The organism is Acaryochloris marina MBIC11017 (assembly GCF_000018105.1).
Classification (GTDB): domain Bacteria; phylum Cyanobacteriota; class Cyanobacteriia; order Thermosynechococcales; family Thermosynechococcaceae; genus Acaryochloris; species Acaryochloris marina.
The window spans coordinates 57,672-172,046 of the sequence record NC_009929.1 but is presented as its reverse complement, the minus strand read 5'-3'; the positions used below and the strand labels follow the sequence as shown (position 1 = coordinate 172,046).

At 46.0% G+C, this 114,375-nt stretch carries 118 protein-coding genes, 1 tRNA gene and 2 pseudogenes (2 of these 121 running past the window's edge); 45 read left to right on the top strand and 76 right to left on the bottom strand.

What is annotated here, in order from left to right:
* Both groES and AM1_RS34280 read right to left on the bottom strand, forming a co-directional pair.
* Positions 1 to 145 carry the 5' end (the start) of a co-chaperone GroES gene (gene groES / locus AM1_RS34285; protein WP_012167682.1) on the bottom strand. 167 nt of this gene lie to the left of the window's left edge, so 145 of the gene's 312 nt are visible here — the first part of the coding sequence; the start codon lies at positions 143 to 145; the stop codon falls past the left edge of the window.
* A gap of 91 nt (positions 146 to 236) precedes the next feature.
* Positions 237 to 1,001, bottom strand: a complete 765-nt coding sequence (locus AM1_RS34280) for a PRC-barrel domain-containing protein (protein ID WP_010476539.1) — start codon at positions 999 to 1,001, stop codon at positions 237 to 239.
* Between the two features lie 403 nt (positions 1,002 to 1,404).
* On the opposite strand from AM1_RS34280, the gene AM1_RS34275 reads away from it, so the two are divergent.
* From AM1_RS34275 to AM1_RS34265, 4 genes are all read left to right on the top strand, one after another.
* Positions 1,405 to 2,490, top strand: coding sequence for a medium chain dehydrogenase/reductase family protein (locus AM1_RS34275; RefSeq protein ID WP_012167684.1), 1,086 nt, complete (start codon positions 1,405 to 1,407; stop codon positions 2,488 to 2,490).
* 64 nt (positions 2,491 to 2,554) lie between these two features.
* Positions 2,555 to 3,382, top strand: coding sequence for a DUF6544 family protein (locus AM1_RS34270; protein WP_236619049.1), 828 nt, complete (start codon positions 2,555 to 2,557; stop codon positions 3,380 to 3,382).
* A gap of 321 nt (positions 3,383 to 3,703) precedes the next feature.
* Complete coding sequence (locus tag AM1_RS42690) at positions 3,704 to 3,862, top strand: hypothetical protein (protein WP_012167685.1); 159 nt, start codon at positions 3,704 to 3,706, stop codon at positions 3,860 to 3,862.
* 76 nt (positions 3,863 to 3,938) lie between these two features.
* Complete coding sequence (locus AM1_RS34265) at positions 3,939 to 4,838, top strand: sigma-70 family RNA polymerase sigma factor (protein WP_012167686.1); 900 nt, start codon at positions 3,939 to 3,941, stop codon at positions 4,836 to 4,838.
* A gap of 5 nt (positions 4,839 to 4,843) precedes the next feature.
* On the opposite strand, the gene AM1_RS34260 is transcribed toward AM1_RS34265, so the two are convergent.
* Entirely contained in the window at positions 4,844 to 7,471 is a 2,628-nt protein-coding gene (locus AM1_RS34260) for a glycogen/starch/alpha-glucan phosphorylase (RefSeq protein ID WP_012167687.1), read from the bottom strand.
* 477 nt (positions 7,472 to 7,948) lie between these two features.
* Here AM1_RS34260 and AM1_RS34255 point away from each other — a divergent pair, with 477 nt between their 5' ends.
* Positions 7,949 to 12,586: a PAS domain-containing protein gene (locus tag AM1_RS34255; protein ID WP_238549376.1), complete on the top strand. Its 4,638-nt coding sequence runs from the start codon at positions 7,949 to 7,951 to the stop codon at positions 12,584 to 12,586.
* 27 nt (positions 12,587 to 12,613) lie between these two features.
* Positions 12,614 to 13,633 carry an AIR synthase family protein gene (locus AM1_RS34250; protein ID WP_012167690.1) on the top strand — a complete coding sequence of 340 codons (1,020 nt, stop codon included), beginning with the start codon at positions 12,614 to 12,616 and terminating at the stop codon, positions 13,631 to 13,633.
* A 12-nt stretch (positions 13,634 to 13,645) separates the two neighbouring features.
* Here AM1_RS34250 and AM1_RS34245 read toward each other — a convergent pair whose 3' ends face one another.
* Both AM1_RS34245 and AM1_RS34240 read right to left on the bottom strand, forming a co-directional pair.
* Positions 13,646 to 14,533 carry a geranylgeranylglycerol-phosphate geranylgeranyltransferase gene (locus tag AM1_RS34245; RefSeq protein WP_238549375.1) on the bottom strand — a complete coding sequence of 296 codons (888 nt, stop codon included), beginning with the start codon at positions 14,531 to 14,533 and terminating at the stop codon, positions 13,646 to 13,648.
* Positions 14,534 to 14,595: 62 nt separating this feature from the next.
* On the bottom strand, positions 14,596 to 15,171 hold the full coding sequence (locus tag AM1_RS34240) for a hypothetical protein (protein WP_010476550.1): 576 nt from the start codon (positions 15,169 to 15,171) through the stop codon (positions 14,596 to 14,598).
* Between the two features lie 263 nt (positions 15,172 to 15,434).
* Between AM1_RS34240 and AM1_RS34235 the strand changes: the two genes are divergently transcribed.
* The 7 genes from AM1_RS34235 to AM1_RS34205 all read left to right on the top strand — a co-directional run bounded on the left by AM1_RS34235 (position 15,435) and on the right by AM1_RS34205 (position 21,124).
* Complete coding sequence (locus tag AM1_RS34235) at positions 15,435 to 15,965, top strand: hydrogenase maturation protease (RefSeq protein WP_012167692.1); 531 nt, start codon at positions 15,435 to 15,437, stop codon at positions 15,963 to 15,965.
* Positions 15,958 to 16,299 carry a hydrogenase maturation nickel metallochaperone HypA gene (gene hypA / locus AM1_RS34230; protein WP_010476553.1) on the top strand — a complete coding sequence of 114 codons (342 nt, stop codon included), beginning with the start codon at positions 15,958 to 15,960 and terminating at the stop codon, positions 16,297 to 16,299. The genes AM1_RS34235 and hypA overlap by 8 nt, the downstream gene beginning before the upstream one ends.
* Position 16,300: 1 nt before the next feature.
* The gene (hypB, locus tag AM1_RS34225; protein ID WP_012167693.1) at positions 16,301 to 17,116 is read left to right on the top strand and encodes a hydrogenase nickel incorporation protein HypB; all 816 of its coding nucleotides are present in this window, start codon (positions 16,301 to 16,303) and stop codon (positions 17,114 to 17,116) included.
* 68 nt (positions 17,117 to 17,184) lie between these two features.
* Positions 17,185 to 17,853, top strand: a complete 669-nt coding sequence (locus AM1_RS34220) for a DUF1614 domain-containing protein (protein WP_041661415.1) — start codon at positions 17,185 to 17,187, stop codon at positions 17,851 to 17,853.
* Positions 17,854 to 17,884: 31 nt separating this feature from the next.
* Positions 17,885 to 18,367: an adenosine-specific kinase gene (locus tag AM1_RS34215; RefSeq protein ID WP_012167695.1), complete on the top strand. Its 483-nt coding sequence runs from the start codon at positions 17,885 to 17,887 to the stop codon at positions 18,365 to 18,367.
* Between the two features lie 25 nt (positions 18,368 to 18,392).
* Entirely contained in the window at positions 18,393 to 20,897 is a 2,505-nt protein-coding gene (gene hypF, locus AM1_RS34210) for a carbamoyltransferase HypF (RefSeq protein ID WP_012167696.1), read from the top strand.
* Positions 20,888 to 21,124, top strand: coding sequence for a HypC/HybG/HupF family hydrogenase formation chaperone (locus tag AM1_RS34205; RefSeq protein ID WP_012167697.1), 237 nt, complete (start codon positions 20,888 to 20,890; stop codon positions 21,122 to 21,124). Before hypF ends, AM1_RS34205 begins: the two co-directional genes overlap by 10 nt.
* A 33-nt stretch (positions 21,125 to 21,157) precedes the next feature.
* Here the strand turns inward: AM1_RS34205 and AM1_RS34200 are convergent, their stop codons facing one another.
* The 13 genes from AM1_RS34200 to AM1_RS34135 form a co-directional block, all read right to left on the bottom strand.
* Positions 21,158 to 22,642, bottom strand: coding sequence for a Ni/Fe hydrogenase subunit alpha (locus AM1_RS34200; protein WP_012167698.1), 1,485 nt, complete (start codon positions 22,640 to 22,642; stop codon positions 21,158 to 21,160).
* A gap of 37 nt (positions 22,643 to 22,679) precedes the next feature.
* Positions 22,680 to 23,306: a CP12 domain-containing protein gene (locus AM1_RS34195; RefSeq protein WP_012167699.1), complete on the bottom strand. Its 627-nt coding sequence runs from the start codon at positions 23,304 to 23,306 to the stop codon at positions 22,680 to 22,682.
* 40 nt (positions 23,307 to 23,346) lie between these two features.
* Positions 23,347 to 24,774, bottom strand: coding sequence for a bactofilin family protein (locus tag AM1_RS34190; RefSeq protein ID WP_238549374.1), 1,428 nt, complete (start codon positions 24,772 to 24,774; stop codon positions 23,347 to 23,349).
* 46 nt (positions 24,775 to 24,820) lie between these two features.
* Complete coding sequence (locus AM1_RS34185) at positions 24,821 to 25,366, bottom strand: CBS domain-containing protein (protein WP_010476565.1); 546 nt, start codon at positions 25,364 to 25,366, stop codon at positions 24,821 to 24,823.
* A 73-nt stretch (positions 25,367 to 25,439) separates the two neighbouring features.
* Positions 25,440 to 25,985, bottom strand: coding sequence for an NADH-quinone oxidoreductase subunit B family protein (locus tag AM1_RS34180; RefSeq protein ID WP_012167701.1), 546 nt, complete (start codon positions 25,983 to 25,985; stop codon positions 25,440 to 25,442).
* Between the two features lie 120 nt (positions 25,986 to 26,105).
* Complete coding sequence (gene hoxU, locus AM1_RS34175) at positions 26,106 to 26,825, bottom strand: bidirectional hydrogenase complex protein HoxU (protein ID WP_012167702.1); 720 nt, start codon at positions 26,823 to 26,825, stop codon at positions 26,106 to 26,108.
* 40 nt (positions 26,826 to 26,865) lie between these two features.
* Entirely contained in the window at positions 26,866 to 27,057 is a 192-nt protein-coding gene (locus AM1_RS34170) for a hypothetical protein (RefSeq protein ID WP_012167703.1), read from the bottom strand.
* A gap of 298 nt (positions 27,058 to 27,355) precedes the next feature.
* Entirely contained in the window at positions 27,356 to 28,315 is a 960-nt protein-coding gene (locus tag AM1_RS34165) for an amino acid ABC transporter substrate-binding protein (RefSeq protein ID WP_012167704.1), read from the bottom strand.
* Between the two features lie 14 nt (positions 28,316 to 28,329).
* Positions 28,330 to 29,327, bottom strand: a protein-coding gene (locus AM1_RS40455; protein WP_148216080.1) for an IS1 family transposase whose coding sequence is annotated in 2 segments (ribosomal slippage) — positions 28,330 to 28,962 and positions 28,965 to 29,327 — 996 coding nt in all. Because the reading frame shifts where the segments join, the coding sequence is not laid out codon by codon here.
* A 196-nt stretch (positions 29,328 to 29,523) separates the two neighbouring features.
* On the bottom strand, positions 29,524 to 31,179 hold the full coding sequence (gene nuoF, locus AM1_RS34150; RefSeq protein ID WP_012167707.1) for an NADH-quinone oxidoreductase subunit NuoF: 1,656 nt from the start codon (positions 31,177 to 31,179) through the stop codon (positions 29,524 to 29,526).
* Entirely contained in the window at positions 31,180 to 31,713 is a 534-nt protein-coding gene (gene hoxE / locus AM1_RS34145; protein WP_010476573.1) for a bidirectional hydrogenase complex protein HoxE, read from the bottom strand.
* Positions 31,714 to 31,760: 47 nt separating this feature from the next.
* On the bottom strand, positions 31,761 to 32,834 hold the full coding sequence (locus tag AM1_RS34140; protein ID WP_012167708.1) for a universal stress protein: 1,074 nt from the start codon (positions 32,832 to 32,834) through the stop codon (positions 31,761 to 31,763).
* Positions 32,835 to 33,095: 261 nt separating this feature from the next.
* Positions 33,096 to 33,968 carry a nitroreductase family protein gene (locus AM1_RS34135; protein ID WP_012167709.1) on the bottom strand — a complete coding sequence of 291 codons (873 nt, stop codon included), beginning with the start codon at positions 33,966 to 33,968 and terminating at the stop codon, positions 33,096 to 33,098.
* A gap of 378 nt (positions 33,969 to 34,346) precedes the next feature.
* Between AM1_RS34135 and AM1_RS34130 the strand changes: the two genes are divergently transcribed.
* Entirely contained in the window at positions 34,347 to 34,865 is a 519-nt protein-coding gene (locus AM1_RS34130) for a universal stress protein (protein WP_041661393.1), read from the top strand.
* A gap of 78 nt (positions 34,866 to 34,943) precedes the next feature.
* Here the strand turns inward: AM1_RS34130 and AM1_RS34125 are convergent, their stop codons facing one another.
* Together AM1_RS34125 and AM1_RS34120 are read right to left on the bottom strand one after the other, a co-directional pair.
* Entirely contained in the window at positions 34,944 to 35,783 is an 840-nt protein-coding gene (locus AM1_RS34125; RefSeq protein ID WP_148216079.1) for a polysaccharide deacetylase family protein, read from the bottom strand.
* Positions 35,784 to 36,027: 244 nt separating this feature from the next.
* Positions 36,028 to 38,406: a response regulator gene (locus AM1_RS34120; protein ID WP_012167712.1), complete on the bottom strand. Its 2,379-nt coding sequence runs from the start codon at positions 38,404 to 38,406 to the stop codon at positions 36,028 to 36,030.
* A gap of 260 nt (positions 38,407 to 38,666) precedes the next feature.
* On the opposite strand from AM1_RS34120, the gene AM1_RS34115 reads away from it, so the two are divergent.
* The 3 genes from AM1_RS34115 to AM1_RS34105 are packed head-to-tail and all read left to right on the top strand — an operon-like array spanning position 38,667 to position 40,017.
* On the top strand, positions 38,667 to 39,113 hold the full coding sequence (locus AM1_RS34115; RefSeq protein ID WP_010476581.1) for a DUF4278 domain-containing protein: 447 nt from the start codon (positions 38,667 to 38,669) through the stop codon (positions 39,111 to 39,113).
* Between the two features lie 59 nt (positions 39,114 to 39,172).
* Positions 39,173 to 39,388 carry a hypothetical protein gene (locus AM1_RS34110; RefSeq protein WP_012167714.1) on the top strand — a complete coding sequence of 72 codons (216 nt, stop codon included), beginning with the start codon at positions 39,173 to 39,175 and terminating at the stop codon, positions 39,386 to 39,388.
* A gap of 59 nt (positions 39,389 to 39,447) precedes the next feature.
* Entirely contained in the window at positions 39,448 to 40,017 is a 570-nt protein-coding gene (locus AM1_RS34105) for a DUF3122 domain-containing protein (RefSeq protein ID WP_010476586.1), read from the top strand.
* Here the strand turns inward: AM1_RS34105 and AM1_RS34100 are convergent.
* From AM1_RS34100 to AM1_RS34015, 18 genes are all read right to left on the bottom strand, one after another.
* A complete protein-coding gene (locus tag AM1_RS34100) occupies positions 40,014 to 40,892 on the bottom strand; it encodes a F0F1 ATP synthase subunit gamma (protein ID WP_012167715.1) in 879 nt (292 codons plus the stop codon). The genes AM1_RS34105 and AM1_RS34100 overlap by 4 nt on opposite strands.
* 94 nt (positions 40,893 to 40,986) lie before the next feature.
* On the bottom strand, positions 40,987 to 42,528 hold the full coding sequence (locus tag AM1_RS34095; RefSeq protein ID WP_012167716.1) for an alternate F1F0 ATPase, F1 subunit alpha: 1,542 nt from the start codon (positions 42,526 to 42,528) through the stop codon (positions 40,987 to 40,989).
* A gap of 3 nt (positions 42,529 to 42,531) precedes the next feature.
* Positions 42,532 to 43,323 (bottom strand): F0F1 ATP synthase subunit B, encoded by a 792-nt coding sequence (locus tag AM1_RS34090; protein WP_012167717.1) that lies wholly within the window; start codon positions 43,321 to 43,323, stop codon positions 42,532 to 42,534.
* A 2-nt stretch (positions 43,324 to 43,325) separates the two neighbouring features.
* The gene (locus AM1_RS34085) at positions 43,326 to 43,613 is read right to left on the bottom strand and encodes a F0F1 ATP synthase subunit C (protein ID WP_010476590.1); all 288 of its coding nucleotides are present in this window, start codon (positions 43,611 to 43,613) and stop codon (positions 43,326 to 43,328) included.
* Positions 43,606 to 44,310 carry a F0F1 ATP synthase subunit A gene (locus AM1_RS34080; RefSeq protein WP_012167718.1) on the bottom strand — a complete coding sequence of 235 codons (705 nt, stop codon included), beginning with the start codon at positions 44,308 to 44,310 and terminating at the stop codon, positions 43,606 to 43,608. The genes AM1_RS34085 and AM1_RS34080 overlap by 8 nt, the downstream gene beginning before the upstream one ends.
* Positions 44,311 to 44,451: 141 nt before the next feature.
* Positions 44,452 to 44,787 (bottom strand): ATP synthase subunit I, encoded by a 336-nt coding sequence (locus AM1_RS34075; protein ID WP_012167719.1) that lies wholly within the window; start codon positions 44,785 to 44,787, stop codon positions 44,452 to 44,454.
* Positions 44,784 to 46,013 carry a cation:proton antiporter gene (locus AM1_RS34070; protein WP_012167720.1) on the bottom strand — a complete coding sequence of 410 codons (1,230 nt, stop codon included), beginning with the start codon at positions 46,011 to 46,013 and terminating at the stop codon, positions 44,784 to 44,786. Before AM1_RS34070 ends, AM1_RS34075 begins: the two co-directional genes overlap by 4 nt.
* A complete protein-coding gene (locus tag AM1_RS34065; protein ID WP_010476596.1) occupies positions 46,006 to 46,320 on the bottom strand; it encodes an AtpZ/AtpI family protein in 315 nt (104 codons plus the stop codon). Before AM1_RS34065 ends, AM1_RS34070 begins: the two co-directional genes overlap by 8 nt.
* A 14-nt stretch (positions 46,321 to 46,334) precedes the next feature.
* Positions 46,335 to 46,730 (bottom strand): F0F1 ATP synthase subunit epsilon, encoded by a 396-nt coding sequence (locus AM1_RS34060; RefSeq protein WP_010476598.1) that lies wholly within the window; start codon positions 46,728 to 46,730, stop codon positions 46,335 to 46,337.
* On the bottom strand, positions 46,720 to 48,168 hold the full coding sequence (gene atpD / locus AM1_RS34055) for a F0F1 ATP synthase subunit beta (protein ID WP_049783896.1): 1,449 nt from the start codon (positions 48,166 to 48,168) through the stop codon (positions 46,720 to 46,722). Before atpD ends, AM1_RS34060 begins: the two co-directional genes overlap by 11 nt.
* Before the next feature lie 163 nt (positions 48,169 to 48,331).
* The gene (gene ppsA, locus AM1_RS34050) at positions 48,332 to 50,845 is read right to left on the bottom strand and encodes a phosphoenolpyruvate synthase (RefSeq protein WP_012167722.1); all 2,514 of its coding nucleotides are present in this window, start codon (positions 50,843 to 50,845) and stop codon (positions 48,332 to 48,334) included.
* A 193-nt stretch (positions 50,846 to 51,038) separates the two neighbouring features.
* On the bottom strand, positions 51,039 to 52,127 hold the full coding sequence (hypE, locus tag AM1_RS34045) for a hydrogenase expression/formation protein HypE (RefSeq protein WP_012167724.1): 1,089 nt from the start codon (positions 52,125 to 52,127) through the stop codon (positions 51,039 to 51,041).
* Positions 52,128 to 52,156: 29 nt separating this feature from the next.
* The gene (locus AM1_RS34040; protein WP_012167725.1) at positions 52,157 to 52,597 is read right to left on the bottom strand and encodes a hypothetical protein; all 441 of its coding nucleotides are present in this window, start codon (positions 52,595 to 52,597) and stop codon (positions 52,157 to 52,159) included.
* Positions 52,598 to 52,622: 25 nt separating this feature from the next.
* Complete coding sequence (locus AM1_RS34035) at positions 52,623 to 53,012, bottom strand: hypothetical protein (RefSeq protein ID WP_010478926.1); 390 nt, start codon at positions 53,010 to 53,012, stop codon at positions 52,623 to 52,625.
* Between the two features lie 106 nt (positions 53,013 to 53,118).
* A complete protein-coding gene (locus AM1_RS34030; protein ID WP_041661392.1) occupies positions 53,119 to 54,609 on the bottom strand; it encodes an efflux RND transporter periplasmic adaptor subunit in 1,491 nt (496 codons plus the stop codon).
* Between the two features lie 13 nt (positions 54,610 to 54,622).
* Positions 54,623 to 56,986 carry an ABC transporter permease gene (locus AM1_RS34025; protein ID WP_012167727.1) on the bottom strand — a complete coding sequence of 788 codons (2,364 nt, stop codon included), beginning with the start codon at positions 56,984 to 56,986 and terminating at the stop codon, positions 54,623 to 54,625.
* Complete coding sequence (locus AM1_RS34020; RefSeq protein ID WP_085945244.1) at positions 56,980 to 57,696, bottom strand: ABC transporter ATP-binding protein; 717 nt, start codon at positions 57,694 to 57,696, stop codon at positions 56,980 to 56,982. Before AM1_RS34020 ends, AM1_RS34025 begins: the two co-directional genes overlap by 7 nt.
* A gap of 224 nt (positions 57,697 to 57,920) precedes the next feature.
* Entirely contained in the window at positions 57,921 to 58,931 is a 1,011-nt protein-coding gene (locus AM1_RS34015) for a zinc-dependent alcohol dehydrogenase family protein (RefSeq protein WP_012167729.1), read from the bottom strand.
* Positions 58,932 to 59,125: 194 nt separating this feature from the next.
* Here AM1_RS34015 and AM1_RS34010 point away from each other — a divergent pair, with 194 nt between their 5' ends.
* On the top strand, positions 59,126 to 59,611 hold the full coding sequence (locus AM1_RS34010; protein ID WP_010478916.1) for an Hsp20/alpha crystallin family protein: 486 nt from the start codon (positions 59,126 to 59,128) through the stop codon (positions 59,609 to 59,611).
* A 235-nt stretch (positions 59,612 to 59,846) separates the two neighbouring features.
* Here the strand turns inward: AM1_RS34010 and AM1_RS42685 are convergent, their stop codons facing one another.
* The 6 genes from AM1_RS42685 to psbU all read right to left on the bottom strand — a co-directional run bounded on the left by AM1_RS42685 (position 59,847) and on the right by psbU (position 65,549).
* Positions 59,847 to 60,035: a hypothetical protein gene (locus tag AM1_RS42685; protein WP_187152995.1), complete on the bottom strand. Its 189-nt coding sequence runs from the start codon at positions 60,033 to 60,035 to the stop codon at positions 59,847 to 59,849.
* 178 nt (positions 60,036 to 60,213) lie between these two features.
* Entirely contained in the window at positions 60,214 to 61,320 is a 1,107-nt protein-coding gene (hypD, locus tag AM1_RS34005; protein WP_012167732.1) for a hydrogenase formation protein HypD, read from the bottom strand.
* Positions 61,317 to 62,474, bottom strand: coding sequence for an ATP-dependent 6-phosphofructokinase (locus tag AM1_RS34000; protein WP_012167733.1), 1,158 nt, complete (start codon positions 62,472 to 62,474; stop codon positions 61,317 to 61,319). The genes hypD and AM1_RS34000 overlap by 4 nt, the downstream gene beginning before the upstream one ends.
* Positions 62,475 to 62,600: 126 nt before the next feature.
* Positions 62,601 to 63,620, bottom strand: coding sequence for a dihydroorotate dehydrogenase-like protein (locus AM1_RS33995; protein ID WP_012167735.1), 1,020 nt, complete (start codon positions 63,618 to 63,620; stop codon positions 62,601 to 62,603).
* A 265-nt stretch (positions 63,621 to 63,885) separates the two neighbouring features.
* Positions 63,886 to 64,980 carry a rod shape-determining protein gene (gene mreB / locus AM1_RS33990; protein WP_049783895.1) on the bottom strand — a complete coding sequence of 365 codons (1,095 nt, stop codon included), beginning with the start codon at positions 64,978 to 64,980 and terminating at the stop codon, positions 63,886 to 63,888.
* A gap of 146 nt (positions 64,981 to 65,126) precedes the next feature.
* Positions 65,127 to 65,549, bottom strand: a complete 423-nt coding sequence (gene psbU / locus AM1_RS33985) for a photosystem II complex extrinsic protein PsbU (RefSeq protein ID WP_010478903.1) — start codon at positions 65,547 to 65,549, stop codon at positions 65,127 to 65,129.
* A gap of 777 nt (positions 65,550 to 66,326) precedes the next feature.
* Between psbU and AM1_RS33980 the strand changes: the two are divergent.
* A pseudogene (locus AM1_RS33980) lies at positions 66,327 to 66,767 on the top strand (IS6 family transposase); the annotation flags it as partial.
* Here the strand turns inward: AM1_RS33980 and AM1_RS33975 are convergent.
* Both AM1_RS33975 and AM1_RS33970 read right to left on the bottom strand, forming a co-directional pair.
* The gene (locus tag AM1_RS33975) at positions 66,729 to 67,208 is read right to left on the bottom strand and encodes a mechanosensitive ion channel domain-containing protein (protein WP_012167739.1); all 480 of its coding nucleotides are present in this window, start codon (positions 67,206 to 67,208) and stop codon (positions 66,729 to 66,731) included. The pseudogene AM1_RS33980 and the gene AM1_RS33975 overlap by 39 nt on opposite strands.
* Before the next feature lie 11 nt (positions 67,209 to 67,219).
* Positions 67,220 to 69,574 carry an FdhF/YdeP family oxidoreductase gene (locus tag AM1_RS33970; RefSeq protein WP_041661391.1) on the bottom strand — a complete coding sequence of 785 codons (2,355 nt, stop codon included), beginning with the start codon at positions 69,572 to 69,574 and terminating at the stop codon, positions 67,220 to 67,222.
* Positions 69,575 to 70,162: 588 nt separating this feature from the next.
* Here AM1_RS33970 and AM1_RS33965 point away from each other — a divergent pair.
* On the top strand, positions 70,163 to 70,687 hold the full coding sequence (locus AM1_RS33965; protein ID WP_012167742.1) for a hypothetical protein: 525 nt from the start codon (positions 70,163 to 70,165) through the stop codon (positions 70,685 to 70,687).
* A 41-nt stretch (positions 70,688 to 70,728) separates the two neighbouring features.
* Here the strand turns inward: AM1_RS33965 and AM1_RS33960 are convergent, their stop codons facing one another.
* The gene (locus AM1_RS33960; protein ID WP_012167743.1) at positions 70,729 to 71,445 is read right to left on the bottom strand and encodes a hypothetical protein; all 717 of its coding nucleotides are present in this window, start codon (positions 71,443 to 71,445) and stop codon (positions 70,729 to 70,731) included.
* 359 nt (positions 71,446 to 71,804) lie between these two features.
* On the opposite strand from AM1_RS33960, the pseudogene AM1_RS33955 reads away from it, so the two are divergent.
* The 3 genes and pseudogenes from AM1_RS33955 to AM1_RS33945 all read left to right on the top strand — a co-directional run bounded on the left by AM1_RS33955 (position 71,805) and on the right by AM1_RS33945 (position 74,451).
* Positions 71,805 to 72,305, top strand: a pseudogene (locus AM1_RS33955) (DUF1993 domain-containing protein).
* A gap of 396 nt (positions 72,306 to 72,701) precedes the next feature.
* The gene (locus AM1_RS33950; protein ID WP_148216078.1) at positions 72,702 to 73,550 is read left to right on the top strand and encodes a ParA family protein; all 849 of its coding nucleotides are present in this window, start codon (positions 72,702 to 72,704) and stop codon (positions 73,548 to 73,550) included.
* Positions 73,543 to 74,451, top strand: a complete 909-nt coding sequence (locus tag AM1_RS33945; protein WP_012167747.1) for a hypothetical protein — start codon at positions 73,543 to 73,545, stop codon at positions 74,449 to 74,451. The genes AM1_RS33950 and AM1_RS33945 overlap by 8 nt, the downstream gene beginning before the upstream one ends.
* 125 nt (positions 74,452 to 74,576) lie before the next feature.
* Here AM1_RS33945 and AM1_RS33940 read toward each other — a convergent pair whose 3' ends face one another.
* Positions 74,577 to 74,999, bottom strand: a complete 423-nt coding sequence (locus AM1_RS33940) for a hypothetical protein (protein WP_012167748.1) — start codon at positions 74,997 to 74,999, stop codon at positions 74,577 to 74,579.
* 208 nt (positions 75,000 to 75,207) lie between these two features.
* On the opposite strand from AM1_RS33940, the gene AM1_RS33935 reads away from it, so the two are divergent.
* Positions 75,208 to 75,567 (top strand): response regulator, encoded by a 360-nt coding sequence (locus AM1_RS33935; RefSeq protein ID WP_010481601.1) that lies wholly within the window; start codon positions 75,208 to 75,210, stop codon positions 75,565 to 75,567.
* Between the two features lie 131 nt (positions 75,568 to 75,698).
* Here the strand turns inward: AM1_RS33935 and AM1_RS33930 are convergent, their stop codons facing one another.
* Together AM1_RS33930 and AM1_RS33925 are read right to left on the bottom strand one after the other, a co-directional pair.
* Entirely contained in the window at positions 75,699 to 76,358 is a 660-nt protein-coding gene (locus tag AM1_RS33930; RefSeq protein ID WP_012167749.1) for a hypothetical protein, read from the bottom strand.
* Positions 76,359 to 76,675: 317 nt separating this feature from the next.
* Positions 76,676 to 77,317 (bottom strand): Crp/Fnr family transcriptional regulator, encoded by a 642-nt coding sequence (locus AM1_RS33925; protein WP_012167750.1) that lies wholly within the window; start codon positions 77,315 to 77,317, stop codon positions 76,676 to 76,678.
* A gap of 392 nt (positions 77,318 to 77,709) precedes the next feature.
* On the opposite strand from AM1_RS33925, the gene AM1_RS33920 reads away from it, so the two are divergent.
* Positions 77,710 to 78,498 (top strand): RecB family exonuclease, encoded by a 789-nt coding sequence (locus tag AM1_RS33920; protein WP_012167753.1) that lies wholly within the window; start codon positions 77,710 to 77,712, stop codon positions 78,496 to 78,498.
* A gap of 14 nt (positions 78,499 to 78,512) precedes the next feature.
* On the opposite strand, the gene AM1_RS33915 is transcribed toward AM1_RS33920, so the two are convergent.
* From AM1_RS33915 to AM1_RS33890, 7 genes are all read right to left on the bottom strand, one after another.
* The gene (locus AM1_RS33915) at positions 78,513 to 78,989 is read right to left on the bottom strand and encodes a hypothetical protein (RefSeq protein ID WP_012167754.1); all 477 of its coding nucleotides are present in this window, start codon (positions 78,987 to 78,989) and stop codon (positions 78,513 to 78,515) included.
* 215 nt (positions 78,990 to 79,204) lie between these two features.
* On the bottom strand, positions 79,205 to 79,414 hold the full coding sequence (locus tag AM1_RS33910; RefSeq protein ID WP_041661390.1) for a hypothetical protein: 210 nt from the start codon (positions 79,412 to 79,414) through the stop codon (positions 79,205 to 79,207).
* Between the two features lie 10 nt (positions 79,415 to 79,424).
* Positions 79,425 to 79,640 (bottom strand): hypothetical protein, encoded by a 216-nt coding sequence (locus tag AM1_RS42680; RefSeq protein ID WP_187152994.1) that lies wholly within the window; start codon positions 79,638 to 79,640, stop codon positions 79,425 to 79,427.
* A 42-nt stretch (positions 79,641 to 79,682) separates the two neighbouring features.
* Entirely contained in the window at positions 79,683 to 79,943 is a 261-nt protein-coding gene (locus tag AM1_RS33905) for a hypothetical protein (RefSeq protein ID WP_012167758.1), read from the bottom strand.
* A gap of 228 nt (positions 79,944 to 80,171) precedes the next feature.
* Complete coding sequence (locus tag AM1_RS33900) at positions 80,172 to 80,636, bottom strand: DUF488 family protein, N3 subclade (protein WP_012167759.1); 465 nt, start codon at positions 80,634 to 80,636, stop codon at positions 80,172 to 80,174.
* The gene (locus AM1_RS33895; protein ID WP_012167761.1) at positions 80,636 to 81,013 is read right to left on the bottom strand and encodes a hypothetical protein; all 378 of its coding nucleotides are present in this window, start codon (positions 81,011 to 81,013) and stop codon (positions 80,636 to 80,638) included. The genes AM1_RS33900 and AM1_RS33895 overlap by 1 nt, the downstream gene beginning before the upstream one ends.
* A 232-nt stretch (positions 81,014 to 81,245) precedes the next feature.
* Positions 81,246 to 81,779 carry a hypothetical protein gene (locus AM1_RS33890; protein ID WP_012167763.1) on the bottom strand — a complete coding sequence of 178 codons (534 nt, stop codon included), beginning with the start codon at positions 81,777 to 81,779 and terminating at the stop codon, positions 81,246 to 81,248.
* A gap of 240 nt (positions 81,780 to 82,019) precedes the next feature.
* Between AM1_RS33890 and AM1_RS42675 the strand changes: the two genes are divergently transcribed.
* Entirely contained in the window at positions 82,020 to 82,196 is a 177-nt protein-coding gene (locus tag AM1_RS42675; protein WP_012167764.1) for a hypothetical protein, read from the top strand.
* Positions 82,197 to 82,623: 427 nt separating this feature from the next.
* On the opposite strand, the gene AM1_RS33885 is transcribed toward AM1_RS42675, so the two are convergent.
* The 3 genes from AM1_RS33885 to AM1_RS33875 form a co-directional block, all read right to left on the bottom strand.
* On the bottom strand, positions 82,624 to 82,836 hold the full coding sequence (locus tag AM1_RS33885) for a hypothetical protein (protein WP_049783900.1): 213 nt from the start codon (positions 82,834 to 82,836) through the stop codon (positions 82,624 to 82,626).
* 87 nt (positions 82,837 to 82,923) lie between these two features.
* The gene (locus AM1_RS33880; RefSeq protein WP_012167766.1) at positions 82,924 to 83,268 is read right to left on the bottom strand and encodes a DUF3768 domain-containing protein; all 345 of its coding nucleotides are present in this window, start codon (positions 83,266 to 83,268) and stop codon (positions 82,924 to 82,926) included.
* 65 nt (positions 83,269 to 83,333) lie between these two features.
* On the bottom strand, positions 83,334 to 83,522 hold the full coding sequence (locus AM1_RS33875; protein WP_012167767.1) for a hypothetical protein: 189 nt from the start codon (positions 83,520 to 83,522) through the stop codon (positions 83,334 to 83,336).
* A 320-nt stretch (positions 83,523 to 83,842) separates the two neighbouring features.
* Here AM1_RS33875 and AM1_RS33870 point away from each other — a divergent pair, with 320 nt between their 5' ends.
* From AM1_RS33870 to AM1_RS33850, 5 genes are all read left to right on the top strand, one after another.
* Positions 83,843 to 84,079 (top strand): helix-turn-helix domain-containing protein, encoded by a 237-nt coding sequence (locus tag AM1_RS33870; protein WP_010478845.1) that lies wholly within the window; start codon positions 83,843 to 83,845, stop codon positions 84,077 to 84,079.
* The gene (locus AM1_RS33865) at positions 84,076 to 84,369 is read left to right on the top strand and encodes a hypothetical protein (protein ID WP_010478846.1); all 294 of its coding nucleotides are present in this window, start codon (positions 84,076 to 84,078) and stop codon (positions 84,367 to 84,369) included. Before AM1_RS33870 ends, AM1_RS33865 begins: the two co-directional genes overlap by 4 nt.
* Positions 84,370 to 84,568: 199 nt before the next feature.
* Entirely contained in the window at positions 84,569 to 84,907 is a 339-nt protein-coding gene (locus tag AM1_RS33860; protein ID WP_012167768.1) for a type II toxin-antitoxin system RelE/ParE family toxin, read from the top strand.
* 3 nt (positions 84,908 to 84,910) lie between these two features.
* Positions 84,911 to 85,231, top strand: coding sequence for a helix-turn-helix domain-containing transcriptional regulator (locus AM1_RS33855; protein ID WP_012167769.1), 321 nt, complete (start codon positions 84,911 to 84,913; stop codon positions 85,229 to 85,231).
* Between the two features lie 54 nt (positions 85,232 to 85,285).
* On the top strand, positions 85,286 to 85,645 hold the full coding sequence (locus AM1_RS33850) for a helix-turn-helix domain-containing protein (RefSeq protein ID WP_390610090.1): 360 nt from the start codon (positions 85,286 to 85,288) through the stop codon (positions 85,643 to 85,645).
* Between the two features lie 112 nt (positions 85,646 to 85,757).
* On the opposite strand, the gene AM1_RS39335 is transcribed toward AM1_RS33850, so the two are convergent.
* Positions 85,758 to 85,907: a DUF2949 domain-containing protein gene (locus AM1_RS39335; RefSeq protein WP_012167771.1), complete on the bottom strand. Its 150-nt coding sequence runs from the start codon at positions 85,905 to 85,907 to the stop codon at positions 85,758 to 85,760.
* A gap of 253 nt (positions 85,908 to 86,160) precedes the next feature.
* On the opposite strand from AM1_RS39335, the gene AM1_RS44610 reads away from it, so the two are divergent.
* Complete coding sequence (locus AM1_RS44610) at positions 86,161 to 86,391, top strand: hypothetical protein (RefSeq protein ID WP_390610087.1); 231 nt, start codon at positions 86,161 to 86,163, stop codon at positions 86,389 to 86,391.
* A 456-nt stretch (positions 86,392 to 86,847) separates the two neighbouring features.
* Here the strand turns inward: AM1_RS44610 and AM1_RS33840 are convergent, their stop codons facing one another.
* Entirely contained in the window at positions 86,848 to 87,195 is a 348-nt protein-coding gene (locus tag AM1_RS33840) for a hypothetical protein (protein ID WP_012167773.1), read from the bottom strand.
* A gap of 237 nt (positions 87,196 to 87,432) precedes the next feature.
* Here AM1_RS33840 and AM1_RS33835 point away from each other — a divergent pair, with 237 nt between their 5' ends.
* From AM1_RS33835 to topA, 8 genes are all read left to right on the top strand, one after another.
* Positions 87,433 to 87,831, top strand: a complete 399-nt coding sequence (locus tag AM1_RS33835) for a DUF4259 domain-containing protein (RefSeq protein ID WP_012167775.1) — start codon at positions 87,433 to 87,435, stop codon at positions 87,829 to 87,831.
* A 151-nt stretch (positions 87,832 to 87,982) separates the two neighbouring features.
* The gene (locus AM1_RS33830) at positions 87,983 to 88,774 is read left to right on the top strand and encodes an HAD-IIA family hydrolase (protein ID WP_012167776.1); all 792 of its coding nucleotides are present in this window, start codon (positions 87,983 to 87,985) and stop codon (positions 88,772 to 88,774) included.
* Positions 88,775 to 89,391: 617 nt separating this feature from the next.
* Positions 89,392 to 89,877: an Hsp20/alpha crystallin family protein gene (locus AM1_RS33825; RefSeq protein ID WP_012167778.1), complete on the top strand. Its 486-nt coding sequence runs from the start codon at positions 89,392 to 89,394 to the stop codon at positions 89,875 to 89,877.
* Between the two features lie 162 nt (positions 89,878 to 90,039).
* Positions 90,040 to 90,282 (top strand): hypothetical protein, encoded by a 243-nt coding sequence (locus AM1_RS33820; protein WP_012167779.1) that lies wholly within the window; start codon positions 90,040 to 90,042, stop codon positions 90,280 to 90,282.
* A gap of 174 nt (positions 90,283 to 90,456) precedes the next feature.
* Positions 90,457 to 90,834: an AbrB family transcriptional regulator gene (locus AM1_RS33815; protein WP_012167780.1), complete on the top strand. Its 378-nt coding sequence runs from the start codon at positions 90,457 to 90,459 to the stop codon at positions 90,832 to 90,834.
* Positions 90,835 to 90,849: 15 nt separating this feature from the next.
* Positions 90,850 to 90,972: an HU family DNA-binding protein gene (locus AM1_RS44145; protein ID WP_012167781.1), complete on the top strand. Its 123-nt coding sequence runs from the start codon at positions 90,850 to 90,852 to the stop codon at positions 90,970 to 90,972.
* A gap of 177 nt (positions 90,973 to 91,149) precedes the next feature.
* Complete coding sequence (locus AM1_RS33810; protein WP_041661408.1) at positions 91,150 to 91,956, top strand: sigma-70 family RNA polymerase sigma factor; 807 nt, start codon at positions 91,150 to 91,152, stop codon at positions 91,954 to 91,956.
* 83 nt (positions 91,957 to 92,039) lie between these two features.
* Positions 92,040 to 94,184: a type I DNA topoisomerase gene (gene topA / locus AM1_RS33805; protein WP_012167784.1), complete on the top strand. Its 2,145-nt coding sequence runs from the start codon at positions 92,040 to 92,042 to the stop codon at positions 94,182 to 94,184.
* Positions 94,185 to 94,468: 284 nt separating this feature from the next.
* Here the strand turns inward: topA and AM1_RS33800 are convergent, their stop codons facing one another.
* The 4 genes from AM1_RS33800 to AM1_RS33785 form a co-directional block, all read right to left on the bottom strand.
* Positions 94,469 to 95,440 carry a tetratricopeptide repeat protein gene (locus AM1_RS33800; protein WP_012167785.1) on the bottom strand — a complete coding sequence of 324 codons (972 nt, stop codon included), beginning with the start codon at positions 95,438 to 95,440 and terminating at the stop codon, positions 94,469 to 94,471.
* Between the two features lie 222 nt (positions 95,441 to 95,662).
* Positions 95,663 to 95,962, bottom strand: a complete 300-nt coding sequence (locus AM1_RS33795) for a GIY-YIG nuclease family protein (RefSeq protein ID WP_012167786.1) — start codon at positions 95,960 to 95,962, stop codon at positions 95,663 to 95,665.
* On the bottom strand, positions 95,959 to 96,285 hold the full coding sequence (locus AM1_RS33790; RefSeq protein ID WP_012167787.1) for a hypothetical protein: 327 nt from the start codon (positions 96,283 to 96,285) through the stop codon (positions 95,959 to 95,961). The genes AM1_RS33795 and AM1_RS33790 overlap by 4 nt, the downstream gene beginning before the upstream one ends.
* 4 nt (positions 96,286 to 96,289) lie before the next feature.
* Entirely contained in the window at positions 96,290 to 97,045 is a 756-nt protein-coding gene (locus AM1_RS33785) for a hypothetical protein (protein ID WP_012167788.1), read from the bottom strand.
* 350 nt (positions 97,046 to 97,395) lie between these two features.
* Here AM1_RS33785 and AM1_RS42670 point away from each other — a divergent pair, with 350 nt between their 5' ends.
* Positions 97,396 to 97,833 (top strand): hypothetical protein, encoded by a 438-nt coding sequence (locus AM1_RS42670; protein ID WP_012167789.1) that lies wholly within the window; start codon positions 97,396 to 97,398, stop codon positions 97,831 to 97,833.
* 298 nt (positions 97,834 to 98,131) lie between these two features.
* Here the strand turns inward: AM1_RS42670 and AM1_RS33775 are convergent, their stop codons facing one another.
* Entirely contained in the window at positions 98,132 to 98,467 is a 336-nt protein-coding gene (locus tag AM1_RS33775) for a hypothetical protein (RefSeq protein ID WP_012167790.1), read from the bottom strand.
* 660 nt (positions 98,468 to 99,127) lie between these two features.
* Between AM1_RS33775 and AM1_RS43725 the strand changes: the two genes are divergently transcribed.
* The gene (locus AM1_RS43725; RefSeq protein WP_238549383.1) at positions 99,128 to 101,305 is read left to right on the top strand and encodes an NACHT domain-containing protein; all 2,178 of its coding nucleotides are present in this window, start codon (positions 99,128 to 99,130) and stop codon (positions 101,303 to 101,305) included.
* Positions 101,306 to 101,670: 365 nt separating this feature from the next.
* On the opposite strand, the gene AM1_RS33765 is transcribed toward AM1_RS43725, so the two are convergent.
* Positions 101,671 to 103,593: a hypothetical protein gene (locus AM1_RS33765; protein ID WP_012167794.1), complete on the bottom strand. Its 1,923-nt coding sequence runs from the start codon at positions 103,591 to 103,593 to the stop codon at positions 101,671 to 101,673.
* Between the two features lie 351 nt (positions 103,594 to 103,944).
* Between AM1_RS33765 and AM1_RS33760 the strand changes: the two genes are divergently transcribed.
* Positions 103,945 to 104,634 (top strand): IS1-like element ISAcma4 family transposase, encoded by a 690-nt coding sequence (locus AM1_RS33760; RefSeq protein ID WP_012166116.1) that lies wholly within the window; start codon positions 103,945 to 103,947, stop codon positions 104,632 to 104,634.
* Between the two features lie 9 nt (positions 104,635 to 104,643).
* Here the strand turns inward: AM1_RS33760 and AM1_RS33755 are convergent, their stop codons facing one another.
* The 6 genes from AM1_RS33755 to AM1_RS33735 all read right to left on the bottom strand — a co-directional run bounded on the left by AM1_RS33755 (position 104,644) and on the right by AM1_RS33735 (position 111,819).
* Positions 104,644 to 106,500 (bottom strand): dsDNA nuclease domain-containing protein, encoded by a 1,857-nt coding sequence (locus tag AM1_RS33755; RefSeq protein ID WP_012167795.1) that lies wholly within the window; start codon positions 106,498 to 106,500, stop codon positions 104,644 to 104,646.
* 127 nt (positions 106,501 to 106,627) lie between these two features.
* Positions 106,628 to 106,900 carry a hypothetical protein gene (locus AM1_RS33750; protein ID WP_012167796.1) on the bottom strand — a complete coding sequence of 91 codons (273 nt, stop codon included), beginning with the start codon at positions 106,898 to 106,900 and terminating at the stop codon, positions 106,628 to 106,630.
* Positions 106,887 to 107,261 (bottom strand): hypothetical protein, encoded by a 375-nt coding sequence (locus tag AM1_RS33745; RefSeq protein ID WP_041661387.1) that lies wholly within the window; start codon positions 107,259 to 107,261, stop codon positions 106,887 to 106,889. The genes AM1_RS33750 and AM1_RS33745 overlap by 14 nt, the downstream gene beginning before the upstream one ends.
* A gap of 102 nt (positions 107,262 to 107,363) precedes the next feature.
* Positions 107,364 to 111,005: a hypothetical protein gene (locus AM1_RS43720; RefSeq protein ID WP_012167798.1), complete on the bottom strand. Its 3,642-nt coding sequence runs from the start codon at positions 111,003 to 111,005 to the stop codon at positions 107,364 to 107,366.
* 137 nt (positions 111,006 to 111,142) lie between these two features.
* Entirely contained in the window at positions 111,143 to 111,316 is a 174-nt protein-coding gene (locus AM1_RS42665) for a hypothetical protein (protein ID WP_012167799.1), read from the bottom strand.
* Between the two features lie 227 nt (positions 111,317 to 111,543).
* On the bottom strand, positions 111,544 to 111,819 hold the full coding sequence (locus AM1_RS33735) for a hypothetical protein (protein WP_148216077.1): 276 nt from the start codon (positions 111,817 to 111,819) through the stop codon (positions 111,544 to 111,546).
* Between the two features lie 576 nt (positions 111,820 to 112,395).
* Between AM1_RS33735 and AM1_RS33730 the strand changes: the two genes are divergently transcribed.
* Together AM1_RS33730 and AM1_RS41725 are read left to right on the top strand one after the other, a co-directional pair.
* Positions 112,396 to 113,232 (top strand): hypothetical protein, encoded by an 837-nt coding sequence (locus AM1_RS33730; protein ID WP_012167802.1) that lies wholly within the window; start codon positions 112,396 to 112,398, stop codon positions 113,230 to 113,232.
* Positions 113,218 to 113,317 (top strand) — tRNA-OTHER (locus AM1_RS41725). Before AM1_RS33730 ends, AM1_RS41725 begins: the two co-directional genes overlap by 15 nt.
* Before the next feature lie 492 nt (positions 113,318 to 113,809).
* Here AM1_RS41725 and AM1_RS33725 read toward each other — a convergent pair.
* A complete protein-coding gene (locus AM1_RS33725; RefSeq protein WP_012167804.1) occupies positions 113,810 to 114,097 on the bottom strand; it encodes a hypothetical protein in 288 nt (95 codons plus the stop codon).
* A protein-coding gene (locus AM1_RS33720; protein WP_012167805.1) for a hypothetical protein crosses the window boundary here: on the bottom strand, positions 114,094 to 114,375 show its 3' portion. Its footprint extends 267 nt past the window's final position; only the last 282 of its 549 coding nucleotides appear in the window; the start codon falls outside the window, past its right edge; the stop codon is at positions 114,094 to 114,096. The genes AM1_RS33725 and AM1_RS33720 overlap by 4 nt, the downstream gene beginning before the upstream one ends.

Below are 114,375 nucleotides of genomic sequence, written 5' to 3'. Positions count from 1 at the left end.
CCACCTTTCCCACTTGAGATTTCTCTTGAGCTGTATCGGGCATTAAGATGCCACCTGCGGTTTTTTCTTCAGCCCTATTTACCTTCAGAAAGACACGGTCGCCGAGAGGGCTAACAGTAGAAACGTTGAGGGTTAGAGTGGACATATCCAATCCTCCATAAATTAAAGGGGTCAGTTCATTTGGGTGGGTGAGCAGCACACCAAAAATAGATAGGCATCCAGATCGTGATCAACCTTTAAAGCTTGTTCTGACTCACAATTTCTTGCCAAGCTTTTTCTAGAGCAGTTTGGGCTAGATTGAGGTTACGACTAATTCCATGCTGCAAACTAGCCCATTGACCTTGAAGAAACTCAGTAGCTTCAGCCAAATGGCGCTGATCATACTTATTCGTGGAAGCAAGAGCTTCGCTAACTTGCTGAATCTTGATCTGAATCTCGTATGGTCCGTCATTTAGGTTGAATAAACGCTGTAAGCGATCCGTCATCTCCTGGATAACAAATTTAACCTCGGTAGATTTTTCGCAAATAAAATCCTTTGACCCTTCTGACTCCGGTTTGAGTAGATTTTTTGCTCCTTCTGGAATCAGGAGGGCTTCAGGTGTGTATTTCTCGATATCCCCAGGGAAGAGGATTGCGCGTTCTCCTAGGTAACTGGCAATCTCTCCTGCCAAGATATAAGCGACGATTTCCCCTGTATGCCAATCGAACAGAAAATCTTCTACCCAGCCCAACGTTTCTCCGACCCTAGATCGGACTGGGAGTTGATATCCATGATGGAGATGGGGTGGGGTTGACACTATGAGGGGACGATCAACCGACACGGTCTCTTTGCCCACACTCGCAACTTGACGAAGAGACCAATACCGCTGGCGACTGGATAGATATGTGACATATCCAGACTCGTCAAGCCAGATCTCTTCCACGTTTCCTAGGTGGGAATTAGTGGTGTTCCCAATTGCAGTTAATCCGACCATTTGACTGTAACGGATGATATTGAACATGGGTGTCTCCACGACCGTTCAGTAATGAGCACATGTAATGTTTCAGCGATGTTGTGCTCGTTCGATGGTAATTATTAACATCTCTGACCGCTTTCCCTGTTGGAAGCCTGTGAGAAGATTCTTTATCAATCAAGATATCCTTCATTCCCATAACTTAATGGCGAGAAAACGCTTGAAGTCAAGCGTCATGTGCTCAGGAAGAGGGGGAAGGATTAATCTTGAGGGGCAATTCAGATCCTCTCTAGCCATGAGACTAAAGCGAAAAGTTGAAGACAATGTGAGGGGATTAGATCGTCGCTATTGGGTGCTTACAGCCCTCACAATTTTCACAATATCCCACTCTAGATTGGAGGCTAGATGCCCTCAACTGTAAAGCATTTAGCCCTCAAACATAGGTGTTAGTATGCGCTACCGACATGTGATTATTTCCCGCCACGGCGGACCGGATGTTTTAGAGATAGTTATGGATGAACGACCTGAACCTCGGGCGGGAGAAGTGGGAGTACGGGTATTAGCAACTGGTGTGGCTTTTACAGACGTTTTGATCCGCGAGGGACTCTATCTGGGATTACCCAAAGTGCCCTTTACCCCAGGCTATGAAATAGTTGGGATTGTTGATCAGCTCGGTTCTGGGGTCGCGGGGCTGGATATCGGTCAGCGGATTGCGGCCCTGACTGTGGTGGGGGGATATAGTGAGTACGTTTGTTTACCCGCCCATGAATGTGTTCTGGTACCACCTGAGGTGGATGTTGCCGAGGCCGTCGGTCTAGTTTTGCAGTACGTGACAGCCTATCAGTTACTGCACCGAATTGCTAAGGTTCAATCCGGCGATCGCATCTTGATTCACGGTGCTGCGGGCGGTGTTGGAACTGCGCTCCTGGAGTTAGGTCACCTCGCAGGCTTAAAGATGTATGGTACTGATTCCACAACGAAACATGATCTCATTGCCAATTTGGGTGCCACTCCGATAGATTATCTGCCGGAAAATTTCCAGCCGCAGATTCGTCGTCTCACTCCCAATGGAATGGATGTGGTCTTTGATGCCATTGGGGGGCGTCATTTACTGGGGTCATACCAAACTTTAGCGCCTGGGGGACAACTCATTAGCTATGGGTTTTCCTCAGCGCTATCAGCACATTGGGGAAGGCTGTTGAAAGTCGGGGAGAGTATGGGCCTTCTGACTCTGTTAAGCATCTGGCCGGATCGTCGTAGCGCTGTTTTTTACAACATTACTGATTTGAAGCGGCGTCAACCCAATTGGTTCCGAGACGATTTAACGAGCCTTCTGGATCTACTGGCGGATGGCTCTATTCAACCTATCATTGCCGATCGCCTACCCTTAGCAGATGCAGCGGTGGCCCATAACTTACTGGATCACGCTGCAGTGAGAGGTCAGTTAGTCTTACTGTGTGATGAAACTTTCCGGGCGAATTCATCCAAGCCAGAGAGGAAATCCTCGCCTGTTGATCACCCATCTGCTCGAGGTTAAAGTCGGTTTTCCGATGGTTTAGAACCTCTGAACATGATTATTTTTTATGGTTTGGGAGGTTGTTGTGCCCCTTAGGCTCGCAATTTTATTGGCTCTAGCCCTCTTGTTCATTCTGCATTTTGGGTCCACTTGGCAGTTTCATCGCTCAATTGAGCAACAAGTCCAGGCTCTGAGAATGCTGACCAATGATGAACAGGTCCTTCAACCCCCCAGGTTGATTTGTGCATTGGCAATGCGATCGCATCGTTCAGACTCAGACCAAGGGCCATCTCAGGATAGTCCCACCACTATTCAGATTCACCAAACGGGTGAAATGCGTTTATCCGAGCAGGGAAGGTGGCTACCGTTTACGGCCACCCAAGACTTTGCGATTCGACAACCGGGGTTTGTGTGGCGAGCCATTTTTCGACTTGCCCCCTTTATTCATATCGAAGTAGTGGACAGCTATGTCCAAGGTAAAGGGAGGCTGGAAGGAAGGCTGTTGGGTTCAATTCCCTTTTTAAGGGTGGCAGGACCGAGTACAGATAAAGGGGAGCTAATGCGGTACCTGGCAGAATTGATCTTTTTCCCAGCTGCGTTTCTGAATAATTCAGCGTTACATTGGCACAAACTGAATGAGTTCACCGTAAAGGTTACAAGTGAACCAGACGTAGGAGTCCATTACAATTTTGATCCTAATGGTGACCTCGTTAGTATCACTGCACCGAATCGACCCAGAATGGTTGCAGGACAAGCCGTTGAAACCCCCTGGAGTTGTGTGGTGTCCGAGTATAGGACATTGGGTGGGTACGATATGCCGACCTTTGGTCAGGTGAGCTGGCAATTGGAAGATGGACCCTTTACCTATTGGCGGGGACGCATTACCCATCTTGAGACGGATCCAGGCAATTAATCACTGTTCCAAGCTGAAGTTTGAGCCGATCTTTGTTCAGCCTTGAACCTTGGTTGAAGTACTTGGTTTAGATGTGGCATGGCAGATACTTCAGCCAGCTATTCGCAATCTTTAGTTTAGATGGGCTGAGGGATCTGCCTTTTACTGATGTATAGAACCTCTGTCGTGGCCTGAAGGTGAGTCAGAGATTGGATTATCGACCTCACAAGAATATCAAGACTATTTTCTACTGTAGAAATGAGGATAAACGGCGAATCTCGCTGTGAGGCAATCTTTTTTGCCAGTTTATCGGATTTTATTAGAAGAATAGGAGTGTGATATATGCGAATCCCCTCCGATTTAAAACTATTTTTTCACCCTGTCTATCCAGAATGGGTCACGGTATTGAGCTGGTTATTGATGGCGTTGTTCTTATTGTTGAGCTTTGCCATAATGCTTGGTCGAAGTGAGTCAGAATCAGACTTCCTAGATCCACATTAGTCATGGGCGGACGCTCGATCGTATAATCCGACGCTTTCAAACCAGCTTAAGTCAGTAACGCGAACAGGTGATCGATATGTTTACAATCATGAGATCGAATAAAGACGCTCTTGGGGCTTATTTGACCCGTATGGGTGGATACTCGCTGTTGACCCATGCAGAAGAAGTGTCATTAGGGCAACAAATCCAATCAGCTCTAAACCCACCGCAAGGGATTTCCCAAGCTGAATTAGACCAGATACAGAAACGGGGGAAGCGGGCAAAACACAGGATGATTTGTGGCAATCTGCGATTAGTGGTCACGATTGCTAAGAAATATCAAAAACGGGGAATGGATTTAATTGATCTCATCCAAGAAGGGAGTTTGGGGCTAGAGCGAGCGGTAGAGAAGTTTGATCCTGCTAAGGGATATCGATTTAGCACCTATGCATACTGGTGGATTCGCCAATCTATCACCCGTGCGATCGCAATGCAGTCCCATACCATTCGCATCCCTGTGCATATGACGGAAAAGCTCAACCGCATCAAACGAGTGCGTCGAGAGCTATCCCAAACCCTTGGACGCACCCCCACTCACCAGGAAATGGTTGCCGAATTAGGCATTACATTGGAACAGCTGCAGAAGACCTTACAAGCCGCCCAGATATCCAATCCTGAATCCCTGAATATCCGAGTAGGGAAGGATCAAGAGATGGAGTTAGGTGATTTGTTAGAAGATTTGCAAATGCCCAGTCCTAATGAAGTGGTGGAACAAGATTTCTTGCGAAATGCTTTATGGTCGGCTCTAGCTCAGCTCAATGACAATGAGCGCACTGTTCTTATCCTCCGCTATGGTCTGGAAGATGGGCGAGAACGCTCTCTCTACCGAGTCAGTCAACAAATGGGCATCAGTCGGGAATGGGTGAGAAAACTCGAACAGACTGCAAAATCGAAGTTACTCCAATCGGGTAATCTACAGGACTTTATGGCGGCATAGAGGACTCAAAAGGGACATGCATCTGCATCCAGACAGTGTTCTCCTGCCAAGCTGGCTTTGGCCTGCTGATATTCCTCCAAATGAATGGAGACCGGATTAACCCACCAAATCTCTCGGCAATATTCCCGAATGGCTCGATCTGAAGAGAACCGCCCAATCCGAGCAACATTGAGAATGGCCGTTTTGGTCCAGGTGTCTTGATCTTGAAATGCCTGTCCCACCTGATCTTGGCAGTCAATATATGACTGATAGTCTGCCAGTAAGCAATAGGGATCTGCTTGCAGAAGTTGATCCACTAGGGGTTGAAATAGCGCCCGATTCCCATGGGAAAAATATCCTGAGGCAATGAGGTCGATCGCTTCTTTCAGGGCTGGATTGGTATTATAGAAGGTCTTTGGGACGTACCCTTGTGCCTTAAGGTCAACAATATCTTCACTGGTATGCCCAAATAGGAAAAAGTTGTCAGCCTCCACTGCCTCGCGAATTTCAATATTGGCACCGTCGAGGGTGCCAATGGTTAAAGCGCCATTCATTGAGAACTTCATATTGCCCGTGCCGGAGGCTTCCTTCCCTGCCGTGGAAATCTGCTCCGATAAATCAGCGGCGGGATAAATTCGCTGACTGTTGGTGACATTGAAGTCAGGTAGGAAGACTACTTTGATGAGATCGCAGATGTCAGGATCATGATTTACGACTTCTCCCACCGACGTGATCAGCTTAATGATCAGCTTGGCCATCTGATAGCCAGGGGCAGCTTTGCCTCCAAAGATAAAAGTGCGAGGTGGAACCGCGAGTCGGGGATTGTGTTTGATACGGTTATAGAGCGTAATGATATGAAGCACATTGAGATGTTGGCGCTTATATTCATGAATGCGCTTGGCCTGGATATCAAAAATCGAATCGGGATTAAGAGTCAGTCCTTGGTGAGCTTGAATATAGTCTGCTAGATCCTGTTTCACGGCTCGTTTGACCCGTCGCCATTCTTGGCGGAACGCTGGATCCTCGGCTAAAGATTCTAACCGTTTGAAATCCTCAAGTTGTGTGATCCAAGTTTCACCAATCTCGCGGGTAATCAATTGGGTTAGCCTAGGGTTAATTAATACCATCCACCGACGCGGAGTTACCCCGTTGGTTATATTGGTGAACTTATGGGGCCACAAGTCATAGAAATCTTTCAGGACCCCTTCTTTCAGGAGTTCTGTATGCAATGCTGCCACCCCATTGATGGCGTGACTCCCCACACAGGCCAGATGAGCCATGCGAATTCGTTTGCTCCCGCCTTCTTCAATCAAGGATAAGCGGGCGAGTTTATCTGGGTTACCTAGGTATTTCAGCCGCACCTGATCGAGAAAACGCTGATTAATTTCATAAATAATTTCTAAATGTCGAGGTAAGAGACTGCCAAACAGATTCAAAGGCCAGGTCTCCAACGCTTCAGGCAGGAGGGTGTGATTGGTGTAAGCGAAGGCTTGTTGGGTTATGTCCCAAGCCTTCTGCCAATGAAGCAGATACTCATCTACCAACAACCGCATGAGTTCCGCAACCCCGATCGCGGGGTGTGTATCGTTGAGTTGAATCACAAATTTCTCATGAAAGGTCTCGATCGGGTCACCCCGCAACAGATGAATTTTTAGTAGATTTTGGAGGGAACAAGAAACGAAGAAGTATTGTTGTTCAAGACGCAGTTGCTTCCCTTGGATGGGTTCATCATTGGGATAGAGAACTTTGGTCAGATTTTCGGAAATAATTTTGGCATCGACGGCTCCGTAATAGTCCCCGACGTTAAAGGCTTGAAAATCGAAAGACTCTGGAGCTTCTGCCTTCCAAAGCCGCATCGTGCTCGTGGTGTTTACGCGATAACCGGAAATAGGGGTGTCATAGGGTATTCCATTCACCACTTGGTGAGGTATCCAGCGTACTCGGTAGTCGCCTTGATCATCGGTATAGGGTTCTGTATAGCCCCCAAACTTGACCTCTACAGCGTTCTCTGGACGAGGTATTTCCCAGGGGTTACCCAGACGTAACCATTTATCCGTAATTTCAACCTGCCAACCCTCTCGGATTTCCTGGTCAAAGATTCCGTACTCATACCGAATGCCATAGCCAATCGCTGGAATTTCCAGGGTAGCTAGGGAGTCCATATAGCAGGCGGCTAAACGACCGAGTCCCCCATTCCCCAATCCCGGTTCTTCTTCTTGCGCCAAAATGGATCTCAGATCTAATCCCGAGGATTCCACCGCTTGTTGGACTTGATCATAGATACCGAGATTAACCAGGTTATTTTCTAAGTGAGGGCCTGGTAAATATTCAGCAGAGAGATAACAAACCACCTTGACATCCTGTTCACGGTAGGTTTTGACGGTGTTGATCCAGCGATGCAGTAATCGATCGCGCACCGTATAGGCGACAGCCATGTAGTAGTCATATAGGGTGGCAATTTCTGGGAATTTACCCTGGATGTAATAGAGATTATCTGCGATCGCACGCTGTAGCGTTTCAGAACTCAATCCCGTTCGGTCGTCCTCAATATGAAATGAATCATAAATTTCAGTAATATGCTCTGGAGAGAGTTCCGAAAGACGAAAGGAGTTCTGCGCTCTATTAAGCGAGCGTTGCTCAGATGGTTTATTCATGAACAATTGACGGCATAACGACAATAAAACTTCTTTGGTACAGACTGGTCTGGGCTAATGGATTCCTTCAATATCTAGACAAGACAATACCTTGAGTAAAACGATGCCCATGAACCTTGCGTGCCAAAGTATAGAGACCGAAATAGATTGCAATCGTAGGTTTGTTCGTAGACAGCAATACACGATTCTCTCCACACTCCACCTAAAAATAATTGAACGGGCGGGACGTTGGAATCTGTTGTTTTCACACGGCTAAGAATGCCAAAACAATAAGTGAGAAAGTTGAAGAAATTGTGACGAGAATATATTCAATCCCTCAAGATTGAGTCATTCCGCCTCCCGCAAATATGGGTCAATACGATACGTTAGACCACTCATTGATTGAGTTTTATGCTTCTTTTGCAAAATAAAATCGAGCTGCATTTACAATCAAATGAAAGTAATTGTGGGCAAGTGGGTTCGATGATGCAGCAATTCATGACGTTCCCACTTGAAGCAGCCCTAGATTTGCAACCCCTCATAGCTGCGCCTGATACTCCATTAACAGAAGTCATTGGTCTTACGAGTCGGTCCGCCCTTCATTGCCATTTGATGGCAGATGAGGTTAACCAGCCCACTCTCCCCCAATTGGGAATCGAACAAACGGGTTGTGTACTGTTTGAGGAAGATACTCAAATGGTTGGTATTCTCACTGAACGCGACATTGTTCGCTTAATTGCTGAGAATCGCTCGTTGGGTGAACTCACCGCTGCAGCAGTGATGTCCCAACCCGTCGTAACGTTGGTTGATGATGGGCATTCAACTGTATTCACCGCATTAGAGCGGATGAATCGACAGCACATTCGTCATTTACCTGTGCTGGATCAACAAGGACAGGTGAAAGGACTACTGACCCCTCGCCGAATTCGGAATCTGCTGCAACCGTCTGATTTACTTAAAATTCGTCGGGTAAGGGAGGTAATGACCCCAGATGTGGTTCAAGCTTTACCTACTAACTCACTGTTGCAGATTACCCAGTGCATGAATCTGCAGGGAGTGAGCTGTATCGTTATGGTTGAACCTGCCGATGATCTCACAGAAAATCACTGCCCAATCGGGATTATTACAGAAAGAGATATTGTCCAATTTCAGCGATTGGAGCTGGATTTCGCCCAGACTCAAGCACAAGAGGTGATGAGTACCCCTCTTTCCCTCGTTACTCCAGATGATTCCCTGTGGACCGTCCATCAGAAAATGCAGCAGCAAAAAGTCCGTCGATTAGTCGTCGCTGATGGACATGGAACCTTGCGGGGCATTGTCACCCAGAGGAACTTGCTACCCGTAGACCCTGCTGAAATTTATGAGGTCGTGGAACTACTCCAGCAGCAAATCACGCAACTGGAGACCCAAAATCATCAACTACTCCAAAAACGCAACCAAGAACTGGAGCAGCTGGTGCAAGATCGAACATCGAAATTAGAGCGCCGAGATCTTATGCGACACCATCTGGCTAAAGGTCTGGCAACATCTACTGGTGAGGATTTCTTCCAATCCCTTGTGACACATCTGAATCAAGTACTCCCTGCAGATTTCGCTCATATTGGTCAGCTTGTCAATATAGAGGGCCAAGCAACGATTCGCACCCTTGCGGTGGCAAAGGCAGGACAGCTCCAATCCAACTTTGAATATGCTCTAGCTGGGACTCCCTGTGAGGAAGTCATTGAACAACAATCCTGTATGTATCATCAGGGCGTCCAAGCGGTTTTTCCTCATGATCAGATGCTCAGGGACTTAAGCATAGAAGGGTATTTGGGGATTCCCCTCATCTCTAGTGCTAAGCAAGTAGTGGGATTAATTGTTGTTTTATGCCGACAGCCCCTTGACGATCTGGCGTTTATAGAAGAGGTGCTGACGATTCTGGCCCAGAAAACCACAGCAGAGCTTGAGCGCCAAACCGCAGAAACTGACCGTAATCGGTTCCTTTCAGTTTCTTTGGACCTGCACTGTATTGCGGGCTTTGACGGTTACTTTAAAACCGTCAATCCTGCTTTTATTAGCACTTTAGGCTATTCAATCAAAGAACTCTTGGCTCAGCCTTTCCTTAACTTTGTTCACCCCGAGGATCGGGATGCCACTGTCAGAGAATTAGAGCAGTTGGCAATGGGCACTAATACTATTGCCTTTGAGAATCGATATCGCTGCCATGATGGCTCCTACCGCTGGTTTCTCTGGTCCGCCACACCATACCTTCAGCAGCAACAGATTTATGCAAGCGCCAGTGATATCACTAAGCAAAAAATAATCGAGCAGACCTTAGCCTTGAGAGCCAGACAACAGACTTCAGTGGCTCAATTAGGGGCATTAGCCTTAGCAAGTCGAGATATCGATGGTTTGATGAATGAAATTGTCAGAGTCGTCTCTCAGACTTTGGAGGTGGAATATTGCAAAGTACTTCAGTTACGTCCCGATGGTGAATCGTTATTGCTGAAGGCCGGGGTGGGTTGGCAACCTGGACTGGTGGGTCAGGCCATCATTGGGACTGAGCAAGAGTCCCAAGCTGGTTATACATTGCGGAGTTCTAGGCCAGTCATTGTTGACAACTTGGAGACAGAAACTCGATTTAGCGGTCCGCCATTGTTACTGGATCATAAGGTCGTTAGTGGGATGAGTGTCATTCTTCAAGGGCAACATCAAACGTACGGGGTAATCGGTGCTCATACCGGCCACCATCGTCTATTTAATGAGAATGATATTGACTTTCTCCAGTCAGTGGCCAATTTGTTAGCGCAAGCCTTAGATCGGCACCAAATCGATCAAACTTTGAGACAAAGCGAACAAGAATATCGAACATTGGCAGAAAATCTACCAGGGATCGTTTATCGGGTCTTTCCTGAAGATCACAATAGAATGGTGTTTCTGAATGATCAGTGCAAAACATTAACAGGTAATGATTCCATCGACCTTTCAGTCGGAGAAGTTTGCTCCATTGATCCGATGATTGTGCCAGAAGATCGGCCCCAAGTGGTTACAACCGTACAGGAGGCTGTCTCTTCTCTGATGCCATTTCAAGTGGAGTATCGAATACAGGATAAACAGGATCAAATTCGGTACTTTTGGGAAAAAGGACAACCTATTCCGGCTCAAAATGGTCAACCTCTCCATATAGATGGCGTAATTTTTGATGTCACTGAAGGTAAGCTGGCCGAAGTTGCACACCAAGAAAGTCAACAGCGTCTCAACAATATTCTAGAATCCCTGCAAGATATCGTTTGGTCCGTAAAGGCAGATTCATTTGAGTTGTTGTACCTTAGTCCAGCCGCTGAAGAGATATATGGACGCCCTATTTCAGCATTTATAGATAATTCACAACTCTGGTTACAAGCTATGCATCCCGATGATCGGGCAAAAGTTAGCGGTTTTTCTGAACGTATCCTGGAGACGGGTAGCCAAGAAGTAGAATATCGCATTGTCCGGCCGGATGGGTCGATTCGGTGGCTATTAGATCGGGGCAGGGTGATCAAAGATGCCGAAGAGAGAGTCCTGCGATTGGATGGCGTGGCGACAGATATTACAGAACGCAAGCAATCACAAGAACAAATTTCAGAACTAGCAGCGCTATTGAATGTCGCCACCGATGCCATTCTGGTCCAGGGACTTGATGGTCGGATTCAATACTGGAGCAAAGGTGCATCTGCTCTTTATGGCTGGACTCAGGGGGAAGCGCTTAGTCAAGAAGTTGGCCAGTTACTAGAAGTAACCGACGAGAAAGCAGCAGAAATTGAACAATATGTGAGGCAACATGGAAAGTGGCAAGGCGAACAGCAACAGGTGACTAAATCAGGGGATGCGATCACGGTGATGAGCCGATGGACGTTGGTCAAAGATAGTTTAGGGAATCCCAAAGCCATACTCATTGTCAATACCGATGTCACTCAGGCTAAAAAACTCGAAAAACAATTTTTACGGGCTCAACGACTGGAGAGTATTGGGGCACTTGCTAGCGGAATTGCTCATGACCTCAATAACATTCTGACGCCTATCTATGGAGTAGCCCAGCTTTTACCTTTGCAACTTCCCAATGCCAGTGAACAAATTCAGCACCAGTTTGAGATTTTACAAACCTGTGCACAACGGGGGTCAAAACTGATTACCCAGGTGCTCTCATTTTCCAGGGGCGCAGATGGTGAACGCGCAATTCTTTACATTAAACCCTTACTGAGTGAGCTGAGAGACTTTACCCTAAAAACGTTTCCTAAATCGATTGAAGTATCTACGCATATCCCTGACGATCTTTGGTCGATTCATGCCGATGCGACCCAGGTACATCAAGTCTTTATGAATCTACTCGTCAATGCTCGTGATGCTATGCCAGAGGGCGGTTCTTTGTCCATCCATGCAATGAACTTTCCCCTAGATGAAGCCCTTGCAGCAGATTTTCTCAACGCCCAAGCTGGACCGTACATCTTGATCACCGTTACAGATACTGGAATTGGAATTCCTCCTGAACTACAGGAACAGATTTTCGAGCCCTTCTTTACTACCAAGGAACCTGAGGGAGGAACCGGATTGGGGCTCTCGACGGTCAACAAGATTATTCAAAGCCATCATGGATTTATCACCGTCTACAGTGAAGTTGGTCAAGGGACTCAATTCAAAGTCTACCTCCCTGCTATTGAATCAGTCAGCAGTCTAGAGGAAGAAGAATTAGAGTGTCCTAACGGGCAGGGCGAGGTCGTTTTAGTCGTTGATGATGAAGCTCCGATTCGAGAAGTGGCCCAGAGTATGTTGGTAAAGCACAACTATCAGGTCATGGTTGCAGCTGATGGTATTGATGCCATTGCTCAGTATGCTCAACATCATACAGAGATTGATGTTGTATTGATGGATATGCAGATGCCAACACTCAGTGGAGAAACTACCATTCAAACACTGCGAAAAATCAATCCTCAGCTTAAAGTCATCGTGACCAGTGGCCTCTTAGTTGATGAGACATTTGCTTTATCCCTTGGACAGTGTGTTAAAGCCTTTCTTCAGAAACCTTTTTCTTCGGATACCTTGCTCAGAATGTTACAGAATATCCTGCAAGAAAAATCACAGGATACAGAGACCGAAGCTTCTGCTAATAAAAGTGACTAGAAGATATTTTTAGATGAGGAGGTTAAGGTGACACAGGATCCTCTGCCGGTTGGTAAATTACCCTCACATCTATTGGCCCACCTTCTCTCTCAAACTCCCATTCATGATCCTCAAGTCTTATTGGGGCCAGGCATTGGGCATGATTGTGCTGTCGTCGATGGAGGAGCAAAGTTATGGGTCATTAAATCTGATCCCATTACCTTTGTTACAGATGACATTGGCTGGTATGTCGTCCAGATTAATGCTAATGATATTGCCACAACAGGAGCTACTCCCCGCTGGTTGATGGCCACTATTCTTCTCCCCGAGCAGAGGACCACTGCAACTTTGGCTGAACGCATTCATCAGCAAATTTACACGGCTTGTCAGGAGATCAATGTCTCTTTAATTGGGGGGCATACTGAAATCACCTATGGCATAGACCGACCCATCGTTGTCGGAACACTGATTGGTGAAGTGGCGCGAGATAGCCTTATTACTCCTCGCGGTGCTAAGCCTGGTGATCGCATTTTGTTGACTAAAAGTGTACCCATTGAAGCTACGGCAATCTTAGCTCGCGAATATTCTGAACAAATCAGTCAGGCGTTAACTTCCGATGAGCTGACTCAGGCGAGGGGTTATCTCTATAAGCCTGGTATTAGTGTGCTCCGTGATGCCCAACTTGCAAACCAAGCTGGACAAGTCTCGGCGATGCATGACCCGACTGAAGGGGGGTTGCTAGCAGCTCTTTGGGAGCTAGCCCAGGCCAGTAACTGTCAATTGGTAATCGACCTTGAGAAAGTGCCAATATCAGACCTCTCGGCCCATATTTGCCGTGTTTTCAAGATTGATCCATTGGCTGCGATTGCTTCTGGAGCGCTTTTACTCACAGCTCCCCAACGGGATGCACCATCAATTTGCCGGACCTTAAACACATCTGGTATTCCCTGTTGCGAGATTGGTGATGTTCAATCCGGCAATGCCACCGTATGGTCTAGAACAGCCTTGGAGAAGGAACGGCTACCTTGTCCTAGTCGAGATGAGATCGCAACAGTGATCAGTCCTTAAGCTCTTGTACTTCTAGAGAGAGGGGACCGTTCCAAATAGCCCGAATAAGCCAAGAATCATTCCTATGCGTCCCAGCACAATTAGGTTTGTATAGGTCTGGGAAGTCTGAATGATCTGATACCGCCAGAGCGCGAGGGCATAGCTTAACAACATCAAAATGGCACAACATCCAAACAAGGCCGGATGGGCCATGGTGAGTCGTGCGATGGCTAGGGGAATCGAAATGAGCAGTAGCCCTATTAATCCCCAAGCGATTGAAAATGCCGGTGTTAGTCCCCATAGATTTGCAATGGTATTTACCCCCCGTTGTTGATCTCCCTCTGCATCGTGAATATCCCAAACAATTTCTTTAGCCAAAATATAGAAAAACAAAAAGATACTCGGATAGAGCATTGCCCAAGGGCGTTCCGCAACTAGGCTAGCGAAGAAGATTAAAGCCGCAACAATCATTGATACAACACCGTTGCCTAGAATTCCGCTGATATTCAATATAGGGGCATAATTCCAAAGCAGCAGAGCACTGATAGCCACTACAATCCAGCACGATAGACCAAGAGGGATTGCTGCGCCTAAAGCAATACAGAATAGCATCACTGCAATCCACCACGCATGATGAGGTAGCAGAGTGCCAGAGGGAAGGGGGCGTTCAGGATGGTTGATACGATCTTTTTCAATATCATCGAAATCATTGATGGCAAAGGCTCCAGCCGTCATACATATCAATACTGTGGCTGTCTGTAGATAGACCCAAACTGATGTCTGAGGTTGTAGCACAAATACTGAGAGACAGCTCGCCATAGCCGCTAGAACACTGAGTGTGGGACGGCAGAGTTGAGCGACCCCCTGAACCAGGTTAGGAAAATTAAATTGTTTGGGAGAGGAGGGAAGGGTAACCATCATTCACCTCCGAATTTAGCGTTGACGTTCTCTAGGTATGTCTTGGTGGGTGTAAGTCTTTCGGCTCAGAACTCTGTTGGTGTCTGCCAATCACAGAGTTGAGTAGGAGAACGCATTTTCACGGTTGGATATTGATGGAATCCGTCCATATCCAACTTCACTTCATCAAATCGAAGCCAATTGACTCTTCCGGACTGTTCTCTGACGCTGCGAACAACATAGCCATTTTGCAGGGTTAAGTGCTGATCTAATCGCCAGGTGTATTGTGACGTTGTGATTGGAGGCCAAGGGTGACCTGGCCAAGACAATGCCAACCCCTGCCCTCTCACCCGGTTCTGTTCTGCTTTACCTTGAACACAGATATAGGTTCCAGAATGGGGGAAACCGTAATATCCATCCACGTATTCGCCCCGCTTAGCAAAGGTAAAGCAAACCCCATTACCATCCCGCCCATCTTTAGGTTCGGGCAGACTACAAACTTGATAGTTCCCATCCGCCAGTAATTCCAGTCGCCAGGTTTGAGAAGTGGCCAGGGTTGGAACAGACGGATGCTCAGTGACATTCATAGGGGATGAAACAGTCGTGACGATTAAAGGGATGCCCATCATCGCCAATATCTGGAGCAGGGTTATTGCAAACATCCTCTCACCTCCACAATGATTGGGATGAGCAATGCAGCTTTAGTTACATTTTTAGCCTATGCCATAAACTTGAAGACGCTATGACGATTGAGTTTGCTGGTTTAGCCGGTTGATCGGCCAGTTTGAACTTCCATCCTCACAAGTTCCTCAATATTGATCCGTTTATTGAGTCAAAAGGGAAGTGGTTGAAGCCCTGGCAGCCCTCATAAGCTCTTCAACTTTAAGCCCTATCGTCAAGGTGATGAGTATAAGGATGCATCTTCATGAACGCTTCACCAGCCGTTCCCCAACCCACTAAACCCCATTCAATCTTAGTGATTGGTTATGGAAACCAGCTTCTTTGTGATGATGCCATTGGCCCTCGGATTGCAGATGAGGTCGCGATTTGGCGTCTTCCTCAGGTAAGATCGTTAACCGTTCAACAACTCACACCTGAACTAGCTGCAGAACTGGCGAACACAGAAACCGTAATCTTTATTGATGCCTGCCGTATGGACCCCGATCAGGCGGTCAGAATTACACAAATTTCCCCTAGGGGAATGGAAACCACGGGTAGCACGGTCCCTTCCATGGGGCATACTTGTGATCCGCGCTCATTACTCGCTTTAACCCACTCAGTCTATGGGCATCATCCCCAAGCCTGGTGGGTAGAAGTCAAAGCCATCGAATTTGCTGTGGGTGAGCATCTGTCCACCACGGCAGAGGAAGGCATTGCAGAAGCACTGGACGCCATTCAAGAACTTATTCAGTTACAGCTGGATTCTGTTTCCAGTTCAATCAAGCCTCATGCATGAAGTGAGTTTAATGCAAACCACCTTAGACATCGCCTTCGACCATGCAGCTCAACAAGGTGCTCAGCATATCCACTGGATTAAGCTGCGGGTCGGGGAATTGTCGGGTGTGATTCCTGAAGCCCTCACTCTCGCCTTTGAAATCGTTACGGCTGGCACAATGGCTGCGAATGCTCGACTTGAAGTAGAAACGGTGCCCGTGATGTGCCACTGTTCAGCTTGTGATCTGGATTTTCAGCCCACTAGCTGGGTGTATGTTTGTCCCACTTGTCATCAGTTCACTACCGATTTGCGTCAGGGCAGAGAACTGGAGCTAACAGCAATGGAGGTTTCGTAGGATGTGTGAAGATTGCGGCTGTAGTGCTGGATCTGTCCAGATTCATCAAGGCCATGACCCTCAATTGAACCAAGCAGGAACAAGCATAGAGGCTCCCAGCGTTCGCCACCTTGACCTTCATGCCAAGATTCTGGAACACAATGATCGCATTGCTAATCAAAATAGAGTCCTGTTTCAGCACCAGGGCTGGTTAACGGTGAATATGCTATCTTCGCCGGGTTCGGGGAAAACAGCTTTGATTGAGCGACTCGCCCAAGATAAACGGAATGATTGGCAAATTGGAGCCATTGTTGGCGATTTAGCGACGGATAATGATGCCCACCGATTAGGCCATGCTGGGGTATCAGCCGTTCAAATTACAACGGGGACAGCATGCCACTTAGAAGCCAGGATGGTGAGCCACGCTTTATCCAAACTCCCGCCCAAACCTTGGGATCTCCTCGTGATTGAAAATGTTGGCAACCTCGTTTGTCCCGCTGCGTTCGATTTAGGAGAACAAATCAGAGTCGTCATCTTGTCTGTCACCGAGGGCGAAGACAAGCCCCAAAAATATCCAGCAATGTTCAAGTCGGCTCAGGTCGTTTTGATCAATAAAACGGATATTGCGGAGGCTGTGGGATGGCAACGGGACCTTGCGATCTCTTCGCTCCAACAAATCGCTCCTCAAGCTACCCTATTTGAGGTATCGGCTCGAACGGGAGCGGGTATGGATGCTTGGTATGCCTATTTGGATCAATGTCGCCAAGACCTAAGCAGACCTTCGTTTCACCCCCAAAACTCACAAGTTTTACAGATTGGCAGACTATCCTCAAACTAACCCACAACAGTTGCTAACCAGTCTAGCTGGGTTAGTTAAAACTGTTTAGAACGGTAAGGATGATTCATATGATCTATTTACCCGTTTCTCTACTGCTGTTTCTCTTATTTTTACTGTTCCTACCCTTCGTCTGGTTGGTATTGACGATTGATGTCGTTCAACTTGCCGCTGCAAAGTTAGGATTTACGCCTCAAGTGGCCCTCGCACTATTGGTCTTAGTTATTTTGGGTAGCACGATCAATATCCCTCTTTATCGCATGGACTCACCTGTGTACGCGATGGATAACTTTTTGATGTACTACCAACGTCAATTCTGGGGGATTCCATTGCTCAAAATGAGACAAACAAAGGTCGTAGCCCTGAATGTGGGGGGTGGCTTAATTCCCATTATTCTGGCCATTTACCAATTTAGACAGGCTAATCCAGCAGCCATCTTGCTGATTACATCTATCGTGACCGTTGTTTGTTTCTATGCCGCCCATATCGTCCCTGGAATTGGGATTACGATGAACCCATTACTCGCCCCTTTGACTGCGGCATTAACGGCAATGTTATTGGGAATAAATCATGCTCCAGCGACGGCTTTTGCTGGAGGTATCATAGGAACCTTAATCGGTGCAGATTTATTACATCTAAGGGATATAACAGCTATGAGCGGCGGTGTCCTCAGTATTGGCGGCGCCGGGGTTTTTGACGGAATTGCCCTTTGTGGTTTGTTGGCGCTTTTGCTGACTTAAAGATATGACGGTTTTTGTGAGGCGAAGCACTATGGAAGTGACCACCGTTGTCCTGCATGTCCCTGAACATACAAATTTAATCTTGGGCCAAAGCCATTTCATCAAGACAGTGGAGGATTTATATGAAATTATGGTCGGAACTTGCCCTCAGGCAAAATTTGGTCTAGCGTTCTGCGAAGCATCAGGGCCTTGTCTGATCCGGTTTGCGGGCAACGACCCTTCACTCCAAGATATCGCTGTCAGTAATGCTAAGAAAATCGCCGCGGGTCATAGTTTTATTCTATTGATGCAAGATGCTTTTCCCATTAGCGTTTTGAATGCGATTCAGCAGTCCCCAGAAGTCTGCACCATTTACTGTGCGACGGCTAATCCTGTAGAAGTGATCCTGGCCAAGACGGACCAAGGCGCTGGGGTATTAGGTGTGATCGATGGCTTCTCTCCCAAAGGAGTGGAAGGAGAAGAAGACATCTTGGAGCGTCAAGATTTTCTTCGCCAAATTGGCTATAAATTTTAGCCTCCTCAATCAAAGCAGCCTGGTTATGGATGATCGAGGGAATGGATATTTGATGATGACCCATCAGCGCCTCCAACTAACGATTCAAGGAGCCGTTCAAGGCGTTGGGTTTCGGCCATTTATCTTCCGTTTAGCGACCCGATTGAAACTCAGGGGTTGGGTGTCGAATGATACCCAGGGGGTGGTGATTGAAGTGGAAGGTGGCCCTGAACGGTTGAACCAGTTTCTCGCTCAACTCCAAGCCAATCCCCCTGTTCTCGCTGAAATTGAGACTATCAAGCAAAAGTGTATTCCACCTTTGGGTGAGCACACCTTTACGATTCGTCCCAGCCAAAACGGCCCTAAAACCACCCTCTTGCTGCCGGATGTCGCTACGTGTGCCGATTGTCTCCGTGAACTGTTCAACCCTAGCGATCGCAGATACCGCTACCCGTTTATCAACTGTACGCACTGTGGTCCGAGGTATAGCATTATTCGAGCCTTACCCTACGATCGCGGTAATACCGCAATGGCGAGCTTTCACATGTGTCCCGATTGCTTGTCAGAGTATCAGAATCCCTTATCTCGCCGATTTCATGCTCAACCGATTGCCTGTCCTACCTGTGGCCCCATCGTTGAAGTAGGGTATTGGCAGAAGGAACGTTGGGTTAGCAATCAGCTTCAGGGACAGGCCGTTCAACAAAACCAGGAGGGGATAGCGGAAAAGACGGAGGGACTTGGAGCTATCGGGTTAGCTGCTGTAGCCCTTCGTCAGGGTCTGATCGTCGCGGTAAAAGGAGTGGGGGGCTTCCATTTGTTAGTCGATGCTCGCAATTCGGATGCAGTAAAGCGGCTAAGAACGCGCAAGAAGCGCCCCAATAAACCCTTCGCCTTGATGTACCCATCTTTGGAACGGGTCAAACACACCTGCGAAGTATCTGAACTGGAGGCGGAGCTGCTGCAATCGCCCAAGGCCCCCATTGTTTTACTTCAGCGAAGACACCTCTCACTGGCAGACCCAATTGCCGATGAAGTCGCCCCAGGTTGCTCTCACCTGGGCGTACTGCTACCTTACACTCCGATTCACCATCTCCTGATGGCCGACCTCGACTTCCCCATCGTTGCTACCAGTGGCAATCTCAACGGTGCACCCATCAGCTTCAATGGGGAAAAAGCCTTGGATGACCTCAAATCTATCGCCGATCTGTTTCTGATCCAGAATCGCCCTATTTTGCACCCTATAGATGACTCAGTTGTCCAAGTTATCAATGGGCAAACTCAACTCCGCCGCCGTGCCCGAGGATATGCGCCGCTCCCTCTATCCGTCACTTTTCCGTCTCATCATTCCAGCCCCAAAGGCTTATCGGCAACGCCACAATCTACCCGACCCCCAAAACGCCCTACGATCCTCGCGGTGGGTTCTCATCTAAAGAACACCATTGCCCTCTCCTTAGACGATCACGTTTTTATGAGTCAACATCTGGGGGATCTGGACACCGTGCCCTCCATCGACCGTTTTCAGCAAACCCTTCAGGCGTTACTTCAGCTCTACGAGTGCCAACCTAACCTGGTCGCCTGTGATGCTCATCCAGATTATGCTTCCACCCAAGCTGCCCAAGCTTTAGCTCAGCAATGGCAAGTTCCCTTATTATCTGTGCAACATCACTATGCCCATGTGTTGGCCTGTATGGCAGAGCAGCATTTAGCAGCTCCTGTTCTGGGAATTGCTTGGGATGGGGCGGGTTATGGATTGGATGAGACCGTCTGGGGCGGAGAATTTCTGCAAATCACACCAACTGGGTTTGAGCGGGTCGGCTACTGGCGTCCCTTTTTCTTACCCGGTGGTGACCAAGCCGCTCGTGAGCCCAGACGAACGGCGATGGGGCTGCTCTATACCTGCTTTGGGGGCGAGATTTTTGAGTGGGAAGGCTTAGCGCCCTTGAAGGCTTTTTCCCAGCCGTCTGCCCAGGTATTGCAGTCAATGCTGGATCGGTCTCTGAATACCCCTCTGACCTCAAGTGTGGGGCGATTCTTTGATGCGATCGCATCCCTCACGGACCTGATGCAAACCACCCATTTTGAGGGGCAAGCAGCGATGGCCTTAGAGTCTATCTTGGGCAGGGTTGCAACGGAAGACGACTATCCTTTCCATCTCTCCTCTTCATTGCCCTTCGTGATGGATTGGGAACCGATGCTGATAGCCATTCTGGCCGATATTGACCAGGGCGTTGATACTAGCTGGATCTCCACTAAGTTTCACAATACTTTGGTTGAAATCATTGTCCAGATCGCCCATCAAATCGGCGAGCCATATATCGTGCTCACGGGCGGATGTTTTCAAAATCAATATTTGAGTGAAAAAGCCATCCACAGGTTGCGGGAAAACCAGTATCGCCCCTACTGGCATCAGCAAGTCCCTACTAATGATGGAGGGATTGCCCTTGGACAAATCATGGCTGCCCATCGCCACTATGCGGGACGCTTTCCCAAGGTCAATGAGACTTTTGACAGACAACAGCCCTTTGTCGAGGCAGATTCACCATGTGCTTAGCGGTACCCGGCCAGATTGTCAGCATCTTGGATCATGATGACCCACTGTTACGGGCGGGGAAAGTGAGTTTTGGAGGCGTTCTGAAGGACGTCAGCCTTGCTTATGTTCCCCATGCGGAGGTGGGTGACTATGTCATTGTCCATGTGGGGTTTGCTTTGAACGTTATTGATGTTGAAGAAGCTGAGCGGACCTTACAACTCTTGGACAATATCAGCCCACCTGTCTAAGGGAAACAATCATTGACAAAAGCACTGATATTCTCAACCTTTAACTTGAAATTCCCCCGTTGAGGTTCTCCATACCTCACTTAGGACTTGGCCACTATGTGCTGATTTGCACTGGATATGAAGTGGCATCTGGCCTGCCGCATGAGTCGAGCAACTTAAACAAGGATCAAAGGCCCGAATACCTGCTTCGACCCGATTGAGCATCGATTCAGGAATATCGGGTCCATGGAGGTAGTGACGAGCAATCTGAGCAACGGTGCGGTTCATGGCCAGATTATTTTGCCCCGTGGCGATGATCAGATTAACGGATTGGAGTAACCCCGTTGCATCCACTTGATAGTGATGAAACAGCGTCCCCCGTGGTGCTTCACTCACTCCAACCCCCTCTAATTGATTGACATCTGCCTGGGCTCTTAAGGGCGGTTGACAAAGTCCTGGATCCTCTATCTGCTGCTCAATGCGTTCAATACAGGCCAAGATCTCAATTAAGCGAGCGTAATGGTAGTAGAAGGAAGAGGTAACGGTCCCATTGCCCCGCTGGCGGAATTCTTGCAATTCCTGATCGGCTAAGGGTGTGCCCATGCGATCGCAGACGTTGAGTCGGGCTAACGGTCCCACCCGATACATGCCACTCTCTAAACGGCACAGACCTGGAGTCTGATCAGGATAGCCCAAGGGACGATAGTAGGGAGACTTCAAATAAGAATCAGTCTGAACCGCTTCGCCAATAAAGGACTGGAATTGGCTCGGATCAAGATGATCCGCAATGATATTGCCGACACTATCCACAAACCGTAAACAGCCCTGGTAATGTTCCCAGAGTCCCTTTGGGTTGATTAACCCCATAAATAAGCTGGGGAAATTCCCAAATATTCGAGCCTCACTGGCATGGTCTTCTAACAAGTCTTTGAACCGTTTCAGGGTTGAAAGGGCCGTTGATCGTACCTCTAGCAACCCCGCTCGGATTTGTTCACGTCCCTGGTCGGTTAGAGCCGATCGCACACCTCCGGGGACAGCCCAAGCCGGGTGAATTTTCTGCCCTCCTAAATGCTGAATCACCTCCTGACCAAACTGGCGTAGTCGGATACCGCTGCGGGCCAGATCCGGCTCTGCGGCCATCAGGCCAAATACATTTCGCTGAGCTGGATCGCTCTCCCACCCCAACAGTAGGTCAGGACTACTCAGATGAAAAAAACTCAAGGCATGGGACTGAATAATCTGTCCTAAGTTCATTAAGCGGCGCAATTTCTCAGCCGCTGGAGGAATGTGGACGGCAAGAATCTGGTCTCCAGCTTTCGCTGACGCGAGTAGGTGGCTGACTGGACAAATCCCACAGATGCGCGGGGTAATCCCCGGCATCTCCCAAAAGGGTCGGCCTTCGCAAAACTTCTCAAATCCACGAAACTCCGTCACATGAAATCGAGCATCCGTAACTTCACCTGCGTCATCCAAGTAAATCGAGATTTTGGCATGGCCTTCAATCCGAGTGACTGGATCAATGATGATTCTCTGAGGCATTGTAAGTTATCTGTTTTTTAGGATAAACATGAGCTAGCTATCCACTACACCAGGCATCATACTCTCGATCTTTGAAGGCTTCTGGGTACTCCTCACAAAACGCTTCAAAAGCTGTTTTTTCGAGCTTTTCGGCCCGTTGATGAGCCGCTTCCGCTTGGACTGCATCAACGTCTTGCCAAGCTTGTCTACAGGCTTTGGAGTTAGTGCCCTTTTGCTTACAAATTGCATGAGCGTCCGCAATTAATTGCTGTGTTTTTTGAGCAAGCTCCACCTCCAAGGGATTCTCCAAGAAATCCCCTTGATCGAGAATGTCAGAGATTGAGAGAATGCCCAGCAGACTCCACTGGATAATGGGTGCGGCATGTATACCGGTAGTGGTCAATAATCGTGCGGCATATTCGACCCCGAGTTCCGGATTGAGTACCAAACAAGGTTTCGTCATAATTTCATAGACTCTCACCTGCCGTGGATCACGACCAAAGGCCGTTACCTTCGCAACGATATCGAAGGCGGTCACAATTCCGTAAGCATCTTGCTCATGGTTCCGATCAACAATTAGGGCATGAATTCCATGTCGTCGCATCAATCGGACGGCCTCAGCAACCTTCGCCGAATTCCGAATTTTGATGACTTCTGTAGTCATAATGTCTGCAACTTTCATCATTGCGATTTCTCCCATCGGTTATGCCAGAACCTATCTCCGCTCAACCCACTAGTGCCTCCTGAGCTTGCAAGGGGGGCTTAGCCCACCGTGACCTTCCCCAATTCCAGAGTGCACCTAAGCTCAAGAAAATAATGACAATGCTGATGATTCCGCCGATCAGGGGAATAGCGGTAATCAACATCAGAACCACTACCCCCATCAGGAATGGGATAAATCGGTTCGCGGTCTTATTCAAATTGAATTGGCTGCAGAGCCAGCGTCCACCTAGGTTGCTGATTAATACGGGGGCAATCAAACTCACGAAGCTGCCAATACCGACCCATAGGGCCAGATTAGCGAGGGTTCCGACCCCCAGAATGGGCCAGGCTAATCCTTGGAGGGTCAAGATAAGCACAATAAATGCAAGGATGGTCAGAACTGCGATCACAACACTTGCTACTCCCACCAACACACTGGTCACAATGCCCCAACCCAACGTTCTCAACGGTCGAGTCTGAATATTCTGCGTTAATCCTTCTGTCCACTTTGGAAATGCCCAAAGCATGGCACATCCCACTAACCCAATCGTCAGCAAGCGCTGCAGTTGATCTAGCACGATATTCGTCGGCTTGACTGGCGTCGGTTCCCATTCTGGAATCGGTTGATGCGTGATTTTACCTGTCACTTGTGATCCATCTTTTAGGGAGGCAGTAGTTGGTGATTTGTAGGTCAACCGACCTTTGACTTGGGCCGAATCTGTGAGGGTTAATCCTGCCGGCACATCAGGAATCTTAAGGCGAGGGCTAGGTCCGAATATAGGTTTCCAAGTCTGGTTATCACCGACGGTAACGGCCACATCTTGACCCACTGTCCCCTCTAAGGTTAGTCCTCCCATACCCCCCACAACATCCTGATCAACCGTTCCTGCCAGTAGTGCTTGACCACTCGCAACCGTGAGAGTGCCACCGATGGACGTTTGGGGTTGACTTTCCAGGCTCAGCCCTGCGGCGATCATGTCATCTTTCACCCGAGCCTGATTTTTGAGAAGCAGTGCCTCTCCTGCTATCCGCACGTCGTCTTGAACCGTTCCGTTCACCACCACGGCTTGCCCTGCGGCGATTAAATCGCCTTCAACAGACCCATTGAGGGCAACCAAAGCGCCGGCCAGAATAGCATCGCCTTTAACAGTGCCATCAATCGTTATTTCATCACCCGCTAAGTAAACATCCTTCTCAACGGTGCCCGATAGTTGAATGGTGTCTCCTGCTGCAAACAGATTATCTTTTAAGGTCCCGTCAACCGTTATACGGTCCCCAGTTGCATAATAGTTACCTTGAATGACCTCTGTTGCCCCCACGGTGATCTGATCTTGCGTCACGAAATTGGGGGCTCCAACCGCAGAAACCGCTAATAGCAATGGGGTAATGACCAAGGCCATTAGAAACAACAGCACTTGTCTAAAATATTGTCTCGATGATTTAGTGTGCATCTGAGGTACCTACACTGAAAGTGATAAAGTAGCCTGTTCTGAAGGACTAAATAGCTCCGTTTAAGGCAGCTTGGTCTTCAAAAGCTTCAACCACATCCCAGGCTACAGAGCATTCTTTTGAAATCTGGGTTTGCGGATCACCACAAATAATCCGGGCATGCTTTAACGCATTTTCAACTTGCAACGCGAGCCAATCGGCTTGATAGTTCTGCTTTCCATCCGTTTTCATCACTAAGTCAGTGACGGAAATGATGCCTAAAAGCTGCTGTCCATCAATTACTGGCGCTCTCTGAATGCCTGCTGCTGCAAACAATTGAGCCATTTCTTCCACAGTGAGATCAGGATGGGCTGTAATACAGGGTTCGCGGACAAGCTCTTGAACGCCAATTTCATGGGGATCTTTGCCAACAGCCATGACTCGGTAAACAATATCTCGCTCAGTGATGATCCCGTAAGCGGTTTGACCTTCAGGGTGCTCGATAATGAGGGAGCGGACTTTATGGTATTGCATTAGAGCAATGGCTTGTGCCACTGTTGCAGTATCCTGAATCGCAATCACCTCTTGGGTCATAATGTCTCTAACTTTAAGCATCTTGGTACTCCTTGATACGTCCACGATTGATAGGAACTGAGCAGAGGCCCTTGACCATTGGTTTGAGGCTTTGTCACCCGAATTTAATTTGATCTCGACCCTCGAGTTGAGGCCTCTTCCCCTGCAGTAGCGCTTCTAATACAAATTTGATTCGAGAAGGTGATGGTGGGCAACCCGGTAAATAGAGATCGACGGGAACAACGGTATGTACGGGTTTAACCCAATCCAATAAAGGGGGGACAATCGCTTCCTCTGCAGGAATCTGAGGCACCAGATCAGCCAAGTTTATGTAAGACCGCTCAAGTACCCCCTCCGCAGTACCCAAAAGATTACGTAAGGCGGTGACATTCCCCGTAACAGCACAATCCCCAAAGGCAATCAGGTATTGAGTGCAATCACGAACCTGATGAATCATCTCCCAATGATCGGTATTGGCTATTGCGCCTTCGACGAGTGCCACATCCACTTCTTGTGGATACTGCTTGGCATCCATAAAAGGGCTGTAGACCAGATCGACTTGGTGGGCCAACTCAAATAACCACTCGTCAAGGTCTAGGAAAGACATATGGCATCCTGAGCATCCGCCTAGCCAAACAGTCGCTAACTTCAGTTTTGCCATCCTACCTCCGTAACCCAAAATAGTTGTGCACTTCTAAGTTCGAACACCTTCACGAGATGCATTCAAACTCACTATTCCAACCTCAAAACTGATTTCCTTGCACTGTCTGGAATTTATCCCTCACTTTTGCACCCATTCTCGCCTCGTTCTCGCAGTAGAAATAAATTCAAGTTGGCTCCGATCGTGCTCCATCTCCGCAACCGTTGAACCACGTCGAAAGATGGCTCCTGTGGGACAGGCATTGACACACTTTCCACAAGCGGTACAGCTCTCGGCTTCCCCCCAAGGCTGGTTCAAATCTGTGATCACTCGGGACTTCCGGCCTCGACCTGCCATATCCCAGGTATGAGCCCCTTCAATCTCATCACAAACTCGAATACAACGTGTACATAAAACACAGCGATTATGATCAACGCCAAATTGAGGATGGGAAATATCAACAGAGCGATCTGGGAATTGATAGGTAAAGCGCACATGATCAATCCCCATCTCAATAGCAAGATCCTGCAATTCGCAGTGGTGATTGGAAACACATACTGAACAGATATGATTCCCTTCCGCAAATAGCAGTTCAACGATCATGCGCCGATAATGTTTAAGCCGTTTGGTTTGGGTTTGAACGATCATCCCCTCTGCCACTGGTGTGACGCAAGCGGCCAATAGCTTAGAACTTCCACTAACCTCGACTAAACAGAGTCGACAGGCTCCCCATAAGGAAACACCCTGCAAGTTGCATAGCGTCGGAATATGAATCCCTGATGCGGTAGCGGCCTCAAGGATTGTTTCATCTCCCCGAGCACTGATCAGTTGATCGTCAATCTTGAGGGTCTTAACATCCATAGCCCATACCAGCCTTTTCCTTCCGCTGTGTATCCAATCCTTACCAAGACCCTTCCTGGTTTAAATCTGGATCAGCTGGATCACCTTCAAAGGGTTGGACCCCCACCTTTGGATAATCATCATGGGAGGGACTAAAGATACGGAGAATCGGTTGAGCGATATAGCTCAGGAAGCGTCGAACTGTTTTGCTTAAGGATTGGATGGATAGAGATTTATCCTTGAGTGTAGCCATAATCGAATGCCCTCACAACTAAACTGTTTGCAGTCAAAGTTGAGGAAAAGGTGTCAGTTCTCAGAGAATGTGACATCTGACCTCTTAATTTGAGGCTATATAGACAATATGAGGAAAACGTGAGTGATAGCTGGTCAAGGTAAGGTGAAACAGGCACATTGCAAACCTTATCTCACCGCAGTTTGCAAGTCTTGTTCTACCGTAATCCATCCCCTATCGAATCCGACTGATTGGGGCAGTGCTCGACTTTCGCCTCATCAGAGGACGGCCTGAAATAAACAGTTCACGATTGGTAATCTTAAAGATCGCTTTCAGGAATTTCTTCTTTAAAATCAATCACTAGCTGCATGGTTTCTAGGACTAAAGATCTCAGATCTTGAGTGAGAGGGACTTTAGCCTCAGGGCCAAACCAACGATCAAACGTTTTGACATAGGGTTCTTTACCCTTTAAGTAACCCTCCATAAAACGCACGAGTGAGTAATTCACTTGATTAACAAATTTAGAATTATTCTCAGGCACCATGCAGGCAATGCCCTCTCTTGAGAAATACCCGACAACGGTGAAGTCCTCGGGGTTCTGGCTGGTTTGTAGCCAACCTTCGAGTAAAATGCCGTCTGCTGCAAATGCATCAACTGTTCCCTGCTCCAGCGCTTTGTAACCCTGAGTATGATCTGGGAGAACGATGATTTGGGCTTTGGGCTGCGCTCGACGAATCGCAATCTCATTCGTTGTGCCCGCCACAGCAGCTATTTTCTGATTCACCAACATCTCAGGTTCCCATGCCTTTTTCCCTTGCTTAATCAACAAGCGAGTGCCTGTCAAACCATAGCTGACGGAAAAGTCTATATCCTTGTCCCGCTCCCAGGTATAGCTGCTCGCATCACAGACAATGTCTACTTCCCCTGCGACTAATTTAGGAATTCGTTCGTTGGGGGTCAGCGCAACAAGTTCGAGATTAATCTCTTTACCAAGTTTTTTCGATAATTGGGCCTGTATCTGTTTCAGCATTTCAATCGAGTACCCCTGGAATTGCCCTTGCTCATCTTGGAAGGCAAAGGGAAGGGTATTCTTGTTCGTTCCAGCGGTTACTGTGCTGGTACGTTCTATTTTTTCAAGGACCGTTTCTGCGGAAACAAGCTGAGGGTTAGCTAGGGTGAAGAGACTACAAAGAGTGGTCAGCAAAGTCAGCCTAACGCCTCGCCCCCATACCTTTACTGGGGGATGAGGGAAGCGGCTTGGTTCAACAGGATTTTGCATGCGGCACTGTTCAGTTAAGAAGTGAGGCAATTAAAAGCTCTGACGGTCAACACTTCGCCAATCTTAACGGGCCTTTGGATAAATCCCATCACCATTGCTGGGGTTCGCTGGTATCCATGGCTGTAGTGAGTACGACACCAATTGTGAATCAATCGCTGCACGTTCAGGGCTCTTTGTAATCCCTCAACGGTTTTGGCATAGTGATTCTGGCGTCTACGATAACCGCTAGCCCGTCGTCTCAAAGAACTGTGGAGGGCTTCAAGATGATTGGCATGAACATCGCTCTTGGGGCTAATGGCCGTATAAGGATGCTCTCGATTAACCCACACTACCCGAGGTTTTCCTTGGGAACCTTTGATCTTCATCGCCACCTCTAAACCCGCTCGCCATACTTTGCGAAAAGGATAGGCCTGGGTCGTGGTACTCCTGGGCAAGTAAGTACTCGCTAGCTTCCACAACACCTTGGAGTATCGACGTTCTCCATCTGTGAACCAACGAATCGATGAACTGGGTTTAGCCCAATCCCAAGCAGCTTTGACACTTTTCTCAAATAATGATTCATCCTTAAGACCCGCGTGAGCCTCGAACCAATAGCGACTCTCACGGTCGATGAAATGAATGGTCCAACCTTCACTAAGCCAGGGGGGGGGAGATTCTCACCTACGCGGGTGTACACTTCATCGCCTTCAATTGTGACCTCTGATTCTTTTGGAGAAGGAGGAGAGAAATTTGATAATTGTGCGGATAAACGCTTCTCCCAAAGGATAATACTGTTGGGAGATTTCCTGAGTACTCTCCCTGCGGCTCTAATCCCTAAGCCTTCCGTGCGGGCATTGATGGCCATTGATATCGTCTCCACTGGCGTTCTCAATCTCGCCATCGGCGTCCCACTACGCTCGTTGAAGCGACGACCACAGTCTTTGCACAGAAAGTACTGAACCACTTGAGCTGTTTTCAGCGTCTTAGTTCCGTTCTTAACGACGTTCTCACTTTGACAATGGATGCATTGCATTGCTCTGAAACTGATACTGCAGAATCATCCTAGCAGTCACTTCTTAAATGAACAGTGCCTTTGCATGCTCATCTTCAGAATTATTCGGACTAAGTTTATAGAAAAAGTAGGACATTTTTTGAGTTCTGTAATGTTAAGTTAAATCGTTTCTGAACTAACAAAACTCAACAGTCTTAAACCCAAGTCTGACGCTATCTTATGGGGGGTGATAATCGCCAGAACCCTCATTATGCATCAGCGTTAAGTACTCATCTTTGAAAAAACGTAGGGTACTAAGAATAGGATTGGGGGCAGATTTTCCAAGGCCACATAGGCTAGTATCCTTGACCATTTCGCAAAGTTGGTTTAGAGACTCTAAATCCTCTTTTCTTGCTTTTCCATCACAGATTTTTGTGAGTAACTGGTAAAGCTGAACCGTTCCTGCTCTACAGGGAACACACTTACCACAGGACTCTTCCATGCAAAATTCCATAAAGAAACGAGCGACATCCACCATATTGGTGGCCTGATCCATGACAATCATGCCACCGGACCCCATAATGGACCCCAAACGGGTCAGAGATTCATAATCTACGGGTGTATCAAAGGCATGGGCAGGAATACATCCCCCTGAGGGGCCACCCGTTTGCACTGCTTTAGCCGATCCATCAAGGACACCCCCGCCCATCTGTTCAACAATTTGGCGCAGGGAGGTACCCATGGGGACTTCAATCAATCCGGTATTTTGGATCTTGCCCGCTAAGGAAAACACTTTGGTTCCTTTGCTCTTGTCTGTACCAATCCCAACAAACCATTCAGCCCCATTGCGAATAATCGGAGCGATATTGGCAAAAGTTTCCACATTATTAATCAATGTTGGACAACCCCAGAGTCCAGATTCAGCAGGGTAAGGTGGTCGAGGGTGAGGTAATCCACGCTTCCCTTCGATGGAGGCCATTAGGGCTGTTTCCTCGCCACAAACAAAGGCCCCCGCCCCAATACGGATATCGATCCGAAAGTCAAAGGGAGACTCAAAAATTTGACTACCGAGTAAACCTTGCTTGCGAGCTTGACGCAGGGCCGTTTCGAGGTGATTGATGGCGAGAGGATACTCACCTCGAATATAGATGTAGCCTTGGTTGGCACCGACAGCGTAGGCTGCAATTGCCATCCCCTCTAACACCCGATGGGGATCACTTTCTAAGACACTGCGATCCATAAAGGCACCTGGGTCACCTTCATCACCATTGCAAATCACATACTTTTGTCCAGGGGGCATTTTGGCGACTGTTGACCATTTCAAGCCTGTGGGGTATCCGCCGCCGCCTCGCCCTCGAAGACCACTTTGAGTAATCTGATCAATTACATCACTGGGGGTCATATCGTAAAGGGCTTGGGTAAGGGCTAGATAGCCTTTTTGGGCCATATAATCCTTGATTTCCTTAGGGTCAATATGACCACTGTTTTCGAGGACGATGGGGTGTTGCAGGGTGAAGAAAGGGTGATGTCGGGGCTGATAAGAGGAGGGTTGGAGCGGAGAACTATTTGATAAGGCTTTAGGCAGATGGGGTTGGAGGGTTTTATGGCAGGCGTGGACCAGTTCAGGGGCGTCTTCGGGGGTTACTTGATCGTAGAGAATGCCTGCGGGGTCTAGTCGGACTAGGGGACCTCGGCTACACAGTCCCATGCAGCCCACCCCCCGAACGTGCATAGGAGGGTTGAGGTCTTGAGTTGCGATCTCAACTTCAATTTGTTCTTTTACTGCCAAGGCATTAGCAGATAAACAGCCCCCCACCGTACAGCAGCGGATGCAAGGCGCATCGAGAATCTCTTGTTCTCGCTCAGCAAGGGTTTGTAGCTCTTGTAAATCCATTTATGTTGCGACCTTAGATTGAGGATGGTCCATCATTTGCGTGACTTGCTGACCTAAGTTTTCTGAGGTTTGATAGCCAACCACTTGACCATCCAACACCACAGCAGGAGCACTCCCACAGGCCCCCAGGCAACGAGCAGTGCTGAGTGACAAGCCTCCATCTTGAGTAGTTTCCCCAGCTTGAATGTGAGCGATCTGTTCCACTGTTGACAGGAGTGATGCAGCCCCTTTGACAAAACATGCCGTTCCCATACAAACCACACAGGTATGGCGTCCAGAAGGTGTTAGCGAGAAAAAGTGATAGAAGGTGGCTACACCATAGACTTGACTAGGGGGTAACTTTAAACTGTGGGCAATGTGTAATAGGATGTCGCGTTCTAAATATCCGAACAATTCCTGAGCCTTATGCAAAACTTCAATCAGTGAATTGGGCTGATATTGATGACGTTTCATCGTTGCCTCTAGCACCCTAAAACGCTGATCTCCACTGGGATGAGGTTTGCCATCCACAATAGTTTGACTCCCTTCACTCAACAGTTATTGGATCGCTCTGCGATGTTCTAAGAGCACATCTTTTGTCTTCATGCCGGTTGCTGAGGACGAACGACCATCACGGAACAGGACGCATGGTTCGCAACATATTTCCCCACACTTCCAAGAAGCATTTCGCTAAGTCCTGAACGACCTCGATTACCCACTAGAATTAAGTCTGATGATCTGTTCTTAGCAAATTCACAAATGACTTCACCGGGAGATCCAGGTTGTTGAATAAATTCAGTTGGAATACCTGCTTCCCTTGCGATCGCAGTATAGGATCGCAATTGGGGTAAGCAATCACTATCATAGGCATTCCATTGTCGTTGTTGGCTGTAGAGGATGTCATCACGCAAACTAGGATAGTTATCCAGCCGTTGCTGAGCAATTGCGGTTGGAGGGGGACTAGGAATGGGAACTTTTGCCACATCATGGGGCAAGACATGCAGCAACATCAACCGAGCTGTGGACATTCTCTTGGCAAGATTTATTGCTCTATTAACGATAGGCTGGTTAATGTCACCCCCATCCAAGGCCACTAAGATACTGCGGTAAGACAACTTTCCGCGCCATTCTTCGAAAGACAGTTTATTCGCCTCTAAAGTATTTATAGATTGTTTGGGGATGAACTCCGGCACATCCTGGTGGTGGACAATCAACACTGAACAAGGAGCATGGTGTGTGACGTAGTTGCTAACACTGCCCAATAGAACTTTGCTAAGAAGATTTCGGCTGCGGCGTCCGATGATGATCGTATCCGCTTTCCATTGTCGAGAGATTTCGCAAATCTCTCGACCTGGATCTCCCATGGATTGTTGGTAGAAAACGGTCAGACCCTTTTCTTTAGCCTGATTGGCTCGAGATCTGAGTAACTCAAAACTGCTGGCTTTGAAGACATCTAAGTCATTGAGATAAGAGTTTGCGACTCCAGCATATGACAGGTCAAACTCCTCCAACACACCTGGCATCAAGGGATAAGGAGGATATCCTTCCTCAGTCGATGAGATGACATGAAACAGCATCAGCTTTGCATGGGTTGCCTTGGCTAAAACCAGAGATTGCATAAAGGTTTTCTGGCTAAAGGCTGAATGATCTAGAGCCACCAGAATTTTTTTCAACATGACAACCTCCTAAAGTATTCCGCTCTAGTCAAGCTTTTACTGATGATTTCTATTTCCGTCGAACTTCCAGAAGGGAAGACTGACTCAAACATCTATTCTTGGCTTTTCTGCTTAGGGTTATAGAGCAACATAATGAGGAAAACATGAGCTTTAGCCGCTTATGGCTAGTGAAAATTTCAACCGGGGTTACACTAACCGTTCAGTATGCTTCACAAGCTTAAGTTATTCTGAAGAATCAGAACTGTCTGGCGATTTCAGGTCTTAAAACCATTGAATCTGAGTAGGTTTGCGCTCAATCCAATTTTTATAGTGAAATCTAGGATGACCGATTGCTAAACCAGCATAGATTTTGTGATTTGGTGGGAGTTTCAGTAGTCTGGCCAGCCGAGGATTAAAATTACTGCCAGCAACGACATAGCCAGTATAAAAAGCACCCAACTTCAAGGTTTCACACACTAAACTGGCATTTTGCAAGGCAAGGTTGGCGTTAACCCCAGCGAAACCGATGTGACGATCGCCATGGAAGATCAGCAGGGTAGGAGCTTCTCGCAGAATGGGGTCGCTTCCCTGACCGTACTGGTTGATTAGGTTTGTAAAGGCTTCGCGTAGTTCGTCTAACGTGGCTTGCCCGGTTGAGCCTCTCACCAGCCGTGTCAGGGTTCGTGCGATTGGATTGCCGAGTAGTTTGCGCCACTGTCGGTATTGAGCGATGGTCAGTTCAACAATTTGCTGGCGCATGGCGGGGTCTTGGACGACGATGTACTCTGTACTTTGGACATTGTGGGAACTGGGCGCAAAGCAGGCTGCCTCAATAATTTGTTCAATCAGTGCCCGATCAACTTGCCTCTTGCTGAATTCACGAATGGAACGGCGCGATCGCAATAGTTCCATGAATTGTGCCGTATCGGGCAGTTGTTCTGGCTGGATTGGAGCGATGGTGCCAGACGGAAAACTCGAATGAGAAATCGCCTCGCTGGGACAAATGGCGACGCAATGCCCACATTCGATACATCGAGTAGTGTCTAGCAAGTGAGGAATTGCCCCTTTGGTATGTTGTGCAAAGATCGTTGGACAAATCTGCACACATTTTCCACATTTCTGACAGCGTTCGGCATCAATCTGGATAGTCGCCATAATGCTGACTCCTTAGCCTTTGCACATGCTGGCTGATGTTTCGCTTCTGACACCAGGATGTCCTCACATCACAGGTGAAGTCCCCCCCTGCTATAGGACTAACTTTGACTGATATTGCCATCTCTATCTTTGAGCCTAGGCATACTAAATGAGCAATTTGTGAGGGTGCCAATTGTCTATCCCCGTCCCCCCTCGCCTAATCGATGAGCGTTGACGAAACCCCTCCGCTGGAGACAAGAATAAAGCCATATTTCCAATTACTTGCCAGCTCTGCGGCAAAATCTTTTATCGCTGCTTGTGAAAATAAAGCTCTACCATGGAGATATAGGGGGGGATGGGAACTGTCAAGACGGTTGTTATTTCTATGGAGGAATCCTGATGAGATATCATCGCATTTTGGTTGCACTAGATACTTCCTTCCTTCAACCTGCAGTTTATGAACAGGCATTGGTAGAAGCAAAATTACATGCAGCTGAGGTAAAGCTGTTTCATAGTGTAGAGGCAGAAATTAATCCTTTGGGTAATTCAACGATCTCACCGGTAGGGACTCCTTTAGAATCAGGTTACCTTTCTCCATCTGCTGTGGATTACGAGTTGGCAAGGCAAGCCTGGGACGCACAAATTGCGGAATCCAAACTATGGTTGCAAGAATTTTGCCTAAAAGCAGAGCATCAAGGTATAAAGACAACCTTTGAGACTGAATTAGGTAATCCAGGGCCTCAGATTTGTAAACGGGCTAAAGACTGGCACGCTGATCTGATTGTCGTGGGACGCCATGGTCGCACGGGACTCAAGGAACTTTTTCTTGGGAGTGTCAGCAACCATATCGTCCACCATGCCCCTTGTTCTGTCTTGGTGATTCAAGGAGAAACGGTTGTTTCAGAAGACTCCATTTGAATAGACTGAACGGATACCTGCGATCACAACTTGATCGCACATTCACGCTCTTCTTCACCCAAAAGGGAGTCAGTATCCTCAGGTAAGGTCGGACGACATGCAATCAATGGCATCCTCCGACCTGACCTGAGTGTCTGCCAAATTTAACAGTTGTGGGATTGTAACGAGTTGGTAGCCTTGCTGTTTTAGTTCGGAGATCACTAAAGGCAGAGCCTTAATCATTAATTCGCGATTACCCCCGCCATCATGCATCAGTACGATGCCTCCAGGTGTTGCATTTTGAATGACGTTTTGCACGGCTAAATCCACAGACCCTTCATAGGTATCGTCAATCGTCCACAAGACAGTAACCATCTTTTGAGAACTCGCTTGGGCTACTAAACCATTGTCCAGAAACCCTCCAGGGGGACGAAATAGAGCCGTCTTATGTCCAGTGTGCTGTTTAACAATATCAGTCGTTTGCTGAATCTCAGCCTGTGCCATTTCAAGGCTGTGATCTTGATAGCCATGGCTCCAAGAGTGATTGCCAATCGCATGTCCTGCCGTCGCAATCTGTTGGATTAAGTGGGGATATTGAGCTACATTACGACCCAATACAAAAAAAGTGGCTTTGACTTGGTGTTGCTGGAGAATAGTCAATACAGTTGATGTGTTATGAGGCCAGGGACCATCATCAAACGTGAGGGCGATCGCTTTTTGATGGCGGGGAAGCTGCACCCCGTAAATGGTTTGTCCTTGAAATTGAGTCGGGAATTGGTAACAAGTTGAAGGGGGCTCATTTGAGGCTAGCTTGAGGGTCTGAGCATCATGAATACTAGAAGAACGCTCATCCAGCGATACAGTAATCTTCTCTACAGAAAGGTTTTCCCCCCTTGGAGTGGTTAAATTGACCGGACTTCCGAAGGAATAAGCTGCCATGAGTAAACTTACCCCAACTATTGCAGCAAGCTGGCGTTCGAAGGTATCGACTCGTAGATTTTGCCTAAACATTTCTAGCGCAATAGTTACTCATCCAAGAACGGGCAACTAGAGTCTCTGAAATTTTCAGTGGGATCAGAGCAGTCTGTGACGTTCAACAAGTGTGGATCATTTTGTTTGTCAAATTACGCGGAACCCATTGTCACGGCCAGACACCTAGCAGACTCCTTTATCTCTATTCTAGCTAGCCTTTCTCGGCATGCAGTTTGGCTGGGAGGGATAGGGACTGATTGGCTATGCGAACTTGCCCCCACCCTAATGCTCTGGCTTCAGTCAACGTCTCTTCTGCCAAAATGCACAGATCTTGAAAATCTTGACTGTCCTCAGGACAATGAACCACACTTGCACTACAGGTAATCTGAATGTTGGTGCCATCAGGTATTGAATAGGGGGTCTTATGGACAACATTCAAGAAGTCTTGAACTCTTTGACCTCCCTCAGCTTTGGTGGCTCCTAACAACCCCACTAAGAATTGGTTACCACCTCTACGGGCAATCACATCTTCAGTAGATGCCAACCCTAACAACGCTTGAGCAAACTGTCTCAGGATACTGTCGCCTACCGCGTAACCAAAGCAATCATTAATCTGCTGAAGACGCTCTATTTCCAGAATAACAAGACACATGCTGCGAGGTTGATGCGCCACCTCACTCAACAGCAATTCCAGGGCATGGGTCGATTCGTGGCGGCTGAGCACTCGGGCCAAAGGATCAATGGTGGAAAGACGGCGCTGTAATCGAGTCCGTTCTAAACGGTTGAGAATACGAACCACCAATTCTGGTCCGACAATGGGCTTGCTGATGAAATCATCTGCCCCTGAAGCATAAACTTGGTTGACCACATCAGCCTCCGTGTGGGCAGTTAGAAAAATGATGGGCAACTGCTCCCACTGAATATCATTGCGAACAACCCTGCACAGATCTATCCCGCCAATTTCGGGCATCTCTACATCGAGTAACAGCAGATCCGGTGGAGAATTGGTCAGCGTTTCCCAAAACTGAGTCGGCTCGTCAAGTCCAATGACCTCAAGCCCCCAGGGTTTGCATAGGGCCGCTACGGTTTCCAAGATTTGTGGGTCATCATCCACAATCATGATCCGGGCTTCTTTGCCCCCCTTACTTTGGAGGGTGTGTTCAACCCGATCCCACACTTGTTGAAGGGGTAAAGATTTTGAGATTGGTCGTTGGCCGCTAGAGTAGGCTTTAGCCATCTCTTGATACCGTTCCTCATCAGCTGTCCAGATCAAGACTGGAATGGGTAGTGGAAGATACAGTAGAGCCTCTAAAAAGGTTAGGCTTTGGATTGGAGACTGGCCTGCAGGATCAAAGAGGATGAGATGCGGGGACTGTTCCTGAATGAGGTCTCGTGCCAGGTCAATGCTCTCTGCCGTTAGATATCGAATCTGATGCTGACGAGCCTCCGTCGCTAGAGCATCTCGGGAAGGGGTATCAGCATCTATCACTAGAACAACCCATTGCCCCAATTCATCTTGACGGTCTGAGGTCACTTGAGTGGCAGGTTGGCTAGCATAATTTATTTCCCGCCTCAGCGCCTCGACATCCTGTTGAAACTGCAGGGATTGCTTGGCGTCGAGGGAGGAATGAGATCGCAATAGATGTTCAATCTCACGCGCTAACTGGGACCCTTTCGATAAACCAAAGGTCCCTAATCCACCGGCTAAGGTATGGGCTTCTTGTTGAGCCGATTGCCTTAATTCGTTATTCAAGCAACCCTCAGTCACTGCTACTACAGCCTTATCTAATTGATTGATCTGTTCCTGGATACGGGGCTGAAACTTAATCCAAATATCAGCAATCGCACTCATGGTTTGCTGCTTAATTTTGACTTCTGGTGTTTGAACAGATGTCCCTTGATTTTTTTTTAGTTCTGCTAGTGGTTTCAGGCGATACCCAATGCCATAAACGGTTTCAATCAAGTCCGTGGGTGCTCCCGATGCTTTTAATTTTTGGCGGAGGCCCTTGATATGAGTTCTGACTGCTTCTTCGCCAGGTGTATCCTCATATGTCCATATATGTTCTAAAATCATTCCGCAACTAAATACACGGCGGGTATTCCGCATCATTAACTCTACGAGGGCATATTCTTTGGGAGTGAGCTTGAGGAGAACATCTTGATATTTGACCTCACATGCTCTGGGGTCTAGCTGTAAGTTTTCCCATTTTAAGATTGGGGGTTTGATGGCTTCCCCTCTGCGAAGTAAGGCCCTTACCCGAGCCGCTAATTCTTCTGGATCAAACGGTTTAACGACGTAGTCATCTGCCCCAGCGTCAAGTCCAATCGCGCGATCATGGCTGCTATCCTTGCCCGTAAGTAGCAAGATCGGAATTTGATAGCCTTGGGATCGCAACTGTTGGCAAAGACCAACCCCATCCAGTCTAGGCAACATTACATCTGAAAGGATGAGATCGTATTCGAATGCTTCGACCAATTCTGCCGCGGTCTGGCCATCTGTTGCCAGCTCAACGGCATAATTCAAATCGACGAGTAAAGTTTGCAGCGCTTCAGCAACTAACTCATCATCTTCCACAACTAGGATTCTCACTGTAATCCTCCTAGGGAGCTGAGGTGACGGATTCAGTCCTTATTCTTCAGGGTAACGGTAAATCGGACTAGCCACCGTTCGGAGAACAACACTTATTGAAGGGTATTTGCCCAACCCCTTTATCCATCCGATTGATCCAGCTCTCCGAATTTGAGGAGCTTGTGAAGATTGAGGTGTCAACCATTCTTCACAAGCTCCTCAGACCCTCGCAATAGATTTTAAGTAAGAGGTATCGGGAACTTCTTAAAGGAGAAAAGACCATGAAACTGACCTATAGAGGCATTGATTACGACTATCGTCCTCCAGTGGTTAACTATGGCCACAGTGCTGGCGTAGGGAAATATCGTGGATTAAGTTACCGACGCCGAGAGCTGCAGGAGCCCCCTGTCCCCCCAATCAGTGCTGATCTCACCTACCGTGGTGTGGCGTATCATGCTGGTGAATCACCGACTGATATGCCTCAATCACAAAGGGTAAACCAAACTGAGACAGTTGGAGATGATTGGGTGTCGGTCGCTGAAGAAGCCCGGTGGTTAATGATGGATCATCATCGGATTATTAAGCACCGCCAGCAAAGTATGCTCGGTCGGGCGACATCAGAGATTCACCTTAAGGTAGATCCCTCAAAATACTGGAATCATATTCAAGGAAAAGTCCACCCGAGCTTTCGAGTGACTTATGAGCGCAGCCATGCTGCTATGAGTTAAGGATTCTGAAGCTCATTTGGCTTCATTCAGCACAATGAAACATTGGAGGTCGTAAGCCGATGAAACCAAAGCATTCCTTCACGAGGTTGGTGATGATGGTTTGGCTCTACCTGAATCAGCCTCTATTTAAGCCTAAATCCATCCTAAATCCCATGATGTTTTCCCACACTTATGACAGAGAGCTGTTGGAACGTTGCTATGTCAGGAAATGTGAAATTGAACAGCAGCGTATGTTGTTAGAGCGTTGCTGGCAATACTCTTGTGAGATTTTCTAAGGTCCACTATCAACCTCATTCATAACCCTCTACATCCATATAAATTGAGGAATAGACAAATGAGAGTTTGGATTCGTAGAAATCTATTGTTGTTGTTAATGATCAGTACCTTAGTGCTGCTGCTCTTGACCAATATGGGCAATGGGATCAGTTCATCTGCGATCGCAGACGTGAGCATGACAAGAGAAGCACAAGGTCAGATGCTCTATCAATCTCGACAACATCTACTCGATCAACAAGGGAATGATTGGTTAGTCGTCGCATCCAAGCATGTGGGCATTGCTAGCCCCCCTAAGATTGACCTGATGCTAGCTGGCTGCCCTGGCTTTGTAGATATCGATCATTCTCTGCCTCTTACCCTGGTCACGTCTCAAGGAAAAACTGTAAAAGTGAAGAATCTCCCAGAGTCTTTGTATACTGAACTCCTCCCTGGCCCCAATGTTGCCCAGTATAATCTCCAACCAGTTGTGCCTAAGTTAGACGCTGCTCTTTACCTGTTGATTCCGACAAAAGGGATGAAGTTCATTAAAGTTGAAGTCCCCACTCAAGTGGTGCAAGAGTGGCAAACGGTGGCAACTTGTGCAGATATCCTTTGTGAACCGCTCGCGGCCCCTGCCTTGAGCCACTAGTGGGATTGGTTAAGGGCCTCAAAGCCTGACACGATATCCAGCAACTCTTCCGTGATTTTTGTTTGGCGTTGCTGTTGAAAAGCAGCTTGTAGCTCCATCAAATGTTCAGCAATATTGGTTTGCGCTAACTGCATTGAGGTCAAGCGACTGGCATTTTCACTGGCTAGGGACTCAGCGCAGGCTTGGTATAGGGCAACAAAAAAATGCTGCCGAAATATGGCTGAGAACAATCTCTCTCGACTCAGAAAGACCATTGGACGACAGCGAGTCGACCAGGAGGAGGAGCGATCACGGTCAGATTCAAGGGGAAAGAGCTGTTGTCGGTGGGGGGTACTGGTATGACCACGGATGGGTTGATTATGGAACACCCAAATTTGGTCTACCTGACATTGGTTACGCCATTGTTCAAGCTGGACAACGATCGTTTGGGCCTTAGATGTGATGCCGTCAACTGAGGCTGGAACCGAAAGATATCGCTCAATGGCGTAACCTTGATCAATGATGCTATCGCAAATTCGGGCTCCCATCCCTAACAGAAGGGGTTGCCCACCCTGAGAAGAGTGCTGCTCTAGGTGCTGAATCACCATCTCTGACAACTGCTCATTGAAGCGACCACACATCCCCTGATCCGAACCGAAAATCACTATTCCCAAACGAGGGTGCGCACGGGGTCTCAGGTGAGTTAACGTATCCGGATAATTTATTCGGAGAATTTGTATCGCCATCGCCAAGGTCTGGCGGTAGTGCTGAAGGGCATTGGCAGCCTGTTCATACTGACGGATATTGGCGGCGGCTAGAGCTTTCATCGTTTTAGCAACGGTCTGCAACTCCTGAGTGCTGGCAATTTTTCGCTTAAGGGTTTCTAGGGTTTGCATGATGTTAATGGCCGGGTATGAATGTTGACTGGTTATTGCAGACATCATCAATGGATGGGCTTCAGGGCATAGAGCAGGCCTTTAGATTTAGTCATTACAACTCATTGTCTGAGTCCTTTAATATGTGGTTGGCGATCCAGTTCAGCAACGTCTCCCGATCCGTTTCACTTAACTGCCCTGCATTCTGGATGCGATCGCAAATATTCGGTAGCTCCCGTCGTATCGCTTCTCCTATAAGCTGTTGGGCTTGGGACACTTGCTCAATGGGCACGAGATCAAACTGTCCCTGAGTCACCGCTAGCATTACAGCAATTTGCTCTGCAACGGGTAAAGGCTGAAATTGAGGTTGTTGCAGCACTTCACGCACCCGACGACCTCGCTCTAAAGATTGCCGAGTGGATTCTTCTAAACGGGTTCCAAACCGAGCAAAAGATTCCAATTCTTCAAACTGCGTGTAGGACAGTCGTAAATCGCCCGCAACATCTCGGTAAGCAGGAAGCTGGGCTTTGCCTCCGACTCGGGAAACCGATTTGCCCACATCAACGGCAGGGAATATTCCCTTTTGAAACAAATCAGGGGTGAGATAGATTTGTCCATCTGTAATTGAGACTAAGTTCGTGGGGATATAGGCCGATAGATTTTGGGCTTCCGTCTCGACAATGGGCAACGCCGTTAGAGAGCCTCCCCCTAACTCAGGCCGCAGGCACGTCGCCCGCTCCAGCAGCCGAGCATGAATATAAAAAATATCTCCTGGAAAGGCTTCTCGTCCCGGCGGGCGGCGCAATAGAAGCGATAGCTCACGATAGGCTCGGGCATGTTGAATCAGATCGTCATAAACAATCAACACATCTTGCCCTTGTTCCATAAAGTACTCTGCCATCGTGGTCGCAGCATAGGGGGTGATATATTGCAGGCCGGGTGAGGCTTCCCCCTCCGCTACCACGACAATGCAGTAGTCCATCGCCCCACGATTGCGAAGCTCAGCAATTAGCTTGGCCACGGCAGAACTGCGCTGACCAATGGCGCAATACACACAAATCACATCCTGATCTTTTTGGTTGAGGATAGTATCGACGGCAATCGCAGTTTTTCCCGTTTGCCGATCACCAACAATCAGTTCCCGCTGTCCCCGACCAATAGGAATAAGAGCATCAATGGCCTTAATGCCTGTCTGAAGGGGCACGGTTACAGGAGCCCGGTCCATGATGGCAGGAGCCTCCCGTTCAACGGGGCGTCGTTCTTGCGCAGTCACTAATCCTCGTTGATCCAACGGACGACCGGTTGCATCCACGACTCGACCCAGTAAACCCTCTCCTACGGGGACATCCAAAACCCGGCCTGTGCGCTGGACCTCACACCCTGCCTTCAGGGAATGTCCATCATCCAACAAAATCAAACCCACCTCATCTGGATCTAAGTTGAAGGCTAGCCCCATCCGATCGCCGGGAAATTTGACTAACTCCTCCGATTGCACCTGCAACAGGCCAGTCGCTCGGGCAATACCATGACCTAAAGAAGTCACAATGCCAATTTCCTGACTCTGCAACTCGAATGGATACTCACCTTCCACCTGATCAAAGGCCGCAAAGATGTGTTGGAGTACGGGTTTCAAAATATCGAGTTTGGGAGCCTCCATGGTCTACCCCTGCTCAACCCATGATTTTTCCATGCCATCCCATACCTGATTTAACTTCACCTCTAACTGCTCAAGATATTGCTCGATCGTCCAAGCCAGCTTATATCCAGGAATCTTGAGTTCAATCCCACAAATCAAGTCTGGAATGGTTACAAACTGGTAAACACTCGATTCCATCGCAGGAGCATACTGATGGAGGACCGCAAGAATTTGGGCTTTGCGATCCTCCGGCATTGGAAATGTACTGGAGATAACGAGTTCCTCTCCCCTTGCATTGGATAAGGATGTTTCCAGAACCCCCTGCTCTGAAAAAGGTAAATGGCTAAGGCGAGTAATAAAAGTCTCCAGGATTTGTTGCTCTAAATTGGCACTTGCTAAGTCTTGAAGAATACATCGAAGGGTTGCAGCTAGCTGCTGTCCTGCTCGCTGCTGTAGGGCACTTAGAAACACGTGCTGCTCACGCTTGACGGCCTCTCTCCATTGAGCTTGGGTACTATCCACTTCGTCCCGAATTTGCTGCAACAACTGATGTCGATGTTCGTCTGCTGCGTCTTGCGCTTGGGTCAAAAACGAGGCTTGGCGATGTTCTAAAGATTGCTGCATCTGACGCCACCGTTCAGCTTCTTGCTGAGCGACTTCTTGCTGATGAGCAGCATCCTGTAACTGTTGAGCAATCAGCCGTTCTCGCTTTTTCATCACTTGAGTGATCGGGGTGTAGAGAAACCGCCTGAGTAAGGCCACTAGAATCAGGAAATTGATGATTTGGGCCACCACAGTAAGTGGATCAATCAACATGGTTATCCTCCATTGGTGCTGGCCTGCTCCACCACATAGGTCCAAAATGGATTGGCAAAAATCAGAATCAATGTAATCACAAAACAGTAAATGGCCGTTGATTCGACCAATGCCATCCCCACAAACAGCACTCTGGTGATGGTATTGGCTTCATCAGGTTGTTGCGCCAGGGCGCTTAGTGCCTGGGATAAGGCACGACCTTCCCCTAGGGCTGGACCGATGGAGCCAATGGCAATGGTGAGTCCAGAGATCACAATCGAAGCCATGCCCACAAGGGCAATATTATCCATGGGAGACCTCACTGTCTGTTTGATAGTTGTGCTGATCCACTTGACTCGCCGCTGCAATGAAAACCATGGCTAAAATGGCGAAAATATAGGCTTGAATCACGCCCGTTAAGAGCCCCAAGACCTGCATCATGACTGGGAAAAACAAGGGAGCTACCGACAGTAGGATGCCGACGATCATCGTTCCACTCATGACATTGCCAAACAGGCGGACAGCTAGGGCCACAATTCTGGAGAAATCCCCAATGATATTGAATGGCAGCATGATGGGGTTAGGCTGCAAGTACTGCTGTAAGTAACCCCGCACACCCTTCTTCTGAACGCCATAGAGGGGGACTGCGAAAAAGACACAAAGTGCCAGAGCCGTTGTGGTGGATAAGGACCCCGTCGGTGGTTGGTAACCGGGGATAACACTCAACAGATTTGATAGGGCAATAAAGATAAATAAGGTGCCGATAAACGGTAAGTACGGGTCTGCGGGTTGGTCAATGATTTCTTGAATCTGATCTCTAATGCCCAACACAATGACCTCTAACAGGTTTTGTCCCCGGGAGATCTGAGTCGAGGCAGAGAGGTGTCGGGTCACGAACCATGAGCCAACCACCAACACCCCCATGACAAGCCAAGTGAAGATCAGCGTCGCATTGAGAGAGAACAACCCCCATTGCCAAAAAATAGTTTGATCGGGTGTTAGATGCATTACATTTGGGCTCCATACCAAGAAACTTTAAAAGTGATAACAACGATAAATTCTGATGCTGTGTTGAAAGAGCTATGTTTAAGTCTTTTGGCCAAACTTCTTTGCGATACAGAGTATTGAGAAAATTCTTTGATTTAGAGCTTATAAGTCATAATTCACAACGTCTTTTCTGCCCTTCTTGATCTTTTTAGGCAGAGGAATAATGCTGGAAATTAAGAGATTTCGAGCCCCCAGAAATCCCAGAAATGTCAGCAGTAGAGGGGCCAGCAGATGATCGCTCATACCGTTCTGAAGGATAAGGTGAAACACCCCTAAAACCGTGCCCAGACGGAGTAGAAAACTACTCCACATCAACAGGATGGGTTGAGTGGTGCGGTTAAATCGGAGAATCGTGATCCATAGTCCACCGAAGTAAAGGAGTCCTAAGCTACTCCCCAAAATTAAGGAGGTGAATAGGGCAGGGGAATGACTATTCATGCTTCCACCTCCTGGAGTTGGGGCCATTGCTTAAGTAACGGATATAACAGCATCGGCGCGATAATACAGGTTGCGATCGCAACCAAGGTCATACCCGCAAATATCTGGACAGAGACGGCCCAAGTGCCCAAGTCACGTCCTCGTTGCAGGATCACCATCGTAATTTCGGCTCGAGGAATCATACTGATTCCGAGTAGTGTTGCGCTCGAAAGGTCACCTTGAGTCAGGAGTAGTAATCCTCCGACTCCCATCAGTTTGCCAATCAGGGCAGCACTGAGCAGGACTAGGCTGATACCAACTGTGGTTGCTAGGCCTGTAAATTGAATTTGTAGACCAATATTGATAAAGAAAAACGGCACAAAAAATTCGTAGAGTGTGCCAAAAGATGCATCGATTCTAACCGCGTGAGGATCTCGGCTAAATGCCAGTCCGGCAAAGAAGGCCCCAACCGCAACTGAGAAACCTAAAAGCCCTGCTATAGCAGCAATAACAAAGCCTGTTCCGGCAACCATCAGCATCGGATCGGGGGCCGGTTCTATGCGCTCAAAAAATTGAGTTAAGGGCTGCTCAATATAGCGAAAAAAGATCAAGCAGAAGGTGCTAAAAATTATCACCTTTAAGCAAAAAGGCCCAATAATGGTTTCTAAAAGCGGCAGAAACTTGATTTCAGTTCCATGCTGCCAGGAAGGCGCAAGGGAGAACAATAAAGACATCAGGATAATAGCCGCAATATCATCCATTTCTGCAATATCTAGTAACAACTCTCCATTTATGGAATTAAGGGCCTGGGAATCTTGCCAAACGCTAATTGAAATCCCAACACTGGTTGCGACCAAGGCAATGCCAATAAATAGGCTGGCAACCAGAGATAAATTCAAAAGGAAATAGGCCGTGATAAAACCTAGTGAACCACTACAGATCACATCACCGACGAGGAGCAAGCAAGCTCGAGGTAACTGACGCAATAATCCAGTGAGATTGCATTCTAATCCCACACGGAACAGTAGAGAAATAATCCCTAATTCAGCTAAAAAACTATAGACCTCCAACACCACTTCGGAAGCTAGAAAGCCTCGAAAATCCAGAAGTTGTAAAACAAAACCTAGCAATAAATATCCAACTAAAGGAGGGATGCCTAGCCGTTCGGCCCCTGCTTTAAAAAGGATGGCAAGAACAATTGTTGTCCCTACGAGTAAAACTAAATAAAGGAGGATCGTTTCACTCATGGTGACTTTCCTTTTTGATCCAATACCAGGCGTTAAGACACCCTAAGCCCACCCCCACCACCAGCATGGTTAAGGTCCACGAATAGCGGCTGGGGACATGGTTGTCGAGCCAACTCCCGATGGCAATCCCCAATAGTGTTGGAATAGCCACTGACCACCCCACTAACCCGAACAGACCGAGACCAAACCAAACGCTCTTTTTTTCGTGTCGAGCCTTTAGTTTGCGGTTGACTTTATCCTTAACTTGCTTTTGAAAACCATGCTTGTCCACTTGGTTGATGCCCTTCGCTAGTCGTGCATTTTCCATCCGCAACTCCGCCTTTACAATCTACTGAAGTAACGCGCCAAGCTTGCTTCTAGCTGAGCGAGGGCAGATCGCGTGAGGCGTTCCTTCTCATCAATTTGACGGAATTGCTGATCAACTTGTTGTTTTAGACTGCCTAAATCGGTTCCCTGGATAGCATTGCGAGTCGAAATCCTCACCTCTGGGCCACACTTCACTAGAATGCCTTCATCCACAGCCACAAAACATTCATTCCCCTGCTCCGTAATTAAGGAGACAATTCCAGGGACTAGGATTGCTAAGCAGTCGATGTGATGGGGTAATAGACAAAATACACCCTGCTTAGACTCGGCCGTCACCTTTATCACTGGCTGCTCCATTAGGATGGCATGGGGTAAAAAAATCCTGATGTGCAGGCGTCCACTATTGGCCAATTTCCTCCACCTCCTGTGCTTCTCTCTCTTGGTGCTCTAGCTCTGCCTCATCGACAGCACCAATCATGTACAGCGCTTGTTCGGATAAGCCAGAACATTTATCATCCAAAATGGCTTCACACCCCGTTAAAGTCTGATCCAGGCTGACCATTTTCCCTGGAATGCCAGAAAATTGCTCCGTTGTGAAAAATGGCTGGGTTAGAAATCTCTCTAACCGTCTCGCCCGATAAACAGTTTGGCGTTCGTTTTGGGCCAGTTCCTCCAAGCCCAGCATGGCAATAATGTCTTTGAGGTCTTCATATTCTGCCAAGGTCTTACGCACCGCTTGTGCAACTTGATAATGGCGTTGACCGACAACACTTGGCGTCAACATTTTGGACCCTGACTGTAGCGGATCGACTGCTGGATACAATCCCTCACTCGTTCGCTTGCGAGAGAGAACGATAGATGCCGATAGATGAGAAAACGTATGGACGGCAGCGGGATCTGTTAGGTCATCAGCAGGAATATATACAGCCTGTACAGAGGTAATAGCCCCATGAGCCGTGCTGCAGATTCGTTCTTCTAATTCTGCTAGTTCAGTCGCGAGGGTGGGTTGGTAACCGACTCGAGAGGGTAACTGTCCCATCAATCCAGACACTTCTGAACCTGCTTGGATGAACCGGAAGACATTATCAATCATCAGGAGAACATCCCGATGGGCTTGGTCTCGAAAGTACTCGGCCATGGTCAGAGCTGCATGGCCAACCCGGAAGCGAGACCCTGGAGGTTCATTCATTTGGCCGAACACCATCACTGTGTTGTTGAGCACGCCAGCAGCTTTCATCTCGCGGTAAAGTTCTTCTCCTTCTCGGGAACGTTCACCAATCCCACAAAAAATACTGACCCCGTCATAGCGACTCACAATGTTATGAATCATTTCAGTAATCAAGACGGTTTTGCCCACACCTGCCCCACCAAACAACCCTGCTTTACTCCCTCGTTCCAATGGTGCCAGCAGATCAATTGCTTTTATCCCAGTAACCAAAATATCGGTCCCCGTGGTGCGTTGATGCAGCGGGACGGCCTGCCCATGAAGCGATCGCTTCATGCCCTTTAAAGGACCCAGGCCATCGATGGGGTCTCCAAAGACGTTAAACGCACGACCCAACAAATGCTCTCCGATGGGCACCTGGAGTGACTGTCCCGTATCAATCACTCGTGCCCCCCTTGCTAATCCCTGGGTAGGTGTGAGGGCAATCCCTCTTATGAGATTGGCGCTTAAGTAAGTGAGTCCTTCTATTGCAATCTGAGCCTGGGGACCTGCTCTCAATAAATGGCGGAGGGGTGGCACTTCATCGGAGAAGTGTACATCAACCACGCTACCCCTAATCGCGACAACCTTTCCCTGACAAGGACAATAGGATGTCGCTACAGATATCGCTGGAGACTGAAGCATAATCTGCTAACTGCAATGTGTCCCATAGAAGATGTAGATACCGTTGATTCGAGTTTTAGTGCTGAATCTTGAGGAAAGTGTGAGGGCATCCGGAAGGAATCAACGCTCCATGACACCGCATGCCATCACCTTCTGACTGTCTGGTGCTAGCCCGCATTTAAGGTCAGTGGGTAGTTGTCGTTTGGGCTTCAACTTGGGCAATGGCCAGCCGAGTTTTAAGCACCGTATCTGGGTTAAGGCTAATAGAATCAATCCCTTCCTCCACCAAGAACTGGGCAAACTCAGGATAGTCACTGGGAGCCTGCCCACAGATGCCAATTTTGCGGCCTTTTGCCTTGGCAACGGAGATCACCTGGCGTACCAGATTCTTCACAGCGGCATTACGTTCATCAAAGATATGGGCGACGAGGGCAGAGTCTCGGTCTAGTCCTAGGGTCAGTTGGGTTAAGTCATTGGAGCCGATGGAGAAGCCATCAAACACCTCTGCAAATTCCTCTGCCAGCACCACATTGCTGGGTACTTCGCACATCACATACACCTGAAGACCGTTTTCACCCCGTTGCAGACCATGCTGGGCCATTTCCTTCAAGACCTGCTGGCCTTCTTCAGGAGTACGGCAGAAGGGAATCATGGGAATCACGTTCCGCAGTCCCATCTCATCACGAACACGCTTCAGAGCCTGACATTCTAAGGAATAGGCTTGACGGTAATTCGGGTCGTAATAGCGAGAAGCCCCCCGCCAACCAATCATTGGGTTTTCTTCCATGGGTTCAAACTGTCGTCCGCCGATTAAGTTGGCATATTCATTACTCTTAAAGTCGGACATGCGAACAATCACTGGATTGGGATAAAAAGCGGCTGCAATCATTCCCACCCCTTGGGCCAGTTTATCCACAAAGTAGTCAGGTTTATGATCATAGTGGGACGTCAATTGGGCGATGATCAGTTTGGCATCGACGTCAGTCAACTCGTCATACCTCAAAAGTGCTAAGGGATGGATCTTGATCTGGTTCGCAATAATAAACTCCAACCGAGCTAATCCAACCCCATCACAGGGAATCGCAGCCAATCCAAAGGCTTCATCAGGATTGCCCACATTCATCAAGATTTGCGTCCGGGTCGGAGGGAGTTCATCCAAAGCTGTTTCCTCAACGACAAAGGGAAGGAGCCCCGGATAAACTTGTCCCGCTTCACCTTCAGCACAGGAGATCGTGACGTCCTGTCCTGTTTGGAGAACCTCTGTAGCCGTACCGCAACCGACAATAGCCGGAATACCCATTTCACGGGCAATAATGGCTGCATGGCAGGTCCTGCCCCCCTGGTTTGTAACAATGGCACTGGCCTTTTTCATAATTGGCTCCCAGTCGGGATCGGTGCGGTTGGTCACCAAGACCTCTCCAGCCTGAAATTCGGAAATGCCTTGGACAGAAGCAATCACTCGGGCTGTACCTTGGCCAATGCGATCGCCTACGGCTCGACCTTCAATCAGGGCAGCGGGTCGAGTATCCACTGTCATCCGATAAGATGATAGGCGATTAGCAACCTTTTGAGACTGCACCGTTTCTGGACGAGCCTGAACAATAAATAACTCCCCTGTTTGGCCATCTTTGGCCCATTCAATATCCATGGGGGTATCCATACCCCGAACCTGGGAATAGTGATCTTCAATAATGCAAACCCAACGTGCCAAGGTGAGAATTTCCGCATCATTAGCCGAGAATTCAGCACGGTCAGATTGAGGGACAGCAATATTTTTGGTGAGTTTACTTCCCCCCAGGTCATAGACCATTTTGATTTCTTTACTGCCCAATCGCTTGCTCAGAATGGGGCTTAAGCCTTCCTGGAGGGTAGGTTTGAAAACCAAAAATTCATCAGGGTTGACGGCACCTTGGACCACATTCTCACCTAGACCATAGGCAGAGGTGACTAATGCAGCATTCTTAAATCCAGTTTCGGTATCGATGGAGAACATTACCCCTGAAGACGCTAGATCCGAGCGCACCATCTTTTGCACTCCCACAGATAGGGCCACCTGGAAATGATCAAAGCCTTTGAGGGTGCGATAGGAAATCGCCCGGTCTGTGAAGATGGAAGCAAAGCATTTATGGCAGGATTCTAAAACCTGCTTAACGCCATGAACATTCAGGTAGGTTTCCTGTTGTCCAGCAAAGCTCGCATCGGGTAGGTCTTCGGCTGTAGCACTAGAGCGGACAGCGACATCAACGTTGTAATGGTAGGCTTGCAGGCGTTCTTGGGTTTTGGAGTCTCGACTCTCAGCGACATTGCCCACGCCATATTGTTCACATAATTGGCAATAGGAGGTGGAAATCGCTAGCTCCAGATCTTTGGGAAAGGGGGTGTGGAGAATCAGAGCGCGCGCCTGTCGTCCTCGCTGACGTAAATTATCGACATCTTCGATATCTAAATCGGTAAAAATCTGCCGGAGTTGAGCTTCAATCCCTGCTTGCTGAATAAAATATCGATAGGCATAGGCGGTAGTGGCAAAGCCATTGGGGACGTTCACGCCTAGAGGAACCAGGTGCTGAATCATTTCACCTAGGGAGGCATTTTTGCCGCCAACTAGGGGAATATCGGCAATGCCCACCTCATCGAAACCTAATATCAATGCTTGCTTACGGCTGGTTTCCGAGAAAAGGCGGGGTTCTGTGTGAATCATGAATTTAAGCTCCAGGAATCTCGAATTTGGTTTGAGATAAATGCGTGAATTAAAGGCGCTCTATCACTTACATCAGAATTTTTAAGGCGCTAACTATAGTTAGCGCTTCAATTGTGAGGATTTTCTGAGCATCCAAGTACCAGAAACAGGGCATTGTCCTACTCGTATATTTACGTTGACGAGACTCAATCACTTAGCAAATTCGAGGGAGTTGCTCCCCACTTAAGAAATCAACGATTCTCTCCACACCAAGTCGGTTGGTTAGGGTAACCCGAGGGGATGTGGTGGTTGTGACTTGACCAATCACCTGTGCCGGATGCTGATGTCTCATTTGAGGATGGGTATCGCTCTGCCCAGATAAGGGGAAGGACAGTGGGGCATTCAGTCTGGCAAGGGCTAAGTCTACAGATTGTGGTGGAACAAAGGCGATGAAACGGCCTTCATTCGCTACATACAAGGGATCAAATCCTAGAATTTCACAGGCACCCTGGACGTCCTCTCGGATAGGAATACAGGTTTCATCCAGTGAGATCGCAACCCCAGTTGCCAAAGCGATCTCATTTAAGGCACTCGCTAATCCTCCCCGTGTTAAATCCCGCATACAGTGCAGCTCGACACCATGGGCGAACAGATCTAACACCACATGATTCAGAGGAGCTGAATCGCTCTTGATTTCACTCTCAAATTCCAACCCTTCCCGTTCCGCCAAAACAGCCATACCATGACGGCCTAGGTCACCATTAAGGATGACCAGATCACCTGGCTGGATCGATTGAGGATGGATGGTCTGGTGATGTTCAATTATCCCCACACCTGCCGTATTAATGAACACACCATCCCCTTTTCCTCGTTCCACCACTTTTGTATCACCCGTGACGATCTGAACATCAGCTTGGTGGGCGGCCTGTTGCATGGATTGCACAACTTGCCAAAGGGTAGTCATAGAGAGTCCCTCTTCCAGAATAAAGCTGGTGCTGAGGTAAAGGGGACGAGCCCCTGCCATCGCCAGATCATTCACAGTGCCGTAGACAGCTAGCGAACCAATATCCCCTCCTGGGAAAAATAGGGGATGGACCACATAGGAGTCGGTCGTCAACGCGAGTCGTCCCGGTGGGACACCAAGGACCGCAGCATCATGGTGGTGACGATCTTCCGATTGGAATAGACGCCCGAACATCTGCTCAATCAGCTGATGCATCAGCTTACCCCCTCCACCATGAGCTAACAAAACCTGGGGATATTGCTCGATGGGGATAGGGCAAGAGATAGAATCGATGGGCATGGGCGATGTCCAATAATTGCAGGAACAGTTTAGGCGGGCATCATCGCATCACTTTGTCCCAGCCAAAAGAGGAGAGCTAGTGCCTTTTCGATTTGGGTCTTGAGTTTATCCTGGCCAAACACGTTGAGTCTCAACTCCTCTTCAATCAGTATTTGAGAGAGTTGGCAGATGGATGCCTGCCACAGGAGAAGGGCCAAGGCATCTCTGAGTCCTGCGACCGAATGATCGGTGGGGGAAAGTTTCAAACCCCATCGAAGTAAAAATTGTACCGTAGGGCTTTTCTCACGAACGCCAGCCGATAAAGCCGGTGCATCAGGGATGCCAGTCGGACTCAGTATCGCCTGTAAGTTCCATGGAACGGTAGGAGTCTCAGATGGGTGCTGGGGAATCGATTGCACCAGGGTACCCTGCCAAGGATCCGTCACTGGCTGGAATGGTTCTGGGTGTTGGTTGAGCTTAATATTCATCATCACACTGTTACCTCCCTCATGGTCCCTACCGCAGACTTTTGGGATAAGCGCCTGACTGTAGGATAAACTGCTGTTGAAAGGCTTCAATCTCTTCTCGACTCGGTGGGCCATGGGTAACGACGGCAATCCGAAAGCGCTGCATCACAGCTGCTGGCGATTGCCCATCCACAAGACTTTTCAACGCGGCCATCATCGCTGGGGAAGGCATACAAGCATATCCAAACTCATCCATGACGGCCCGAACGTTCGTTGCTGTTTTGGGGGCGAGCCATTCTTTGAACTTAATCCGCATCAACCATCCACCAGACAAATAAATAACGGTTACCAGGTCTAACGACAATCCTCTGCATTGCTGTAGATACTCGATCACCCGGATCGTAAGACTGGCGTTATCAAAGAAGTAGAGATATTCCATGACTTCATTGATTTCTAGACAATGCAGCTCTTCAGGGTTGAACCCAACGCTGAAGCTCTCTATTTCAAAGGTATGAAATTCCCTTGAGGAATTCGTGAGGGCAACGCTAGCTTCTACTGTGAATGCGTTGGTTCGCCTTGATCTGCTCCGTGGGATGAAGAATGACTTTTTCACCGACTTCTAGTCCTTTCTTCACCGCTGCTTCTCGCTGACTGCGTTGGCTGATGATCACTTGACGTCGCTGGGCCTTTCCCTGCTCTGCCACAAAGGCACACCATTTCTGATTCTCACATCTGAATAATGCACTCACGGGTACCTTGAGTGCATCCTTGTCCTCCCAGACAACAATACGCGCTTCGACCCGATAGCCATCTCCCAAGGATCGAGGAGGGGGAATAAAGTCAGCAATAATGTTGACGCGCTGTTCTTCTACTCCCAAAGCGGACACTTCTGTAAAGGCTGAGGGCTCAACATAGCGCACTTGGGCTTGGAGGGTGTGAGGGCCACCCCAATGGTCAACTTGAATAAAAGCACCAGGTTTGACCTTAACGGCATCCGTTGAGAGGACGTCAATTACCAGTTCCAATTGTCTGGCATCTCCCAACTCTAGGAGAGGTTCACCAGCTGGTATAAAGCGCGCACTTTCTTGCAGTACTCGAAAGACTTTGCCTCCAACGGGGGCTCGAACAACGGTTCGACGTGCTTCATCCGCAAGATTAACCAAGGTGGATTCTGTACTGGAAATTTGGGCTCGATAGACCTCTAATAAATAGTCGGGATCTTGCTGTTCGGCCTTGAGGACAGAAAACGCTTTTTGGGCGGCAGCGACAGTTGAGATCGCACCTTGGACCTGTTTTTGAGCCACTTCCAATTCTTGCTGTCGTTGGGTTGCCGCTAACTCAGCATCCTCACGGACCTTTCGAGTCTGGGCTCCTGCCACTTCCAAATCCTGGGCACGTTTGCGATCTCGAGTGGCCTGAGCCAAGGCCGCTTTAGCATCCGCTAGCCGAGCCTCTGCCTGTTGTTTAGCGGCGATCGCCACTCGAATCTGAGCTTGGGCTTGAGCCAAGGCTGCGGATTTAGGACGCTGGGTTTCCACTCCTGCCAGTTGGGCGCGCAGTTCTTGCAACCGAGCTTGGGCTTCTTTGACCTTGGTTGTCAGAGGAAGGGGATCTATCCGAGCCACGACGGCTCCTGATTGAACCGGATCGCCTGGATCCAAGTCAATGCGGGCCAGACGTCCTGCCACTGGGGCTGCAATCGTAAAGCGATTTCGCACCCTCGTTTTACCCTCAGCATCAACGGTGACTTGGAGCGGACCGCGTTGAACTTGGCCTAAGTCCACTGCAATTGGCGTGGGTCGAAAAGCAAGGGCCACGAGGGTCGCAACGCCCAATCCTAACAGCCAATAGGGAAGACGACGGGGGAGGCGCTTCCAGGGAGGTAGGCGCGTTTTGGGGTTTGGGGTTTGGGGTTTAAGTTGAGTTGAAGGGGGAGAATACCCTTCGCCTGGCGGGTAAGGGGAGGAGGGCACCGTGGGCTTCTGTTGCGGCCTGCGCAACCACGGGATTAAGGGGCGATGTTGTTTGTGTTGCATCGGAACTTCCTCCTCATTCGCGGGTTTTGAGCACGGCAATTAAATCCAAATGGTTGAGCTGACGACGAATTAATCCTCCAGAACCCAGAGCTACTAGAAAAATAATCACAAAGGCAAAGGCGTAGCTAGCGGGCGTGACAATTAAGGGGAATCGAAACAATTCCCAATCGTAGGCCCGAGTAATCAGAGCCGCTAAGCCAAATCCCAAGGCAAAGCCGAAGGGAATCGCCACAACGGTGACGATGGCTTGCTCACCGAGCAAGATGACGGCAATTTCTCCTTGGGTAAACCCAATAATACGCAAGGTTGCGAGTTCACGGTCGCGCTCTGAAAGCGCAATCCGGGCAACGTTATAGACTACCCCAAAGGCAATCACACTTGAAAAAATAACCAACACGGTCGTGAAAATCGCAAAACTGCCACCAATGGTCTTTTCAAACTCAGTAATCACCCGCTCCCGCAAGGCCACGCTAGCCACAGCAGGGGTTTGTTTTAGTTGGGTATAGAGCTGCTCCAAGTGGTGAGCATCCACGGTCAGGTAGGCTCCTGATAGGGTTGGCCCTTCTCGCATTAATCGATTGAGGGCATGAATATCCATATAAGCCCCCAAACCAATCAATTCATCGACGAATCCCACCACTGGCACTGTCCGGGTAGGGCGTTCTCCCTCTAAAACTTCCACTGTCAGTGGATCACCGGGCGTTACGCCTAAGATTTCAGCCAACTTTGTGGTTAAGACCACCCCCTGATCAGGGAGAGGTACGGGGTAGAAGTCTTGGTCTAATAGACGCCGTAATTCTCCTTGAGGCTCCAATCCTGTCAAGCCACTCAGGTGGGTTTGATGCTGAAATCGTAGACGAGCTGGAACGGCCCGGAAGGGCTCAGCTTGCATTACTCCCGGTAAATGGGTTAATTCATAACGGGCGCGACTGGACAGCGGTTCATTAAATACCAGGGTTACATCTTCTCGCTGCACCTGCCGAAACTGGGCTTCGATCATGTAGTTGGTGGCATCCTCGAAATAGCGACCAATGACGAGGATGGCTACTGCAGCAGCAATCCCCAGAATTGAAAGACTCGCCTGCAACGATCGCCGTTCTAGGTTCCGCAGAATAATTTGCCCCACTGGAGGGATAAACTGTTGCATTCCCATCCGCTCAATAATCGTGCGTCGAAAGGATGCTGGAGGCTCGGGCCGCATGGCCTCTGCGGGGGGTAAAGATACAGCCTGTTTCACTGCCGTGAATGTCCCGAGGACAGCCGCCCCTCCACTCACAACAATGGCAGTGATCATAATCTGAAGGCCCGCTCGATACCGCAGCACCGGAAAGTGATAGAAGCGGGCATAGTTCTCAGTAATAACGGCCCCCAAACCAATACCAACAATTGTCCCTAACCCGGCTCCAAGCAGGGTAATCACCAAGACGAGCTTTAAGTAATGCCAACCCACAGCGAGATTGTCGTAGCCAAAAGCTTTCAAAACGGCAATTTGATCTCGCTGGGTACTCACTAGCCGCGCAAGAACCAGATTCAGCAAGAACGCAGCAATCCCCAAAAACACAAAGGGCACCATGACTGCGGTAGCTGCCAAGCTCTCGATTTCGCTGTTGATAAACTGATGGGAAATCTGATCAGCTCGTTCGTAAGCCCCCAGCCCTCCGTAGGGTTTCAATAACTGATCAAGCCGGAAAATAACACTGGCCGGATTAGCGCTTGGCATCAAGGATAGGGCGACATCATTAAACGCTCCATCCATATCAAAGGCTGTTCCCAACGCCTCGCGCCCCATCCAGATCACCCCAAAGCGCTGATTGTCTGGGAACAGCTCCACTCCCCTAATTTCATAAACATATTCTGGTGATAAGGCAATCCCGACAATCCGCAATTGCTGCCACCGTTCATTGATCACGGCGCCCAAGGTATCCCCCAGCTCTAAATGATTCGCTTGGGCAAACACCTCACTGACTAAAACCTGATCTCGTCGTCCGGGTTCAATATATTGGCCTTGACGAATGAACAGATCATTTAACATCGGGGTCTGCTGCTCAGGAATGGCAATCAACCGTCCAGTTGCAGGTTCCGGTAAGGAAGGCACATCCAAATTCACATCCACGACCACCCGCGTCTGCACCTGCTGCACACCTGGTAGTTCCGCAATTCGCTCTATAAGGGAATCCGGTGCCCGCTTCAGCTGAGCAAATACATCCGCAAATTGATAGCGATCATAGTAGGTCTGTTGTGAGAGCTGCAAGGAGTCGTAGGCGCTCAGCATGGTCACCAAACAAGCAATTCCACAGGCGACGATTAAGGCAATCGCAATCACCTGTCCTCGGAGATGACGGAGATCTCGAAGGAGTTTTTGGTCAAGGGCTACCACTCCAACTCTCCCGGTTTCACTTTGTGTTCATTCTCTCGAACAGCCACTATCTCGCCACTCCGCATGGTAATCACCCGATCGGCCATGGCGGCAATCCCAGCATTGTGGGTAATGACGGCTGTCGTTGTCCCTAACTCCCGATTGACTTGGGCGAGGGCTTCCAGGACGAGCTTACCGGTTTGAAAGTCCAAAGCTCCCGTGGGTTCATCACAGAGCAGCACTTGGGGGCGTTTGGCAATCGCTCGTGCGATCGCAACCCGCTGCTGTTCTCCCCCGGATAGTTGAGCTGGAAAGTGATTGACACGATCACCGAGATGAACCAGTTCTAATGCTTCGCGAGGATGCATGGGCTGGGGGGCTATCTCGGTAACGAGAGCGACATTCTCTCGAGCAGTGAGACTAGGAATAAGGTTATAGAACTGAAAAACAAAGCCCACACTTTGGCGACGAAAGCGGGTGAGGGTGCGATCATTAGCGGCGGTTAAGTCTTGCCCCTGAAATATCACCTGACCACTGGAAGGCACATCTAGTCCCCCCAGAATATTGAGTAGAGTAGATTTCCCACTACCGGAAGGACCTAGTAAAACGATGAATTCACCTGCAAAAAGTTCTAAATCCACCGATCTGAGGGCCTCAACCGTCACCTCACCCATGACATAGGTTTTAGTCACCCCCCTCACTTTAAAAAGACTTGTACTGGCAAGAGACATCAAGGAGCTGCCTTTGTTGTTAGAGATTTGTGAAGGCTGAGACATGGCTAAAACCATCGTCACGACAAGACTTATTTCCGTAATATCCCTGGCTCGGCATGTAAAAACTCTTTGGCACATTAGTTTGAACTTAGATTCCAAGCTTGAGAAAGTTGTGAAGTAGCAAGGACACTCACAACTTTCTCAAAGGATTAGCGTTCTCGGACGTGAGGAAGCCTCAAACGCTAAAAGTCCTTTTGACCTGACTCATCAGTCATTACTAAAGCTACGGCTCCAGTCACCTTTCCATTCCTCAATGCCGACAGTGCCTCATTGGCAGTACTCAGCGGAAAAGCCTGGACTTGCGTTTGAATGGGAATTTGAGGGGCTAAAGTCAGAAATTCTTCCCCATCTTGGCGCGTGAGATTGGCCACTGAGCGAATAGAACGTTCCTCCCACAAACTTTTGTAAGGAAAGCTAGGAATATCACTCATATGAATACCGGCACAAACCACCACCCCTGCTTTAGTGACAGCCGTCAAGGCCGCTGGCACCAAAGACCCGACAGGGGCAAAAATAATCGCAGCATCTAGGCTTTGGGGTGGACTTTCATCAGATCCCCCGGACCATACCGCCCCAAGTTCACGGGCAAACTGCTGTGCTTGCATATCCCCAGGTCGGGTAAAAGCATAGATCTGACGTCCTTGATAATTGGCCACCTGAATTAAGATATGGGCCGCTGCGCCAAAGCCATAGAAACCAATCCGTTCGGCCTTGCCCACCATGCGATAGGATCGATAGCCAATGAGACCTGCGCAGAGTAGTGGGGCTGCCTGTTGATCAGGATACTCTTCAGGAATGGGAAAGCAGAACTGGGCATCGGCCACTGCATATTCAGCAAAACCACCGTCTAGGTTATAGCCCATAAACCGGGCTTGATCGCAAAGATTCTCCCGGCCTGAAAGGCAGTATCGGCAGCAGTTACAGGTTCGTCCCAACCAGGGAACACCAATGCGATCGCCTTGTTTGAATCCTGTCACTTGTTCACCCAGTTCAATCACAGTACCCACAATCTGATGTCCCAAAATAAGCGGTAGTTTTGGGTCTGGCAGCTCGCCATCAACAATATGTAAATCGGTTCGACAAACCCCACAAATATGAATCCGCAATAGAAGTTGGTGAGGATTAGGGGTGGGGATGGGGCGTTCTACCAACCTAAGAAGTTGACCAGGGGCATCTAGTTGCATTGCTCGCATTGCTGATTCCTTTAAGGCTAGATGTATATCTCTCAATACTGTTGATGCAGGGAAACCTTCACAAATTCATCAAGTTTATTTTTTAAATTCAAAGTAGAAGGAGATGACTCCCCAATCGTTTCAAACATAACGGTGCTTTATAAAACTTCTGTGGGGAGCCCCCAAAACAGTCGTAATAGCGAGGAGGCGTAATGATGTCTATTGTCCTTCGTGATCCGTTCCGTAGTTTTGAGCGCATGTATCCATTAGGTTGGGAACCTTTCCAGGAACTAGAAAGCTGGCGACGAGAGATGGATCGGATGTTTGGACGGTTAATGCCAATTTCTAAGAGCGATGGAGAAAAGAGTCTTACCTTTATGCCATCCGCAGAAATGGACGAAACTGATCAAGAAATCCATCTCAAATTTGAACTTCCTGGTCTTGATGCTAAGGATCTTGATATTGAAGTCACCAAAGATGCCGTTTATATCCGAGGAGAACGCAAGACTGAAATTGAAGCAGAGTCAGAAGGGACCGTTCGATCTGAATTCCACTATGGAAAATTTGAACGCGTTATCCCCATGCCTAGTCCTATTAAGACCGATAACGTTCAAGCAGAATACAACAATGGGGTCTTGAGTCTCACCTTATCGAAGTCTGAAGAGGATATGAAAAAGTCTGTAAAAGTGGAAGTTAGCTAGACAATCTATTGCTGTTTCGTGAGGCTGTGATCGTATCTCCTTTCTCGAGATGCGATCACAGTGCTATTTTCTACCGATTACCCACGGGAACTGTTGCCACTCCCGTAAATTCATGTTTCAGATGCAGGCCAGCTTCCCATCAGCCTCGAACAATAGAATGAGTACTAGGTACCCGAAGATGCAGGAAATATCTCTTGAATAGCCTGAGTGACTAAAGATTTTGGTAAGTCACTCTTTAAGATGCTGCTTCCCAATCACTCAATTTTTCATGAGTGGATTCTGGTAAACGAGATTGCAATGGCTTTTGAGGTACGCCAAGACTGACTAACTTTTGTCGGTATATTTCTTTACGTCGTCGATGCTTCGATTTCTTGGATTTAGCGTTTGCCCGTTTTGAATTGGATGGCTTTTCTGTCGGTATCATTATCAACACCTCCTGTAGTTGAGGGTATGTGTCCCCCCTTGATAGAAGCAGCAACATCCTTCAACATTGAATATGTGCTCTCAACTACAATCTAAAAAGCTGAGATTCTCTCTAACTTCAGAATATGAAGCAATGCTGAAGATCTTATGAGTCTAGTGTTGCAGTGAAGATAACTGCCTTAAACCCTAAATTGACGATATCGATAGTAGGCCGCACAAGCGCCTTCAGAGGACACCATGGGGGCACCAAGCGGGTGCTCTGGTGTACATTGATGACCAAAGGCAGGACAATCAGGTGGCTTTAGAACCCCTTGAAGAATCTTGCCGCTGATGCAATCGCTCTCAGGGGCAGGAGCAACACAATCTGAAGTACTGGAATTTGCGGGTAAAAGTGCCTGGGCATCCAGATAGGCATACCTGGGGCGTAACTTTAGACCACTATTGGGAATGCTCGTTAGACCTCGCCATTGACGATCACTAGTCACAAATACATCCGCCATCAGTCGTTGCGCTTCAGAATTTCCGTTGGATTGAACCACACGAGAATATTGATTCTCCACCACTGCTTTGCCGACTTCCAGTTGATGGATGCAGCGGTAGATACCTTGCAGAATGTCAACGGGCTCAAATCCCGTCACTACAATTGGGGTGTGATATTGAGTTGCGATCGCCTCATAGGCTGTATACCCCATCACCGTACACACATGCCCAGCTGCTAGAAATCCCTGTACTAAACAGTTTGGTGCAGACAAAATTGCTTCCATCGCTGGTGGGACCAAGACGTGGGCTACGAGGACTGAAAAATTAGATATCCCTAGCTGATGGGCTTGATATACCGCCATCGCTGTTGCTGGTACCGTTGTCTCAAACCCCACCGCAAAGAACACAATTTGTTGGTCTGGATTGGCTTGAGCTAACTTCAGGGCATCTAAGGATGAATACACTATCCGTACCACTCCGCCTTGTGCCTTTGCAGATAACAGATCCCCCTTAGTTCCGGGTACTCGCAACATATCCCCAAAAGAACAGAGCATCACTCCAGGGGTTTTGGCTAGTGTAATTGCATCATCAATTAATGCTACTGGTGTCACGCAGACGGGACATCCTGGCCCATGAATCAAGGTGATCGCTTTTGGTAAAAGTTGATCAATTCCATGCTTCACAATCGTATGAGTTTGCCCACCACAAATTTCCATAATGGTCCAAGGCTGTGTTACCAGATGATCAATCTCGCGTACCCAATACTTGATCAAGTCAGGATCTCGATACTCATCGACAAACTTCATGATGTTCCAACATAAATCCCTAATTCCTTAGCCGTCTGCACCAATCCCCCTTGTGGATCAACTGGATCTGGACATTTTTTCTCTCGATGACAATCCTTGATTTTGGGGATAACTTCCGTTAAGGGTTTACTCGCAACTTCGCCGTTCTCCCAAACCACGAGACGGTTGTAATGATGTTGAGAGATAAGATCAACGGCTTCCCTACCAAAGCGAGCTGCCAATAAACGATCAAAGGCTGTAGGCACCCCGCTTCGCTGGATATGCCCCAAAATGATTGCCCGAGAATCCACTTCTTGAAGACTACAGAACTTAGGATTACCTGACGAACATAACGTCTGACTTTGAACCTGAATCTGTTGAGCTAAAAAGTCACAAATGCTTGCGACTTTTTGACCATCTGGTCTGCGCACACCTTCAGCAATCACGACTAAAGCAAAACGGCGGCCACCTTGTCGAAGCACGGCAATTTGACGACACACTTGATCAATCACGGACGGGTTCAAGCTTGGGGTTAGCTCTGGAATTAAAATTACATCTGCGCCCCCTGCGATTCCTGAATGGAGTGCCAAATGTCCGGCATCACGTCCCATCACTTGAACGACCATGATTCGATCGTGGCTCGCTGCCGTGAATGTGAGATCGTAGAGTGATCTTGTAACGGTATTAACGGCAGTATCAAAACCCAATGAAATTTCAGTAAAGGGCACATCATTATCGATGGTTTTTGGTATTGCCACCCACCGCCACTGCCCTTTCTGGGCAAGGTCGTCAATAATATCCAAACTCCCATCCCCACCAATGGCAATCAGTGCGTCAAGATTCAATCGTTGAAAACCCTGCAAAATTTCTTGTGAGATCGCTGGATCACTCGGATTGCCTTTGTTTAATGCCCCCAAGATACTGCCACTGAGGAATTGCAAAATATCTAATCCCCCTAACAATCCTGGGACATCATATCCATGCTCTTTTAACCTCAGGTCCTCAGGAGTACAGTGTCCTAATTCAAGATTAATAAAGCCTTGGGTGCCATAGGGAATGCCAAACACCTCCCACCCTTTGTGAGTCGCACATTTAATAACTGCCCGAATAATGGCATTAAGCCCAGGACAATCACCACCACTGGTGAGGATACCGATCCGTTTAACTTGGTGCATAGAAATGGATGAAACAATGGCTTCAAAACAAGAACAGACTGATCAGAAAGGGATGAATTTTGAAGGGTCAGTTGACCGTCTCAATCAAGATTTAGATCGTTTAGCTTGAGTGTCTCTTTGAAAGCTTTAGACCCTCATCGGCATCAATCCTAAGGAATGATAAGTTTGCAAAGCTTCAATATATTGAACACGTTCAAATGCGCTGGGGTCTGGACAATTAACCTGGCTCATACTCCCCTGAAGTTGCTGGATCGACTCATACTCATGCTCCTTTAACCACTGGCATAGGGCATGCTCAAGCGTGCGAAGATGATCGATGCCGTGCCGGATTAAGACGCTCACCAGCATCGTGGCGTTGGCTCCAACCATCATCATTTTCAAGACATCTGCTGCTGTATGAATACCGCTCGTAGCGGCAAAGTCCACAGGCAGCGTTCCGTAGAGAATGGCGATCCAACGTAGCGGTAATCTTATATCCTGTGGTGTACTGAGCAGTAGATTGGGCCTGACTTCTAGGGTTTCTATATCGATATCTGGCTGATAAAAACGATTAAAAAGGACAAGGCCATTCACCCCTGCATCCGTTAACCGTTTTGCCATATAAGCTAGATTGCTAAAGAAAGGGCTGAGCTTAATAGCTACTGGAATATTAACTGTGGAAGTAACGGTATGAACGATATCAATATAGCTTTGCTCGATTTCTGCCCCTGCAATCGCCATCTCAGTGGGGACGGTGTAAATATTTAATTCAAGGGCATCGGCACCAGCTTCCTCTATTTTTTTAGCGTAGTTTGTCCATCCCCCGATAGTCGCCCCATTCAGACTAGCAATGATGGGAGTATCAACGATGGCTTTGGCTTGATGGATATGCTCAAGATACTGCTCTGGCCCCACATGAAAGACGTCAGGTTCTGGACAATAGGAGAGGGCTTCTGCAAAACTTTCGGTGCCGTGGGTGAGATGATGATGAAACCCAAGCCGATCTTGACGTAATTGTTCTTCAAACAGTGAGTGCAAAACGATAGCGGCAGCGCCTGCATCTTCCATATGACGTAGATGATCAATCTTTTCTGATAATGGCGCACAGGCCCCAACCACAAGGGGAGAACGGAGTCTCGTCCCTAAATACGTCGTACTTAAATCCATCTGTTAGCCTCCTGCAAGGTGGAACGATCTAACGGTTACCAGCGATATCGATGCAGGATAAACCGCTCTATAAACTAAGCATTGAGTTTGAGGATAGTATGAAGAAATCCCATCACCCATTGGTATAAAGAGCACTCCATAAAGCTGTGCATGTTGTGGACGATTGATAAGACTGAAGATGACCTGAGTTAGCAATCAGTCCTTAATTCAAATAGTTCAACTGTATTGGGATATAACCCCTATCAAATAGCTTGATTCAATCTGCTTAAGCGAAGCTGTAGCTGGATTGATGCTCATATTCAAGAATCTTGCCTGTTCCCAAAACAACGCTGTTTAATGGATTGGGGGAGATATGAACAGGTAGATGGGTCAAATCTTGAAAAAACGTATCAATGCCGGAGAGTAAAGCCCCACCTCCCGTTACCATGATTCCTCGCTCAGCAATATCGCTAACTAACTCAGGATGGGTCCTTTCCAGAAAGTTGAGTAGAGCTACCGATATCTTATGCAACGGAATGGATATGGCATCCCGCAATTCACCACTATTGATTTCTAGTCGTTGGGGTAATCCCGACCCCACATTAACCCCTAAAATTTCCATTGGCGTATCATTACAGGCCGAGTCCGAAGCAGAACCAAATTGAATTTTGAGACTTTCGGCTGTCAATTCCCCAATATGGACCTGGAAGGTTTGTCTGAGATAGTCAACGGTGGCTTGATTAAAACTATCTCCTGCTATGGAAATGACTTGACTATCAATGACTTGAGAAGAGCATATAACCGCCATCTCTGTAGTACCACCACCAATATCAATGATGAGGTTACCTTTTGGTTTCGTAATTGGCAGTCCTATCCCCAAAGCTGCAGCAATGGGTTCATCAATCAGAACAACGTCTCTTGCGCCTGCTTCCAAAGCTGCTTCAGTCAAAGCTTCGCGCTCTACACTTGTTGCACCACAAGAACAGCCAAGGACGAGGCGAGGGCGAAAGATTCGGGTTCCCTGTTGAGCTTTGCGAATGAAGGATTGCAACATGATCTGGGTCAGTTTGAGGTCTGCTATAACCCCATTTCTGACGGGACGTAATACTGCTACTGGTGTGCTAGTACGTCCTAACAACTGTCTAGCAGTATTGCCCACAGAAACTGGAGTTTGAGTCAATTGATTGATGGCAATAATTGAGGCTTCATTGAGTACAACCCCTTCGATGGGGCTATAAATCAAAGTATTGGAAGTTCCCAGATCTATCCCAAGAGCGTTATTCAGAGGACGTAAAGCTTTAAGAGTTTTCCACCAGGAGTCAAAAAGTGGTTGGGGGGTGGTCGTGAACCATTTATCTGGGGGAGATAGTGCATAGTTCATAGGAAAAGATTGAGTTGTGATTGTTATCGTCAGAAATCGAAATGGGTAGTTCTCAGAATGTTTAAGATATTTAGCTAGAACAATTCAATGACGTCAGTTTTTACGCCTTCATGTCCTTGTTCTTAACTACCCTGCTTACAAGTCAGCTAACGCATCATGGGACGAGGTGGCATTCGAGTAGCGAGATCAGTTTTAGGTTCAGATACGGTAAAAAAGTCCAGCTTATCTTCAAGGAGTTGTTTCTGCTTTAAATTTAAACCTCGGATATTGAGGACTTCGTCAACAGTCTCAAAGGGTCCATTGTTAATTATCTTTTTAGCAAGCGTTGGATAATAGCCTGGGCAATCCTTAAAGGCTAATGCGTTTGCGTTGTTTAAATCAATTTTTTCACCAATGGGTATACAGGATTCTTTGCTTGGTATTGACTGTGGGTCTGAGACTTGAACAGAATTAATCGGCTGTTCTAATATTTCTCCTGCGTAAACAGGTACTTGAAAACTAAATGTCATTCCCATACATGTCAGTATCACTAGACCAAAAACTAACAACTGTTTACGAAAGTGCTTCATAATCCTTGCTCCTTTATCTGATGTATAGAGATAGCAGATATTTAGCGAATACAGTTTTGTATGTTTTAATAGTCCTCTAAGCTTGAGGGAATCTGTGAAGAGCCTTCATGCTCGAACTTCTTTGACTTGCTACTTAATAGTGTGGAAATATTGTGAGAACTTTATGAGGAGGTATAAGTAAATGATTATTCAGAAAAATATTCTTTACTTGAAAAAGTGGATAGTCAAACACCTCCGGTAAAACCGGAGGGTTGGAAGAACCCTTTAAAGGGGATTTTAATCACTGATCATAAACTCTCACTTTTGATATTGACGGCAGCACATCTCCATAACACGCTGTTGTCACACTGAAGTCGTACTGTAAGGCTAAAGCTTGTGGGGTTTGCAACACCCAAATTTTCGGATGAGGCTATGACCGCGGTAAAGGTTAAACCTTACGAGTCCTCCGGTTAAACCGGAGGCTTAAGCAGGATAGTTAATTTACGTTTCAAGTAAAACTAAGTTCTCAAGAAAAGTGTTTAATGATTGACCTATTCACTTTTTCTTTTTCACTTTTTGGAAGTTTGGTGAGAACACCTCACTTCTTTATTCGAAAACAAAGGATATTGCGATATAGCACTACGAAAGCGCATTAAGACACTCATCAAGCAGTTGTGTCGCAAAAATAGAGTCTGAGCTGAGAACCAATCGTAATCTAGTAGGCTGTACTTCTTTTCTCTCCTATCGATGAAAACTGCTGACCTATTTAAATAGCGTCAATACCAATCCCAATCTGAGATCATCCTGCTTAATGTCCGCTTGTATTGCCGTTTTCCCCTCAGCTATCGAGATTTAGAAGAGATGATGTTTGAGCGAGGATTAGAGGTTGATCACAGCAGCATCAATCGGTGGGTTCTCAAATATTCCCCTGAGCTGGACAAGTGCTGTCGCAGACATCTCAAGCCTACCAATGGCTCCTGGAGAGTCGATGAATTTTACATCAAAATCCGCAAAAAGTGGCGATACCTTAATTGAGCGGTTGATTCTGATGGCTACACGCTCGACTTTTTACTCACAGCAAAGCGGGATGCAAAGGCTGCAAAGCGCTTTCTGGCCAAAGCACTCAATGCGGTTCATACCCATGAACCTCGGGTGATCAATGTGGATAAAAATCCAGCGTATCCCCCTGCTGTTGAGCGGTTAAAGGAAGAAGAACGTATCCCTGAAGGAGAACCAGTCTCCGCATTCCATTAGCGTCGTTCGTAGAATGCTGATGTCAATCACGTCACCGACGATACCGCCAAGCTGAACCCGGTCCCCTGGCTTATAGAATTGGCCCAATGAAATCGCTGCCCAACCCACTAGACTCGCAATTACTTCTTGGAGAGCAAAGGCAATCCCCGCACCCGTCACTCCGAAGATTACCGTGAGTTGGCCTAGGCTATCACTCAGCACACTCGCGGCAAACAATAAAATCAAAATATAGCTGATGAAATTGAATGTTTTACGAATGCGATAGCGCCGATCTGAGTCTCGAACATAACGCGGTAATGAAGCACTGGCGATGCGGAAATCTATTGCAATGACAATGACACCTAGAACGACCTCCAAGATACTGGCGATTACGGGATTAGCCAGCACTTGCTGGAGGGGTTCAAGAAATTCTGTAATTTTTTTCATACGTCTAGATATCAATCAGAAGATCCATCAGAGTGCTCCTGTGATGCTAGGGGATCATCGGAATAACCGGAACTCATTTCAGAAAAAACTACAACTGGTACTCTTTTATAAGCAGGCGTACCCGAGCGTGGCTCAATACTTGCTTTCATAAGGAGGTTGGCTTCAGGATAAAACATCAATGCTGCCCCTTCCCGAACATCACCGATGATAATTTCAATATTGTTTAGCTGGCCCGCATCTCCGCGCACGTTAACTCGTTGATGTTCTACCCAACCCCGTTGCTGCACATCTAAGAGATTCATTAAAATACAGTAACGATGCGGGACGCCTCTGTATCGATCACCCTCTTTGTAGACCACCGTATTGTGTTGAGAATAGCTACGTCCAGTCATCAAGGCCACAACAATCGATGGTGTGTTATGTGCTATTCCAAACTCTTGCCTGGTTGGTAGTGACAAGGTTGGTAAAGGCGTTACCTGCATTTGAGCCTTGCCAGTTCGAGTGGGAAATTTGGGTTCTAGGAAAATACGTCCTGAAATGGTGAATTCTTCTTGGGTCTGATCAATCTCACCTATTTTTTCGTATCCGGGAATGGTTTGGGCGATCAGTTGCCGAACATAGCGGGTCTCTTGTAGCCTTCGCCAATCCACGGGAGAGCTGCCATGCAACCGATGAGCCAGCTCTGTTAAAAATTCGACTTCTGAAGTGAGGTCAGCATTCTTTAGATGTGTCCTACCTTCATCGTTGAGTCTGACGAAGTTATTCCCAGATTCGGTGGTGGTTTTGTGAGGATTCTCAAATCGGGCATAGACCGGAATAATTAGGGTATTCTTGTCGGCAAGCCCATGAAAATGACCTAAATTAGGCTTAGTGGCCAAGTAAATGATGGTATCGATCTGGCCCAAGGCTCGTTTCGCTTGTGTTAAATCAGGATTCGCGGCATAAAGATTCCCACCTAAACACAGTAGGGCATCCACTTGGCCTGTATCTGCAGCTTCAATCAACGCACGGGCATCATAGCCGGGTTCTCGTTTCAGGGATTGTCCCAATAGTTTCTCTAAGGCTTCCCGAATTTCCTTTTTCAAACGAACGGTCACCCCCATCGACCCAAACCCCTGGACGTTAGAATGACCGCGAATCGGCATCAATCCAGCCCCTAACTTACCTACATTCCCCGTCATCAAGGCAGTGTTGGCAATACTGAAGATGGTATCTACACTGTTAGTCTGTTGGGTGACGCCCATAGCCCAGGCAAAGACAACGCGATCACACTGATGGATCATCTCAGTAGCTGTTTCAATTTCTTCTTTGGAAATACAACAGATGTTGGTCAGGGTAGCCCAATCCGTTGCCTTGACTTGCTCAACAACTTCTTGCCAATTATCTGTATGAGACTGGAGAAAGTCTAATTGAATCCATTCTCGCTCTAGCAGTACTTTCTGAATGCCCATGAATAGAGCTAAATCACTACCAGGAACAGGCTGTAGGAATAAGGAGGAAATCTTTGACCCCTGGACGAGAGATGATAGCGGAAAGGCGGGAGAGCCAAATTTCATTAAACCCACTTCTCGTAGGGGATTGATTACAATCACCGTCCCCCCGCGCTCATTTAGCTTGATCAACTCATTCATTAACCGGGGATGGTTTGCAGGAGCATTAGACCCCACTAAAACAATGCCATCAGCTTGCTGTAAACTCTCCAAACTCACCAAGGAAGTACCCGTCCCAAAGACAGTGCTTAGGCTGACGGATGAAGGGGCATGGCATAAGTCAGAGCAGTCCGCGAGGTTATTTGACCCTAAGGCTCGGATCATTAATTGCAACAGATAGGCAGCTTCATTAGAGGAGCGACCAGAGCTATAGGACGCAACCCGATGCGGTGGATATTTAAATGCTGTCTCAGCGATCTGATAAATCTCATCCCATGAGATAGGTTCAAAGTGTGACTTTCCGGCTCGATAAATCACTGGAAAACTCAGCCGACCCAAGCGGTCACACTCCATTGAGGTGAGTGTCTGCAGATGGTATAGAGGGTATTCTTCAAAGAAGTGGGGTTTCACCCCCGGTTGGAGTTCCGAGGCGATGGCCTCCAAGCTTTTCACACATCGCTGTAAGGGCTCCTCAAGCTCGTTCATGAAAGCGCCTTTTTGCCCACCTGTGCCCCAGGCACAAGATAGACATGCACTCTTGTGCATCAGTTTTTTCCAAATTTGAACACCCTTGGGGGATGCCATCTTATCAACCCAATACCTGACGAGGGGCATCCCACCGCCCATTTTCGGAATTTGGGTTGAGGAGGTATTTAGCTCAGTTACTCTCTCTGAGGGTTTGAAGCTTTGACTGCCAGACATTTTTCGCTCTGCCATATTCTGCTGCTCCTTGAGATTCCCAAGGTTTACTGAGACGACAGTTGGATTTGTCTTTCCTTCTTAATCAAATCAACTGGTTGGGTTAAAATCTCTACCAGCTAAGTTGCACAATCAGAACCTACTGATATTAAAACTCCTCACTATCCATGCAGTATCTCATAACCGAGGTGCATGAGTATCAGTCAAGTGATTTCGGGTTTTTATCAAAAATAACCTGAAATCTTAGCTTGTAAGCCTAATACCACATGTAAATTTTGCCATGTTTCCTTACTCCTGCATTGGTTTGACGGAAGCAGTGCTGTAGCTACTGACTGATTTGGTGAATATTTTTCGGTACATGTTTCTTTGGGTATGGAAACAGCCGTTGACGAACACTAAGATCAGATCTTCTCCATTCTCAATATTTTGATATTCTCTCAATAAGTCCGATCTGCATGTCCCCCTTTGAAGCAAATCAACAAATTTACAATACTTTCACCCCTTTATATGCTCTTTATCTAGAAAGAGCATATAAATTAACCTCGTCAAAAGAATCCATTTGTACAAGCGTGGGGATTAGAGAACTAACTAAGGTGGAATAAAACAATGACGCGCTCAGAATTGATGAAAACAGCTTTGCAAGAAAATCCTGTAATGACCCAATCTGAAAAAAGTCAACTGCAGCGTCGTGCCTTTTGGAATGCAGTTGGTGGTGCGATTTTCATCGCTCTCTGGATCGCTGCCGCCATCGCCATCCTATCCGCTAGCAGTAGCCCATCCGCTGCGCCCCCCATTGTCTTCTTCGGCATCCTGCTCATCTTGACCATCGGCATTGGTTCTCGGGCCTATCCGCCCTTAAAGCGGACTTACGTCATTTGGCAAGATATTCGCAATGGCCAGGTACAGTTTGATATCGGCACTGTTAATCCACAGATGTTTGCTGCTGGACGTAACGTCCAAATGGTGCTCGTGGTCGATGGTAACCGCACATACTCCGCTCTTGACTCAGTCCTACGCAGTATCCGCAATCCTGACACCCAAGGGGACCAAACAGATGAACGCTATTGCCTACGTATTGCACCACGTTCACGCATTGTTGTGAATGTGGTCCCAGTGCCCGAATATGTATGAGCGTGTCAATTATAGATGCGGGAGGTAGGTTGGTACAGCAATTACGGAGAATCTGGTTGAACGCGTATATCCCGAATATCGAGAACAGCTTGGCCAGGTATCAAGTGTCCTTCTCCCTTAAGACCCAGTTCTAACGTCACTAAAGCCAAGATATCTGCGTCTAAAGTTTGGTTGCCTAGATCAACATTGCCACTGTGAGTAAAGTGGAACCAACCTGGATGTCGGGCACTCAGTGGTACTTTTAAAGGGGTCCACTCCTGATTAGGAGAGACACAAAGCGGTTGATATTCGAGTCCAGGGTTACCATATCCCCACACCTCACCGTCGCGTTCCATCAGGCGAAGGCCAATACAGACTGGATCTGAGGAGCGGGCTTCAAAGGTAAGAAGACCCTGCTTGGGAAGCCGCTCTGGAATGAGTCCTTTAGGCGCAATACTGATATTGGCTCCATACCCTTCTCGGGAGAACTGAATGCTGAGATGGGGCAAAGTCCCTTGACGGTCAATGAAGCTCTTAACCCAGCTGTTGTCTAAGCCTTCATGTTGTTCAGCGTCTGGATCAGCCCAAATTTTGGCTAGGTTGTCTGATTGCAACTTGAAGTCTTGAAAGATGCCATCTTTAGACGCTTGACCAATTGCGGGTTTTAGCCCATGGTAGCGGTAAATATCTAGAGTCTTCTGAGTTGATAATTGGGCAAAGCTATTGCTGGTGTACCCACCCATAATCAAGAGACTGAATAGGATAAAGCGTAAAGCCATGAGTCCAAATAGAACGACACTGGCTATAGCGTGCACTAGTGAACTGGTGAATTAACACATTCAGGCTCAGTTGATCAAAACGATCGAGAATTATCGTTACCCCACTACCTACAACGCCTGCTCTGACCGACATGGAGGTCTTAACCGAAGCTCTTGATGGTCTCGAAACCCATATCTCCATAGATCTGCAGGGAGTATGTAGTCTACAAACCTTTTGTTTGGTTCTCCCCAAAGCAGCCAGTCGTACTAATAGTATCGAAAATTCAAGCATATAAAAAGGAACCTAGAGCAAACCTGCTTAAGGTTGGGGATAATGCAAGTGAAAGAATGGTTCTAGTAATAATGAGCATAGAAACGCTATGGCGATGTCGATGTATACCGCTTCGGTACCTCCGCTAATTCGGTGTCTCAATAATCTAGCTGGGATATTGGAGAAGGGAGCTGCCCATGCTGAGAGTCAAGGTATTGATCCTAGTGCCCTGATCAACTTCCGGCTCCTTCCTGACACGTTTCCCTTATCAAAACAAGTTCAAATTGCATCAGCTGTAGCTAGAAAAGGGGTAGCTAGACTTGCAGGGATGGATGCGCCTTCTATTGAAGACAATGAAGCATAATTTCCGGAACTAATCACTCGGTCAAGCACAACAGTAGATTACCTAAATACTTTTACACCGGATCAAATTGATGGTACTAAGGATAAACTCATATCCCTTCCCATCAGAGGTGAAATCTATAAATTCTCTGGCTTACCCTACCTACTCACTTTTGTTAAACCCAACGTTTACTTTCATGTAACGACTGCCTACAACATCCTCAGGCACTCTGGGGCTGAACTTGGTAAGTTCGACTTTCTAGGATAACCAGATACTTAGACAATTCAATCGAAGCGATAGGTGTATCATTCCTAGCAAATAAGCTGCTCTAAATCGTCGATCATCAGATCTGTCTCCAGAGCTTCTGGTAAGTCGTAGCTCCCACAGGGCATTTAGCGATAGTATCGGTCGTGGCTGATGAGGAGCGCGCGGCCATCATAGCGTTTTATTAAAGCTTAAGCCAGGGTAGTTTTCCTGCACCACTGCCACCAGCGATGCCGAGGATAGTTGGTGTGCTCATAGGGAGACAGTAGCGTCTATCCACTTATACTTTCCAAGTGCAGACGTCTGCACTTGGATGCACGATTTCACAATTAAAGATGCATAAACGAATTTATGGTGTATTGTATCAATTGTGAAATCGTGCAGTTGCAGGAAACAACCATGATTATTGCAATCGCAGCAATTAAAGGTGGAGTAGGCAAAACAACCCTTGCTTTTTGTCTAGCAGCAACCTTGGCCCACATAGGCAAAAAAGTTTTATGTATTGACTTAGATCACCAAGGTGATCTCTCTTCGGCAGTGGGTATCGAAAAGGACGCATCTAAACCTGACATAGGTCAGATTCTATTTGCGCCAAGAAGAGAGCAAGCAAAGTTACTAGAAGAAGGCATAATCGAGGTTGAGGGAGGAATTCATGTTATTACATCAGGTAGTAACCTTGGGGCCTATCAATTAGAGATTGAGAAAGGTTTGTCTAGTGAAAGCCGATTGAAAGATGCACTAGATGCCTTCAATGAGGTTTATGAAAATTATGATTACGTATTGTTAGATACTCCAAAGGGAGAAGGGCTTTTCACAAAAAATGCTTTAGTAGCCTGTACTAATGTGATAGTTCCTGTACAAACAGAGTATTTTGCGCTCAAGAACATACCAGAACTACTTAATCTAGTCAGCGAAATTGCTGATCGTGTGAATCCTGAAATGATTGTTTCGATGATTGTCCCCAATAGGATGAAGCCAACAAGTTTGCACAAAAGTATCTATCAGCAACTTATTGAGTGGGATGTGCGCTCACAACTCCCACATCAGTCTGAACCATCATGGATTGCACCACCTGTCCGGGATTTAACTGTCTATGCAGAATTATCAGCCCAAGGACAATCCCTTTATACCTATACGGGAGTTAAGCCAGAACATCGCACACCTTTTATTGCAATAGCTGAGCATCTTGAAGAAATAACATCTAGCAGCAATATGCATGAAAAATATGAGGTAGAGGTCAATGCCTAAAAAAAATTTTTCAAGAGTAAAGTCTGTTACCAATAAATCAAACTTACCTCGCAAGTTAGCCATCGTACCTAAAAACCCAACAGACGAGGTAGTTAATCTTGAAAGGATCAATCTTGTAGATCGTGAGAATTGGCTCCGGGCTATTGATATTTGTAAGGCAAGAAAGAATCAAACACTACAGTCACTGCTTCAAGAAATTGAAACATATCAAGGTCAGATTGACCAAGCTCTCCAAACGGCTCAAGCTCAAAGCACTATTTATGCTTTTGCAATTGGCACTCGGCTAGATGTTATCGAAGAGCAAGAACTCTTTAAAGAAAAAGGGTACAACAATCTCACCGCATTCATAAAGAGTGGTGAAGTACGCCGCCCAAGCGGTGACTCGATAACTACTCGCCAGGTTTGGGCATATCGTAGAGTAACCAGAGGTTTAAATGAATTTCTACAGATTGCAGAAGCAATTCGCGATGGAGAACCTATATCAACTGAGCTAAAGGAACACCTTGCAAACTTAGGATCAAGGGTCAATCAGGATATAGTAGAGACTTTTCTGAATTCCTATACTGAAAGTATAACTGGTGTACTCGAACTAGGAGTATCCAAATTGGAGCAAGTTTATCGCTTACCAGAACCTATGGCTCTCACTGGCTTGCTAGCGGGGAAACTGCCTTTAGAGGAGAATATCGTTGAGGTTCATGACGTATCATTTTCACAACTAAGAAAAGCTATTAGCTGGCACGAACAACAACGAAAGTCTCCCACCAAAAAAGCAAAAACTACAAAGGCTGATCGCTCTCTAAATGACCTTGAAAAAGTCATAAGAAGTCTAAGCGCTATTAAATTGAATAAGACTCAGCGCACAAGATTCAAAGAATTGAAGCAACTTCTAGATAAGTTATAAATTTACTCCGAGGACTGACCCGATTTGATGCCAGAGCAGCTGCCCCCGAAACAAGAAAGAGCTTAGCGCACCCCAGTTCCGCAAGGTCACCTCACAAAACTCTATCTTTACTTAGGGATGCTGCATTATTGGAGTATTGAGTCTTCGTTAGGTTGAATTGCCTGAACTCCTATCTCTTGAATCCATACATAGCTATAATCCTCAAATTCTTCCCCAGGTATGGCAGCACGATTTGTTCCCTTTTGCCTAGCGATAAATTTATCCCGCCATATTTCCCAGGCCAAGATAGAGGGATACTCCAGCTCTGCGCTGAATTTAGCCCAAGACCTTCTCTGATACCTTGAAAAATCACAACGCATCTGTTTGAACTGAACTGCGATTAAGCCCAAGTCAATCAGTTTCTGGATAAGTGCTGTATACCCTGCTGGAGGTTCGCCACTATTGATGATTGGCATTTCACAATGCAGTTTAATAGTCTTACCAGAAGACTCTTTGGCAAGTCTCAAAATCGCTAATTGCTTGAGGGAAAGAGTTGGGATACAAACCATTTGATTAATCCGCGCTAGAAGGATAGTAGCACCATCTCGCTCCACCTTCTAAGGTTTGCGCCTATGCCACCACATACACATCCATTGCTGGAAGCGGATTTCCGACGTAAAAAATAGAACATCTTAGATTAAAGAAGGGCATCTTAAATGTATTGGGTGGAGCCATTTTTTTGTTCTTACCTCTATGTGTTACGGGAGAAAAAAGTAAATGAAAACTGTTTTAGTCGTAGATGATAGTCCGGCTGAACTAAAGCTAATGTGTCTATATTTAAAAGAAGCTGGCTATCTTGTTATTAGCACAGATGATGCCAAAGAAGCTGTGACAAAAGCTGAAACTCAAAAGCCTGATCTTGTCATTACTGATGTGGTTATGCCAGAAATGAGTGGGTTTGAGTTGTGCCGAACTCTAAAGAAGAGTGAAGCGACTCAGCAATTACCTGTGATTATCTGCACGACAAAGAATCAGGATTTAGATAAGCTCTGGGGTAAAAAGCAAGGAGCAGATGAATATGTCACTAAGCCCTATACCCGTGAAGATTTTCTAAAAGCCGTTCGTTCTGTTCTATAAGCAATGAACTGAATAGTAGCCCTTATGCCATTGGTGAGGTTGTCCCATTTTGGATGCCTGACACGATACCAAGCTCCCAATCACCCAGCCTCTAGATTCTTCTAAAGGCTGGGTGATTGGTATGAGTATGATTAGGAGGATTTAGCAGCTTCTTGCTTCATCACATCAGCTAGGGTCACCCTCTTGCTTCCAGTCCGACGCTTCCCCTCACCACTAACCACAGCAGGAGTCGGGTCTTGAGGAACGGCCAACTCATCATCCAACGGGTCAGGATCAACAGGCGGATCAAGGACCGGAACCGGAGCCTCATCAAGGATAGTCATGGATTCTTCAGCCACAGTTACAGCCTCCTCCAGGTCTTCCGAAATGTCAGGAGCCAGATCCTCAGCCTCGACCTCAGAAATATCATCAGTCGGACTGTCGGCCAGGAATGCATGAGTCTGGTCCTTGAACCAGTCGATAGCCTTATCATGCAGTTCCCAGTGGGCATCGACCCGGTCCGTGAGCTGGGACTTGATGAGCGCTTGGACGAATGCCGTCTCTTGCTGACAGCCTTTGCGGTAGACAGCCACAGTACGTTCCTTGACCTCCTCAAAGATGGGGCTATGCTTCTGGCTTACTTTGGACAGGCCCCAGGAGCAGAGAGCAGTGAAGTTTTTCCAGCCCTGGATTTCCTTGCGGATAACGAACAGGAAGGCTTTGTTTGCAGCTAGACCCACTTGGGTAGCGGCGGTGTCTATGACCTCGGTGTGGTCGGCTTGTTGGATTTTGACAGAAGTAATCAGTTTCATGAGTGTTGTCCTTTGAATAATGAATAGTGGATAGGGCACGACTGGCATGTGCAACCGAGTCGGCCATGTGGATATTGAGAAAATGCAAGGGGTTGTTTTGGCCTCGCGTGAGAATATACCCTCGGGAAAAATCAGGCTCGATTTGGAGCCGTCATGAGGTGGATTTGGAGAAAATACTTTGGGTGGGTATACCCCACTGCCTAGCCACTAGGGTAGCGTGGATAGCTTGGTGCTACAAGGATTGGGGGATTAGAGTTTCTGATCGGTGGAGGGAGGATACTAGGCAATGCTTATGCTTAGTGTGCAGGTGATGACAATTACTGGAAATCCACAATAGAAGAGCCATGGAGGATGATATGGCGAGTTTTATCGATCGATAGCCATCCTTCCTTACGCAGTTCACCAAGGATGCGAGTAGCCGTAACACGAGTAGCCCCTATCAGACCTGCAATTTGTTGATGAGTTAATCGAGCACCAATCCGACAGCCATTTGGGACCTGTTCCCCTATTTCCCTTGCCAGCAATAACAGTAATTCCTGAAAGCGTTCGCTCACACGACGATGAAGATTTAGAGCTAATAAAGCCTCAGTTTGCTGGAGTCGTCGATTCAATTGAACTTGAATCCCTTGTGCCAGAATAGGCGACTGCTCCAACTCTTGCTGACTGATACGCATGAGTACGACATCCGTTAACGCAGTTGCTGTATAAGGATAAACTTGAGTCAAGGGCAAACCAAAGGGCATTTCTGGACAAGCCAATCCCAAGATTGCTTCATTCCCCTCACCATCCGATGTATGTAGTTGAACGATTCCTCGACACACGATCCAAATATCGTAGGAATGCAAAACGATGTTGAAACCCCTCTTGTAATCATAGGTTTGTCGTCCTTGATAAACCTCTTCAAGTAACTGTGACCAATGGAAAGAGGAGAGTGCTGGTGAAATCTGTGTTTGTGACATTGGTGCGTCCTGAGAGCTGGCCCTTACTCAAAAATCTCAACGTTGAGGTTAAATCTAAATTAAGAGTCATTCTCAATAGAGATATAATTGCTTTTCTTCAGAGCCATGTTCAAGTTCAAACTGAACATTGAGCTATGACCGCTAAAACCTATATCCTACGTATACTAACAATTCTCTCGTGAAGGCGTCGGGGTTATCTCGCATATTCCCAGTTGAGAAATTTCTCAACTGAAGTATCAACAGATCCATTGAGATTCGCCTATTTTTAAACACCCGGTATTTCATCAGAAATCACAATATTGAAGTTAATGAGACCATCCACTAATAAGTCATCGCTAAAGGGTGTCAGAGCGTCTTGAACTACGATTGAAATATACCCCCAGCGCAAATCGATGGCTTATACCCTCTCAGCCACCAAACTCATCACTTACCAGCAGTGCCCCAAAGCCTACAACTTCAGATATGAGCGGGGACTCTCTTCACCCTCTGCCTTTGGGTCACCTGCCTTTGGGATTGCCCTTCACAAAACTCTCGCAGATATCTACAAAGATTGGAACTACGATTACCCCCTCCCTTCCCTCGACTGGTTTGCCATGTGCTGGCAGCACCACACTGGAGAGCTGAAACCAGCCCAGATTCATGAGGGGTGGATGGCATTGCAGCTCTATTACGAGAAATACGTTGCCCCACTTCCTCAGATCCGCAAACCGATTGGCGTCGAGGGGAAGATCAAGGCTAGCTTCCAGGTGAACAATATCGAGTTTTCCATCACAGGCCGTTATGACCGCTTAGACTATACCGATAATGGCCTGGAGCTGATTGATTATAAAACGAGCAAGACGATTGGCCCGTCTGACGGTATTGATCTACAGCTTGGGTTGTACTTTTTGATTCTGGAGCAGATCTACCCAGAGGCTCTTGACACGCTGAGTTTGATTTATCTACGGCAAGGCCAGAAAGTTTCGTTTGATGTGACGCCTGATCATCACCAGCAGGTACGAGAGTTGATCGGGGACATCGCGGTAAAGCTCAGAGCAGATGATGAGTGGAAACCGGAAGTTGGTGGGCACTGCAACCACTGTGGTTATCAGAAGTACTGTCCTGCGAAGTCCAAGAAGCCAGAACCGTTACCGGAGGGGACGAGGGATGCGCGGCAAGTGCAACTGGTGTTGGGGATTTAGTCTGATGGATGGATTCAATGACTTAGCCCAACCAACGTTGAGACTGAGTAAACTCTGGCAATGTAATCACACACCTTAGAAAGTAAGGCTATCAAACTCAAGAAAAGCCCCAGGAAGCATAATTGCTTTGTCTTTTCTTGCTCTAATGGTGTTGATGACAGTGCTTTCCATCGTGTGTTTAGTTGTGGATCAATATAACAACGGAGATAGCATCGCTTCTGATGACTGCTCCAAAAGCGATGATCCAGAGGATACCCTAGCTCTTCTGGGTAAAAGTTAACCAGAGAATCTCCAAAATTCTCTCCCATTCCTTGATCTACAAAAATCAAGTCATGATGACAACAGGTCACTTTCGTAGGCTTGTTCCCCTCGGAACGAAGCAATACCCAATCTCCTTCTGAAAAGGCATCCGCACCCATAACCTCTCCCATCAGAAGCGGATCAAGCTGGGGTGTAGGAATATGATTATTAAAATCGCCATACTCGCTCATGGCTCTCTCCTCAGAATTCTAGGAGGATTCTTTCGCCTGAATTGATATCCTCACTTCTATTGTGAACAATGTTTTGGATTTGAGCATTGGGTGAGCGGAGCCGCCGAATCAATTCTCGAAAGGAGCTAGATAGAAACAAGTGTAGAACCTCGCTAATCCCTCACCCAACCCGGACAAGCATTGACCTTGCCCGTCTGGAATACGCTGAAAAGTTTCTATGCAAACTCTACGGGAATAAACCAGTGGGCGCAGCCAATGAACAAATAGGCATATGCGGGTACACCCAGTTCCAGTAGTCGCAGCAGACAGCAGATAGAGTCCTTACCACCAGAGAAGGCAACCAAGATATGGTCATAGGTGGACAAATCAGGGAGCGTCGAGGCGCCAGGCACCTGGAGGGGCAAGGCCATCTGAGTAGCGCTCATGATCCTGCCCCTAACAACACAACCTGAGTCGGACAGCAGGGCGTAAATCCGTGATTTTGACCGTGGTGAAGTTCTTGCTCCACTTCCCGGATTTGTCCTTGGAAATCATCAGAACATGCTGTCTGGAGACTGTTGAGAACACCTTGAGACGGGTGCCGTTTTGTCTCCTGAGCGTTCCGAGGAAGTACACCAGGTGATGCTGAGGCGAGTACACTAACTTGCTCATGGGATTTTCCTCCAATATTCAATTGGTTAATTTGGGTTGTGATTACCCTTCAATTTCGAGATAGGTGACGGCAAACGCACCCTCAATATCTGCATTGCACTTCCTAAAGCAGATGCAATCACCGTCTGGTTCTAGGAAGTACTCCATCCAGTACTCATGACGGACCTGATGTGCTTCAGCAGGGCAATCTGGATCGACAGCCTGAGCAAAAGTGGCTGGATCAAAATGACCGAGGGCATAGCAGCCTTGCAAGCCACCGATCCAATCACAGCCCACTTCCCACAATTCCAGTACTTCGATCATGGGACTGTCTCCTATTTCTATTCATAAGCAAACAAAAGGATGGAGTTGCCACCCTTCTGTTGAGGTCGTGATTCTGCTGTAGTGGCTATCGCTTTACCAGCAGGGGAGCCGCATGTAGCTGTGAGTAGACGTGGTAAATTTCACTTAGCGGAAACTGATGCGTTGTAGTAGGGCAACTTTCTTGCCGTGGGTTGCCCTTGATATTCGAGGTGTAGCTGAGTCTAATATTTATATCGGTGTAGGAATCCACTCGCCACAGCGAGGGCAATAACTCTGATCAACACCGGGAATGATTAGAGATTGGCAGTTAGAGCATTGCAGCCCTGGATCAGCGGAGATATCGCGGCCACCGTAGCAATCGGGTCGATGCTTGCGAACCACCTTCATTGCCAGGTTTCGGTGACAGAACTCGCCCGTCTTTTCCCAGCACAATAGGGTGCAATCTCCCTCTGGGGTAAGGGAGGCTAACCAAGAATTTACCTGGGGCCATGCCTGCTGGAGTTCCTGACGATATCGGTCGATATATCCTGCCTCGGTGAGCTGGTGATGCTTCCAATCATCAAGCAGTGCTTGGGACGGAGCCAGGAAGGGTAGCTTGGTATCAACCTGGAAGGATCGAGGATGAGATCGCGAAATGGATACCAACAAACCATGATGGTTATGAGGTTCAAAGTATGAGGCAGAGTAAAGCATCAGAACACAGCATCAGTTCGATTTTCGATTGCAGCCTGATGGCATTTTTCCAAATCAACCCCAGCCCACCTGATATTCTGCAATCGCTTGATCTGAGTCTTGCGATGTTGAATATGTAAGGTGTGCATTGTCGGTAACTTCTTCAGCAGTTCTTGACTGGGTTGGATACCCAGATTACGAGCGCATTCTTGGCAGAACCACTTGAATTGCGTTTGCTTGGGATTACTTACTGGCAGAGCTGCGATCGCAAGGTGGTATTGCTTGCATCTCCAGCAGTGCGTCATGAGTGGAGTCTTCAAGACATAAGCCCCTGCTTTCTTCTGCACGTTCCAATCTCCAAGCCTGATTCGGGTTGGGATTCTAGTTTCGGTTGGCATGATAGATTCTCCCTAGGAAACAGAAGCAATTAATTGCTTCAACTGAAGGCGAGTCTTTTAACAGGGAATCGCCTTTTTATTGGTCTATTGGTTCGACAGCAAAAGATTTGTGAACATCACACGGATTATTTTGCCGTCGTGGTAAATTCTGATGCGATTGTGAACAGCAATCTCTTTTAGGGCGACACACTACACTCCTGGTCGCCCTTTTCCATATCTCTGATGAGAGTCGTTAACCGCTTATCCCGGCCACATTAGCCATAGCTCTTTGAGCAATCGCCTTCCAATTTGTTTGGTCATCCCAATGGAAGTAGACTTTCTCAGAACCCAACCACACAGAACAAAACAACACTTTTTCCTCTTGATCGGAAGGGGTTGCTTCAATAGTGATGGGTTGTCGGAGTTGCTCTGGGGTAAGCATTGCGATCTCACTCAGGAATCCCTTAGCGAACACCGACTTATAACCTGCCTCCAGGGTATACAACCGATCAGCCTGCATCTTGAATCGAAGCTTATGACTCTTTTCGCCTCTATATTCTTTTGGAGGAAATTCTATACTCACCAAGTACCCTGTTAGAGCTGGGTATTCCAGTTCTTGTGGCTGGGTATTAGCATCGAGGGTATACCAAGTTTTTGTGTTGGCCCGATTACAGAATATTGCCAATCCACTAGGGCTTGGACCTAAGCCTAGCGGTCGGTTGAATGAAGAATGAGAAAGTCTTGGAGACTCAGAGGTCAATGTGGGTGGTGGTACTGAAACGGTCATATTATTTTTTCTCCAGATACGCGAAACCCCCAGCGAATAAGCCAGGGGTAATTAATAGGTGTGAAGCAAGGGAAATGATTTGAGCTAGCTTGTAGGTGGATGCGATTGCAAATGAACCGCCAGTGATCGCATCCGCTGAGACCAGGATTACAATACCTTACTCCAGTAAACTAACCGCACCCCCATCGCAGCCACGTACTCCCTGATGACCGACCCAAGGTTTTCCTGGGTTTGGGCCTGATGCAAATCAATCACCTAGAACGTGCGGCCATTCCAGGTCAGGATTTGAGCAACATGGATTTTCATGGAATTGCCTCCGGGCATCATGAAAAAGGCCCCTTGATGGGGGATACCAAGGAGCTGATTAGTAAAGATAAGAAATCAAAGAGAAGGTTTTGGGGAAGGGGGTACTTTTAATTGGGTTGCAAGGCTTGGAGATATCCCTCCAATGATTTAAAAGGGAAAACCCCGGACAGGAGATGCCGGGGTTTTAGAGAGTAACCGAAGATCGAGTGACAAACCCAATCGGTGAGAGAAGAAACTCAAAAATGAAGTATTGAGGCTTAAATACTAGATAATGCTAATTATTGTTAGGTTTTAGACTACATTTATAGACCCAATCAAGTTGTAAATTTGGGTACATATTAATCAAGGTCTTAACCAATCAGGGGAAAGAAAAGCTGGTATCAAGCCGTGGGAGCGGGGAATCCTGATTTGGTCCTCAACCCAGACAAAGGCATATGTGATTTCAGGAGACATGGGTCCAGCTTCAGAAAAGGACATGGCAAAATACCCCGGCAGAAAGAGCCAGGGCGTTGCAAATATTGGGGTGACGGGATAAGAGCTAGCTGTTGGTGATAACCGGAATGATGATTGCAAGCGCAGCAGTAAGGATGAGGCCAAAGGCCAGATTCACAACCTGTTGGCTAGCTTTCTGATAGATTTCCACCCTTTCATTAGTTTTAATAGTTTGCTCTTTAAGGGCATTTAGATCCTCACCAAAGCCAGTCAGTAACTCTTCAATGCGGTCAAGGTGATCAGGGTTTGATACTGTCATCAGAGGCTCCTTGGTTATTGTCATTGTATCAACCGAGAATGAGAAGCACCCCAGCCCGGAAGCCAGGATACAAGAGGAAATGCGGAGTTAGTACTCGCTGGAGTGCATGAGGGTCAGAACCCTGGTTGTCTTGGATAAATCCCCTGGGTCTTCTGAACCATGAATCAGATCCGGGGCAAAGTAATCAATTTTGAAGTTGAAGACTTCGCCATTCAATTTTATGCACCCAAAATTGTGCTCACCATACGGGTCATTTCCTGGGGTAAACTCATCGAACGTGCGGACCAGTCGAAAGAGTTCCTGTTGAACGACTGATGAAAGAGCCTGGACACCTTGAGTGGTGAAGACCTGGCCTAGGGTGTAGTCGCCTTGGCGAAATCGGTCATTAAGTTGGGCAATGGGGGATAGTGCGGTTGTTTCAATAGTTGCCATAATTATGTCCTCTGATTTTCCTGTAATGAAGCAGGGGCAATAAATGCCCCTTGCTTGACCTGGAGTTAGTTCCAGGTGTCTTCTGGATGTGTGTCAGAGGTGAAATGACGAGAGTCTCCAGATTCCCAAGGCTGGTGCTGATAGCCATTCTGGATAGGGACTTGGAGCCATTTCTTAGGAGTTAGCTTATTACGCTCTGAAAGCTCAGCGTCAGTCCAGGGTTGCCAAGCTTGGGTTAATGTATCGGTTAACATTGGCTAATACCTCTTAGTAGGTTTGCTAGGAGAGCCGCTGTTTTTTCTTGGTCGGAATCCCAGCGGCTCTCGTCAATGAAAGTTTTTTGAATCGTCTCTAGTTTTTAGCCTTAGAGGGCATCGCCTTACGGTCGCGGCACCAGCTTCAGGTGGTTGCTAGCGGTTGGGGGAAGGTCGCTGTCGCCCGGTCTTTAGTTGTGGTGGAAGCCTTTCTTGAGGCGCTTTCCTTTTCCTTCGGTATGCCCTGATAATACTACGATACTAATATCATGTCAACATGAAACTGATATCGTGTTATCGTTGGATAGTACGATGGAGTTATGAAAGTGATTACTAAATTGCCAGAATTAATGGAACAGGTGGGGATTGATCAAAAAACCCTCTCTGCTCGAACCGGGCTTAGTCCGACTACGGTTGGAAAAATCTATCGCGGACATTTTGACCGGATTGATAACCATACCGTCACCCAGCTTTGCAAATACTTTGGACTGAAAACAATTGCTGACTTGGTTGAAATTGACTGGGAACCTGATGACGTTGAGGGTGTTCAAATATGACTGCTAGCCAACCGGATCGACTGGATCGCATTGAACAAATGCTTGAACGCTTGGTCAATATTCAAGACAATCAGCAACGTTCCATTGAAAGTGTTCTCCAAGTGCAGGAAAAGCAACAATCTGCCTTTGAACGTCTCATGGAAGGGCAACTGGGATTACAAGCTCAAATGGGTGTGTTATCTGAAGCCATGCTAGAGACTCGTGAAGAAGCAAAACAACTTAAACGTGCCGTTGACTATCTTCTTTCTAGAGATGGAGAAATAGGTCGAGGGGGAAACCCAACTTCTTAGAAAGTACTGGGAAAAGGAATCAGAAACTACAGCCCTATCCTTGGACTTATCCTAGGAATTTCTGGGGTCTGCCTCTAGCGCTTCACTAGGCTATCGAGGAATTTTGAGAGGTAGTGGCATCAGGGATACGTTCACAACCTAAAAATTGAAGATGGCTATTACTGTCACATTTATGCGACACTTATAAATAGGAGATAGCATGAATCAGCAGCAGTGGGACATTCAAAAATATGTCACGGTTGCTGGTCAATGCCCTTTTGATGAATGGTTTGACAACCTTGATCCCAACTCCCAAGTAAGAATTGATGTCCGACTAGATCGACTGAGGCTAGGAAATTTTGGTGATCACAAGCAGCTAGGAGAAGGGGTCTATGAATTGCGATTCTTTTTCGGGCCAGGCTACCGACTCTATTTTGGCAAGATGAAAGGGCAGATCATTCTCTTACTCCTGGGTGGGTCCAAAAAACAGCAAAATAAGGATATCAAAACGGCACAAAAGCTATGGGCTGCTTACAAAGATGAACAGGGAGGAGCTTAGACGATGCCCGTAAAAAGCTATCAAGATGACCTACTGATTAGACTCTCGGATTCCGATTATGCCGCGAGATATCTAAAGGTTTCTCTGGACGAAACCCTTGAGGACGGCAATACAGAAGCATTTTTGTTGGCACTCAAGAATGTGATCGAAGCCAAGGGCAAAGTTAAGGATATTGCTACGGCTGCCGACATCACACGACAACATCTTCATCGACTCTTATCAGGTAATGGCAATCCAACTTTGGAGACATTGGCAGCGGTCTTGAATGCAGTGGGCCTTTCAATCGATTTCAAACCCATAGAAGAAGCATCTTCTAAGATATGAGACCAGCGTTTAACATCTTTGGGGTTGTTCGTTTTCATCCTGACGTTTTACCCCATGCCGAATATGACAAAGGCAGATGGAAAAATGATCCTTGGAATCAATGATGCACCTAGCTATGAAGGATTAATACAGGAATTCCCACCTCGACCCATCCATAACGATAGCCAGCTACAAGCTGCTCAAAATAGAATTGATGCTCTTATTGATTTAGAGCGTGAACTCACTTCAGATGAATCTGACTACCTGGACATCTTGGGAACACTGGTTTGGGAATACGAGCAGACCTTAGAACCTATTCCTGACATTAATGGGGTCGAGTTGCTGAAGGTTCTAGTGGAGGAGAGAGGGCTAAGGCAGAAAGATCTAGTGCCTATCTTTAAGGCAGAGTCAATTGTCTCAGATGTCTTTAAGTAACGAAGACAGCTAACAGCAAGGCATATACAGGAATTGGCAGAGTTTTTTAAAGTATCTCCCGCTGCATTTTTCCCAATCCAGCATTAATTCATACCTATGCCTAACCTGGCGTTTACCTGTTTTTCGCCACCAAGTTTTTACCGACTGGACACTTTTGCTTAGCCGACTCCACCTGTTTGCTCATTCGCCACTCAAAATTTTGCCCCAGTTGCTCAAGGTCGAGCAAGCCGTGTTGCCAGAGAATGATGTGGATCTGACCCATCTTGTATCACTGGATTTCCGTGAACTTTCGGATACAGAATCCACAAGAGCTTATTTACTATAGGGAAATAAATAGATAAGTATATATAGCAATTAACAACTATGTCACCGTTAGAAACAGAAAATCTTCCTATAGATGAAACCGATATCTTGTCAGAGATTGACGAGCTAGATGATATTGACCTTGATGATCTACTGAAGGAGCTACAACAAGATTAGAGCTTAGAAATATTAATTAAAAAGATTAGACTTATATGGATCCAATTAACCTAGCCCTCTGGAAAAACATAGAGACTCGTCTTGATGCTCCTTTCAGGCAAAATATGGTCGATCTCGTGTTAGAGATGGCTCGTGACCGTACCACCGATCCGCATAAGATAGCGACTTGGATGGTGACTACTTCTACCTACATCTGTTATGCCATTTTCGGGACGAATAATCCCATGCCCTTGCTCTCACTCTATATCCGAGCACTAGACACTTAGTATCCAGCTACCATGCAGAAAATATATGAAATATTATCCGATGAAGGTCTAGTGATATACGCTCCCTCGTCTCTTAAACGTGACGACTTTACGAGTATTCTCTGGGCGGCTGGTTCGACCTTTGCTAATGGCGAATTGAAACTGATAGAAGACAAGATCCATATCAACCCAAAGGGGTTACAGCGATTGAGATCGATTTGGCAAGCACCCACTAGGAAGTGCAATAACCTTTCGAGCAACGCTGAGTATACAAGCCAATAGTATGGGTGGCGCATAGAGGCGAACAGCATAGACCTCTAAGATCAAATTAACCACCTTTCCACAAGCGGACGAGGTATCAAAGATCTTTCACTCCTAAACCGTCGATTTGGATGGTAAGCCCAGTAATTCGCTGCAAGCAGCGGAGATGTACCCTTTCTAGATTCAACCCTACCCAGACTCAACTAAACGCGAAGTTCAATCGTGCCAACAGCCGCTACCTAGCTTGTAAAGAGTATGGGCAAATATACGTTCATCTCGATCCTCAAGAATGTTCTCGACCTTAGCTCGATATCGCTGCCATAGACCATCCAGGTCTCTGGCTGGTCTGTTGATCAATGCCGTTGGCGTTGTCTGACTTTCTTTGATGTGTGTTGCTACAAATTCTCCTCGCTGTTCACACGTAGGATATTTAACCAGCAACTGTTCGACCGTGGGCGGTCCAACATGCCCAAAGTCGATGTAAAGGAATCCTGCAACCACGATTACCAGGGGAGCAATAACTATCAAGAAGACTCCAATTGCATAATCGCTGAGTTTCTTCATATTCGTGCCTCCTCAATTACTGGATATTGGCAACCCGATGCTTGGCATTGCTTGATTTTTGAGTCTCTCTTAGTTTCTGAATATCAACCCATTCAGCTTTATCAAGATTGCTGATGACATCACTGACCATTCCCAAGAGAACTCTTGCCCCACTCTCACTGTATCCAAGACGGCATTCCTTGGCTTATCCTCTGTCCTCACGGTAAATTGTCCCTGGAACTCACCAGGGGATAAGCGATGAGCATATGGGGACCAGGCAGCTTCGAGAATGACGACGCATTAGACTGGATGGCGGAACTGGCCGATTCAGATGACGACAATCCGATCATTGATGCTCTAAACACCGTCATCGACCAAGCAGATGAGTCCCCAGAAGCCCCAGATTGTGCGGTTGCCCTTGCAGCGGTGGAGGTTGTGGCAGCTTGGATGGGTGAGCCTACTGAAGATTGCCCAGAGGAGGTGGAGGTATGGGTTGAAGGACGGCCAGCCCCACCCGCAACGATGATATCTCAAGCGAGATATGTTGCCGAGGCCATTTCAGAAAAGTCTGAACTCAAAAAGTTGTGGAAGAATTCAGATGATTTTGAACTATGGCAGACTTCCGTGAATGATTTGCTAGGTAGGTTGCTTTACTGAGATCGATACTGGTTATACAGAAGGATCTGAAGCCTCTTGCTCCTCATTAGATAGATATGAAGAATAACGAAGTAAAGCTTTAGATTTAACGACAAAGCTTGATAGTAGTCAGATAGACGACCTGGCTCATCATTTATGGGTATGAGATAACATGCGTGTATCTGGCATATTATTCGACCTCGAAGGTGTACTGCTTAAAGCTAAGACTCATGAAGTGCTAATAGGAGCAGTAGAACTAATAGATTTTTGTCGTCTCAATCAACTACCCTTTGGGGTTATTTCAAATAACACTGTTAAACGTCCTGAGACTCTAATCACTCTTCTCAATGAAAGAGAGCTTTCTATTGAGGCAAATCAACTGCTCACACCTCTTCAATTCTTATCGAGCGAACTACTGAATATCGACACAGCTCTCGTAATCGGTAGCCCAACGCTCAAAACTTTCATACAAGAGCATGATGTTGAGGTAGACGACACCCCTAACGTTAATGCTGTGATTTGTGGTGGCGGATATAGCATTAACAATCACAATATTGATGCAGCATATTCAGCAATTGCCCATGAAAAAAGCCGTTTCCTCTGCTTGCATAAAAATCGAGTGTTCAAAGATGCAAATGGCATTACTCGACCTGATGTTGGATGTATCGTTACTGGATTGGAATATTCAACGGGTAGAAAAGCCAAAACCCTAGGAAAACCTAGTCCTGAGTATTTTACGAAAGCAACCCTAGACTGGGACCTGAGTCCAGAAGAGATCTTGTTAATCAGCGACGATCCTATCTCTGATTTAGGGGGCGGAAAGGCCATGGGATTTCAAACAGCATTTATATTAACGGGTAAGTATTCTGAGGAGATCATTAATGACCTAGAGCAAGCACCCGATCATTGCTGGTTAAATTTAGTGCAAGCGCAATCAGAGATCTCAATGATGGTTAAAGATTAGGCTGCTAATCGCATCAATCAAGACAGGACAATTCAGAGCTTTATCGCTTCAAGTGCCGTCCCCAAGCATGGAGGAAACCTAACCTATCACTAGCTTGGAGAGGTTACAGAAAGCTAATTCTAAGACACATTTTAGATCTACTCCTATTCAGCTCTCAGAGTTCAACTGCTGCTTAAAAAATACACGGGTGAGCAATCTATGACCCGAAAAAGCGCAATTATCCTCAGCTTAACCCTCGGATTATTCATTGGAGCTTCTTGGGTTCACTTCTAGAACATCATCAGACCTAAGTTTTCCCAGTAATTGTTCAGGTGGTGGGAGTTTTAGGGGAAGTTAGGTGTGAAGTATTGGGGTTGAGATCATGGTTTGGCATGATGAATGATCAAACCCGGCCATTGACACTGAATTAAGTCAACTCGAAATAAACTCACTCCAATAATCAACTCTCCCGAAAGTTATTGTCTTATAGTCATTGCCAAATATGTAGGGTTTTCTCGACATGAAAAGTGGGGTTCTCAAGATTCTCAACGAAGGCCAGATATTGCATATTAGATGCAACACAAAGAAAGCGATTGTTTTCGCTATTCGATTGCAAGTAACTGTGAGGTAAAAATCATATGATGATTAATTACTGGAACCCAATTGAAGAAATTGATACCGTTCGCAGACAACTCGATCACCTTTTTGAGGATGCCATCGATACAGGCAAATCTTCAAATTATCCGAGTTGGGCACCTGCCGTAGAGCTATGGGACACGGGTGATGCCCTGATTCTCAAAGCCTTTCTACCTGGAGTTAATGCGGACAGCTTAGATATTCAAGCCACTCGTGAATCTATTTCTATCGCTGGAGAACGTCACCCTGAAGACCTGCAGGAAGGAACCAAGCGGTTATTCTCTGACATCAATTATGGTCACTTTCGTCGAGCCAGCAAACTGCCTGTTGCTATTCAAAACACCAAAGTTGAGGCATCTTTTGAGCAAGGTCTTCTTACCCTTAGGCTACCTAAAGTTGAAGAGGAGCAGAACAAAGTTGTCAAAGTCAACCTTCTAAACAAGGGGGAAACATCACAGGCTGCACTAGAGGCTAGCCACAACTCCTAAAACAACTGACACTAGTCGTTCATCTTTGTATTCAAGTCTCTAATTTAAGCGAAGGGAAATCTATGATCTTCTTTAGATTTCTCTTCGCCCATAGTGTAAGGCAGTATCTGGGAGCAGATAAATGCTCAGCCACTAAAGGAGACAACTGACAAGATATTCCAAATGCCCAGCACTCGTGATCCAATTAGAGGTATTCCTCTGAAAGAAAAACCAGAAGGCATATCTCGGTGTGGGATGTCTCATGCAACGATTGCCCAGAATATTTTTACGAGTCGTTGGTATGAGATATCTGCGAACGGGCAGGTCATTGGTTCGGCTCTGGACTTGGACTTTTACAAACAGGATGCTACTCAAGGGCAAAATTCTGGGTCTACGGTTAAAACCAAGGAATTATCGAAGATTTAGAGCTGAGTTACTAACAGAATCGCTCATCTTATTTCAGTTGAAGCTTCTTATGTAAAAATTCGATATCCAATGCCATCCTGACTAATTGGATCGGTTATCCGCTAACCATAAATCTAAAACTATATGCAATCATTTAGTGGTCATCGTGATACTGCTAGAGAGATTTTTTAACCCATGCCGAGAAAGAAAAAGCAAGCTAAACCCTTAACAGGAAAAGACTTAGTAGCCAAAGTAAAACAACTGAGTGATTACACTCGTGAAGAAAAAGCGAAAGCTTGCGGATATGTTTCTAATGATAAAGATGGCTCTGAGCGAATTAAAACTATCGCGTTTCTCAATGCTCTATTGGATGCGGAAGGCATCGATTTAGATAGCCAATCTCCTAACGGAAACGGCAATAGTGGGCGCAAAGCCAGTTATAAAGTCAGCGTTCAATCCAATGGCAATATTTTGGTGGGCCGTACATATACCCAAGCCTTGGAACTTGAACCTGGAGATGAATTTGAAATTGCTGTCGGTCGCAAACACATTCATTTGACCAAGGTTGCTTAGTCCATTGAAATACTGATGCAACAAACTCCCCAGCAAGGTCTTATGCTGGGGAGTTTTTGGTTAGCCATGAAAAACCCAGCAATGAAAGTCCCTGCATTCAGTGCGGGTAAGGACTTCAAAGATAAGGTTAAGGGCTGATAGACTAAAACTACGTCAAATTCAATCACTCGAATCCTACTCAACCAAGCTGGCAGATATTGCTATGATTCTGTCAGCTTCCTTATGGGTGCCTTCACCTTAAGAAACATCAATTATCCTTCCCATACCAGGCAATTCAGGGTAATTCTCTACCAGTGATGTTTCCCAGGTTCAATGATGGCTACCAAACATGACAGTCTTCATTTCTACCTCAAAGAAATGGCTCGATATCCTCTCCTTTCCCATGAAGAAGAAATTGAGCTGGCTAGACAAGCAAAAGCGGGGAGCCTCCGGGCTAAGCAAAGGATGATCGAATGCAACCTGCGCTTAGTTGTCTCTATTGCCAAGAAACATCAGAACCGAGGACTACCACTGCTGGATCTGATCCAAGAAGGCAGCATTGGATTAAGTACTGCTGTAGACAAGTTTGACCTTGCCCAAGGTTGTCGTTTCAGCACCTATGCCTACTGGTGGATTCGACAAGGGATTACGGCTGCACTGCGAGAAAAATCACGTCCCATCTACCTACCTCATAATCATTGGGATAAGGCCAACAAAATCAAGAAGCACTATCGAGAACTCAATCAAACACTAGGTCGAAAACCATCCCTCTCAGAATTATCGGAAGCCACCGATATCAAGCCGAAAACCATTAATCGTACCCTGCAATTATTCCAAAAGGTATCGTCCCTCGATCAGCCCGTTGGTCCTGAACAAAAAGATTCTCTCCTCGATTTACTGGCTGGAGATGATCAGCCTACTCAGTATATGGAGTCACTGCAACTTGACGAAGAACTGTCTCAGGTAATGGCGAATCTCGATGAACGAGAACGATTTGTACTCAGCCAGAGATATGGCTTGGAAGATAATCAACCCAAGTCGATGAAAGCCATCGGCCAACAGATTGGATTGAGCCATGAAGCTATACGATTAATCCTCAACAAAATAATGAAGAAGCTGGAGAGATATGCAGTATCTGCCTGAAGTCATCATCAAAACGGTAAGTGCCAAAACTGAAGCGATGATTTTCTGGGTATGTTTCCAAAAAGCATCAAAGAGGAATGATCATGTCTCGCCTTTTAATCGTTGAGTCCCCCGGCAAAATCAAGAAACTGCGCTCCATCCTCGGTCCAGGCTGGAATGTCCAGGCATCGGTTGGACATATACGGCAATTGGCAAATGAAGGCACCGACAATCTTGGTTTTGTTGCTGAAAACGGCAAAATTAAATGCCGCTACGAACCCAGAGATGACCGGGCGAAAAAGACCATAGCCAATCTCAAGGCCGCAGCCCAGCAAGCCGACGAGATTTTCATTGCCTCCGACCCCGACCGGGAAGGCGAGGTTATCGGTTGGCATGTTGCCCAGGTGCTAGGTCTCAAGCAGCCCAAGCGGGTTGTCTATCAGGAAATCACAGAACGAGCCGTTAGACAGGCCATCTCTAACCCAAAATCGCTAGACATGGATTTAGTTGAGGCTGGTCGTTGCAGAGACTGCCTCGATAAACTCGTGGGGTATCGTGGCTCTCCCTTAGTCTGGCGACTGAACAATGGGGCCAAATCAGTAGGCCGAGTCCAATCAGCGACCCTTCATTTAGTTTGCCAGCGAGAGCGGGAGATACAAGCCTTTGTTCCCCAGGATTATTGGTCGGTCTTCGTGGATTACGCCGAGGGCTTCAGGGCTTACTATCACGGAAGCACCCAAGCAAACGGCCAGGACGAACACAGCATTGATGATTCTGGTTCAGAGACCAAAACCGAAGAATCCACACGAGTGCTTTCCCAGGCTGAGGCCGATTCCTTGGTTGCGATCGCACGTAGCAACCCTCATCAGGTCATCTCTATCGAGGGCAAAATCACACCCAAGAAGCCCCCTGCTCCCTTCACCACCTCAGCCTTACAGCAGGCCGCAGGTTCACGTCTCAAGTTCAGTCCAGAGCAGACCATGCAGGTTGCTCAAAAGCTTTATGAGGCTGGCTTAATTACCTATATGAGAACCGATTCTGTCGCGCTGTCCCCAGACTACTGCTTAGCGGCCAAGCGATGGCTGGAGCAGAATGACGCTGATAATGTCCCCAAGAAAGTATCCAAGCAGAAGGTCTCAAAGCAAGCCCAGGAAGGGCACGAGGCTATTCGACCCACGGACATCTTCAAACCCTCCGCAGAACTGAAGCAAGCGCTACCCGACGATCAGTTCAAGCTGTATGTATTGATTTGGACACGGGCTTTAGCCTCCCAATGCAAACCCGCTCAGATCCGAAAGACCATTGTCATCAGTCAATCTGGCGAGATTCAATGGAAAGCTAAGGGGAATCTCGTGGAATTCAAGGGCTACTCGAAATACTGGAAAGACATCAAGGCCGATACTGAGCTGCCCACTCTTCAGGAGCAACAGCCCCTCACCCTGGCCCAGGCCGATTCTCAGCAGAAGCAGACCCAGCCCCCCTCTCGGTACAGTGAACCGAAGTTGGTGCAACTGATGGAGAAGAAAGGGATTGGCCGACCATCCACCTATGCCCCCACGATCAAGACCATCAAAAGCCGTGGCTATGTGACGCTTATCAAAGGCAGACTCCAACCGACTTCTATGGGCCTTGAGGTTGACCAGTTCATGGGTGGGGCGCTCCCTGAGTTATTAGAGGCTGAATTCACGGCTCAGATGGAGAGTTCCTTGGATGCGATCTCAGAAGGGAATCAGGAATGGCAAGACTATTTGATCGGCTGGAATCGGAGCTACTTTGCTCCAGCCCTGGCTAAGGCTAAGCAAGGTTTACCCGAACCCACCTCTTACGGCAGTAATGGGGGGAAGGCTTTGCAGAAGTCCAGAACCAAGTGCCCTAAATGTAGCCAGCCTATGGGCAAAGTGCCCAGCAAGAAGGTCAAAAAGGGGCATTTCCTCAAGTGTGAGGACGGCTGCACGGCTGATGATGGTCGGGGTCTGGTGATGTTCTGGTCTGACCGGGACAAGAGCTGGCAATTACCAAAAGCCAAATCTGACCAGCCCACCGCACCAGCAGAACTGACGGATTACCCATGCCCAGTTTGCAAGGCGAAGCTGGAGATTTATAGGTACGAGAAGGATAGTCAGCCCAAGCAAATGCTCAGGTGTTCTGACCCAAAGGCAAGGACTAATAAAAAGCATAAGAATGCCGTTTATTTTGCCAGCAAGGGACGGTGGTGGAGTCCGAAATATGGGGAGTTGGAAACAGAGTAAAATGTACTTTATAATTTTTTTTAAAAACTTAACTACTCTAGACTTGAAGTCTAGAGGTTAAAGAAGGGACTGAAAGCCCTAATCTATAGCTGCGTCATCAACTTATCAATCTGATGTCAATATAAAAACCTCTAGCTTTTAATGTTATAAATCTCTATTTTTTGAGATGTGTAGCAACTAAAACATTGCACTAAAATACATATTTTTGTACTAGCGTATTTATCATGATAAAGAGTTTCAGCTATACTGAATAGCTGAACATCTAAATTAAATTTAACAGACAACTAAGTATTTAACTCCATTATTTTGTGACGGCAGTCATCTAAATTTCTTTGAGCTGTAACTGCACTATCATCTTCATATCCATTTAGTTCTTGAAAATATACAAGAAGCTTGGCATAAAAATGCTCTGCTGCCTCATATTTTCCTTGGTCATAGTAGAGTTGCGCTAGATTCTGAAGATCACATATGTCACAAAAATCTTCAGAATCTAGCTTCTCTTGTATCTCAAGGGACTGCACATAGAAATATTCTGCCTTCTCATAACGTCTTTGGTAGAAATAGAAGCCTGCTAGACTACTGAGGCTTGCTGCAACTTTGAGATGCTCATAGCCAAAAAAATTCTGATTTATCTCTAAGGCTTGCATATAAAGGGTTTCAGCCTCCTCACAACGTCCTTGATATTTGTAGAAGCCTGCCAGATCTTCGAAGCTGGTCGCGACATCAGGATGTTCGGTTCCCAAGAGCTTCTGCCTCATCTCCAAGGCTTGCACATAGAAAGATTCCGCCTCCTCATAACGTTCTAGTATTGAGTAATTTAGTGCCAAGGCACTCTGGAAATCTGCAATATCAGTAGTTTCATTACTTTGTAGCTTCTCACTTGTTTTAAGTGCTTGTAGGTAGAATGGTTCTGCATCCTCATACCTTGTTACCTTGAAGTAAAAGTCAGCAAGCCTACTGAGGCTTGCTATAACATCAAGATGATTTGTACCCAAGAGCTTCTGCCTCATCTCCAACGCTTGAAGATATAGAGACTCTGTTTCTTCAAGATTTCCAAACTGATACATTTTGATTCTTGCTAAATTGTCAAGATTACTAGCAACATCAAGATGTTTATAATCTAGCTGCTGGTATATCTCCAGGGCTTGTTGATAGAGAGGGCTTGCTTCCTCATACCGTCCTTGACTATAGTATCCAAACGCAAGACTATTAAGGTTATTAGCAACTTCTAGTAAGTAAATTAACGGATTATTCATAACATTTGAGATTAAAGCATTAGTGAGTTCATCAAGTATTTCCCAGGGATTACTTCAACTTTAAATATATTTTGAAACTTATTGAGCCTAGAATAACCAAAGGGTTTAACAGCTTCACCCAGGCCAAAAATCTAAGTTATTATAGGTATACATATTTATTTCTTAGAGAATCCGACAAATACATTCTCTACTAAAATAAATCTAAAGTATCCTGTGGAAGATTTATAAAACAGGTGGAGATTTTTCATTAAGACGTGGTTGATGAACCCTTACTGCACAGTTTTCAACTCTGTTCAACAGGCGCTTTGGAAATTTTTGCCACTCTAATCTTGCTTTAGTTGGGTCTATACCTTCTGCAAGCATACGCTTGAGAACCTTATGCCCATCTTTCCATCTATTTTTGAGATTCGTTGTTTGGCCGACATATATAATTTCATCTTCCGCAGTCACAACAAAATATATACCGCAGATTTCAGGTAGAGGATCAAGGTTGATTAAAGACTTCGCCGTTGTAAATCTCATATTCCCCCACCAACAAGACGATCTTTCCCTTGAGCAATTTTTTTGAGCCGTACGCGCTCTTTTATAGTTGCTATCTGCTCTTCTGTCTGTTGATAGGAGTTGCCGACAGCCCGGCCAACTCGATGCATACTCTGTTTAATTACCTTAGCCGATGCCTTCAAGTCGATACATTTAGTAAGACTCTCTAGTAATTCAATCCACGTTTTCTTGAAGCGGAAATCCTTACCACTGGCTATTGATTTATATTCTTTCTTTAATTGAATTGTAGAAGTAACATTCAGTAAGACAAAAACCTCTGACTTCAATTCTTTGATTTTCTTCATAGACTTATTCCAATTTTTTTAGGTCTCGAATAAGTCCTTCACGCTTGAAAAGCTCAATAACCTCAGAACTTTCCCAGTCAGTTAATTTCGCCCAAGCCTCAGCTAATTTGTTTGTCCCTCGCTGTTTTAGAACTATGTTTACCCGTTCTCTGATGACACTAAGATCATCTTCATGGTTAACAGTGTCATCAATCAGGTAGAGCTTGCAACGCTGTAAGTTATTCTCATTACGATACGTGTTTCTACTATTATTCGCTCTGATTAATGACTTTTGAAGAGTAGACTCCACAGCGTTACCGACTGACTGTCTGATCAGTTGAATAATATCAAATAGGTTATTGGTCTGAGCGGCTTCAATAATATCTTGAAAATCACTCTCCAGCTCAAAGTATTTCTCTAACGTGATCTCATGCTCAGTCCTTAAAACAGCCATAACCACTTCAGCAGAAGCAGCAGAGCACCACTTGACCTGCTTATCGCTAATATAGCCATTCTGAGACTGTTTAATTAAATCTATAGCCTCCTCGTAATTAGTAACATTGTGGCGATAGTGATTAAAAAGCTGAGCGCTAGTGGCATCCTGTAGCGGTATCTCTTCAAGAACCTTTTTCCCTTGTGCATCTCTGACCAACTCACCCGCAAGGTCTCTCTTCTCAACTAAAACCTTATAAAGTAAAGGAGCACATGCAATTTTGACAATTCTACGAATATTGTTTCGCTTCGTATAATCTGTATTTGGTCTTTCAGTGGGACTAGGCATCGTTTTTTCGGTCGAACGAAGCTAATTGACCTTCTCAAAAAAGGTTTAGCCATATACATAGTGTACCCAAGGCCATACCAAGATATCTTTGAAGAGATAAAAGTCTCAAGTATGTTGCAACCACTAGCACACTAGCATTTGCTTATTCAACCAAGAGAATCGATAAGAAATTCCTAGTGTGAAGTCCTTGATTCCCAATATCAGGGGATTTATACTAATTACATCGAAAAGGTTCCTGATAACCCTTGAAATCAGCGAGAAGGCATCTCGATAAACGCCCGCCCCTCAGAGCGTTAGACGAGGCCCGAATGCGGACCATCCGCAACACTACAAAAATGGAGTATTAAACAATGAGATACACACTATCCGCTCTAAAGAGTGCAGTTCTTGCCGCAGCTACTGCCTCTAGCAAGCCAGGTTTTGAAGGCGAGTTTGCCACCTCTGCCCAATTACGAAAGGCCGTTTCCGCTAAGTGGCCCGATGATACCAACGATGCCCGTACCCGTGGCTACTGGCTTGGACTGGCAACCTACTTCGACATCGACAATCAACCCTGGAAGGATGCCAAGGCCACCAAGACCAAGCTCAGTGATATCAAAACCGAAGTTCTTGCTCACTATGAGGTAAGCGATACCAATGCACTCAAGGCCAAGCTGAAGGACTGGGGAATTTCCCACGACAAGCTCAGCACCCGGAAGGCTTGGGAGGAGTTGCTAGCGGGCTGCAAGGCCAGTCGGAAGGGTCAGGTGATTGAGCTGCCAGCCGATCCGCTGGGGATGGTGGCGTAAGTAACAGAGAATACAAGGAAAACCTCTGGCTGCAATGGTCAGGGGTTTGACATGTATTGCCTTACTCACTAAAAATCAGAAAGTTTGAGGAGGGAATGGCTAATTCATGAAATCTGGCTAACTAATCCTGACAGATTTATAGGAGACTATTGGTAGTATTGAATTAATTATGGGAGTGAACTTAAAGAATAAGTAGGTGTTAGGATAATTCATTAGCGAATAAAGAAAATTAACCTAACAAAATCAAAAGTTAACATCTCGTAAGCTAAGGCATCAATAAGTCAATAGCTACGATCAATTAGCTTGCTTGTTCGTAGGCTTGGGTACTACCTGCATACATACCAATTACTCTAGGAATTATCAAAATCCATGTATATAAAGGCTCTACTCTTCCTGTCCTCAAGGTAAGTATTATGGAAGGAATAAGAGACAGTATTATATTAACGGCCTTGAAAAATATATTCCTAGATAAATTTTCTGATTTTAAATTAGAAAAGTAGAAAATTACTACAATAGAGCAGCCAAATAGATAGGAAAAACTTGCTACCTTTCTTGTCAAATTACTTGATCTATTTTTTGCAAAAAATGATACAAATCTACCAACAATATCACCTAGACCAATTAAAGCAAACATTTGGATTATCCCAATTAATATCTGCAAAATAGTATTTATATGCAGAAAGTATAATCGACTAGTGTAAGGAACAATTAAGTCGGTCAAAACTAATAATATGTAAAATCCTATAAATGTTATAATTGCTCCCATTAATCCTGCAACAAAGAGTCTAATTTTGAATAACATATCAAATGATTAATTACTTTAAAAAATATGTTTAAGGAGTATTCTATCATCTCATCATTGCTAATGTTAAAGCAGCGTATTTTAGGCACCATACTTCATATTTATAGTGAATTTTAGTTATTTTACCTATCAACATATTTCGAAGTTTTCTATTTTAATTTTTTTGTCAGATACATTTATAAATTCATTATTAATTTTACTATCTCTTACGATCAAGTTTAGATTGTACAATATCATTCAAATTACTGGGATGAAGTGTTAAGCTAGGCAGTTTGAGGGATCTAATTTTTATATTAGGATCTAAAATTATTTTCCTATTGAAGCTCAAGGGTAAGCACCAGAAAAACGAAGCTATATTATGACTTTTAAAACTACAATGCAATAAAAAAGTTATATTCACAAGACTTTTGGGGTATGTTTGTAATTTCTGAATTGGGCAGCCTACGTACAATTCATTTGCTGAGGATACTAGCGAACATCATAGTCCAACAAGTGGATAACTCACAAAATAATCCAGTAATAGATTTACTAAACAAAAATCCAACGATTAGGTGGGGCGTTGCAGGATTTGCTGTTATAGCTGTGGCTACAACAGCTATCGCTATTTGGACAGGCAATCTAGATACAATCATCGTCTTTGCTCAAAAGTACCTCGTTCGCAAGAAACCTGAAATCACAGAAGCGCAACGACAAAAAGTACGAGAAGAACTAATTGAGATCTTGCTCAAGCAAGTTGTTGAGCGTTTGGAAGACTCTCTCTACAACAAAATTCGTATTGACATTAAGAGGGAAGAGCAACGGCAACGGGTTGGGCAGGGAAATTTAATACCTGCTCAAGAAGAAGAAACTGAACAAATAACCGTAAATTTTATCAGACGCACATTCCAGCGTTTCCTAGAATCCACACCACCCAAAGCTGTAAGTACCAGCAAATCTACTCAAGAACTCTATAAACAGGAGAGTATTAAAGGACGTTTGTTGATCTTAGGAGAACCGGGGTCTGGTAAGACAAATGAACTGTTAGCTCTAGCTAGAGATTTACTGAGCCAAGCACAGCAATCACTTGATAAACCTATTCCCGTAATCTTTCAACTATCCGAATGGAAAGCAGAACAGGATTTTGCTGATTGGCTAGCTCAGCAATTGTTTGAGAAGTATAGTGTCCCTTTCGTTGTTTCGAAGCACTGGATGAGACATCATCAGTTACTTCCATTGCTGGATGGCTTAGACGAACTGAGAAGGGTAGATGTGCATAAATTTGAAGGTTACGAGCAAACAAAAATGAAATCCTTAATTAGGGGTTTCAGACACCAGCAATTTTGGATTCCCTCAGCAGTTAGGAAGGTATTTGCGTCGTTTCAAATTTTCTTCCATAAAAACCGTCAAATTCGTGCAGTAGCGAGTGATGAGATCACACCTGAAGTTCTAGACCAACAATGGATAGCAAAACAGATTCAATGCGTACGGGAAATCAATGCCTTTCTAACTAGATTCGCTTTACCCCTGGTTGTGTGTTGTCGGCGCAAGGAATATGAAGCACTTGAACAACAAGGGGAATATCTAAAGCAATTGAATGGAGCAATTTACTTACAGGCACTAGAAGATGATCAGATTCATGACTATCTCCATAAGCTAAAGCTCCCGGAACGAAAGCGAGATTCATTATGGGAAGCACTTCAAAGCCAGCCTGAACTCATGAAACTAGCTCATTCACCATTATTTCTACTTATTTTAGTGGTTGCGTATAAAGGGCAAAACATAAGTAGTACAGAAGAATTACTAGATGAATATATCCATAAACAACTCTATGATTTGAACCTTCGAGGAGCATACCCCAAAGGAAAGGCTCCCACTCCAAAGCAAACACATCACTATCTAAGTTGGTTAGCAAGCAAACTAGATTTTGAAGGATCAGCAGAGTTTCTAATTGAGAAATTGCAACCTTCATGGTTGGATACTTCCAAAGCTTATAATCAGTATTGCTGGATGTTCAGACTGATTGGTGGGTTGATTGGCGGGTTGATTTATGGGCTGATTCACAAGTTGAGTAGCGGGCTGAGTAGCGGTCTGATTTTCGGGCTGAGTAGCGGGCTGATTTTCGGACTATTTGGCGGACTGACTCATATCACAACATCAGAAAAGCTCAGCTTCTCTTGGGGTGCTTTCTATCGAAGCGGACTGGGCAGCGTGCTGATTTTCGGACTATTTGGCGGGTTGAGTAGCGGATTAAGTAGCGGGCTTTTCGGCGGGTTGAGTTGTGGGCTGATTTTTGGGCTAATTAGCGGAATAACAGCTTCTCAAATTGATGCTCGGGATAAAACAAATGCTAATCAAGGGATTAAAGACTCTATCAGCAATGGACTGATTGTTTGGCTAATTTTCGGGCTGATTAGTGGGGTAGTTGGCGGGCTATTTAACGAGCTGACTGGAGGGTTGATTGTAGGGCTGACTGGAGGGCTGACTGGAGGGTTGATTTTCGGCTTAAATGCAGCATGTAAACACCTATCTTTGCGAATAGCCCTTTATCACTCAGGGGTCGCTCCTTGGAACTACGCAAGATTCCTCGACCATGCCGAAAACCAACGATTCATTCAGCGGACTGGTGGTCGATACCGCTTTGTCCATGACTTGCTACGAAAACGATTTGCTGCCACCTTGAAAGAGAATTAGACGAGGTTCAACTATATCTTCCCCACACTAAGTAGATCAATCAGAGCTATGCAGCAACCCATATTCACCCGACAGCTCCCCTGCTAACGAAAGGTCTGGGACAGACATGCTGGTGACAACTAAATCAGCAGCAGACCTTGACGAGTGCTTTCTATTTCCACCCTCTCGGAAGGACAGTTTACTATTGGTTATTCTTATAATGCCTTCAGTGAAAAGCTTTTCAGCTTGAGCATTCAAATAAACGATAAGTCATAAGTTTTTTGAGTTACCTCATCCAAAGAAATTTATAAGTAAAGATAAACAATGACGCTCATTTAATCTGATAGCCTTTCTTAAAATTTCAAACCATTTTGCTTTGAATTCAGTTAGGATAAATCAATAGAATCAGAAGATATATCAATAGATAAAATATTATCAATTGATGGTGTTTCTAAGTTTTCAGATGCTTTATAAATGAATTGTTGAAAACTAAGTAAATTCATGTCAATAATTTGCTGGTTTGAGTATGAAGCAAATTTATCTTTTAACTCATGAATTTTATTGAGAATATTCCTGTTAAAAGCATAGATTTTACTAAGATGTTGTTCATAAAGCTTAACTTCATAATCATTTCTTGTTGCCATAAGTCTGTGAATAGCTCGAGCGTATTTTACAAGTGATATTACTAATGTATATAGTGCTACAGCTTCACCTTTTAGTGTTAAAGGGAGATATTCTTCATACTCTAGTTCTGGCAGATATGAAAAAGTAGATTCTGGTAGTTCTTGAATGGTCAAAGAATGGGTAATACTTACTAATTCAAGTAAATTTAGATCTTCACCACTACCTAGAATATTAAGTAGTGAAAGGGAGCTAATATGATATCCATTTCTTGGTGGTAAAAACAATTTTTCTTTGTAAACAGGAATTAGGCAGAAGAAATCTGCAATATTACTTATTTTTAAAATAGCTTCGAGTACTGATCTGAGAACTTCAAGATAATTCAATGGATTATGGACAGAGAAAGCAAGAGAGAAATACCTATTTATGTAATCATGTTTTTCATCATACAGATTATATACATCTGATGATAAAACTGTATCGATACCAATATCTTTTAAGAAATTAGATACTTCAGTTGTTTTATTAGTTAAAATCTGAACTTGATATTCTCTTGATTTTTGTAATTCTTTTTCTATTTCATTAATTAGAAAAATTTTAAATGAAAAACATGCCTGCAACAAATCTTCTAGAGTACTATAAGCAGACTTCTCAATTGAGTTCAACGATTTTATATTGAAGTAATCAGGACAAGATTCAAATAGCGTATCAAATTCATGGTGTAGCTTTGGTAAATAATAATTAGCAAATAGGAATGAATTTAATATAATATCTTTTGTGTTATTTATACTTTCTGGATTTAATAAAGAGTCACGCATTTTATAAAAAAATGTATGAAAACTTTGATATAACTTATTTGTATAACTATCTTTTTTCAAGATAGTTTGTAAGGAACATGGTAGTAATGAACTAATTATCTCGGAACTATCATCATAGCTAGATGGAAAGTTATCGAGTGCTTTATCTAAAGTTATAAAAACTTCTATATTTGAGGTATGATTTTTTATTTTTGGATCCGAGCCATGAGTAAGAAGACTACGAAAAAATTTTGATAAATACTTGACAAATTCAATTGCATCGGTTCTGATGAGATTCCATGCCTTTTGAAAATCATAATAACTATCGGGTATGAAGTTTGAATAGGCAACTTCATGCCAAGTATTAACTTTAGTACCATCTGAACTATAAGGTAGTAAATCCTTATTCACATTTTTATCTGTATCATTAAATAATGGTGTTTTTATCGACAACCAGATTCCATGTGATTGATATTGTTTACAAAAAGGAATTGCTGAACGAAATCTCCTTAGTCGTGAATTTGTTTCTTCATACCCACTCGGATCATCAGAATTCAAATCAACTAAGAATTCGAAATATAATTCATCATCAAATAATTCAAGCGATAAACAGTCAAGATTAAGCTTCAAATATCCAATAATAGAGTCATAATTCTGATTAAACCAATCACAATATTTTTTGGAATCATAGCGATAAAATCCTTGAGAAAATATACAAAATTCATCTATTGATAATTCAAAAATTATTTGTGTCGATGAAATATTTGATAATAATTCATGCCAATTAAGTAATGTAACTTCTGCTAATGCTGACCAGTCTAAAATCTTACCTAACTGGGCAAAATTATTTTGAGCACCTGTAATTGAAATTTTATCTTGAATTTGCTGCAAGAATTCTCTGCATAACTCTATACCTCTTAATGAGTTATCAAAGTTTGACGAGATAGACTGAATATCTTCTAAGGCAGCTATATTATTAGCTAAGCTATCTAAAGAATTATCTAGCTTTTCATTTTTGATAATTGGTGATGAATATATGACTAGAAATTGTGGACCTCTTGTTCCTTGTAATTCATATGATTGCTCAAAAAGATGTTTATTTTTCTGAAAACATAGTCTTTCTCCACCTTCATAAATTCCCTCTAAATACTCAAGAAAAGGGCGTTGCTCAATGACGGGATGAATTAATTGGATTGCGTCAGGATAACCTCATGACTATTTCAAACATCATGAGGAATCTGTATGAAGTGTCCTGAGTGTGGTGGTCAACATATCCATAAGAATGGGCATCGTCGAGGTAAACAAAATCATATCTGTGTGACCTGTGGACGACAGTTTCTTTCAACTTACTCAAAGCGTGGCTACAGTGATTGGACGAAACGACTCTGCCTGAGAATGTATGTCAATGGAATGGGGTTGAAGGGTATCGAACGAGTCATAGGCGTTGCTCATACCACTGTGATTCATTGGGTTCAACAAGTTGGAGTTCTATTACCCGATGCTTATGACCCCGACGATATCCCACAGGTCGGAGAATTAGATGAACTCGAAACCTTTGTGGGCAAAAAACGCAATAAGGTCTGGATTTGGACTGTGGTGGATCATTTTCACCCCGGCATTCTAGGCTGGGTTGTGGGTGACCATAGTGCTGAGACCTTTCGACCGTTATGGCAAGCAATCGTCTGTTGGCAATGTTTTTTCTGGGTCAGTGATGGCAATCCCGTCTATCCAGGCTTTATCCCAGAGGGTGACCAGATTGTTAGCAAGACCTACATGACACGAGTAGAGGGAGAAAATACTCGTTTACGACATTACTTGGCACGGCTCCATCGCAAGACTTTATGTTATTCAAAGTCGGTGGACATGCTCAAGCATTCAATTCGACTATTGATCCACTATCTCAAGTTTGGGGAAGTACCTATTCCTGCGTGAGTCATCCCGTCATTGAGCAACGCCAAGAAAAGTCATTAAGTCTTCATTTGAGACTAATTGTGATAATCCAGTAATAAACTCATTCAGATTAAGATCATTTATGCATAATGATTTTGCAATATATCTTTTACGATCAATATCTAAGACTGAGTTTATTGTCTTTAGTAAGGTGTCTACTATATTTGGATATCCTTCGTGAAGAATCGAAGTCAAGTGATTTGAACGAACCCAGTGTAAACCTCTTAGTATTCCTGTCTCTTCTAGTGCTATATACTCATCAACCAGTGATTTAAGAAGTTGTTGAGGGTCTGAGCTTAGGGAAATGTCCTTGATTAATCTACTTGCAACTACAGGCGTTCCGAGAGTATCGGCCAGTGCAACTCTTCTTAGAATTTCAATTTTTGCAGGGTCTTCTTTATGGTCTTGAATCTGCTGAATTTGATCTCTGAGCCTGTCTTCAATCATGCGCCCATGAGTAAGTAGATATGTATATTCAATTAGAAGTTTAGGTGTACCAATTTTTTCATATGCCCATTCAGGAGACGTAGCGTTTGAATGTACATAATTCTCTGCTTTTAATGTCGAATATATCTGCTTTGCTTCTGCTAAATCTAAAGTTGGCTCAATGACTTCCCAGTTCGTTATATCCCTTCTAGCAAATCTAAACCAATCTTCATGTCTAACCGACATTAGAACATATATGCCCAGTGATACACATTCTCGAACTATTTGAGGCCATTTTCTGGCTCGAAACCCAGCATCATCAATAAGCAAGAGAATTGGTAAGCCTAAGCTATCTATAAATCTAATATATTTACATACTGCCTCTGCTTGTTCATCAGTTTCAGCAACTCTTAGAATATAAATCTCTTCATGCCTCCAGTATTCGTAAGCATACCTGTAAAGTAGTGCAGATTTTCCTTGACCACTGGAAGATTTGAGTACACAAATTTTAGTTTTATATATTGCAGTGTCAATTTTTTCCAGCCAGCGTATTCTCCTTACATCAACACCAGCTGATATTTGACCAGGTCTTGTACCTTTGCCTTCAAAAAAATCTGACTGTTTATCATCTATATTCCAAGATATCCTGTCAATCAATCCTCTTCCATAAGCTTGATGTTCTTCACTTGCAATATGGTCACCAATTGATACTCTGATTAACTCTATATCTTTTTTTGAAATAGTTACTCTTTCTTGTGCCCAGTAAAGAAACTTACTAACTAGAACAGCTAAGTATGTGTCTACTAGATTGCTACCTAATTGAAAATCGTTCGTTAGCCCTATTTTTATCTCCTCATAAATTTCTTTCTCTGGTAAATTCTTAATACCTATTTTTTCAAAAAGTAATTCAGCCTCATTTCTTGAAGCTCCAACATCAGAACATAATTTTATGAATTTATTCTTGATTCCTTCATATTCATTAGAGTTAAGTTTATCTTTCTTGGATAACTTCAAAACATCCGATTTAAATGTAGAGTTTAAAACTATTGAAAAAAGCGAATTAGGACTTTCACTTAGAACTATTAAGAAGTTTTTAACTGGTTCTTTTAGCTTCGCCCAATTCCATGAGTTTTTAGATGTTTTAATTTGTATATACTCATTATTTAAGTTGATTTTTAGACAATCTAAATCTTCAATACCTTCTAATCTAATGGAGCTAAATGAGCATTGTGTATTATAGAGTTCTAATCCTCTAAGTATAGAATATAGGATTTGGTATCTAATACCATTAATATTATATGCTCCCCCGCATCTACTTTTTAGAATTGCATCAAGACGGATCTCTAAATCTATTTGTTTTGTGTCTAGAGGGTTATTGTCTTTCTGTTTTTTGAATTTTTTCTTTTTATGATTATTTCTCATTTATGATTAAATTTTACTCTATGGCAGCATCAAGAGGATTTGCAAGAATATTTTTCCAAATTTCTCATAAAAATAAATTAACTCATTCCTCAGAAGAGATGCTAAATTTTCATAATATAAATGTATTCTAATTATGAAAATTTAGCATCTCTATTTTAGCTTCCTTCCAATGCAGATCCCTATAAGGTGCACCAAAGATTCCTGGCTTATTTATCTTCACTTTTGCTTCATTCCGTTCATCAAGGTTTAGATATTCTATAGGAATATCTAGAACAAAGTTAACCTTTACTGCTTGTTCATGCCACTTTTTAAATCCTTCAGGATACAGAACCTTCTTTTGTTTCTGGAGCCTTTCATTGTGACTCCAACCACCTTCGATAGCTTTTTTAAGCCAACCCACCAGGACTCTTGATATCACTTGTTTCTAGAGCTGTTATCAAGGCTTCAATGGCCTCGACAACAGTTTCTTCATGCGCAACTTCCATTGTCTTGCGTAGCGTATTCGTTAATTTAATCCCAAGTGTTTCTAGCTCAGTTTTAATCTGCACAGAAAAGTTATCCTTTCTAACATCACTTTTGTGCACAGGCTGGTTTCTAATTGGTAAGTTGACCACCTTTTCTTGAGTTACTTTCCGCGCAGCCAGCAACTCTCGATTCTGAGAACGTAGTAATTCAACCTCATCCTCAAGATCTACAATTTTTGAAACTTGGGCAAGCGGCTCTTTATTGATCTGACGATGTTTATCCAGTTCTTGCTGCAAGGTCTTTGCCCTAGTGCAGGTGATTGGTTTCTCCAGCAACCGCTTGCTTGACACAGATGCCCAAGGTACAAGGCCAGGTGAAAGCTTGCACCTTAGCTGGGGTTAACTACTCGTGAGAACCTGATCGGACGATCTACTGTTTTCGCATTGGCAATTCGCCTCTAGCTCAATTTCTTGACTGGGATCAACAAAGCTCTGCAATAAAGCTTCTCTGGTGGTTCCTCGTAATGCAGCATAAGTAGTGCCAATGCAAGCCACCAAAGACTCCCCCATAATCCTTACTCCATACTCCTCCCCAAGGATCTCAGCACGTCGATTAATGGTAGATTGCACCTCTTCAACCGTTAGTTTGTCTGGATGTCGAAAATCCAAATTATGGGTATAGGGATACTCTTTAATCCCAGCAGTCGCTGCCACCAGCTCATTGAATCTTTGGTCCTGGGTAATACCCTGAACAGGCTCTAATGAATCGCCATAGCTGTAGCTCGTGCCATTCTGGGTTTCGACACCCACGGTCACAGTAAACTCTTCAGAGCCAATCCTGATCGGCAATTCTAGATTTTTTGTCTGGTCGTCGGTGTAAACCTTGCCCACACTGACATAGGATTCAGGAAGGCGACCGCTTTGGTCGATCTTGCCACCTCTAAATTTTGACGGCTTGAAAGGAATACCCTTTACTGCGTCGTTGCGGATCTTATATCTAGAAACATCTACTTCCAGGGCATAGCAATGATTTACCTCGTCGATCAGCTTCCCAGCAATTGATGAATCACCATACTCTTCGCCAAGTTTATATGCCCGACTTTCGACGAATCGCTTCAAATCATCTCCAGAGTCCAAACATTGGACATTACTAAAATCCGGGTATTTTACATAGGGGTAATCGATCATCCCAGATGAGATAGCAACCAGCTCCTTGAAACGTGGATCTTTTGCAATCGACTCGACAACGGATAAATCAACTTCATAGTATGACTTAAACCCACCTCGATAGGATTCAAAACCAATTTTCACACCAACAACCACATCTCGAATCGTCATTCTGAGTTGCCGAATTTGGGTTTCGCCTTCACCGTCGATCAACTCCACAGTTAGATGATTTTCCAGATCCTCTTGAATACACTCAGGAGACTGGTCTTCGTTGAATGACTCAGTTACCACCTCCTCTTTGTCATGCGCCTTCTCACCCAGCTCCTGAATTTCTAACGCTATTATTGCTTTAGCATCCCGACCTTGGCAGTAAAGTTGAGCGCCAATAACTAGACTAGGGGTGTCCCATTCATCTATTGGGACAAGCTCCCATTCATCGCGATCACGCAGATCTCCAGACCTGATATCAAAAACGGATGAACTGAGAAAGACCTTAACCTCATCCTTGCGGATAGGGGTACGCTGTTCATCACCATATGGATCGATGTAGAGGAGCTTGAGAAGGTTGCAATATTCCTCATAGAGAGCAAGGGCATAGCAGGACTCCCCAAACTCTTCAGCCTCTGATTGGCTGTTGAACAAATTAAACGCTACTTCAATGACATAATCACCACAATCCCAGCCAGTCACTGACTCATGCTGAGAATTCCAAGGATACTGGGGCAACCTATTAACGTTGAGGCGACCTTCCATGATTGCCATTAGCTCGGGATAAAACCCCCAGCGGAATCTTGACAGATTCAGCCACAGATACCAGCTCTTATTTCCTACCTTAATATCAGGATCTCTTGGCCCTTGCCAGATGTACAGCAGGTCTATCTCTATCGCTGAATCATCATACTCACAAATCTCATAGCCAAAGAATTTGACCAGTAAGTGACAGACAGATTCTGGCAGTGGCTCAATATCATTAATCTCGTAATGATCATAGCCTTCATTGATTATGTAGTAGGCATCAAGCTTTGCTTGGGTATGGGTTCTGGTTGTTTTGACACAGGTCAGATTACTTTTAAGGTAGCTAGCCTCATGGGTGATCCAGAAAACGTTTTGAGTGGATTTGATGATGGGAACAGAAGGCGTTTTAGTTACTTGAGTGTCAGCTAGCCCTTTAATCTGCTGAGTGTTATTCGCTAACTGCTCTAAGGTAATAGCACCTTCCGCGATTGGTGTTTCCTGAAGGTTTTTTTCAAAATCTCTCTCTGCCCACTGCTTTAGCTCATGTAGCTCAACCTGAAGCTCTTCTCTCTGTCCTGGAGTAGTCTTGTCCTCTATTTGCAAAGGCTCTTGCAAAAATCCATCATAAGGGCTGGGGTTTTCAGCGACAACGTGAATGATTCGCTCATCATCTTTGAAAATATTCAAGCTTTGATCGGTGGTTGTCACAGAGTACCCATTACCCAATGCCAGCTCAGTAAAACCAACATCGAAGTCTCCATATTGATCAGCAGCTCCGTATAAGGATTGATAAAGATCGATGTTTGGCTGTTGGTTTGATTGGGGTATTTCCTGAATATTAGGCAGCAGCTCAACACCAGATGCTTTCACATCCAGCTCTGGCAAGGTTTGCTGCAACTCATCTTGGGGTACACGATCAATTCCCAATAATCCATCGTAGGAGTGGTTCTTGTGGTCTCCCCGATCCTCCATCACCTTCAATCGCATATCCTCAAGCAACCGAACCCCTCGTTCCGCGAGGCCATATTCAGTAGCGACAAGAAGCAGGTGGGATTCTATTCTTTCCTTGGCTACCTCTGGATATACCCCTTGCATATTGTTCAGTTCAGGGTAGTAATGGTAGTGAGCAGGGGCGCTGACTGAAGCAGTTGCCAGTTCACGAAAGCGAGAATCTTGAATCATCTTCTCAATCGCGCCCAGGTTCCCATAATCCGTGACGACTGCGGCCCGATCCTCGTCTGATTGGAAGGTATCACCCGGTTCACCACCAAGTGGCATCGAGTGATAGTCATCTTCCCAATTAAATTCCAGTGCCCACTCCCCCCTGCACGTAACCGATGATCTGAAGTCATTAGTCCGAGGCTCGACTGAATTACCTGCTGCAATCTGATACCCATAGTCTGGCTTGTATCCCCGAGAGTTCAGTACTGAAGCTGACATGTCTTGGAGGATATTTTGCATCTGGTGAGGCTCTAGCTCATACTCTGGGGCTAAGCAAGCAGCCTCAGCTAGAATGAAATCCTCAATCTGTCGAGGACTCAAATTGGTTAAATTTGCATGGTGGGGATAATTCAGGTGGGCATTTGTCTCACCAGTTGCCAGAGCAACCAGCTCATCAAAACGATGATCACGAATCAGTCTGTCAATCTTATCTGGGTCGCCATGCCTAACCAGGTCGAGTCCCAGGTAATGCCTGTTCCCTTTATCCTCGAACCGAAAATTTAAATGCCTTGACTCACTTCGGTCCTGACTCACCCAGCCGCTCAACTCTGTAGGTATAGTTGGCCCTTCAATGCCAATATCGCCAATAAGCTTGGTCACAGCTTCGTAATGCTGTGGAGTCATCTGAATATCATCTGATCGATACCAACTATCTGTAGAGCTTTCCTGGTCGCTGAAGTCAAAAGTGTGGGAGCTGTAAATGTTCCAGGCATCCTCGCCCATTCGAGCTGTAATCGTAAAACGATCACCCCAGTGATGGACTTCCAAATCAAACGAATATCCAGGGGCAGAGATATAGGTACTGCGATTAATCGGCTTGGTGTCTAGGAATGCCTTCAATGCGTCTGGGGTATCGCTCGAATTATCCTCGCTCCAGCCAGGAACAATGGTCAGTGTTTCGTCTTTTGTTGCAGTCATAGTTTTTACTCCAGCAGTTAAGTAATACAGAATCTCTGTGGATTCTGAAAATTAGTAAGTTGGCACTCTATGGGCTAGGTAACTCAGATTCCACGCGGAGACTGAAATGATTAGGTAATACAGATTCCTTAGAGAATCTATAAATTTGTCGTTTCCTTATTTACTCGCTCTCTGGTCGTTCGGACGGTATCGCGGATACGATCGCAACTCCGCATCATGCCTGCAAATGCCTCCAGAACCCGCTTCTCTGTGGGGCTAGCAGTCTGCCCGGAAGGGTTAACCTCAGTTGGTTCTGGCGGGTTGTCGGTCATAGCTTAAGAGTTCAGTTTCCAGATGGAATCTGAAAAGTGGGGTGATTTCAGGTGTGAAGTCGGAATTGGTGCAAAACTAAAAAATCTAGCACCTCACTTCAGGAGCAAAATCCAAGCGATAATCCCTAAGACCCAACCGATGGGGCCTGCGAGGAGCAGTAAGGGGGTAATCAGGATCAGAAGAACTATCAGACAGCCTTTCATTAGATAACCTCCATAAAGTAGTTTCAGGTGTAAGTTCTGGGGATGGGTATCAGAGGTTTCGAACGCCAAATCTGGCACCAGATAATCCCCAGTTCAGTGATTCGATAGCAATACCGCTCTCCGGGAATTTGCTCTCCATACTGAGCCGTCATGCTGGGACGATTGAGGTTATAGAAAGCGGTCAGCGAAGACACGTCGTAGTAACCCTCTTGCAATCCAAATAAAATCAATCTGTCCCTCAGTCTCATCCCTTGAGGTTTTTTTTCTGTGGCTAGGTTTGAAGTCTGAGATGGATTCATGAGTTGTCCTCTAGATTGATTTAAGTCGTTGAGCAACTTTTCCAGTGCTTCTAGTAACAACTCTCCCCAGATTTCTTAGCTCTCGGAACAAATAAATCTCAAATATTTCTTCAGATGATTGGTATCGTAGTTGCGATCGCAAAAGACCGACTGAAAGCTCATCAGAGTTACAAAACTTGTTCGTTTTTTCTAGCTTTAAATGACTGGCAATACCTTGGATGCTCCGGTCCTAGCGGGCGGATTACACACAACAAGTGAGTGTGGGCTGTGCAATATAAACAACTTCTACACACATGTACATTGCACAGCTATTTTCCGTTTTGCACACTTAGTGTCCAAAAACACCCATACAAATTCTCAGCATTCAAAGAGCTATTGTTGAAAGCTTGACGTAATAGGGTCTTACATAGGAGTGTTAGACGACATCGTGTCGCTTTTCTGTCCAAATCAGGGGTGTTAGACGACACTTGACATCTAATATTCTGCATAGGGGAGTTATGCGTCAGTCTGTCGTATAACTATAGTTATGCTGATTTCAGGAATAGTAGTACAGAAAATTCATGCCATAAAGTACTCGTGTCAAATCCAACTTCATTTCGACTGCCTTGTACGTTACGCCTCAAAAAGACTTTAGGGAAGTCTGATGCAATAGTTGAATGTACTGAGCTTTCTATCCGAGAGTTCATTGTGAATTCCTCAAGAGCAACAAGCGCTCATCAGTATATTCAGGAATTATCAGCCAAACATAGTATTAGAGTGGATGATTCTGAGATGCCCTTTCTGAGGAGCCATATCTCACAACTCTATATTATTAGTGTTTATGCACAGGCAGAAGAATTCTTAGAAGGTTTTCGAGATGAGCATCCTCTCTCAACGGATTGGCGATATGAGAAAAAAGATGATCTGCTCAAAAGCATTCTCAAGAATATTTGTCAAGATTATCAAGCAGCAAAAAGACTTGTTGGTTCTTTAGAAGTTGAATTATTTGATCACTATAGAATGGTGCGAAATCGATTTGTTCATGTTGACATTGATGTATCAAAAATAGATTCCAAAGTTTTGCATCTTCAAGAAGAAGTTAAAGCGCACAGCAGTTACGGTAAATTAAATGCCCCGAATAAATATTCGGATATGTCGTTTGATGATTTTATTCTATTTACTCGTGTTGTCAAACAGCTTGCTTTCAAGCTATGTCAAGCTAGTAGACCTTCAGATCGCCAGCTTGCTGATACTGTATTCAAAATCATTCAATCTGAGAACTCTCCGTTATCGCTTCAGAAGCTAAAACAACTCAAGTGTAATCCAGACCGAGTAAAGAATTGTCTTGAAACACTCTTGCGGAAACTTTATGGCTTAGATAAACTAGAGTCCAGTCCAATTATACGGATGATTCAATCCGAGCTGCTAGCTTAATCGGTAAAGCACCCTCCTCCATCAGTGTATTCTGAGTAGTGCCTTGACGAAGGGGGTGATTGAGGTTCGAGTCCTCAGCGGTTCATCCTTATTTGTCCTGAGACCATTAGCATAACAATCCCGTTGCACACCGACCGTTGAAAGATTGTCGGTTGCAGTTCGAGGTTATCTGCGGCAGGTGAACGGGGTCGTTATCTTCCCTACCAGTATCATTGAAGCTCAATCAATATTCAGAGTGTAGTTTTACTGAATTTGCTGTAATTTCATCTGTGATTGGTGTGTGGCTGAATCTGGTAAAAGTTTGTGAGAATTCCAGACATAGCTGTGCAGAGACAGACAGTACGCAGTAAAAAAATGACACCTAACTATACAAGCCCACCCTGGAACGGGAATACGTCTCTAAAGCCTAGTAGAATTGCCTGAGAAGGGATACAAGCTTGATAACCTTGCGACAGTAATTGTTACTCTGCGTCATTTATCCATGCAATGTACAGCTGTATTTTTTAGGTGTGATATCAGGGCTTGGTATTGGAGTTGCGATCGCAATTTGTATCCCGCAACTCCAATACCAAAACACTCACAAACCTGCGGCCTTGTCATTGGTCAGCACCTTGCGCTCCGAACCCCCGAACCGCAGCCACCAGCAAGGATTGAGTTGGTTGTCGCAGATGGCGTACTTGGGGAGGTTCACTCCCACGATCAGGCCAGAGCCAGCTAGGAACACAACCAAGAGGACAAGGATTGCCGACGAGTTCGCCATCAGGGATAGACCCCGGTTAATTTTGTTGATCGTTCGCTCATGCCCCTGAAGCTTCAACTCCCTGGCTTGGATGATAAATACCTCTTCTTGGGCAATCGCTCTCATTCGGTGGGCGATGTCTCGGTAGATGAGGTCGTCGAAGCTGGTAGTGCTGTTTGTTTGGCTTGAGCTGCTAGCCGCTCTCTTAGCCTGGAGGTGAACGGCCCAGGCTTTTTTGCTAACTCGTCTGGTTCCTCCACGACTGCTTTCTGCACACGGGCATTTTGAAAGAGGTGATTGAGTCGATTCATGTAAGCTCCCGTAACATCGGTTTGCAAGTCATCGCCATATCCATCCAGAGACCGTAGTACCCGTTCCCCATCCTCATCCGCGATTTTCTCGGC

Coding starts and splice junctions, on each gene's coding strand:
- AM1_RS34280 (WP_010476539.1), bottom strand. CDS start 1,001: ATGTTCAATATCATCCGTTACAGTCAAATGGTCGGATTAACTGCAATT.
- AM1_RS34275 (WP_012167684.1), top strand. CDS start 1,405: ATGCGCTACCGACATGTGATTATTTCCCGCCACGGCGGACCGGATGTT.
- AM1_RS42690 (WP_012167685.1), top strand. CDS start 3,704: ATGCGAATCCCCTCCGATTTAAAACTATTTTTTCACCCTGTCTATCCA.
- AM1_RS34265 (WP_012167686.1), top strand. CDS start 3,939: ATGTTTACAATCATGAGATCGAATAAAGACGCTCTTGGGGCTTATTTG.
- AM1_RS34260 (WP_012167687.1), bottom strand. CDS start 7,471: ATGAATAAACCATCTGAGCAACGCTCGCTTAATAGAGCGCAGAACTCC.
- AM1_RS34255 (WP_238549376.1), top strand. CDS start 7,949: ATGACGTTCCCACTTGAAGCAGCCCTAGATTTGCAACCCCTCATAGCT.
- AM1_RS34245 (WP_238549375.1), bottom strand. CDS start 14,533: ATGATGGTTACCCTTCCCTCCTCTCCCAAACAATTTAATTTTCCTAAC.
- AM1_RS34240 (WP_010476550.1), bottom strand. CDS start 15,171: ATGTTTGCAATAACCCTGCTCCAGATATTGGCGATGATGGGCATCCCT.
- AM1_RS34235 (WP_012167692.1), top strand. CDS start 15,435: ATGAACGCTTCACCAGCCGTTCCCCAACCCACTAAACCCCATTCAATC.
- hypA (WP_010476553.1), top strand. CDS start 15,958: ATGCATGAAGTGAGTTTAATGCAAACCACCTTAGACATCGCCTTCGAC.
- hypB (WP_012167693.1), top strand. CDS start 16,301: ATGTGTGAAGATTGCGGCTGTAGTGCTGGATCTGTCCAGATTCATCAA.
- AM1_RS34220 (WP_041661415.1), top strand. CDS start 17,185: ATGATCTATTTACCCGTTTCTCTACTGCTGTTTCTCTTATTTTTACTG.
- AM1_RS34215 (WP_012167695.1), top strand. CDS start 17,885: ATGGAAGTGACCACCGTTGTCCTGCATGTCCCTGAACATACAAATTTA.
- hypF (WP_012167696.1), top strand. CDS start 18,393: ATGGATGATCGAGGGAATGGATATTTGATGATGACCCATCAGCGCCTC.
- AM1_RS34205 (WP_012167697.1), top strand. CDS start 20,888: ATGTGCTTAGCGGTACCCGGCCAGATTGTCAGCATCTTGGATCATGAT.
- AM1_RS34200 (WP_012167698.1), bottom strand. CDS start 22,642: ATGCCTCAGAGAATCATCATTGATCCAGTCACTCGGATTGAAGGCCAT.
- AM1_RS34195 (WP_012167699.1), bottom strand. CDS start 23,306: ATGATGAAAGTTGCAGACATTATGACTACAGAAGTCATCAAAATTCGG.
- AM1_RS34190 (WP_238549374.1), bottom strand. CDS start 24,774: ATGCACACTAAATCATCGAGACAATATTTTAGACAAGTGCTGTTGTTT.
- AM1_RS34185 (WP_010476565.1), bottom strand. CDS start 25,366: ATGCTTAAAGTTAGAGACATTATGACCCAAGAGGTGATTGCGATTCAG.
- AM1_RS34180 (WP_012167701.1), bottom strand. CDS start 25,985: ATGGCAAAACTGAAGTTAGCGACTGTTTGGCTAGGCGGATGCTCAGGA.
- hoxU (WP_012167702.1), bottom strand. CDS start 26,825: ATGGATGTTAAGACCCTCAAGATTGACGATCAACTGATCAGTGCTCGG.
- AM1_RS34170 (WP_012167703.1), bottom strand. CDS start 27,057: ATGGCTACACTCAAGGATAAATCTCTATCCATCCAATCCTTAAGCAAA.
- AM1_RS34165 (WP_012167704.1), bottom strand. CDS start 28,315: ATGCAAAATCCTGTTGAACCAAGCCGCTTCCCTCATCCCCCAGTAAAG.
- nuoF (WP_012167707.1), bottom strand. CDS start 31,179: ATGGATTTACAAGAGCTACAAACCCTTGCTGAGCGAGAACAAGAGATT.
- AM1_RS34140 (WP_012167708.1), bottom strand. CDS start 32,834: ATGTTGAAAAAAATTCTGGTGGCTCTAGATCATTCAGCCTTTAGCCAG.
- AM1_RS34135 (WP_012167709.1), bottom strand. CDS start 33,968: ATGGCGACTATCCAGATTGATGCCGAACGCTGTCAGAAATGTGGAAAA.
- AM1_RS34130 (WP_041661393.1), top strand. CDS start 34,347: ATGAGATATCATCGCATTTTGGTTGCACTAGATACTTCCTTCCTTCAA.
- AM1_RS34125 (WP_148216079.1), bottom strand. CDS start 35,783: ATGGCAGCTTATTCCTTCGGAAGTCCGGTCAATTTAACCACTCCAAGG.
- AM1_RS34115 (WP_010476581.1), top strand. CDS start 38,667: ATGAAACTGACCTATAGAGGCATTGATTACGACTATCGTCCTCCAGTG.
- AM1_RS34110 (WP_012167714.1), top strand. CDS start 39,173: ATGAAACCAAAGCATTCCTTCACGAGGTTGGTGATGATGGTTTGGCTC.
- AM1_RS34105 (WP_010476586.1), top strand. CDS start 39,448: ATGAGAGTTTGGATTCGTAGAAATCTATTGTTGTTGTTAATGATCAGT.
- AM1_RS34100 (WP_012167715.1), bottom strand. CDS start 40,892: ATGCAAACCCTAGAAACCCTTAAGCGAAAAATTGCCAGCACTCAGGAG.
- AM1_RS34095 (WP_012167716.1), bottom strand. CDS start 42,528: ATGGAGGCTCCCAAACTCGATATTTTGAAACCCGTACTCCAACACATC.
- AM1_RS34090 (WP_012167717.1), bottom strand. CDS start 43,323: ATGTTGATTGATCCACTTACTGTGGTGGCCCAAATCATCAATTTCCTG.
- AM1_RS34085 (WP_010476590.1), bottom strand. CDS start 43,613: ATGGATAATATTGCCCTTGTGGGCATGGCTTCGATTGTGATCTCTGGA.
- AM1_RS34080 (WP_012167718.1), bottom strand. CDS start 44,310: ATGCATCTAACACCCGATCAAACTATTTTTTGGCAATGGGGGTTGTTC.
- AM1_RS34075 (WP_012167719.1), bottom strand. CDS start 44,787: ATGAATAGTCATTCCCCTGCCCTATTCACCTCCTTAATTTTGGGGAGT.
- AM1_RS34070 (WP_012167720.1), bottom strand. CDS start 46,013: ATGAGTGAAACGATCCTCCTTTATTTAGTTTTACTCGTAGGGACAACA.
- AM1_RS34065 (WP_010476596.1), bottom strand. CDS start 46,320: ATGGAAAATGCACGACTAGCGAAGGGCATCAACCAAGTGGACAAGCAT.
- atpD (WP_049783896.1), bottom strand. CDS start 48,168: ATGCTTCAGTCTCCAGCGATATCTGTAGCGACATCCTATTGTCCTTGT.
- ppsA (WP_012167722.1), bottom strand. CDS start 50,845: ATGATTCACACAGAACCCCGCCTTTTCTCGGAAACCAGCCGTAAGCAA.
- hypE (WP_012167724.1), bottom strand. CDS start 52,127: ATGCCCATCGATTCTATCTCTTGCCCTATCCCCATCGAGCAATATCCC.
- AM1_RS34040 (WP_012167725.1), bottom strand. CDS start 52,597: ATGATGAATATTAAGCTCAACCAACACCCAGAACCATTCCAGCCAGTG.
- AM1_RS34035 (WP_010478926.1), bottom strand. CDS start 53,012: ATGGAATATCTCTACTTCTTTGATAACGCCAGTCTTACGATCCGGGTG.
- AM1_RS34030 (WP_041661392.1), bottom strand. CDS start 54,609: ATGCAACACAAACAACATCGCCCCTTAATCCCGTGGTTGCGCAGGCCG.
- AM1_RS34020 (WP_085945244.1), bottom strand. CDS start 57,696: ATGTCTCTTGCCAGTACAAGTCTTTTTAAAGTGAGGGGGGTGACTAAA.
- AM1_RS34015 (WP_012167729.1), bottom strand. CDS start 58,931: ATGCGAGCAATGCAACTAGATGCCCCTGGTCAACTTCTTAGGTTGGTA.
- AM1_RS34010 (WP_010478916.1), top strand. CDS start 59,126: ATGTCTATTGTCCTTCGTGATCCGTTCCGTAGTTTTGAGCGCATGTAT.
- AM1_RS42685 (WP_187152995.1), bottom strand. CDS start 60,035: ATGATACCGACAGAAAAGCCATCCAATTCAAAACGGGCAAACGCTAAA.
- hypD (WP_012167732.1), bottom strand. CDS start 61,320: ATGAAGTTTGTCGATGAGTATCGAGATCCTGACTTGATCAAGTATTGG.
- AM1_RS34000 (WP_012167733.1), bottom strand. CDS start 62,474: ATGCACCAAGTTAAACGGATCGGTATCCTCACCAGTGGTGGTGATTGT.
- AM1_RS33995 (WP_012167735.1), bottom strand. CDS start 63,620: ATGGATTTAAGTACGACGTATTTAGGGACGAGACTCCGTTCTCCCCTT.
- mreB (WP_049783895.1), bottom strand. CDS start 64,980: ATGAACTATGCACTATCTCCCCCAGATAAATGGTTCACGACCACCCCC.
- psbU (WP_010478903.1), bottom strand. CDS start 65,549: ATGAAGCACTTTCGTAAACAGTTGTTAGTTTTTGGTCTAGTGATACTG.
- AM1_RS33975 (WP_012167739.1), bottom strand. CDS start 67,208: ATGAAAAAAATTACAGAATTTCTTGAACCCCTCCAGCAAGTGCTGGCT.
- AM1_RS33970 (WP_041661391.1), bottom strand. CDS start 69,574: ATGGCAGAGCGAAAAATGTCTGGCAGTCAAAGCTTCAAACCCTCAGAG.
- AM1_RS33965 (WP_012167742.1), top strand. CDS start 70,163: ATGACGCGCTCAGAATTGATGAAAACAGCTTTGCAAGAAAATCCTGTA.
- AM1_RS33960 (WP_012167743.1), bottom strand. CDS start 71,445: ATGGCTTTACGCTTTATCCTATTCAGTCTCTTGATTATGGGTGGGTAC.
- AM1_RS33950 (WP_148216078.1), top strand. CDS start 72,702: ATGATTATTGCAATCGCAGCAATTAAAGGTGGAGTAGGCAAAACAACC.
- AM1_RS33945 (WP_012167747.1), top strand. CDS start 73,543: ATGCCTAAAAAAAATTTTTCAAGAGTAAAGTCTGTTACCAATAAATCA.
- AM1_RS33940 (WP_012167748.1), bottom strand. CDS start 74,999: ATGGTTTGTATCCCAACTCTTTCCCTCAAGCAATTAGCGATTTTGAGA.
- AM1_RS33935 (WP_010481601.1), top strand. CDS start 75,208: ATGAAAACTGTTTTAGTCGTAGATGATAGTCCGGCTGAACTAAAGCTA.
- AM1_RS33930 (WP_012167749.1), bottom strand. CDS start 76,358: ATGAAACTGATTACTTCTGTCAAAATCCAACAAGCCGACCACACCGAG.
- AM1_RS33925 (WP_012167750.1), bottom strand. CDS start 77,317: ATGTCACAAACACAGATTTCACCAGCACTCTCCTCTTTCCATTGGTCA.
- AM1_RS33920 (WP_012167753.1), top strand. CDS start 77,710: ATGGCTTATACCCTCTCAGCCACCAAACTCATCACTTACCAGCAGTGC.
- AM1_RS33915 (WP_012167754.1), bottom strand. CDS start 78,989: ATGAGCGAGTATGGCGATTTTAATAATCATATTCCTACACCCCAGCTT.
- AM1_RS33910 (WP_041661390.1), bottom strand. CDS start 79,414: ATGAGCGCTACTCAGATGGCCTTGCCCCTCCAGGTGCCTGGCGCCTCG.
- AM1_RS42680 (WP_187152994.1), bottom strand. CDS start 79,640: ATGAGCAAGTTAGTGTACTCGCCTCAGCATCACCTGGTGTACTTCCTC.
- AM1_RS33905 (WP_012167758.1), bottom strand. CDS start 79,943: ATGATCGAAGTACTGGAATTGTGGGAAGTGGGCTGTGATTGGATCGGT.
- AM1_RS33900 (WP_012167759.1), bottom strand. CDS start 80,636: ATGCTTTACTCTGCCTCATACTTTGAACCTCATAACCATCATGGTTTG.
- AM1_RS33895 (WP_012167761.1), bottom strand. CDS start 81,013: ATGCCAACCGAAACTAGAATCCCAACCCGAATCAGGCTTGGAGATTGG.
- AM1_RS33890 (WP_012167763.1), bottom strand. CDS start 81,779: ATGACCGTTTCAGTACCACCACCCACATTGACCTCTGAGTCTCCAAGA.
- AM1_RS42675 (WP_012167764.1), top strand. CDS start 82,020: ATGCAAATCAATCACCTAGAACGTGCGGCCATTCCAGGTCAGGATTTG.
- AM1_RS33885 (WP_049783900.1), bottom strand. CDS start 82,836: ATGACAGTATCAAACCCTGATCACCTTGACCGCATTGAAGAGTTACTG.
- AM1_RS33880 (WP_012167766.1), bottom strand. CDS start 83,268: ATGGCAACTATTGAAACAACCGCACTATCCCCCATTGCCCAACTTAAT.
- AM1_RS33875 (WP_012167767.1), bottom strand. CDS start 83,522: ATGTTAACCGATACATTAACCCAAGCTTGGCAACCCTGGACTGACGCT.
- AM1_RS33870 (WP_010478845.1), top strand. CDS start 83,843: ATGAAAGTGATTACTAAATTGCCAGAATTAATGGAACAGGTGGGGATT.
- AM1_RS33865 (WP_010478846.1), top strand. CDS start 84,076: ATGACTGCTAGCCAACCGGATCGACTGGATCGCATTGAACAAATGCTT.
- AM1_RS33860 (WP_012167768.1), top strand. CDS start 84,569: ATGAATCAGCAGCAGTGGGACATTCAAAAATATGTCACGGTTGCTGGT.
- AM1_RS33855 (WP_012167769.1), top strand. CDS start 84,911: ATGCCCGTAAAAAGCTATCAAGATGACCTACTGATTAGACTCTCGGAT.
- AM1_RS33850 (WP_390610090.1), top strand. CDS start 85,286: ATGCCGAATATGACAAAGGCAGATGGAAAAATGATCCTTGGAATCAAT.
- AM1_RS39335 (WP_012167771.1), bottom strand. CDS start 85,907: ATGGGTCAGATCCACATCATTCTCTGGCAACACGGCTTGCTCGACCTT.
- AM1_RS44610 (WP_390610087.1), top strand. CDS start 86,161: ATGGATCCAATTAACCTAGCCCTCTGGAAAAACATAGAGACTCGTCTT.
- AM1_RS33840 (WP_012167773.1), bottom strand. CDS start 87,195: ATGAAGAAACTCAGCGATTATGCAATTGGAGTCTTCTTGATAGTTATT.
- AM1_RS33835 (WP_012167775.1), top strand. CDS start 87,433: ATGAGCATATGGGGACCAGGCAGCTTCGAGAATGACGACGCATTAGAC.
- AM1_RS33830 (WP_012167776.1), top strand. CDS start 87,983: ATGCGTGTATCTGGCATATTATTCGACCTCGAAGGTGTACTGCTTAAA.
- AM1_RS33825 (WP_012167778.1), top strand. CDS start 89,392: ATGATGATTAATTACTGGAACCCAATTGAAGAAATTGATACCGTTCGC.
- AM1_RS33820 (WP_012167779.1), top strand. CDS start 90,040: ATGCCCAGCACTCGTGATCCAATTAGAGGTATTCCTCTGAAAGAAAAA.
- AM1_RS33815 (WP_012167780.1), top strand. CDS start 90,457: ATGCCGAGAAAGAAAAAGCAAGCTAAACCCTTAACAGGAAAAGACTTA.
- AM1_RS44145 (WP_012167781.1), top strand. CDS start 90,850: ATGCAACAAACTCCCCAGCAAGGTCTTATGCTGGGGAGTTTTTGGTTA.
- AM1_RS33810 (WP_041661408.1), top strand. CDS start 91,150: ATGGCTACCAAACATGACAGTCTTCATTTCTACCTCAAAGAAATGGCT.
- topA (WP_012167784.1), top strand. CDS start 92,040: ATGTCTCGCCTTTTAATCGTTGAGTCCCCCGGCAAAATCAAGAAACTG.
- AM1_RS33800 (WP_012167785.1), bottom strand. CDS start 95,440: ATGAATAATCCGTTAATTTACTTACTAGAAGTTGCTAATAACCTTAAT.
- AM1_RS33795 (WP_012167786.1), bottom strand. CDS start 95,962: ATGAGATTTACAACGGCGAAGTCTTTAATCAACCTTGATCCTCTACCT.
- AM1_RS33790 (WP_012167787.1), bottom strand. CDS start 96,285: ATGAAGAAAATCAAAGAATTGAAGTCAGAGGTTTTTGTCTTACTGAAT.
- AM1_RS33785 (WP_012167788.1), bottom strand. CDS start 97,045: ATGCCTAGTCCCACTGAAAGACCAAATACAGATTATACGAAGCGAAAC.
- AM1_RS42670 (WP_012167789.1), top strand. CDS start 97,396: ATGAGATACACACTATCCGCTCTAAAGAGTGCAGTTCTTGCCGCAGCT.
- AM1_RS33775 (WP_012167790.1), bottom strand. CDS start 98,467: ATGTTTGCTTTAATTGGTCTAGGTGATATTGTTGGTAGATTTGTATCA.
- AM1_RS33760 (WP_012166116.1), top strand. CDS start 103,945: ATGAAGTGTCCTGAGTGTGGTGGTCAACATATCCATAAGAATGGGCAT.
- AM1_RS33755 (WP_012167795.1), bottom strand. CDS start 106,500: ATGAGAAATAATCATAAAAAGAAAAAATTCAAAAAACAGAAAGACAAT.
- AM1_RS43720 (WP_012167798.1), bottom strand. CDS start 111,005: ATGACTGCAACAAAAGACGAAACACTGACCATTGTTCCTGGCTGGAGC.
- AM1_RS42665 (WP_012167799.1), bottom strand. CDS start 111,316: ATGACCGACAACCCGCCAGAACCAACTGAGGTTAACCCTTCCGGGCAG.
- AM1_RS33735 (WP_148216077.1), bottom strand. CDS start 111,819: ATGAATCCATCTCAGACTTCAAACCTAGCCACAGAAAAAAAACCTCAA.
- AM1_RS33725 (WP_012167804.1), bottom strand. CDS start 114,097: ATGAGAGCGATTGCCCAAGAAGAGGTATTTATCATCCAAGCCAGGGAG.